The sequence below is a fragment of the Paenibacillus odorifer genome (assembly GCF_000758725.1).
Classification (GTDB): domain Bacteria; phylum Bacillota; class Bacilli; order Paenibacillales; family Paenibacillaceae; genus Paenibacillus_AQ; species Paenibacillus_AQ odorifer.
Map to the genome: position 1 here is coordinate 6,516,886 of NZ_CP009428.1, position 115,343 is coordinate 6,632,228.

Sequence of the window (115,343 nt, forward strand, 5' to 3'; positions counted from 1 at the left end):
ATTCACTGATGGCTTCATTTATTAAGCTTCTCTCTCCCAGCGGATCACCCAGCACAACGAGCTTATCCCTAACTCTGGCGAAAGCGAGCAGCACTTTATCGTTCTGAGCCCAGAAGAAGCCCTTATCACCCAAAAATAACGTATGCGTTAAGGTATTGCCTTGAACTCCATCTAGAAAATGTTTCAGTTTAGCTACATCCAAGGTCCCGAACAGCTCGTTCTCCTTATGATGGGGCCTGAGGTTTACCCACATTATGAGCAGTACCCAAGACAAGACCAATCCTCCCACTGCCGTAAATGCAACATGACTATACCGCTGCAACCATTCAGGCTGTACACCCGGAGGCAGATGCTTCAGAAATCCACGATGTACATAACAGCCCATCAGATAGTAGCTTAGTGCAATTACTGAGGTGAGGGCAAACCACCAGATCGCGCTCTGTCTGCTGATTGGCGCACTAATCCGATAAAACCGCGATCTGGAAATCCAAAGAATAAGCGCTACTATAAGTAACAAAAGCGCCTCTTCATAATCAAAACCCTTAGTGACTGCAAACAACGATCCAATAAACAGAAGTACGCTAGTCCATACATATGCACTATGAACCCGCAATGTAATGCCCCGCGACAATAAAATCAGCATAAAACCAATAAGTACTGACAGATGATGAGATAGCTGCATTACCGGAAACGGCAATATTTCCTCCGTAATCTTCAACCTATACAGCAATCCGGGTACTGCTGCAGATAGTAAGAGAATAAGCCCGCTAGCTAGTACCAGCTTGCCAAGAGCCCACATCCCAAGATCGCTCAGAAAGGTATACTGACCCGGCCAGCCCCAGATCTTCTGCCATTTGTTAAGAGAGGGTTCGAACCCTGGAACTGAACGATCTTGATCCTTTTTTCCTTGCAGGCCAATTTCCAGTGCAGCCAGCACCAATCCGATCAACCAAGGAATGACATAATAAAACAATCGAAAGATGACAAGCACCGCCATCGCCTTATCGGTCTGGTAGCCAAGCTGTGTCAGCCCGAGCAAGGCAATAAGGTCAAATGCACCGATACCGCCGGGTGCCATACTCAAGATGCCGGCAATGGCAGCAATCGTAAATATACCAAAGATAGCTATAAAATGGACCTCATCCAAGAGATGGCTGCTGATGGTCCAAAACGTCACGCCAGCAAAGCTCCATTCCAGAAAGGAAGCACCGACGGAATTAACGACTGTAAGCCATGGTGTTCTACCTTTTCCCCGGTTAATCCATTTCGCATAAAGCGATGAGCGCTGTACAAACACAAAAACCGGCAAATAAAGCGCCATTCCCCATACTGCAAACACCAGCCAGCGATGTTCTTCCATCAAAGCCGTTGCCGGGAGTAAACCAAAGATATTCGCCCACGAAAGTAGCGATAACCCGGTAATCATAAGCGGCGACAGAAATACAATGGCGGGTGTTAGCACGGAGGTCGGCACCCCGCTTTTTTTATACAGCAGCGTCCTTAAACCAACTCCAGCCAGACCCGCAAACCCAATCAAGTTATTAAATGTATTAGCAATCCATGCATACCGAAAGGTACTCCACAGCCCTACTTTTAAACGAAAATGTGCCCGAATCAAATAATCATAAGCACTCATCACAGCTACGGAAAGAAGTGCAAAACCAATCATTTGCAAAATAGCAGACGTAGGTACTCGCCTTAGTTCACGCATTATAAGTCCTAAATGAACCTGCTTCAGCTCATGTTGTCCCTCCCAGTATACGAACGCTATGATAGCCACTGGAAAAAGGGCTCTGACCGCCCGGATCCGATAGATAGATAAGATCAGTCTTACAATTTTGAATCTTTCTAATGTCTGTTGCTTTGAATGCATGAGCCCACCTGCCTTTACCGCTGACACACGTTGTGCTAGACAATTTTTACAACTAGTCCATTATAGCAATTCTTGGAATAGAAGACCCGTGATAATCAACACCTACTCTATTAGACTGCCAGCAAATCCCTAACCCCTGCAACAGTTAAAGATTTTTTGGGAAATGAGGATAAGCATAGTTAATATATTACGAAGCTGGACAGATCAATATGACGGAACTTTATTTTAGCGGTATCTTTCTAGTATTGGCCAACAATGTGATAAAAGAACATTTAAATTGTAGTCTAAACTTAAAAATACATAACAAAAAGGACATCCCTCACGGCAAAGGATGCCCTTTTTGTTATGTAACACGACTTAGTATGGTTTATACACGAATATCAAATCTGCCTTGGCTATTCGTTGTTGCGGTAGCGATCTCTTGCGGGCTTGCCGCAGCAAGCGCGTTGTTTGCAGGTTTGGCAGGTGCTTCTGCACTACTGCTTGCTGCGGAAGCACTGCTCTGCGACTTCTGGGAAATTTGTGCCTCGATTTGCTTGATCTGCTGCTCAATTTGTTTCGTTTTCGTTTCTTTGGTCTTCGCGTCATCCGAGCTGGCATCAATCTTGTCCAATTCGGCTTCCAGCTTCGCTTTTTGTTTCTCGAGCGCGCTGGTATCTGTAGCACTAGACGTCGAGGTGGTATACGATGTAGAACCTGAGACTGCGGATATACTCATAATCATCCCTCCCTTCCTTACCTCCAATATAATCCTTTTGCAGATAAGGAACGTTAAAACCCGCTGAAAGTTTGCTGAAAGTTTTGCTCACTTTCAAGGTTATAAGGATAAGCTGTTAGGAATTGGTGTTTCCCCGTCTGACCAACAGAAAATAAGACAGAATAGAGAGAACACCCGTACAGGCAATCACAATCGCCATCGGAAGTGCTGAGTCTACGCCCCCAAGGCCCACAAGCGGTGCTACACAGCTACCAAGCAGCAACGGTAACAGTCCGATTAAAGCCGAAGCACTGCCTGCGGCTTCTCCTTGGTCCTGCATTGCAAGTGAGAAGCTGGTTGCTCCGACAATCCCCACACTGGAGACAACGGCGAACAGACAGATTAGAATAGGGATCAGCCCTCCCCCTACCAGGATCGTAAGCAGCAGCAAGACGCCCCCCGTTGTACAGAGCAGCAACCCGCTAAGCAGTAGCTTCGTCTCACTCACCTTACCAGCTAGTCTGCCGGCGATTTGACCTGTAATAATAATCCCAATCCCGTTCACAGCAAAGATCAAACTGTATACCTGCGGAGTAACCGCAAAAATATTTTGCAAAACAAAAGATGACCCTGAGATATAAGCGAACATAGACGCTGTAACAAAACCTTGGGACAAGGCATAACCCATAAACTTGCGGTTGCCAAGTAACACCTTAAAGGTAAGCAGAGTACCCTTCAACCCGCTCTTGGAGCGCCGCTCCTTCGGCAATGTCTCAGGCAAGCGCAGGAGAATCGTCAAGCAGAAGATAATTCCGGCAGCAAATAATACGAGGAATATCCCCTGCCATGTAGTCACTCTTAAGAGCTGTCCTCCAATGACTGGAGCCAAAATCGGACCCAGACCATTAACAATCATCAATAAAGAGAAAAATTTCGTTAGTTCAGAGCCACTATACAGATCACGCACAGCCGCCCTAGAGACAACTACACCCACTGAACCAGCAAGACCTTGAATAAACCGCAAAACAATTAAAAGTCCAATCGAAGGACTAAAAGCACATAGCACTGAGGAAACGGCATAGATGAACATCCCTATAAGCAGTGGACGGCGACGTCCATATACATCACTCAGTGGTCCAGCTACTAACTGACCTGAGGCCAGTCCCAATAAAAAGAAGGTGAGACTTAGCTGCACCAAAGCAGCCGTCGTACCGAAATCGTCGACAAGTGTAGGCAGCGCCGGCAAATACATATCAATCGATAACGGCCCAATGGTTGTAATGGAGCCCAGAATAACAGCAAGTTGCAATCTCTGCTTCCTAGAGGGTCCATCTACAGCAAGTTTATTAGCATTTTGCATTCCAATCATGATCCTTACGTCAACCTTTCTAAAGCAACCCGGGGGCCTTTTTTTGTATTCTTCATACTAACGTAAAGGAACTCAAATGATCAATCCTTTTATAAGACCTCATTCGGGGCTAATAACTTAAAAATAACCGCCAAAAGGCGGTTATCCTAATTGTTTTATTCATTTTGAGATGTACTAAACCCCTGTAGCCAATCTTTGGCGGCTTCGGCTTCCGCCATACTCAAGCGGTGACCTTGGTTGCCCCAATGGGTTGTAACCTCAGCGCCTGCTTTCTGCAGAATCCCCTCTAGCTCCTGAGTTTCCGTAGATGTTATTAGCGGATCATTCGTACCTGCCCCAATAAAGATAGACACCCCTTCAAGAGAAGGAAGCTCCACATTGCGTAATGGCACCATCGGATGCAACAGCACTGCCGCGCGGAAAATGTCCTTATAATGAAACAAAAGGCTACCAGCAATGTTTGCACCGTTAGAGTAACCAACCGCTACCAGATTGTTGGCATCAAACCCGTATTTTTCTGACGCTTCATCCAGAAATTTCTTAATCTCATGGGTACGGAAAACTAAGTCCGCTTCATCGAACACTCCTTCTGCCAGCCGACGGAAGAATCGTGGCATGCCATTCTCCAGCACATTGCCCCGTATACCTAGCACCGATGAATCTGGGGATAACATCTCAGCCAGCGGCAGCAAATCCTGCTCATTACCACCTGTACCATGAAACAACACTAACGTAGGTTTAGTTATATCTTTACCTTTACGGAATACATGAATCATCCCTGCTTCACCTCAATTTCTCTTACTTGAATAGGCGTTAAGTTTTCTTCGATGGCCGCGCGATGCGGCTCAAACCAGGACGGCAGCATCAACTTTTCACCCAACGCATCTGGGGCTTCATCACGGGCAAAACCCGGAGGATCTGTAGCGATCTCGAACAGGATTCCTCCTCTTTCACGGAAATAGATCGCATTAAAATACTGACGGTCTTGAACGGGTGTAGGTCTATGCCCATGACTCTGTACATGGCGCGACCATTCCAGTTGCTCTGCATCATCCTTTGCCCGCCACGCGATGTGATGAACTGTCCCTGCACCTCCCGCTCCGAGCGGAACGGGTGATGTCTTCAAATCAATAATATTACCTAGCTCCCCATTGGTTCTATAGCGAGTATATCCATCTCCGTCAGCAATATGTTCCATACCCAGCGTATGAACAAGTGTCTCAGCTGTTTGCAACGGATTGCTGCTATACAGCACAGCCCCGCCAAAACCTTTGATCGCGTATTTAGTAGGAATCCCACCAAAGGACCACTTACTGAGCGGGCCTTCCTCACGTTCCACCAGTTCAATCCGCAGACCGTCGTAATCGGCAAAAGCTAAATAGGGTTCCGAGATCCGACTTCCTTTTGTAACCGAAATTCCGTATTCAGCAAGGCGTTGTTCCCAGAATTGCAGAGCACCAACCGGCACTGCGTAGATCGTTACGCCAACTTGACCACTGCCGATTCTGCCTCTACGCCCTACAGGTGAAGGGAAAAATGTAATAATCGTTCCCGGAGCACCCTGCTCATTCCCAAAGTATAAATGATAGACCTCTGGAGCATCAAAATTAATCGTTTTTTTCACGAGCCGTAGGCCCAGAATCCCGGCGTAGAAATCAACATTGCGCTGAGCGTCTCCGACAAAAGCTGTAATATGGTGTATTCCTGCAGTTTGAAGTGTCATTATTATAAACTCCCTTCTTAGTTAAAAAACAATGCATCTAGAGAAATCGAACCTGGTCCCGTAAGCGCCACACCTACCGCAAATACCAGAACCGTGAGCGGAAACTCAATCCCGTTCGAAGTGGACCAGAAACCATTTGGAGCATGAACCTTAACGATTGCCCCCAGCATCGTGGCAGCGATCAACACCGCTGCAACAGGCGTTAACAGTCCTGCCGCGAACATAAATCCGCCCACCAGCTCCATAATCCCTGCTAAAATCGCCATAGTCACACCCGGTTTGATTCCGATGGACTCCATCCAGCCTCCCGTACCCTTCGGACCGTAACCTCCGAACCATCCAAATAGCTTTTGTGCACCATGTCCTATAAACGCAAGTCCAATCACCAATCTCATTAATAACAGTCCTACACTTATCATTTTTACATTCCCCTATTCCTTTGATTTAATTATCTTAATGTTAAGATATTGGGTAAAAAAGAGCGCCCGGCGAACCGGAATAACCTATGGGCTGCTCTCCTCTTCCCTCTTCTATCTACAACTCGGAGGCGTTAAACGTATCGCCGCCCTTAATCGTACCCGAGTTAAAACCTTTGTAGAACCAGCGCTTTCTCTGCTCTGAGGTACCGTGAGTGAAACTATCCGGCACTGCATAGCCCTGAGCCTGCTTCTGAATCGTATCATCGCCGACGGCGCTTGCAGCTGCCAGAGCTTCCTCTAAGTCGCCTTCCTCCAGCAGATTCATACCCTGAGCATGATTGGCCCAGACACCGGCGAAATAATCAGCCTGCAGCTCAAAACGAACCTGATATTTGTTGTACTCCTTCTCACTCAACGTCTGACGAAGGGAATCGAGCTGTTTCGAGGTGCCTAGTAATGTCTGTACATGATGTCCAACCTCATGGGCAATAACATAAGCCATGGCGAAGTCGCCCGGCGCATGGAAGCGTTGCTGCAACTCATCATAAAAGCTCAGATCAATATATAGTTTGGCGTCACCCGGACAGTAGAACGGACCGACTGCCGAGGTCGCTGTTCCGCAAGCAGAGTCTACACTCCCACTGTATAGCACTAAGGTGGGGTCCGTATAGGTCATTCCCTGCTGCTGAAAAATCTCACCCCAAACCTCCTCTGTGTCGGCAAGAACTACCGATACAAACTCCGCAAGCTCTTGCTCCTCTGCGGTCTGTTCATAAGGGGCCGTTGAACTGGAGCCTGTGGAAGTCAAACTTCCCAGGATATCCCCGGCATTGCCTCCACTGAGTAACGTGATGACCAGGACAAGGATAATTCCTCCGATCCCGCCACCAATCATCTTGCCGCCGCCGCTCATGCCTCTGCGGTCCTCCACGTTCGAACTCCCTCTTCTTCCCTGCCATTTCATGGCCAAGCCCCCAGTCGAAATATCAGGTAATCTTAAGTAAATGGCTACCTGGCTTCGTTAAGTTAAATATCTTATTAGTGATATACCCAAAAAAGCAGGGTTTCACTTATACTTACTGGAGTTGGGAGAATGAGGATGGAGCCGAACTACTTCCAACCTTATAGAGGCGCCTAGTTATTCGTCATGTTCGCAGCGCCTACACACCTTTGCCAAGCTTTTTCATTAATTCGATAGCCTGGACTTTCTCTTCCTTATCTAATCCACCCATCAAATCATGAATTGAGGCTACATGACGAGGGAAAATCTCATCAAACAGTTCACGGCCTGCATCCGTAATCTCCGCATAAGTAACGCGGCGATCCTCGCTACAGGGTACACGTTTCAGCAGTCCCTTTTTCTCCAACTTGTCGATATTATAGGTAATGCTTCCGCTCGTAACGAGAATTTTCTCCCCGATCTGTTGCAGCGGAATCCGCGTTCTATGGTAAAGTACTTCAAGCACCATGAATTCAGCCGAAGCCAAGCCATAACTCTTCATATCCTTCACCGCATGATCCATTAGGCTCTTATAAGCCTTAGATAAGACTACGAACAATTTCAGTGAGGCGGCTTGTTCTTCGTCAGGTGCACTCTCTGTATTACGCAGATTTACTTGTTTATCACTCATCAATTCCACCTCCACTTCAATCAAACTTGTATTCAATCCATTTATTTGTCTTTACATTAAATATCTTTAAGTTAAGATAACTATACGACTTCCCATCCTCCTTGTCAACCTCATCGCTAAAAAAGTCACTTCCGTCTAGAGACCGGTAAGTTTCCTTTGACACTTTACAGGGAGTGATAAAAATCACCCCAAGTTTGACCTGACCTATAAAAGGGCGTATTCTTGTCTTTACGAATGACTCTTTAGTAAGCGATTTCAATACCCTAAAGGAGGCGACCTGATGAGTTCGTTCAATCCAACCCCTACCGAAGAAGCTATGGAAGGGCAGGCTGGAGCACGACGCGTGCTGATCGTGACAGCCGTAGACGCGGAGCGTGACGCGGTCCTGCGCGGCCTGCAAGGCAGCGACAGGTTCCATGTTATCGCTGCCGGCGCAGGGCCGGCAGCGGCGGCGGCGGGAACCGCTGCGGCACTCGCAGCCGGTTCTTACGGCTGCGTATTGAGCGTCGGGATCGGCGGCGGATTCCCGGGGCTGGCACCTTTAGGCTCGCTGGTTGTAGCCAGCGAGATGATTGCCGCCGACCTCGGGGCCGAGACGCCGGAGGGCTTCCGCAGCACTGCCGAGCTCGGCTTCGGCAGTGTGTCCGTGCCGGCTGACCGCGGCACGGTGCAAGCGATTTCGGCCGCGCTGACAGCGGCCGGGTTACCCGTAAGCACGGGCACCGTGCTTACGGTCTCGACGGCGACCGGCACCGCGGAGACGGCCGCCGCCCATCTCGCGCGGCATCCCCATGCCGTCGCGGAAGCGATGGAAGGCCACGGAGTCGCCGTGGCCGCCCAGGCGCTGGGGCTCCCGGTACTGGAGCTCCGCGCCATCTCGAACCCGGTCGGTCCCCGCGACCGGGCCGCATGGAAGATCGGTGATGCAATGGAAGCAATAACGGCGGCAGCCGCTATATTACTGGAGGTGCTGTAATGACAACTGAGCTTAATATCGCTTTTTCCCCTTGCCCTAACGATACCTTTGTATTTCATGCCTGGGCGCACGGGCTTGTCCCGAATGCACCTAGGCTGAATGTAACCTATGCCGACATTGATATTACCAATACGCTGGCCGCTGACGGAGAAGGACCAGAAGTCCTCAAAATCTCCTACGCTGCTCTGCCTTGGGTTCTGGAGCGGTACAAACTGCTGCCATGCGGCGGCGCTTTAGGTCGCGGCTGCGGCCCGCTGCTGCTTACAGCAAGTGGACCCCATGCGATCAAACGCCCAGAAAAGCTAGCCGGACGCCGGATTGCTGTGCCTAGCGAACGCTCTACGGCTTATTTGCTTTTCCGATTATGGGCAGCACAAAATGTAACTGGAGGCATCGGCGAAATAGTCGTAATGCCTTTCGATGAGATTATGCCTGCCGTACGGGATGGCCATATCGATGCAGGGCTGGTAATTCACGAAGCCCGCTTCACTTACGCCTCGTATGGTCTTAATATGCTGACTGATTTAGGCAGCTGGTGGGAAAGCGATACCGGACTGCCCATTCCTCTCGGCGCTATCATTGCCCGCCGTGATTTAGATGCCGATGCTATCACCGGCTGGATTCGCAGCTCTCTTCAGTATGCGTGGGATCATCCAACGGATTCCAGAGACTATGTGCTTAGCCATGCTCAAGAGTTGGCTCCTGAAGTGGCTAAATCCCACATCGATCTCTACGTGAATGACTTCTCGATGAATCTGGGTGATGACGGCTATGCCGCAATCTCTGCCCTGCTTGATCGTGCTGCGGCAGAAGGACTTGTGCCTGCAATCGATCCAGCACTGCTTCGTTAACATTTACTAGATAGTTTAACAATCCCCGGCTACACCTAAAAGGTGTTCTCCGGGGATTTTATTTATTCTACGTAACATTCCCAGCCAGCCATTATTTGGCTTATCGAACCAGTGATTATACAATAGACTATAAACATGATCTATGAGGGAGGATCACATGATACCTAAAAAAAACAGCAAACAAAACATCGACCGCTTTCTGGGCTTTCAAGATGAATATGACCGCTACCGTCCCGAAGCCCCTGTGATGATTATCAAATTGCTAACAGATTACTTGGGTACCACCCCTTCACTCGTCGCAGATATAGGCTGCGGTACGGGTTTGTCTACTTTTCTCTGGAACGATGCCGCAGACCGCGTAATCGGTATCGAACCCAATCCAGATATGTTGGGAAAAGCAATCGATAAACTTAGCAGATTAGAAGAACCCCAATCAATTACTTTTGTGCAAGGCTACTCTAACCAGCTTCCGCTTGCATCAGATAGTGTAGACATAGTTACCTGCTCACAATCATTCCACTGGATGGACCCTGAGAGTACACTGCAAGAAATCTCCCGGGTCTTAAAAAAAGGCGGAGTCTTTGCCGCCTACGATTGCGATTGGCCTTTATCTCTTCAGCAAAATGTAGAAGAACGATACAACCAACTGATCTCCAAAACAGAAGAATTGCTGGCTTCGCTTTTGCCTAATGAGGAGAGAGCATATAAATGGGACAAAGAAGGCCATTTGTCACAGATCAAAGCTAGTGGGGCCTTCTCTTTTGCCAGAGAAATCGTATTCCACAACCTAGAGTCCTGCGATGCCCAGCGATATATCGGTTTAACCCTAAGTCAAGGGGGAGTGCAAACCATAATGAAGCTAGACGCCACCTTGCTTGAACAAGACATCGCCGATTACACCGCCGCAGTTGAACAGCATTTTAAAGGCAGAACATTAGAGGTTCTGATCAGCTACCGCATGAGAATCGGCATCAAATAATCTTCGATCGCAACCAAAAAAACGCCCCGCCCCCTCATATGAGGAGTTCGGAGCGTTTTCTTCTTTTTATTTAACTTCTTCCATGAATACCCTTAGGTTCTCCACGATTTCTTTGGATTTTGAATGATGTAAGTAATGTCCGCCTTCAAATGTCATTACTTTTCCATGCACAGAATCCTTGACTTGCCCTTCATGCAGAGGAATCCAGTCTTTCACGGTAGTATTATTCGCTTGTATAAAGAAGATAATGGGAAGATTCTTGTCGAATGTTAAGCCTCTGGAGGCAACAAAGTTAGGATAAATATGTTCCATTTCATTTAAGGTAGTGGAATTGTTCATATTTTTAAGCGAAATCAATTTCATTTGTTTTTTGGTTTCATCATCAAATGGCAGTCCATCATAAGGGTCACCGCTTAATTGCAAGCCCAATCTTATGATCCCTGAATCTTTAAGCAGCTTTAATTTTTTAATTGGGAATTTAACATCCATACCGCCTTGCTCCGGAACACTACTATCAATACCCACAAAAGCACTCACTTCGTTTGGATATTTCTTCGCATATTCCAATCCGTAAATACCCCCAATCGAGTGGCCCATTAGAATGTATTGGTCAATGTTAAGATTCTGAACGGCTTCATGAATTTCACTAACGATATTCTCTGTGGTTCGTTCTTTTTTTGTTTCATCACTGAGTCCATACCCAAACGGTTCAACCGCCACCACTTTGTAGAATGGTGATAACTCATCAATCAACGGCTTAAAATCAAGTGCTGGTGCTCCTGTTCCAAAGCCTGGTATGAGCACGATCGTCTGTTTACCTTCTCCTTGAATCAAAACATTCATATTTTTCCCGTCAACAGGGACTAACTGACCATAGTGCTGTATTTTTTTCTGATCTGTTTTGTTGCTGATCACATTAACTGTATAGACAACGGCTAGAAAAAGTACGACCACGATCACTATTGCTCCTAATATTTTGAGCAACAGGTTACGCAGTTTATGTTTTTTCTGTCCATTCCCCGTTTTTTTGTCCGCTTGTTGTGTCACCCTCATCTTCTCCTGTCTTTAATCTGTTTATTAAGCTCTCCTAATGTTTCGCTAATGAGATCATAACTAACAAAGATGTACCCCTCATGACGGCAATATGAACTGAAAATGAACAGGTAAAAAAAATGCTACGGCAGCACAAGACAAGAAAACTTGCCAGTACTGCTGTAGCAATGAAAAATACGGGATGCATCCAAGCCCTCGCAAGGCACCGCCTGGAAGCTAATTACTCTGTCGGCGCTATAATTGGCAGGGTGACAACGATGGTCGTTCCTTGACCGGGTTCGCTTTCCACGCGGATATCCCCTTTATGAAGCGTTACGATCTGTTTAACAATGGCAAGTCCCATCCCGCTGCCACCATATTTACGGCTGTGGGATCGATCAGCCTTAAAGAACCGTTCAAATATACGTTGCTGATCCTCAAGTGAAATCCCGATGCCAGTGTCTGTTACCCGAACGGTCACGTTGTTGATATCTTGTTTGAGGCTGACGTTAATTACACTGTTATCCTTAGAAAACTTGATGCTGTTGCCAAGGAGATTGGTCCATACCTGACTTAACAGGTCATAATCAGCCAGTAGGATAATAGGCTTCAGATCAAGGTCGAAGCTGATGTTACGAGCTGACCATTGCGGCTGAATCGCTACGATTACTCTTCTTATCTGTTCGTCCAGATTGAATGTAGTTAGCCGTAGCTGCTGGGACTGCGATTCTAATAAACTCAGCTTCAGCAGGCTGTCACTCATTTTAGACATCCGTTCTGCTTCAGCGATAATAATATCCAGATAACGATTTCGCTCTTGTTCTGCAAGATCTACTCGCTTGAGCGCAATCGCATACCCAGATATTGAGGTGAGCGGAGACTGGACCTCATGCGACACATTGGATACAAACTCCTTACGCATCTGCTCAAGCTGCTGCAGATCGTGCATCATTTCTTCAAAGCTGCGAGCCAAGGTACCTAGCTCACCGGTTTGCTTAATATTCAGCTCGACGTTAAAATCACCAGCTGCTATTCTTCTGGTCGCTTTGGTTAGCTTCTTGATCGGTCTGACTAAGAACATTGCAGCTACCAGAATCAAGAGGCTTCCAGCTATCAATGAATAGAGCAAGAAATTTAATATCAAATTCCTTCTGGCAGTGACGGAAGGGGGATTAAGCGTCTCCACAAACATCGCTTTGGTGCCGTCTTCCGTTCTCAACTGCAAGCCTAGGAGAAGCGCAGAAGTATTCCTGTTATGAGGTTGATAAACTTCTCCTGCGAGAACTTTTTTTATTTCTTCCATAGTTACAGGGACCGGCTTGTGCCCATTAAGTCCGTAAGATTGGAATTTACCCGCTTCATCGAATATTCGGATATAGTAGGAATCAAGCTGCTTCATTCCACTTACGAAAGAGTTGGCTTCACGTAATGGAAAGGTTTCGTAAATTTTGACTATATCCTGTCCAAAATGCAATAAGGGAATTCGCATGTTCTCTTTCAGTTTGTCTTCAAATACCCAAGTTGCCACAAACAAAGCAATGATTGTGCCCCCGATTACGGAGGCTAGGAAGGTCAGAACAACGCGTGTATATATAGATCTGATCATTCATGCACCTCAAGCCTGTAGCCAAGTCCACGCACCGTCTCAATACGAAAATCAGGAGTAGTCGCAAACCGTTCACGCAGGCGTTTGATATGCACGTCAATCGTCCGATCATCTCCAGCATAATCAATTCCCCAAATTTGATCGATCAACTGCTCGCGCGTATATACTTGTCCAGGGGTTCCAGCAAGCTTGTACAGCAACTCGAACTCCTTAAGGGGTAAGGGAAATGACTCCGTACCTTTCATCACCTTATAGGTCTGCCGATCAAGGATGACATTGCCAATTTGGATCATCTGCGTGGAGCCAATCCGATATCGTTTCAGCAATGACCTAACACGAACCGTCAGCTCTAACGGATCGAACGGTTTAGTTAAATAATCGTCCGTGCCTAATTCGAAGCCCTTCACTTTCTCCCAGGTTTCGCCTCTGGCAGTCAATATAAGTAATGGAAGATCAGGATTAGCTCTGCGGAGCTCCTTACAAAGCATCCAACCATCCATATTTGGCATCATAATATCCAGCACGACAAGATCGACATGTGTTCCAGCATATACGGCGAGCGCTTCCTTGCCATCCACAGCTTCAACTGTTTCGAATCCGTCGTTGCGGAGAAATAAACAGACAAGTTCGCGAATGTTCGCATCGTCGTCAGCAACCAGTATAGTAGGCATTCGTTTCCTCTTTTCCTGTTGTCCATTCTTACTATTATACTATATTATACTTTCGGCTAAACTGTCTGTTGTCTTGAGGTTACACGATGATCAAACCGAAAAAGAGCGCCTAACACGGTTACCCGTATGTAGACGCTCTTAATGTCGTTTCGCTTTAGCTTTAGTCAGCTTACTTCTTATTCATCTTAAACATTAGGAACAACTCATTATAATGAGCGAGCATCCGTTTGCCAAGGTTATCGTATACTTCAAGCCGGTCCGTAATTTCAGCAGGTGGATAGAACCGGGTATCCTCAGAAGTTTCCTCAGGAAGCAGCTCCAGCGCAGGAATGTTAGGCGTGGAATAACCTACATATTCTGCATTCTTAGCAGCAACGTCTGGGCGGAGCATGAAGTTGATAAACTGATGCGCTCCATCCACATTTTTCGCTGTCCGAGGGATGACCATGTTATCAAACCACTTGTTCGAGCCTTCTTCCGGCACTACATAATCCAGCTTATCATTCTCGTCCATGATCTCGGAAGCATCTCCGGACCAGACAATCCCAACCGCAGCTTCTTCATTTGCCAGCAGCATCTTGATCTCATCACCGACAATCGCCTTAACGTTAGGAGACAACTTGTTGAGTTTAGTCAGTGCTTCTTGCAGATGTGCCTCTTCCTTGTCATTAACGGAATAATGCAGGCTGTTCAAAGCCATGCCCATCACTTCACGGGCTCCGTCTACCAGGAAGATGTTATTATGCAGTCTGCTGTCCCAGAGAGAATCCCAGCTGGTGAAGTCCATGCCCTTGGTCATTTCCGGATTGAAAATAATCCCGACGGTGCCCCAGAAATAAGGCACAGAATATTTGTTACCCGGATCAAACGAGAGGTCCATAAAGCGTGAATCAATATTCTTTAGATTCGAAATCTTGCTATGATCCAGCGGAATGAGCAGATCTTCTTCTTTCATCTTAGCAATGGCATAATCCGAAGGGATTACAACATCAAAGGTAGTTCCACCCTGCTCAACCTTGGTCAACATAGCTTCATTGGAATCGAAGGTTTGATAAATGACTGTTAAGCCGGTCTCTTTTTCAAATTCCTTCAATAGATCGGGATCAACATAGTCGCCCCAGTTATAGATAGTCAGTGTGTTCCCACCTGAATAACCCTCTCTCGAATTCATCCAAGAGCCCAAGTACATGAGCGCAAATGCCGTGATAAGGATCGCCAGAAAAGCATTTATCAGCTGTTTCATCTAGGCACCCCCGCTTCTGCAACAGGCTCCGCCACAGCTTCTGCTGTGTTATGGCGATTTTTCTTAAGGGTCAGGAAGTAATAACCCACCACGAGCAGAATGGTGAACAGGAAGATCAGCGTCGACAGCGCATTAATCGATAGCGACACCCCTTGCCGGGCTCTAGAGTATATCTCAACCGATAACGTCGAATAACCGTTGCCTGTTACGAAGAACGTAACCGCAAAGTCATCCAGTGAATACGTAAGCGCCATAAAAAATCCGCTGAATATCCCTGGTTTAATAATCGGCAAAATTACTTTAGTCAGCACATCCTTACGGCTTGCCCCAAGATCACGGGCTGCATCCGTTAATGTAGGGCTCATTTCCTGTAGATGGGGCAAAATCATCAATACGGCAATCGGTACGCTGAATGCAACGTGTGAGAGCAGAACAGACGCGAAACCCAGCTTGATGCCAGCAATGGTGAACAGGATAAGGAACGAAGCACCAATAATGACATCTGGACTGACGATCAGCACGTTATTCAGAGACAGCAAGGTGTTCTTGGCGCGGCGATTCTGCACACTTTTAATAGCCAGCGCACCAATAATAGCGATAAGGGTCGCAATAGCCGAGGATAGCAGTGCGATCACAAGCGTATTGATTACGATGATAATCAGGCGCTTATCTTGGACCACCTCACGGTAGTAATCCAGCGTGAAGCCCTCGAACTTATGCATCGTCCCCCCACTGTTGAACGAATAGTACATTAAATAGAAGATAGGAGCATACAGAACAATGAACACCAGAACTAGGTAGAGGTTAGAGAATCCATTTTTATTTCTCATTCCGCGCCCCTTTCCGCGATCCGCCTGTGATAATCATAAACAGCGCCATAATGGCAATCAGAAACACTGCAACTGTAGAACCCATGCCCCAGTCCTGAGTGACCAGGAAATGCTGCTCAATTGCGGTGCCCAGCGTAATGACCCTGTTGCCTGCAATCAGACGGGTGATCATAAACAGGGACAGCGCAGGTATGAATACTGCCATACAGCCTGAGCGTACTCCCGAAATGGTCAGCGGAAAAATAACACGTCTAAACGTGGTCCAGCCCGAAGCCCCCAAATCACGTGCCGCATCCAGCAAGGATAAATTCAAATCCTCCAAAGCGCTGTATATCGGCAGGATCATAAACGGAATAAAAATATAGACAGATACAAATACAAAACTGAAGCCCGTAAACAAAATTTGCTGTTCTCCGATTCCAAGCAGATCAAAGAAATTATTGATCGGACCAAATGTACCGAATATCCCTATAAAAGCGTAGGTTTTTAGCAGCAAATTAATCCATGTCGGCAAAATAATCAGCAATAACCACAGCTGCTTATGTTTGGTTCTCGTCAACAGATAAGCCGCCGGATAGGCAACCAGCAAAGAGAATGCTGTAATCAGAAACGCGTACCAGAACGAGGTCAGCGTCATTTTTAAATATACAGGGGTGAAGAAACTGACGTAATTATCCAGAGTAATATGGCCATCCAAATCAAATAACGAATAATAGATGACAAGCACTACCGGTGCAATTACAAACAATGCGATCCAGAGGTAATAAGGGATGAGATAGTACGATTTGCCCTTATTCTTCATGACTCTCCACCTCGCCATAAGCTTCCAGACGTCTGTCGAATTCTTCCTCCGTTTCACCGAAACGCATAACATGAATCGCTTCCGGATCAAAATAAAGGCCAATTTCACTGCCTACAGTCGCCTTACGTGTAGAATGCACAAGCCATTCATGCCCGGATTCATCATAACAGCTGATTTCATAATGCACGCCCCGGAATAGCTGGGAATCAACCCGCACACGTAGTTTACCCTGTTCCAGCGTAGAAATTTCCAAATCCTCAGGACGAATAACAATCTCTACGGATTCATTCGGTTTCAGCCCGGCATCGAAACATTCGAAGCGGCGGCCGTTAAACTCCACCAGATAATCCTCGATCATAACTCCCGGCACAATGTTCGATTCGCCAATAAAATCCGCCACAAAACGGTTAATCGGCTCATCATAAATATCGTTAGGGGTGCCGCTTTGCTCGATTTTTCCTTTATTCATGACAAAAATCCAGTCGGACATCGCGAGTGCCTCTTCCTGGTCATGCGTTACAAAAATAAAGGTAATGCCTAACCGCTGCTGCATTTCCCGCAGTATGTACTGCATCTCCGTGCGCAGCTTGAGATCTAGCGCCGATAGAGGCTCGTCCAGCAGTAGAACCTGTGGCTCATTCACAATCGCCCGGGCAATGGCAACCCGCTGGCGCTGACCGCCGGACATTTCGTTAATCGCACGCTGCTCATAACCCACAAGGTTAACGAAGCTTAGCGCTTCCTGCACCTTCTTCGTGATAACATCCTTCTTAAGCTTCTTAATGCGCAGTCCGAAAGCCACATTCTCGAATACGTTCAGGTGTGGAAACAATGCGTAATCCTGAAATACCGTATTGACCTGCCGCTCATTGGCGGGAATGTGGTTAATTACTTTTCCATTTAAATAAATAGAACCGCTCGTTGGCTCAGCGAACCCGGCGATCAATCGAAGAATAGTCGTTTTACCACAGCCAGATGGACCAAGTAGTGTATAGAATTTGCCGCGCTCTATCTCAAAGCTGACTCCTTTTAACACCGGATCTTCGTCGTCATATTGCTTAGTAACTTCTTCAAATGAAATAATGGTACCTTCCTGAATAGCTATAGCTAACAACCTCCCTTACCTTAGTAATACAATACTATTTTACCCGCATCTTGCGGAGAACAATCGAAATGAGTATGCTCAGCGCTAATAAGCGACAATTTTCCCTCTCCTTCGACGCTCCAATAGATATAGCATATTAGATTGTACCATTATATGCGATAGCTTACATTGTTAAATGCTAAGCATAAACTTAACAAGTTTGTAAAAAGTCCAGTCTTCCCTGCCCTTTTTGAGGTGCTATAATGAAAACGAACTGAAAAGCCAGTGTGGTTTTCTTATTTTTGCGAAAGAAGATGAATGATAATGAACGAGGGGTTACTAGACCGCCTTGAAAAATATGGATTCTCGCTTTACATGATACGAATTACGCTTGCCGCATCACTATCCTGGGTAGCCGTACACAGTTTATATGGTGACCAATATTTATACTTTGCACCGCTTGCAGCCATTCTAATTACTCAAGCCAGTGTGAAGGCTTCACTTGAAAAAGGAATCTACCGCCTGATCGGCATTATTATCGGCGGAATCGTCAGCCTGATTGTAGGCCAATTCTTCGATGTAGGTGCATTTTCCATTCTGCTAATTCTGCTCATCGGGATTGGAATTGCCACAGCCTGTCGGATGAATATCCAAGCGGTTTCGCAGGTGGGGGTAACCTCGGTTCTGGCCCTTACCTTTTATCACAATGATTACGTGCTGTGGAGAGTCGCCGAAACCTTTATTGGTGTGCTCATTGCCTTGATCATCAATATGATTATCGTTCCACCGAACAGGTTCGTCAAGGTAAAAGCATTGGCACTCGATGGAAGCCTTCTACTTTCGGATGCTTTAAAAGGTCTCGTAGGCATAAGAAGAGATTCATCAAAGGATAATAATATGCTGGAGCAAGCAGGTAAACTGCTGTCTGCCAGCAATCAACAACAGAAGGAAATGTTCTATACCATTGCTCACTATCAGTGTCGTGGTGATCTAAAGGGACTTATACAAGCCACGGCACATCTAAAGACCATTCATTCCTATGTTAAAGAAATTGCCGATGATATTTGCTTGCTGCCAGCACATCATGCCAATTCTGACTGGATGCTGGAAGTGCTGGAGGCAACAGCCGATTGTATAGCTGTTTATGGTACCAAGACCTTATCCAAGGCTGAATGCCAACGTTCACTTACAGATTGTCTGCATCGTGCCCGCGACTTGCAGGCGGCCAGCTTCTCTGAACTGCAAGGACGGTGCTCACTGTCATCTGTTCGTGATCTAGGAGCGCTCTTCAGTCACTTAAACCGGGTACTCGAAGAAGTGGAACGTGCTAGTTCTGCTACTTACGTAGTTGCAGCTCGGCCTTCAACAGCTGAAATCACACGCGCTATACGCTTAATTAAAAAAGGACTCTCCCAGAAGCTCTAAGCTTGGGAGTGTCCTTTTTTTATGTTCAATCCCTATTAGACATAATGCCCTTTAGCACGACTGGTTACTACAACCATCCAACAAATTTAACTGACTGATTGTTTGGCAGCACGCCCTATCTTCACATTTACCAGTACAATACTGCTGACAATCAGCAATAATCCGATCACAAGGTTTATGGTAATCTGCTCTTTCAAAAAAACTACGCTGGTTGCTATCGAGATCAGGGGGATCAAGAAGGTGAATGAACCTACTTTTCCTGCTTCTCCTTCGTTAATCAGCTTGAAATAAATTAGCCAGCCCAGAGCAATAACAAAGATTGCGATAAACAAGGTATCCACAATAAAGGTTCCACTCCAGGTGATATCCGACCATTTCTCCGTAGCTGATCCCGAAAGTAGCAGAATGATGCCACCGATCGTGATTTGCATAGCCGTCATCCACAGCATATCCACACGTACAGCATTCCGTTTCATATATATTGTTCCTAATGCCCAGCTTAAGGCACTGGCTAAAGCCAACACAATTCCCCATATGGAGATACTCCCATTAATTCCGCCGATACTAAGAGAGGCTACCCCGAGAAAGCCAAGCAGCAAACCAGCCATTTTAAGCCCGTACATGCTCTCACCTAACCACAGCCAAGAAAAAATACCTAACAATACAGGCTGCAAAAATACAATCGATGAGAACAATCCCGCCGGAACATACTGCAAGCCAATTGTCTGAAATCCATAATAGAACACAATACTAAGTACCGCCGAGATCAGATAGATCGGCCAGAGCTGCTTGAAGCGAAGCTCCTTCACCTTGGGCAATGCAATTAGAATCAGAATAATACCGCCTACGACGGTTCGAATACCTGCAAATAATAGAGGTGGAGCATAGTCTAAGGCGATTTTGGATATAGGCCAATTAATGCCCCATACAATCACCAAAAAAATAAGAAGGATCATACTTTTCTTCTGCTGATTCATTTGTTCACTTCCTTGGTGTAGATTCATCACAAATGATACAATAAACAAGAGCATAAATGAAATGAATAATAATCATAAGGGGCATATCATATTTGTTATGAACAATACTCAAATTCGTTTATTCGTCAAAATCGCCGAAAGCGGCAGCTTTACTAAAGCTGGTGTAGAACTGAATATGACACAGCCTGCGGTCAGCCGGGCGATCTCGTCCCTCGAAGCCGAATTAGACGTGAAGCTCTTGCTTCGAGACCGGCGTAATGGCCTGATGCTTACGGATATCGGCAAACGTATTCTTGTTATTTTCCGTGAAATTCTAATGGGCTTTGATAAGGTCAATCAGGAGATTTACGCGGAGAGAGGTCTTGAAAAAGGAAGTATCCGCATTGGAGCTTTCCCTGTGGCAGCGGCTCATTTTCTACCGAAGATTATTAGCTCTATCACTAAAAGATATCCAAATATTACAATTAGCTTACAGGAGGGTTCTATCGCTGAAGTCAGAGAATGGCTGGATTCAAAAGAAATTGATGTTGGCTTATTGCTCGCTCCCAGTGCAGAATTCGAAACCATTCCATTATATAGAGAGAAATTGTTTGCCGTTTTTAGAGATGACCATCCCCTGCAAAAGCGATCCATTGTATGTGTGCAAGAATTAGCGAACGAGCCCATGTTGATTTGCAAAGCAGGATATGAACCGCCTGTTGTAGAGCTATTCCGCAGAAGTAATAGCCATCTGAATGTAAAATATGTGGTTAATAACTTTGCAACAGCTCTTAATATGGTTCAGGAGGGGCTGGCAATCGGCGTGATGTCTGAACTGTCCTTGTTATCTCTGCCTCCAAATGTGGTTACCCGTGAGCTGCAGCCGGATGCTTATAGAGATATCCAAATTGCGGTCAGCTCGCTTGCCGACACTTCAATTGCTGTAAAGCTCTTCATTGAGACAGCGCTGGATCTTTTCACTCAAAAATAAATGGATTAATGAATAGATGATAAGGAGTGCTGAGGATGAACTTTAAAAGACTAGGAAATAGCGGATTACAGGTATCCGCATTAGGACTGGGAACGAACGCTTTCGGCAAACGTGCGGATCAAGAGACCTCCATTCAGATTGTACATGCTGCGCTTGATCATGGAATTAATTTCATAGACACTGCTAATATTTACGCTGGCTCAGAATCCGAGCGAATCATTGGTCTGGCCTTGGAAGGTAGGAGACAGGAGGCTGTTCTCGCAACTAAAGCAGGTTTAGTTAAAAATGAGGGTCCCAACGGCAGCGGCTCCTCCCGTCGCCATTTGCTGCAGGAGCTTGAAGATAGCCTTCGCCGCCTAAAGACGGACTATATCGATCTGTACCAGATTCATACCTTTGATCCCTATACGCCGCTTGAAGAAACCTTACGAACCTTGGACGATATGGTATCCTCGGGCAAAATCCGTTATATCGGGGCCTCCAACTATACAGCATGGCAATTAATGAAGGCGATTGGGATTAGTGAAGCACGCAACTTCACCAAGTACATTTCAATTCAGTGCAGCTACTCCTTAGCAGACCGGACACCGGAGAATGAGCTTCTTTCGCTCTGCCTGGATCAAGGGGTAGGGATCATTCCTTACTTTCCACTAGCTGGCGGAATTCTCACAGGCAAATATAATACAAGCGATTCAGCCCCATCAGGGTCCAGAGCAGATACCGATCCTAATTTCAAAAGATTCCTTGATGATGACCGGATCAAGCTCGGAAGCCAAGTGAGCCAAATTGCTGAGAAAATGGAAACCTCATCTACTGCGCTCTCCTTAGCTTGGCTTATGAATCGGCCTGCCGTCTCGACGGTTATTGTCGGGGCTACACGTGTGGAACAGCTGGAACAAAATTTGCTTAGTACCTCGCTTGTACTTAATGAAGAAACTTCGGCCAAGCTGGAGGAAGCCAGCGATTCCTTCCGGTATGGCGAGCCGTTCGCCTTTTACCGACTCCCATAGAGTCTCGTGCTCTAACTTCTTACAAGGATGGAGGAAAGATTAATGACAACCTATACAGCTGACAGCATTCAAGGGATGCTTGAAGAGCATAAGGATTTTTTTAATAGCGGCGTAACTAAGGAGGTTTCTTTTCGTCTCCAGCAGCTGCTCAAGCTTAAGAATATTATTAAACAATACGAAGGACGAATCATCACCGCACTACAACAGGATTTAGGAAAAGGTGAGTTCGAAGCCTATGCCACAGAAATCGGCTTTACGCTGGACAGTATCGGCTACATGATGAAACATCTCAAGCGTTGGGCGAAGCCTAAAAAGGTTCGATCCCCGCTGCACTTATTTCCTGCAAAAAGTTATATTTTAAGTGAGCCTTACGGCACAACGCTCATTATTGGCCCGTTTAATTATCCATTTCAGTTGCTAATTGAGCCCCTGATCGGCGCCATTGCCGCTGGTAACTGCGCTGTCCTCAAGCCATCTGAGAGCACACCTGCCATCTCGTCCGTGGTTGAGCAGCTTATTCAGGAGACCTTCGAGCCGCAGTATATCCGCGTAATTCAGGGTGAAAAAGAGACCACTAATTTACTGATCCACGCCAAATTTGATTATATTTTCTTTACGGGCAGTGTGCCTGTCGGCAAAATCGTAATGGAAGCGGCAGCGAAAAATTTAGTGCCTGTAACCTTGGAGCTTGGCGGGAAAAGTCCGGTTATTGTTGATAAGACCGCTAATCTTGATGTTGCAGCGAAACGGATTGTCTGGGGCAAGCTGCTGAACGCGGGCCAAACCTGTATCGCACCGGATTATCTGTTGGTCCATAAGGATATTGCCAAAGAATTGATCACCAAAATCAAACATCACATCACTGAGTTCTACGGTCAGGATGCACAGCCTAATACAGATTACGGCCGGATCGTGAATGATCGCCAGCTGCAAAGACTTGCCGACCTCATTGCGCGTGATCAAAACAAGTTGATTATGGGCGGCACCATCGTACCAGAAGAACGTTATATTGAGCCAACTCTAATCTATCCTGCTACTTGGACGGATGCTGCTATGGAAGATGAGATCTTCGGTCCGATTCTACCTATATTAGAATATCATCAATTGGATGAGGCCATTCAGAGCATTAATGAACACCCAAAGCCACTGGCACTATACCTATTCACGGAGGATAAGAGTGTAGAACAAGAGGTGCTGTCCCGGGTCTCATTCGGGGGAGGCTGTATCAATGATACGATCTCACATGTGGCGAGCACTTATCTTCCGTTTGGTGGAGTAGGAAACTCCGGAATCGGGGGTTATCACGGGAAGTATAGCTTTGAGGTCTTCTCCCATCGTAAAAGCATCGTCAAGCGAGGCACACGGATCGACCTCGGAATCGTGTATCCTCCTTATGGCAATAAAGTGAAGCTGGTTCGAAAAGTAATGAAATAAACAAAGCAGCAAACCTCCCATGATCGGGAGGTTTGCTGCTTATCAGGGTAACTACGCAAACAGCTCTAACAATTTCTCAACACTTATCTCAGCGGTGGAAGCCAGACATAGATCCGCTGTCTCGGTCACGAGCGCCACTCCAGCTCCCACTGACTTCATACCAGCAGCATTAATTGCGGCTATTCCCTCCTCGGTATCCTCAATCGCCACGCAGCAGTCTGGGGATATGCCCAGCATCTCTGCAACCTGCAAGTGAATCTCTGGATCTGGCTTGCTTCTACGCAAGTTGCCAGGGTCAGCCACCGCCTGAAACCAATGCCCGATCTGCAAGCGTTCGAGAATCAGCAGCGCATTCTCATTAACTGAGGCCAGTCCGATAGCGATCCCTCTTTGCTGTAAATCGGACAACACGCTGTGGATACCCGGATACAGCTCAGCAGGCGTCATTTGCTGAACAAGCTGTCTGTACTTCTCGTTCTTTTTGTTGCAGAGCATTCCCTTTACCGGTTGCGGCAAATTCAGTCCACTACTCTCCAGAATGACTTCTAAAGATTCCATTCGACTTAGGCCCTTGAGACTCTTATGCTTCTCTCGATCAAAAGAAAGTGCAAGCTCATCCGCCAGATCCTTCCAAGCCTCATAATGATACTCTCCAGTATCAGTAATTATCCCGTCCAGCTCGAAAATAACAGCTTCAAGCTGCTTCACATTCGAAAGCCTCAGCGGCTTCTGCGCAGACAACTGTATAAGGTTTCCCTTATGCATAATCTCAAGCTCTTCGCCCTCCAGCAGCGTATAGATCACTTCTGTATCACTCACAAAAATATCCAATAGCTGTCCAGCACTTGTTATTTTAAACCGATAGCTCTCCCACTGCGCTGGCACACTAGGATTAAATGATAACATCCCGCCGCATAAGCGCATGCCACCAAAACCATTCACAATCGACAGCCAGGAGCCTGCCATAGCAGCAGTATGCAGCCCATCCTTGACGTTGCGGTTGATGTCATCCAAGTCCATCCGTACCGTGCGGTCAAAATAGGAATAGGCTCCCGTCAAATCACCAATCTCAGCAGATATTATACTGTGAATGCACGGTGACAATGAAGAATCATGCGTCGTCAGCGGCTCATAATAATTATAATTCCGGATCTTATCCGCCAAGCTGAATTGGTCACCCAGCAGAAACATCGCCATTACCAAGTCCGCCTGTTTCAACACCTGATGCCGGTAAATTACCAGCGGATGGTAGTTGAGCAGCAGCGGATATTTATCGGCTGGTGTATGCTCGAAATCCCATTTTTTCTTGGAGAGAAACGTGTCGTCTTGAGCATAAATGCCAAGTCCCTCATCAAAGGGGATAAACATTTTGTCCGCCGCTTCCAGCCACACTAATGTCTCATGCCCAGTCAGACCGATTTTTTGCTTCAGGCGTTCAAAATGCTCCGGATACTGTTTAGACAATATCCCTGCCATCTCGTGTGCATAATAAAGCTGATCCTGGACCATAAAGTTGGTGTATGCATTATTGTTGACAATAGCTGTATATTCATCAGGACCCGTTACTGCATCAATACAAAAGGCACCGCCCCTAGCCGGATTAAAGTACCCCAAGTCCAACCAAAAGCGGGAAGTTTCGAATAAAATTTCCGCTCCCTTCGTAACCAAAAAATCATAATCTCCGGTAGCCAGTACATACTGCTTGATGGCATACGCAATATCCGCATTAATATGCATTTGCGCCGTGCCTGCCGGGAAATACGCAGAGTTCTCTGCCCCGTCTATAGTCCGCCAAGGGAACAAGGCACCCTTCTGCGACATTACCGCTGCACGCTCCCGTGCTTTGTCTAACGTGGCATAACGAAATTCGAGCAGCTTTCGGCTAATCTCCGGCTGTGTGAACGTAAAGAAGGGCAGCATATACATTTCGGTATCCCAGAAATAGTGCCCTTCGTATCCTTCACCCGTTAATCCCTTGGCCCCAATATTCGTAACCCCGTCACGGCCTACGGATTGAAGCAGTTGAAAAGCATTAAAGCGAATCCCCTGCTGAAGCGCAAGATCACCATGAATCTCCACATCCGTATGTGCCCAGTATCGATCCAGATAAGCCTGCTGTTCCTGGGCAAGCGCTTCAAACCCGCTATGGTCTGCTAAGTGTAATATTTCAGTACTTCTACTGAGTAGTTCGTCTTCCGGATAATCTTTAGAGGTATGGTAAGAGATATATTTGGTTAGTGAGACGCTTTCCCCACGCTCCACCGGGACGACAAACTGCATGGATAATTTCTGCCCCTCATGCTGCACGGTCCTTTTATCCTCAGATCTTGAATCGAGCTTATGACTTACCCCTGTTAATAAGGCAAACTGGGTATGCCGCGTCCGCTGCTTCATCCATAAGAAGGACTGTCCCGGTTCATGACCGGTATCCTCCAGGAGCAGACTGGGCTCCTTGCCTCCCGAGCCCAATCTGGGATCATCCGTTACCTTAGGTTTTTGGATCTTGCCGTCGATGGATGAAGTGAAGGTAAGCACTCCGCTGAAATTCAGTGCTTTAACCTCATAATCTATCGCCGCCAGATGTTTGTGCTGCAAAGTCACCATCCGCCGGATATGAAGCTGTACCCGGTGACCAGCTGGAGATTCCCATTCTACCTGCCGGTGCAGAACCCCGCTTCGCATATCCAGCTTTCGTTCATAATGGTGCACTTGCCCACTGTTTAACTGAAAGGTCTGCCCTTCAATACTCAGTTCAATAATCTTGGCATCTGTTACGTTCAGCATCGCTTGATTGCGGGATGGATATCCGTAGGCTCCTTCTGGATATACAATGGGCTCCGAATCAAAAAAACCATTCAAATAATTGCCTGTTACAGACGAGCCTGAGCTGCCGTGGTAACCTTCTTCGAAATTACCGCGCATGCCAATATATCCATTGCCAAGAGCAAAAATACTCTCGTTTCTTTGATTGTTCTCTTCACTATAAGCTTCCTCATCAAGACTCCACTCCCGGTAAGGATATACCGCCGCCGGATGTACGTATGGTTTCATCTTCATCTCTCTAAGCTCCCCCTGATCACAGTTTCATTCGGGTTCTAAATCATTAACCTTTCACCGACCCACCCATAAGCCCTCTGACGAAATACTTTTGCAGCAGGAAAAAAATAGCGAGCGGCATCAGCATGGAGATAAATGCAGCCGAAGTAAGTAAATGCCAATCGTTGCCTCGTGAGCCTACTAAATCGGCAATTTTCATCGACATAACTTGCACAGACGGTTGATTGCCGATAAAAATCAATGAGACTAAATAGTCATTCCACACCCATAGGAATTGGAAGATCCCGATAGAAGCCAGTGCTGGCACTGATAGAGGCAGAATTAGCCTGCTGAATATAGTGAAATGACTTGCCCCATCCATGAAAGCCGATTCGAACAAATCCTTAGGCAATTGACTGATAAAGTTGTACATAAAGTACGTAACCAGCGGTAATCCAAAAGCCGTATGCGCCAGCCAAATTCCCAGATAACTTCCGTTTAGCCCAAGTGCGGTATAATCCTTAAGCACTGGAATAAGCGCAACCTGTATTGGAATGACGAGCATTGCAATAATGATGACAAAAAGGATTTTGCGCCCAGGAAACCGCAGCCAGGCAAAAGCATATGCAGCAAAAGAAGCGATCAACACCGGAATAACCGTTGCTGGAACAGCGATCGTTAGCGTATTCCAGAAGGCCTGTGACAATCCGGAGCCTTTTTGCACCGTTTCACTGCCATCAGCCTGTTTCAGCTTGTATTCCTTACCGGAAAGCACATTATTATAGTTATCCAGCGTGAGATCCGGTGTCATCTTCCAACCTTGTATCTGTTCATTTACGGTACGTGCTCTACGATTCTCCCACATAAGCCGGCTGCCATCAGCCTTCACGCCAGCCTTCAGCTCATCATCTGTATAAGTTTTACCGTTCACCTCAATTGGCTCCCGAAGATCCACGTCCTTGGATAGCTGAATCGTCTCTCCAGCCTTCCACTCCTGATGGGGAAAAGCTTTCCACCATCCAGTCTGCAGAATGTCAGCAGCCGGACGGAAGGAGGAAATAAATAGCCCAAGAGTCGGAAGCAGCCAAATAAAACAGATCACACCCAGCACGATATTTACAATCGTTTTGCTGCCTTTTCTCTTCTTTTTGCCAGCCATTAGAATCCCCCCTGCTTACGGAACTGACGTAGATTGATTATGATTACAGGCAGCACCGCGATCAGTAGAACAATAGCCAGCGTGGAGCCGTAGCCGAAATTACGGTACATAAAGAATTGCCGGTAGAACTGTGTAGCAACAACCTCTGTATCGTATTGACCTCCTGTCATCACCATGACGACGTCAAATATTTTCAACGTAAAGACGATAATGGTCGTTGTCACTGTCAGAATGGTTGATGAAATATATGGAATCATGATTCCAAAGAAAATCTTCACCTCATTTGCTCCATCCACTCGTGCAGCTTCCAAAATGTCGTCAGGAACCCCTTTGATTGCCGCCGAGAAAATCACCATTGCAAATCCAGTCTGCATCCAGATCAAAATAATAATGAGGAAAAAGTTATTCCACGGCTGAAGCATACTCGTCCAGGCTTGGGGTTCTCCCCCAAAATAAGTAACGATTGCGTTCAACAGCCCGATTTGTTCGTCACCCGGTTGATAGTAATATACGAATTTCCAAATGACCCCTGCCGCTACAAAGGAAATAGCCATCGGCATAAAGATGATCGATTTGGCAATTTTCTCATAGCTGCTGCGATCGGCAAGAATAGCAATTAAGAGCCCGAATGCTACACAGGCCAGCGTACCGACGAATACCCAAAGTAAATTGTTACGCAATGCCGTTGCCATCAGATGATCGCTAAAGATCGCTGCATAATTGCTCAGGCCCACAAATTTTTCTGAAGAAGCATTAAAAAAGCTCAAATATAATGTTCGTAGTGCAGGCAGGACCAGTAACCAGCCCAGAATAATCACTGCCGGACCAATAAAGATATAAGGCAGCACCTTTCGCCGGATATGATCAGGGTACTGCTCAACCGCCCAAGTCAGTGTATAGTAAATCAGATAAACACCTAGAACTCCCCAGAGGACAGCCAGAACCGCTGTTAGCAGCGGATTTAATGTGGAATCCCGGAAGAATAAAAAGATTGCGCCGTTAACAACAATATTCGCTAACAACACTACTAGGGACAGCATTACCGCCTTCAGGCTGACGGTTGGCCTAGCTTGTGGTTGTGTTGGCATTTGTGGCTGTGGCTGTGATTGTGCACCCATATTAGCTCCAGCTCCTCCTATAAGTTTTGCGGAGCAAAACTCTTATCATAAGCATCGAACTCACTAGTTAGAAAACAAAAAGAGGGGCAGACATTCCTCTTTTCCCACTGCCCCTCTTTTTACTGTGCGCTTTAAATATTAGGTTAGTTGTTCCAGCCGGACTGGATTTGTTCCAAGGCTTGATCCAGTGTCGCTGTACCGCTCACATAGTCGGTCATCCCTTTCCAGAAGGTGCCTGCACCCACTTTACCCGGCATCAGGTCAGAGCCATCAAAACGCAGTGTGGAAGCATCTTGAACCAACTTCGCCATCCGGCGATCGGATTCAGAGGTATACCAATCAAGGGAAGCGTCATTCATAGGAGCAATTACGCCGCCAGATTGTACCCAGCTCTTAATCGACTCTCCAGTGGTGAAGAACTCCATGACTGCACGAACCTCTGGACGATCGTTGAACATAGCGTAAATATCACCTGCAACCAGCACTGGTTTACCATATTGCGCATCAATTGGTGGCAAGTAGAACCAATCATAATCCTGATCAACCTTTGCCGTTTCAGGGAAGAAGCTTGTAATAAAGTTACCAAGCATATTAAACCAGGCTTTAGGCGGATCAGTGAACATTGGCGCTGGGGCATCCCCGAAGGATGTCGTCACGATGGACTTAGCGCCACCGTAAACATAATCCTTGTTGAGCCAAATTTTAGACATGATTTCAACAGCATTTTTTACTTCTGGTGAAGTAAATGGCAGTTCACCTTTTACCCATTTATCGTAGTTCTCAGGCGTAGTCGTACGAAGCATTATATTTTCGACCCAGTCTGTTGCTGGCCAACCCGTTGCAGCACCGCTCTCAATGCCAATAGCCCAGGCAGGATCGCCATCCTTAGCAATTTGTTCCGTCAGCGCCATCAGCTCATCCCAAGTTTCAGGAACCTTGTAGCCTGCATCATCAAATTGTTTCTTTGGATACCATACCAAGCTTTTTACATTACTGCGGTTCCAAATCCCCGCCATGATCTTCCCGTCTTTTCCGTCCATCGTAGACATATCGAGCCAGCTCTTGTTGTAATTAGCCGTCAATTTATCTTGATCCAGCACGCTGGTCAAATCGATAACCTTGCCCGTCTTAGCAATCGACGCCAGCAGTCCCGGCTGCGGGAAGTCAGCGATATCAGGAGCATTACCGCCGTCCACACGAATATTTATTGTAGCTTCGAACTCCTTGGAGCCCTCGTATTGAATATCGATCCCTGTCTTCTCTTCAAATTCTTTAATGCTGCTCTCAAATTTCACTTGGTCAGCATCTACGAAGGGGCCAAACATTGTTACTTTAGTCCCTTTATATTCACCTTTCATCGCTAAATCTAACGGGGAACCCGAAGGTTCAGCACTAGGTGCGTTTGTCGCTTTCTCGGTGTTATCTGCTGTTGGGCTGACTGTTGCCGCCGGTGGATCTGTAGGCGCCGCATTATTGTTGCCTCCGCCGCATGCGCTCAGCGTCATTGTGAAGGATAAACACAGTACTAAAGCCAACGACTTTTTACGTCCTGAGATCTTCTTCATATTTTGTACATCCCCTTTAATGGTTATAGAGATAACATCATATTCAATCATCCGGGCACCCTGGCATGTATTAGCAGCTTGTAGCAGATCACCTCCTTGCAAAGCTTTTCAGAAGACAGGTAAATATCCTAAAATCAAACTCCATCACAAATGTAATTTAATAATAGCGCTTACATTTTTTATATTATCATAATTAGTGACCGTTTCCAATCGGAAAATGAGATGTTTTTCATAAGAATTCATACTATTTTCTATCCTAACATTTAAATTTTAATTAAGACCGATACATAGCTCTGAAAAGCTTTTCAGAAGAAGGTCACAAAAATAAAGGGCCTTTATTTTTCCCGCGTGGATTCCCGCACAATCAGCTTATGCTCCATCTTTTCATTCAATACCTGGACACCACCTGTTGTGAGCAATTCATGCAGCATCTCCGCCGCCCGATAACCTAACTCATAAATCGGCTGTGCAATTGTGGTCAGCTTTGGAATGAACATACTCGACATCCGCAAATTATCAAATCCAATCACAGATACCTGCCCCGGAACTAGAATATTACGATCCTTCAGATAAGAAATCGTCCCCATTGCAAATTCGTCAGCAACACAGAAAACGGCAGTCAGCTCGGGATAATCAGTAAACAACTCATGCGCCGCTTGATAAGCGTGTTCGAACCGGTGATTGGCATACTTGCTCTTCACAATATTCTGTTGTAGTCCAAACTCTGTTAACGCTCTTACAAAACCCTCATAACGAGGCGGGCCGGATACGGAGTTATCATGGTTAAAACCAATCATGCCAATGTCCTTATGCCCTAAATCAATCAGAAACTTTACCGCATCGTAAGCCGCCTGTTCATCATCTACCTCCACAGATGGAATGTCGTACTCATCAGAATGCGAGGATACCAACACAAAAGGAATTCTACAACCGACTAATTTGTCATGTGTCTCAGGATAAAGGACATCACTGGCGAACACGATCCCATCCACCTGCTTCTCATGGAAGTTATCAATGTAAGACAACATCCGTTCTTTGTCGCGGTCCGTATTGCAGATCATTAAACTGTATCCAAGCTTGATGCATGCATCCTGCATTCCCCGAATAACCCCTGCGAAATACAGGTTCTCAATATCCGGAATCAGCAGGCCCAGTGTAAAAGACTTCTTGTAGATCAGGCCCCGTGCAAACGCATTTGGTTGATATTGCAAACGTTCTACAGCCTCCATCACTCGATTCCGTTTGCTCTCTACGACCGTATTCGGTGCATTCATAACACGCGATACGGTGCTGATCGACACCTCCGCCATTCTGGCAACATCTCTTATGGTTGGCTTCATAACGATAACTTCCTTTTTTTCAGGTAACTTTTCGATGTGATTATAGCAAGCCCGTTAAGAAATAACAACAGATTTTTTAAAGCGCTTACATTTTATTTAAAAGACATACTTATTCCTTATCTAATCATTACAAAGTGCGTATAACTTACTTAAAGTGTGTATATAGTTTTATTACATGGTATACTAGGCGAGTAGCATTATTCGCAGCTACAAATACTGCTCTAGACTATCTGAGCGTTTATTATAGGAGGGATTACATTGAAGCAACAGCGCGATATTCGATTCTCCGTACTGGACTTAGCCTCTATTGTGGAGGGTGGCACAGCGGCAGACTCTTTTCATAACTCTTTAGCTTTAGCTCAACATGCTGAGGAATGGGGCTATCACCGGTATTGGTTTGCTGAGCATCACAACATGATTGGTGTTGCCAGTTCTGCTACCTCACTCTTAATTGGCCACATTGCTGGCGGCACAAAAAGCATACGCGTAGGCTCTGGAGGCATCATGTTGTCCAACCACGCACCACTTGTCATTGCTGAACAATTCGGGACCCTCGAATCCCTATATCCAGGACGGATTGATTTAGGACTGGGCAGAGCCCCGGGATCGGATCAACCGGCTTCCCGTGCGCTACGCCGTGGTCTCGGAAGCGACGGCAGTGACTTCCCCGAGCAGTTAAGTGAGCTCAGAGCCTACTTCGATCCTGCAGGTGCAGGATCACGACCGGCCGGAGTTCGTGCGGTTCCCGGTGAAGGCTTGAATATCCCCATCTGGCTGCTGGGCTCCAGCGGTTTTAGTGCTCAGCTGGCAGGAAAACTAGGTTTACCTTTTGCTTTCGCCAGCCATTTCGCACCAGAGTATTTACTACAGGCCTTACACATCTATCATAGCAATTTCCGTCCTTCAGCAGCACTAGACAAGCCTTATGTGATGGTCGGAGTTGGCATTACAGCGGCCGATACTGTGAATGAGGCAAGACGACTGGCTACCTCGCAGCAGCAGCAATTCCTTAATATCATCCGCGGACGTACGGGGAAGTTACAACCACCGGTTGATAGTATGGAGGGGCTATGGACGATGCAAGAAAAAGCAGCCATGCTTGAGAAGCAGCGTTACTCTTTCGCTGGTGATAAAGCAGCAATTAAAGAACGGCTTCAAGAAATTCTGCAAGAGACACAGGCCGATGAATTGATTGTTTCTGGTGGAATTTATGATCATAACGCTCGTCTACGCTCTTATGAGATTGTAGCCGAAGCTATGAAGGAAATCTAATTTATCATCATAATTAAGGCAAGACGATAGGTCTGGTATCGGGGTTTGAGCCCTATTCCAGATGTATGTCTTGCCTTTTTATTTTGCATTCATAATCGTTCTCAATAAAACACAATTAAAACAATGAATTATATAAAAATAAAGAGTTAAATAGAGAAAACTGCTGTAAATCCATTAATATAACTGATATTTGATCAAATATGATGAATTTTCTTCTAATATCCCATTTTTGTTTAGATATTATTTTGATTATACTTTAGTTATTCGCTATAACGAACGAATTGACGGTAGATCTCTATCCTCTCCTTCCGCTTTCACGGAGATTCCTGCATGCGCACAAAAAAGTGGTTCTGTGAGATACTACTTATTTCGACAATGTTTGATGGAAAATACGATTAGAAAAGAAGAATTTGCCGGAAACCCGCAAATGATGTCTACAAAATTTAATATGGGGTTCAGGAGAAAGGAGCGAGTAAAGTGAAGAAGAAATATCGCTCGGCTTTCATAGCTGCTTATATCCTGACTATTCTAGCAGGAGTCATCTGGCATGCTGGCGGAGTTAGTGCGCAAGATACCATTAAGCTTACGGTGAATTCGCATACGACGAGCACAACCACCATGAACAATATGCAGCCTGGTGATGAAACGAACTCAGAATACACAATTATTAATGCAGGTAGTGAGGGCTTTAATTACTATGTGGACTTCAAATTCATCTCTGGAGACGCAGAATTATACGATATTCTCCAAATGACACTCGAAAAAGAGGGAGTAATCATCTATTCAGGGGTGATGAGCGAGGCTGCCGGAAGAGTTACCATCGGTTCACTTGCCGGGGGAGAACAAAGTGTAATCCAAATGGATGTAATTTTCCCGTGGGAAGCAGGGAACGAATATCAAGGTAAAACCACAACTGTAGCCTTTGAGTTCTCCGCTTCTGGAGGACCGGAGCCATCCGCTGAACCTAGTCCTTCACCGACAGCAACGGCCACAGCTCAGCCTACACCTGAGCCAACACCGACAGCGACTACTACGCCTACAATAGAGCCAACTTCGACACCTACTGCCACGGCTACAGCTACACCTGAAGCTTCGCCGACAGCAACAGCATCACCAACCACGACACCGACAGATTCACCGACAACTACCGCTTCACCAACTGCAACGGCAGTCGCCACACCAGGGCAATCAACGACACCAACACCATCGCCAACACCTACAGCTTCAACAGTAGTAGATGAAATTAGTGTTACTGAAGCACCGATCCCACTGGGTGGAGGCGATAATGAGCCAACAGCATCACCAAGTGCTGGCAGCCAAACTACCAGCGCAACACCGCAGCCAAGCAATGAAATCGCCTTGCCTGATGATGAGCTTCCACTGGGGGCACCAGAGGTTGGCAACAAGCTTCCGAATACCGCTGAGCCTTGGTATAACTTGATTCTTGCCAGCTTAGCCATTGCGGTACTCAGCGTGATTATCATGCGCAGATTGAAATCGAAGAAATAACCACATTTTGCAGCATAAGTCTGGAGGTGAGAGAGTATGAAGGAGCGTAATGGTGTCTTGCTAGCCGTGAAGCTAATCTTCATACTCTCTTTAGTTGTGTTGATTTACTCGGTTGTACAGGTGGTCAAAGCACCGATCGAAGCTAAACAGGCTTTAAATGATTGGGCAAAAAAGAGGGAGGAAACAGTCGCCCACTCCCGTTCTGCCGAAGAAACCCCTCTTCCCTTGGGAATGGTCAGTTCAGCCAAGGAACAGCCGCCCCCCGCTCATTCCTATACAGAAGGTGAAATCATAGGAGAGATTCGTTTCCCCAAATTAAACAAAAAGATCGCAGTGCTAGAAGGCACGGAAAGCCCCGAGCTAAAAAAGGGAGCCGGACATTATAAAGGCAGCGCAGCTATCGGTGCCACCGGCAATAGTGTGCTCGCAGGCCACCGCGATACAGTGTTCCGTAATCTGGGAGAACTCGTGGCTGGAGATCTTATCGAGCTGGAAAGTACGGACGGGACTTTTACCTATGAAGTAACAGGCAGCACAATTGTTGACGGGGACGAACGTGGTGCTATAAAGCCAAGTGATAAGGCCATCCTCACGTTGATTACCTGTTATCCCTTTTCATATGTGGGATCTGCACCGGACCGTTATTTACTTTCAGCGAAGTTAGTGAAACAAGAAATATTACCGCATTAAACCTAAATATTACCTCAATCTTCTTCCTCAGGGATGAGACCTTATATGGAAAGTGATACTATATATATACAATAGTAAAGAGGAGATGACCCAAGGTGAAGAAAGAGGTTGTAGAACGGTTTATTTCGTATGCACAAATGGATACCCAATCGAATGAAGATAATGAGACTTGCCCATCCACTCCGGGACAGATGGTTCTGGCCCACAAGCTGGTTGAAGAGCTTAAGGAAATCGGTATGGAGGAAGTCCAGGTGGACGAGCATGGCTATGTTATGGCGACACTCCCTGCGAATACGGACAAGGATGTTCCGACCATTGGTTTTTTAGCCCATTTGGATACGGCGACTGATTTTACCGGAACGAATGTGAAGCCACAGATTATCGAGAACTATGATGGTCAAGATATTCTTTTGAATAAAGAGCTGAATGTTGTATTGTCCACAGCGAGCTTTCCGGAGCTGGCGGAATACAAAGGCCACACCTTAATTACAACTGATGGCACGACCCTGCTTGGCGCAGATAATAAAGCCGGTATTGCTGAGATTATGACCGCCATGCATTACCTCATTCAACATTCAGAAATCAAACACGGCAAGATTAGAGTTGCCTTCACACCAGACGAAGAAATCGGCCGCGGGCCTCATAAATTTGACGTAGCCGCTTTTAATGCTTCCTATGCTTACACTGTAGACGGAGGTCCACTCGGAGAATTAGAGTATGAAAGCTTTAATGCTGCGTCTGCTAAAATCTCAGTCTACGGCGTTAATGTTCACCCTGGTACTGCAAAAGGAAAGATGATTCATTCCGCCAAAATCGCCATGGCACTTCATCTCAGACTCCCTGCTGAGGAAGCGCCCGAATATACAGACGGTTATGATGGCTTTTATCACCTAAGCTCTATAGAAGGCACACCTGAATTCAGCAAGCTGCAATATATCATCCGCGACTTCGACCGTGAGAAATTCGAGGCACGTAAAGCTTATCTCTCAGCTGTCGTAGAAGAATTCAAAAGCATCCATGGCGAAGAGAACATCGTGCTTGAAATGAAGGACCAATATTACAATATGCGCGAAAAAATCGAGCCTGTGCGTCATATCGTCGATATTGCCCATGAGGCGATGGAGAACCTTAACATCACACCGATCATCCGCCCGATTCGCGGAGGTACAGATGGCTCGCAGCTTTCCTACATGGGCTTGCCGACACCTAATATTTTCACCGGAGGCGAGAATTTCCATGGCAAATTCGAATATGCGTCTGCGGACAATATGGTAAAAGCGGTAAATGTTATCGTGGAGATTGCTAAGCTATTCGAACAGAAAGCCTAAAGCATTATCCGCATCACTCCTTTAAAACACCAAAAATCCCTGTAGAGGCCGATCCAGACCTCTCAGGGATTATTAATGTTCTTAGACTATTCGATTAGCATCTTTCTTCCGGCGGCGTGTCCTTCCAGATCACGTTTTCTCCGTAATTTTTACCCCAATCGTACATCAATCGAAGGACGGGAAGCAGACTTTGGCCGTATGAAGTCAGGGAATACTCTACTTTTGGTGGAACCTCAGCGTACACTTTTCTTAGAACCAACTGGTCCTCTTCAAGCTCGCGAAGCTGATTGGTCAACATTTTTTGCGTGATATGAGGAATTAGCTTTTTCAGCTCGCTGAACCGCTTTGTCCCTTCAAGCCCAAGATGCCAGAGGATAATCAGCTTCCATTTCCCTCCGATCACCGCAAGCGTTAATTCCTTCTCACAGTTAATTTCCTTCAAGTTTATGCGATCTTTAATCTCGGTTGCCATTCCTAAAGTGCCTCCTCTCTCCTGTTATCATACTAACACAAAAACGAATAACCTCCTTATAGGAAGGCATTCGTTTCTGTACGTTCACTCTAAATTAGCATGCTTGCCGAACATTTGCTGATTCGTCTGCCCCGTCTTCTCCATCATTCGCAGAATAATAGCATCATAAAAGACCAACATCGTCTGTTCGAATAAAGAAGCCATCGGCTGGATCGTGCTGTAGCTTCCACTGGCCGGATCTTTTGGAGATCCCGGCAGCTTCACTGTGTAGCCCGCTAAACGTCCAACCGTCGAATCCGGCGCAATGGTAACGGCAACAACTTCTGCACCCACCCCTTTGGCTTTCTCAGCCATAGAGATCAACCCTTTCGTCTCACCGGAACCGGAACCGAGGACTAACACATCCCCCTGTTCAATCCCCGGAGTCACCGTTTCGCCTACAACATAAGCCTCTTTACCAACATGCATTAACCGCATAGCAAAGGCCCGTCCCATCAATCCAGATCTGCCCGCTCCAGCCACGAAGATCTTGTTGGACTGAAGCAGCAGCTCAGCCATTCGCTCAGTCTCTTCTTCATCAAGCTGAGATATGGAGCGCTGGAGCTCCTCTATAATTCGCTGCGCGTATTTCATTGTATCCATTGTAATCTTAAGCCTGACTAACTAGACGTTTCATTTCTGCTGCGGCAGCCTTTTGATCCGCTTCACCTGTGATGCCTCCGCCAACGATGACAAGATCAGGGTTCGCGGCGATCACTTCTGGAAGTGTGCTTAGCTTGATCCCTCCAGCGATAGCTGTTTTTGCCTGCTTAACCACACTCTTAATCGCATTTAAATCTGCAAAAGAATTTTTACCTTCCGCTTGATGGTCATATCCAGAGTGTACACAGATATAGTCTACGCCAAGTGCGTCTACTTCAGCCGCTCTTGTTTTGATATCCTTCACATTGATCAGATCAACTAGAATCTCTTTATTGGTTTTCTTTGCTTCCTCCACTGCACCTCTAATGGTAGAATCATCAGAAACACCAAGTACAGTAACGATATCCGCGCCCGCTTCCACGGCCTTCATCACTTCATATCCACCTGCGTCCATGATTTTCAAATCTGCCAACACAGTCAAAGCAGGAAAAGCCTCTTTGATTGCCTTCACTGCATGCAAACCTTCATTTATAACGATAGGTGTTCCAATTTCAACGATATCTATAAATTCGGCAACTTTTGAGACAACCTCTTTCGCTCCCGCAATGTCCACTAAATCCAACGCTAATTGTAATTTCATATTTATTTGCACTCCTCATTAATATATTTTAGTAAGTCATGTACAAATTGTAGTTCCTTACATCCCTCTAGGGAAGTAGGCACTTTATTGTGATGTAGTTACCTGGAGGATACTAATGCGCGGTTAAAGGGCTCTTTTCGACCTAAATTAAAAACGTTTTGTCATTTTTCTGTAAAAATACTGCATTTCCATGAAAGCTGTGCTAATATTACAGTTTGTTTATGAAATTTTAGGAAGTACATCATAATATAAGAAGGTGCACAATGAAGCAAAATAATCACCAGGAATTCAACCTGGTCAAACTGACCTGGCCGATTTTCCTCGAGCTATTCCTCTTTATGCTCATGGGTAGTGTGGATACTTTTATGATCAGTTCAGTGTCCGACGATGCCGTGTCTGGTGTCGGCGCAGCGAATCAGATCATTGCGATAGCAATTTTAGTCCTCAGTGTAATTGGTAACGGTGCAGCTATTGTGGTCTCCCAATATCTCGGTTCCAAAAAACCTCTGGAAGCCGCTCAAGTGACCGGCAATGCCATTACCCTAAACCTGTTAGTCGGCATTCTTCTAAGTACGTTTTTGCTGATATTCGGAGGGACGCTACTGACTGCGCTGAATGTAAAAGGGGATATCCTCATTTACGCCAAAGCCTATATGAATATTGTTGGTGGCGGTATTTTTCTGCAAGCATTAATCAATGCTCTGGCGACTACTATCCGTACTCACGGTTTCACCAAACAGACGATGGTCGTATCCTTGCTGATGAACATTATTCACGTGGTGGGCAACTACCTGCTCATTTATGGTCATTTCGGACTTCCGGCGTTAGGTGTGGAGGGTGCGGCTATCTCAACAGTGATGAGTCGATTTATCTGCCTGATCCTTTTCTTCCTGCTGCTCTACAGAGTGATGGAGGTACGGGTGAAAGTAACCTATTACATTCATCTTTCTAAAAAATACGTGCTGCAAATTCTCAAAATCGGCATCCCGTCCGCTTTTGAATCCATCACTTATCAATCATGCCAGCTTGTATTCACACTCTATATTACTTATTTAGGCGCTGAAGCTATGGCTACTCGCCAGTACGCGCTTAATATTTCCAATTATATTTATTTATTCAGTGTAGCTGTCTCTATGGGAACTTCCATCGTTGTAGGACATCTCGTGGGAGCTAGACGCCCTGATGAAGCCTATAAGCGTGTATTCACCAGTGTAAAGTGGGCGCTGCTGGTTACCGTAATAATAGATGCTGTGGTGATTTTCTTCCGGGTACCGCTATTCGGGCTTTTCACAGACAATGAGAACATCATTAGGATGGGGGCGCAGGTCATATTGCTTAGCTTCTTCCTGGAAACTGGGCGCACAACCAATCTGGTTATCATTAACTCTTTACGCGCCTCGGGCGATGCCAAATTCCCTGTATATATGGGACTGATCTCTATGGTCTGCATGAGCTTACCTCTTGGTTATTTCCTGGTGTTCCAACTTGATCTCGGGTTAGCCGGCGTGTGGATTGCCACTGCGGTGGACGAGTGGGTGAGAGCCGTCATTATGTATTTCCGTTGGAAAAGCCGAGCTTGGGAGAAACATGGACTTATTGAACACGAAGCTCCAGAACACTGTACGCCTTCCGCTACTCCCGCAGCTGTAAATTAACATGTATACTCAGAGGTTCTTTAAGGTCATATCAGATCTTAAGGAACCTTCTTTTTTATTTACGCCAACATTACATAAAATTTGAGAATGAATGAACCATTCTACGTTACAATAGATAGAACATAATTAACAAAGCTAAAGGAGAGAGCTTCATGCCGGAGGAAACCGGAATTCATGAGTTACTGACGCTCAAAACGATTGCGGAGACTTTGAACAGTTCCAATGAGCTGAGACCCATGCTCGATACAGTCATGGGCAAGCTACTTGAGTTAACCGGAAACACTGCAGGCTGGATCTTCCTGAGCGAAGAATACATGGAATATGAGTGTGCCGCTGATCGAGGTCTGCCACCTGCACTACAACGCGACAATAAACAACCAATGCAGTGCGGAAGCTGCTGGTGCCTAAGCCGCCTATGGGATGATCGGCTCGAGCATGCCGTCAACATTCTAAGCTGCAAGCGGCTCAGTAACGCCAGGCAGTATAACTGGGGCGACACGCTGGGGATCACCCACCACGCTACCGTCCCGCTGCATTCAGGTGAGCGTTACTTGGGACTTATGAATGTGGCTGCACCAGGCAAAGCACATTACGCCGACAGCGAGCTGGCTCTGCTGCAATCCGTGGCTTTGCAAATTGGCAGTGCTATTGAACGGATGCAGTTATATAGCACCGAGCAGCGCCGCGCGAATCTGTACGCCAAATTAGGCGAATTCAGCGCAGCTTTAAATCTAACCGCCAACCAATGTATCTCGCCCAGTATTCTAATCGAGAAAAGCGCCGCCCTGATTGGCGACTATTTCGATTGGCCCTTTGCAGCGATTATCGGGCAGCATGAGGGACAATTCGAAGTCCATGCTGCCTATGCGGCTAATATAACGCCGGAAACAGCTCCCTTCCAGCTCTCGGATTCTTTTAAAGTACGTCTAGGAGATATCGCAAAAGGACAACGCTTTGCGACATTAACCCCTGATGAAGAGCAGGAAATTAAGAAGTCCTGCTGTTCTGAACAACCTGTTGCGGAGCGTGTTGTGATGCTCGCTGTGCCCTTTCGGCAGATTGCCGCACAAGGTGCAGGAATTCTACTGATCACCTCACCCAAAGCACTAGCTTCCGCAACTGCGGATGGAGAGGTGCTTGAGGCTGTCGCTGAACATATTTCCGCTACATTGGAAAGTGCTCAGCTTGGAGAGAAACGCCGCGAAATTGCGCGTCTTGACGAGCGGAATCGTCTGGCCCGTGACCTGCACGACTCCGTGAACCAGATCCTCTTCTCCCTCTCAATGACCGCCAAAGGCGTGGAAAGCATGCTGAAGCAGGAGCATATCTCCCATCCTGCTACTGAAGCTGTCCGCGATATTCAAGCTTTATCCCAGTCAGCACTCAAAGAAATGCGTGCATTAATTATGCAGCTTCGGCCTGCCGGACTGGAAGCCGGTTTATTGACTGCGCTGCAGGCTCATGGCCAGCAGCTAGGGCTGCTGATACAGACGCAACGGAGCGGTGTTCACGAACTTCCCCGCAATGTGGAGGAAGGGCTGTGGCGCATTGGCCAAGAAGCGCTCAATAATGTACGAAAGCATTCCGAAACCTCTAAAGCGCAGGTATCTCTGCATCTGAATGCAGCCGAGGTGGTACTGAGCGTTGCCGACCAAGGTAAAGGCGGGGCCAAACGGCGTTCTAACACAGACACTAATGAATCTCTTGGACTGCATATTATGAAGGAAAGAGCAGAAGCTCTCTCCGGTCGTATTCATATCCACAGTGTGGAAAATCAAGGCACAACGGTTGAGGCAATCATACCTCTGCCCATCCAATCTACATGAAGTCGGGTGATTATAAATGACGATAAACTTATTATTAGTAGACGACCATGCAATGGTACGCCGTGGGCTGCAAGTATTTCTCTCCACACAACCCGATATCAAGGTTATTGGGGAGGCCTCCAACGGCCGCGAGGCACTGGAAAAAACAGCTGAATTGAACCCGGATGTCATATTAATGGATTTGCATATGCCCATTATGGACGGCATTGAGACCGCTCAAGCACTGAGGATCTCCCACCCGCAGGTCAAGGTCATTGTATTGACCTCCTTTTCGGATCAGGATCATGTGCTCCCGGCTATCCGCGTAGGAATCAAAGGCTATTTGCTTAAAGATATAGAACCAGAAGCGCTGGTAGTTGCGATCCGCAAGGTACATAACGGGCAAGTGGAGCTACATTCCGAGGCTGCCAGCCAACTGATGAATCTAATGGCGACCTCTACACTAGAGCAATTGGAACTTAATGCTTCCGATCCGAACGACCCAAACGCAACACCTGCTGCGATCACCGGATTAGAGCTTCTTACTCCACGCGAGCAAGAAGTATTAGACCTGATTGCGCTCGGTATGAGTAACAAAGAGATTGCCAGCAAGCTGGTCATCACCGAAAAAACCGTTAAGACCCATGTCAGCCACGTTCTCGGAAAGCTAAACTTAGCGGATCGGACTCAGGCTGCCATTTTCGCATTGAAAGGCGGCTATAACGCCTAGAATCAAAACTCCTCTACAACTTTAGTCTTAGACGCTCAGCACAATGGCTGAGCGTTTTTATTATGTATGTTCATTCCATGTGCTGATGTTAACAGAGGCCGATTCAACTATCATTGGTTTATAGCAATTGACCTCACATAGGAGTGGATACAGATGAAAGTGATGATCCTGACAGGCAGTAATCGAAAAGAAGCAACCAGCACGAAGCTGGCAGAACATGCTGCCCATTTCATTAGTCAGCATGGGGAAAAGGTTACCATGTTTGACCTCTACAAACGCCCACTTCCCTTTTATTCACCAGACGAGATTTACACAGAGCATGAACATTTAAACGAGCTTAAACAAGAGATGTTAGCAGCGGATGCAGTAATCTTGGTTACTCCGGAATATCACGGCTCGGTAAGTGGCGTATTAAAAAATGCGATTGATCATCTAGGCCAGGCGCATTTCAACGGTAAAGTTGTGTTATCCGCCAGTTCAGCCGGGGGAGCGGTAGGGATAAGCTCATTACTTCAATTGCAAGCCATCGTACGTAACCTGCACGGTATTAATACACCAGACTGGATCTCCATCGGCGGACTGCAACGCAAGCGGTTCGAGGTCGGGTACGACGGATACGAGGGTGGGCAAGAAATCGAAGATCGCATTCACCTAGTATTAGAAGCATTCCTGAATTTAGCCCGCAAAATCGACAGATCGGCAGGTGCTATCCAATGATCAAAGGACTATATGAAGCACATTTACCAGTAAGCAATCTTGAAGTATCCATCGAATTTTATGAGAAATTAGGTCTGAAAATGGCTTGGCGGGATGAAGAAACTGTATTCTTCTGGATCGAGGAAGGTCGGAGCTGGATTGGTCTTTGGGAAGGCCAGGAGGTTCAAACCCCATACCACCCGTCCTTGCGGCATATTGCCTTCCGTGTCACTTACGAGGACTTGAAGCAATCACTGCAATGGCTGGAATCGATTGGGGTAGAGGCTGTTCCGTTCCGCAACCGGACTTCTGTTGAGCCTTTTATCCGGGCTTATCAAGGAAATGCTTCTGTCTACTTCAACGACCCTGACGGCAACAGCTTGGAATTTATGTGCCACGTAGAGGTCCCTGAACATCTGAAGCCTATTTCAGAGAACATAACCTTAACGGAATGGGAGAAATTACTGCACAGTAAATAAAATACTCAAACAAAAAAACAGCTGCTCCCGTCCAAGGGTCCAGCTGTTTGAGTATATTAGCTTCTTCGATTACTTAATCGAAATGCCCTTCTTCATGGCCTTCATGTCTGCATTCGTATTCACAAGCGTTGGCAGTATCTTCATACTTCTAGTCATGGGAGAGTTGCATTGCCAGCAGGTAGGTACATATTGAAAGGCGAAATTATCGCGCATCCAACCTGTGCAACCTTCCTTGGTACAGGACCAAATTGCTGTGTCTTCTTGCGGAAGTTCCTCCAGTGCTTTTTTACGAAAATACATAAGTACCCCTCCTTGGATCGAATCGAGACGATATCGCTACCCTATTAGGGGCAGATTCATACTATGAAAATAAAAAAAGCTGCCCTCAACTTGTGTTAAGGGCAGCCTGATTTTTAAACTACAGTTTTACAACGTTTTCGGCTTGTGGTCCACGAGCGCCTTGAGTTACGTTGAACTCAACGCGTTGGCCTTCGTCCAAAGATTTAAATCCGTCGCCTGTGATTGCGGAGAAGTGTACGAATACGTCGCTTCCACCTTCAACCTCGATAAAACCGAATCCTTTGTCTGCGTTAAACCATTTCACTGTACCTGTTTGCATGATATTACCTCCAATATTTTATTTAACACATGTCCTTTTATTCCTACGTAGTGTACGAACAAATAAAAATTCACACATTGGAAAAGGACTCATACGCACAAATGATAACCTTTTACAATATGTGAATTAAGGGTTAAATTTATGATTGATTTCATTGTACCACACTAAATCACTAAAAGCAATGCGTATGCCTATTTAATTTTCACTCCGGCTCTTATTGCCTATAAACAGCAGCAGCCGAGCCGGACGAACACCCATGTTAGTCGATATAACCTGCCAATCCTTTATCCATCAAGTAATCCATTTCTGCATCAAGAATGGTCTCTACTGTGATTTCATCCAGCTTCACATCACGTTGGGCAGTGACATAGTCGACCAGATCATCGCTGTCGATGTCTACCTCACCCTTGGCGTTCGCCTTGGCCTTATTGATAAAGGTCTGTTCATGCTTCAATACTAAGCGGATGATTTGCGGATCCACTTTGGTTTTGGCAGATAATACATTTACTAGCTCCTGCTCATTTACTTTGTCACTCATTTTTTAAATTTCATCTCCTTACAATTATTACACAATCATTGTAGCATATTTCGCGCTTTAACGCGTCATTACGCGAAGTATACCGCGGTTTATTCACACTTTTCTTATCATCCCAGCGTCTATAACGTTCCACTTGAAGTAAGTTATTTAATAAAAACAGTTGTGAGGAACATTGACTTGTGCCAAAATATAAAAAAAGTGTTGGACCAAATGAATACTAGAAAAGGCGGTTGAATTCATGAGCTCTGTATCTACCCAGCAATTAGACACAAACAGCAACAAGGCACATCGTTATATCGAAGACGTATACGCACAGGTTGTTGCGCGTAATCCTTTTGAGCCCGAATTTCATCAGGCCGTAAAGGAAATCCTTGAATCTTTGCTTCCAATCCTCGCTGCTGAACCTAAGTATCAGGAAAATGCCATTCTGGAAAGATTGGTTGAGCCAGAACGTTTGATTATGTTCCGTGTTCCTTGGACAGACGATCAAGGTAAGGTCAGAGTTAACCGTGGATATCGTGTACAGTTCAGCAGTGCAATTGGACCTTACAAAGGTGGACTTCGTTTTCACCCATCCGTTAATGCTAGTATTATCAAATTCCTTGGTTTCGAGCAAATCTTCAAAAATGCTCTTACCGGCCAACACATCGGCGGAGGTAAAGGCGGATCCGACTTTGATCCTAAAGGTAAATCCGAAGGCGAAATCATGCGTTTTGCACAAAGCTTCATGACTGAATTGCAAAATTACATCGGTCCTGACCAAGACGTTCCTGCAGGAGATATCGGTGTAGGTGGTCGTGAGATCGGCTACATGTACGGACAATACAAGCGGATCCGCGGAGGATATCCGGCTGGCGTATTGACTGGTAAAGGTATTGGTTACGGCGGAAGTCAGGCTCGGACAGAGGCTACTGGTTACGGTACAGTTTATTTCGTAAACGAGATGCTGAAAGCAAAAGGCCTTTCTTTTGAAGGAAGCCGCGTTGTTGTTTCCGGTTCTGGTAACGTAGCGATCTATGCGATCGAAAAAGCTGTACAGCTAGGCGCTAAAGTCGTAGCTTGTAGTGATTCCGCCGGATATATCTATGACGAAAATGGGATTAACCTCGAAACTGTCCGCCGCCTGAAAGAAGTCGAAAGAAAACGGATTAGTGAATATGTGAATGAACATCCTAACGCTGTGTATACTGAAGATTCCACGCAAATTTGGACCATTCCTTGTGATATCGCCCTTCCGAGTGCTACTCAGAATGAGATTGATGAAGCCATGGCATTGAAACTGATTGAGAATGGTGTAAAAGCAGTAGGCGAAGGTGCCAATATGCCATCCACCCTTGAAGCTATTCATCAGTTCCAACAAGCTGGCGTGCTATTCGCACCTGCCAAAGCTGCTAATGCTGGCGGCGTAGCTGTATCTGCGCTTGAAATGGCACAAAACAGCATGCGGTTGTCCTGGAGCTTTGAAGAAGTAGATACGAAGCTGCATGAAATCATGGTTTCCATCTACGAACAATCTGTAAATGCATCCGAGCAATATGGACAGTCCGGCAACCTTGTTGCAGGAGCGAACATCGCTGGATTCAAAAAAGTGGCCGACGCTATGCTGGCTGAAGGTGTAATCTAAATAAATTACCGGCGCTCTAGTCACGAACGCCGACATACAAAAGTCCCCGTAACCGGTCAGTAAGAATCCGGTAACGGGGACTTTTTGTATATCTAAGCGTTCCATCCGGGGATCTTCCGCAAATCCCCGTCCCCTATCGATTGAGTACTCTCCACAGTCGTATTGGGGGGTGAAGAAGCCGTACGAATGTAACAGGAATCTATTCCTATCGTTAGTGCCCCTGCAATATCCGTACGGGGATCATTCCCGATCATGATGGCCGAACGCAAATCCGCTCCATAATGCTCAACTAAATAACGATAAAATAGCGGATCCGGCTTACTCACTCCTGCTTCGGAGGAAATGGCAATGCCATCGAATAAAGGAAGAATATTCAGCATCGTTAATTCTGCTTCTATAAAGGTTTTCTGGCCATTGGAGAGCAAAAACACCTTTTTGCCACGTTCTCTTAATGTTTGCAGAATTTCAAGCACACCCTCATAAAGTGAGATATGGATCATCGATAATGTCCGCAGCCATCTAACCGTTTCATGTAACCACGCTTGATCCGGTTCTCCACCCAATTGACGGGCCACAGAACGAAACACATCCTCCATTACGAAATCTGGATACTGACAATTCCGCGCGGCTTTGGTGAGCTGTAAATCCCTCTCCCGCAGAAATTGTGCCTGTAGCTCACTTCCCGTTATGGACATCCCCTGATATCCGAAATGGAGTGATAATCGATCCCATACCTCCGGCTTCTCCTCATCTGTCTGAATATCGATCAATGTGCCATACAGGTCGAAAATATAAGTCTCGTACATCCACCGTCTTCCTTCCTATTATTCTCTCTGTATTTTATCCTTTAGTACCATTATCGGCGGTTGTCTGGCCCTCCTCCATCCGGTTTGACACCTTTTGATAGAGATAGGAGATGCCGAGCAAGCAGATGCCAAAGCTGGCATAGGCTATGATTTTGCTGCCAGTGTTCAGCAGACCCAAATCATAAAGCAGCAGCTTGCCCGTTGCCAGCAGTGTTAATCCAAGGCCGAAGCGCCGGATGTACACATACCTTTTGCGGAAGCCATACATGATAAACAGAACGGCTAATAGTAGATAAATGAGACTAAAAATTAACCCTGCATCACTCAATTGCAATTGCACTCCTAGGAAAGCGGTGATAATGCCGAGTAGATAAATCGCCATGAAAACAGGATAGATCTCCATACTCTTAAACTGGCGATTCAGCGCTGCAATCAGCAGATCACGTCCGCTAAACCAAACAAAGATATTAAAGATAATCAGTACGGCCAGTGCGATATAATCAGCTGCTGTATTTTGCGCGAGATTATTTTGCAGACTTGGCAGGCCTACTGTAATTACTATACAAATGACGTAGCCAATCCCAAACAGAAATCTCACAAAATATTTAACAATTGTGTCATACAGCACCTTCACCTTTGGCAGCGCGTAAGCCAGAACCAAGGTCCATACAGCGGAGAGCAGTAAATTATAGAAGGTTCTATGCGCAAAGTCCTCCGGTACAACCAGATGATACAATCTTCTCGATTCATACAAGCCGTAAATCCAGAAATTTAATAACGCCGCATATTTAAACCACAAGGCTAAGGTGATTTCATAAGGTTCGCTGCGCTGAAGAGCATCCTTACGGTTATGCTGAACAGCATACAACACCGCGACAATCAGCATGCCTGCTGTGATAAAGACATATTTTAGCGGGAAGTAGACATCTCTAAAATTCGTCCATTGATAGTCTGCGACCCACTGCGTCGGTACATTTAGACAGAAGAATACTACAAGGCAGAGCATCATAATGCCCCAGCCTGCCCTTTCCATCCCCTTAAAGCGGTTCAGATTGCCATACAGCGTAAGAACGACGCCCTCAATCAGCCAACCGATGGACCACCAAGCCGCTCCAAATTGAAATGGAATCATCAATATGCCGAAGGTCAGTGAAGTGGCGTAGAACAGCAGCATGCTTTCTTTTTCCTGTGGCATCAGCTTCTCAAGCCCTCGACCCAGACCGAGATACAGCAGGCAGAAAAGCAACGCCAGTGCACCATTGTAATCCTTCAGTCCTGCATCCATAAATAAAATATACAAGGTGAGACAGCTAATAAACGTATTACATCCTAAGAGAGAGAAATCCCACCAGGACAGCTTGGAACGATATTTGAACGGGTACCACAAGGTAATTCCCAGATACATCGCAAAAGTCAAAACAGCATAACACATATTAATTCCGTTGCTATCAGACAAAGCTATTAATATGAGCATGGAGGGTGTATTAAATAAGTAGCTGATATAATTGACAACGTTCCAGCGTTTGCGGAAAGAAATCAATAAGATGAATAAATTCAATAGAAACAAGTAACCCATAGCTACATAAACCGCGTTGCCCGAAAGGCCAAACGCCCCCAGATAAGAGTATAAGGGCAGATATCCTCCGATTAAGCCCAGTGCACAAATACTCCGTGATTCATACCTTAAAGACAGGAGTACCGCAGTTAAAGTAACGAGTACAGACAAGGATAATCCTACATATATACTAATAATATCAAGCAGAAAATAGCTATAGAAAATAGAGCCATACAGCACCGAAATCCCGCCGCCAAGCAGCCCTAAAGCGAAGGTGCCTTTTCCTTTGCGGTATAACCACTCCCCGCCTCCCAGCATCAATAATCCCAGTAGAAAAAAGGCGCTTCCCTTCATATAACCTGTGAACCAGTTGGAATAGGTATACCGGAAGCCTGCCCCCACCGCCAAAATCAACAGCAGAATACCCAGCTTGTTAATCCAGCTTAGTCCAATCTTCATTTCGATCTGATTTTGTTTTCTTCGGCGCTTAAGCACCTCTTCACTGATCTCTTCCGAGGCAAAATCATGTAATCCATTATCCATGCCCGAGTTGAGGCGAAGTTCCGCTTCCCTCATTCTCTGCCGCTGTGCCAGCACACGCTCATTTAATTCTGCCGCCAACGCCCCAAGTCGACTGGATATCTCTGCTTGTTCCTCACCCAGCTGCCTGGAGGCTGTATGGTACAGCTGCTGAATATGACGTTTCGTCTCCACTTCAAAAGCCGTCAGACGATCTGTATGAGCATGGCTTCTAGAGGCAAAATAAGTCTGCAGCTTCTGCCTCGACACTTTAAGAATGCCCAGCTTTTCATCTAAAATCTGTTCCGTTAGCGCAACTCTTAGCTCAGTATTCTCTTCTTGAAGCTTACCTACCTGAGTCTTTAGCTCGACCAAAGCAAGCTTATGCTTCTCATATTGCTTCTTCAAGTATTCATTCTCGTTGACCAGATCGTGACTTTCATATTCCGCAATCAGAGCCTCATATTCCTTAATAAGCCCGTCCTGCTGTACCTTCATGAATCTCAGTCGATCTTTGAATGACTCCATAGCGCCTCCTTATGTGAGCGATTGTTAATACTTACATATTACTACATATAGCTGTGGGGTCTTATGCTTTTTTTATATTTGCAGTGAATGAAGATTACGATCGGGATGCAAAAAAACTGCAACATTTTGGAGGGGTGTCCCGTCAGAATAATAACAACACTAACAAAAGATTTTAAAAGGAGCTCACAACCATGAACAACATTTTAAAAACAAGTACAGTTCTTTTAACTTTGTCACTAGCACTTTCTACAGGAGCAGCTTATGCTGCACCCACCACAACTTCTGCTAAAAATGAGGCTACACAAACCTCCGCTAGCGTTAATCAAAAGACGTTTGCGATTGAAATCAACGGATCGACTATTAAAGAAACAGGCTTCCAAAGCACAAATGGCAAAGAGCCGATGGTGCCACTACGTTCGATTACTGAAGCCCTTGGATTTGAATTAACCTGGAATGCACAGAATAAATCCGTTGAACTTATCAATGGCGCTGTATTCACTACAGTGAAAGCTGGAGAAGATCGTTATAGTATCAACAAAATGTATACAACACTTGGAACTGCACCACAATTGGTTGACTCCACTTTGTATGTCCCAGCTTCCTTTTTAAGCGAAGTAATTCATCAAAACATGACTGTGAAGGGAGATTCCATTGTGATCAACACAAATGCCGCCGAGCAGCACATGACTAAGACTGGTGTGATTACAGCAGTCTATGATGGTGGTAAATACCAATCCGTTCAAATCCAAGGTGTAGGTACGGATGGAATCGTATTAAATGTAGGGGAAGATACGGCTATTGAGATGGCAGACGGCACTAAAATTGCACTCAAAGATCTCCATATCGGTATGACTGTAAAAGCAGAACACTCCATGGTCATGACTATGAGTCTTCCGCCACAAACACCAACTTACAAAATCACCGTTCTGGATAAGCAGAAACAAGATGATCTTCTAGGTACTGCTGGCACTATTGAAGAAGTTCAAAAAGACGATGAAGGAAATATCAGTATCACTGTTAAAGGCAGTGGCCTGAGCGAATTGTCACAAAAAGAAGTAGTACTGCGCATTAATGAAGACACAGTACTCATTAATAAAGACGGCGAAGCTGTTAAAAGCAGCGAGCTTGTTAAAGGTACAAAAGTTATCGGATTCTACAGCCCAGTGCTGACCAGAAGCCTGCCACCAATCGGCACAGCTGTCAAAGTTGTAGTAGATTCTGCGCAACAATAAGTGAGAGACTGAAATCTTATTAAAAAGATTCCAAAGAGACATTAAAACAGCGATCCTTCCGTTATGGGAGGATCGCTGTTTTGCGTTTTGGGCAATAGGGTGGCTGACTCGCTTCAGCCGATTTGAGGTAAACGAAAGCCGGCTGAACGCCTAGGCACACTTTTGCTCGCCTGCTGCAGAGTTTTGGATGATCATAATTGCGAGGCTTACGGACCCAGATGACGTTATTTCCGATTTTTCCGCCTTTAGAGCAGCGTTTCGGACTCCAGCGCCACCATTCATTAAAAAGAGGGCATATTCGGTATTTTTTATGCCAATAGCGTCAGTGGGGTCCGTTAGAATTACAAATGTGGTAAAAAGCTGCGTTAACGGTCAGCTGTGTCCGATAGCAGAGCAGATTATAGTTACTTCGTTCGCGCAACTTCGTTTGAATTATCCGAAGTTAGAGGTCTAGTTCAACGTCAACAAAACAGGGGTGCCCCAGCAGCCATTGTCATGACTACTAGGACACCCCATGATTGTTTCCGTCCATTATCTATTTCATGAATCGCTAGCTAGAATCAATTGCATCAACGCTAATAAACGTTCCAGGTTAATCGGCTTGCTAAGATAATCTGTTGCCCCTGCCTGAAGGATTTTAGCCTTATCTTCCTTCATCGCTTTTGCAGTCAGTGCAATGATGGGAATATCCTTCTTTGCGGGCATTTGTCTGATCCGATTGATTGCCTCATATCCGTTCATCACTGGCATCATAATATCCATAAGAACGATATCTATAGAAGCCGCTTGCTCCAGTTCATACAGGCCGCTCTCTCCGTTAGTAGCTGTAGTTACATGCAGCCCGCGCTTTCTTAGCGTATTTGATAAAGCGAACAAATTCCGTTCATCATCATCCACGATAAGTACATGCTTTTGATTCAGAGAAGTGAAGTCATTACGTGTATCCTCAGCCGTTGTAGCGGCAAGTACCACTCCATTCCCAATCTCTTGAATAACAGTCGCTTGATCAGCCACTTCCTCAAGGCTTGGGGCCTCAAGCTTCAAGGGCAAATACACCGTAAAGACGCTACCCACTCCTTCTTGACTCTCCACTATAATTCTACCACCGAGCAGGGTTGCCAGCTCTCTAGATATGGATAACCCAAGCCCTGTTCCACCATATTGACGTTCTGTATTTCCATTTGCCTGTTGAAAAGCCTCGAAGATAATTGACTGCTTTTCTTTTGAAATCCCAATTCCAGTATCCTTGATGGCGAAGGCAATAAATTCCCCTGTATACGAATCTGCCAAATCCAGCAGCTCGTCCTTAGTTGCTGAACGGATTTCCAGAGTGACTGCGCCTTCCGCTGTAAACTTAAACGCATTGGACAGCAAATTTATAATAATTTGCCGCACTCTTTGAGCATCCGAATAAAACAGCGGGGGTAAGTTCTCTCCCAGCTGTATTTGCAAAGGAATCTCTTTTTTGCGGGAAAGCTGACTGAAGTTCTGGATCATTGCCTCCGGAATCTCCGATATATTTATCGCTTCAATTTCAATATTCAGCTTTCCTGCCTCAACCTTGGACAAATCCAGAATGTCATTAATCAGCGCCAGCAGATCTTGTCCCGAAGAATGAATGGCTTTTGAGAATTCAATATCCTCTTCGCTTAAAGCTCCCGACTGATTCTCCATAAGAAATTCGGAGAGCAGCAGAATGCCGTTAAGCGGAGTTCGCAGTTCGTGAGACATGTTAGCCAGAAACTCTGATTTATATTGTGAGCTTTGCTGCAATAACTCTGTGTATTCACTGAGTTCCGTTTGAGCTCTTTCCGCCTCTAGTGACTTTTGTTCCGCCAGCAGTTTCTTATCCTCCAGCTTTCTATTCGTTGCATGCAGTGACTCCGTCTGGATTTGCAGCTCCTCAGACTGAGTCTGTAGTTCCTCGGTATATACCTGTAGCTCTTCGTTTAGACGCTGAGATTGTGCCAGAAGTTGGTCAATCTTCATAATGCTAATCGTACTGTTAATTGCGGAGCCAAAGGCATTCGAAATAGACCCTAGGAACTTAACCTGCAATTGCGTAAGTGGAGCAAAGGCGGCGATTTCCACCACAGCAACTACCTCACCCGAAAAAGAAATCGGCATTAGTAGAAGCGCCTTCGGCGCAGAAATACCCAACCCAGATTGTATGCTAATATAATCCTCCGGCAGATCCTGTATTTGCATCAAGCGCGCCTCTTTAGCACATTGTCCAACTAGACCTTCTCCGATCTGGAATGCCCGCTGATCTGGAATGTTACTGCTTCCGCCAAAAGTAGAGACTCTCTTAAAGAAATCTCGATCATGGTCCTGTGTTCGAACATATAAGGAACCATATGGGTAATCGAGGACTTCTGCGGTTTTGCCAAGAAAAATGTCGCCCAGTTGCGAGATATGTGTGATGCCCTGATACCTCGCCAACAATTCGTTTGCGTTAGCCTGAATCCATATCCGCTCTTGTTGCGTGTCTATCAGATGATTCGTAGCTACGCTCAGATCCCTGATCTCATCATTCGTGGTGATCTCTATCCTTGTCTTCATATCTTCGTCAGATTCCAATTCTGCAATCGTATGGGTAACTTTACGAACCGTACTAACGATGGCGCGTGAATTGATCCACGAAGCGACCATCGCGGTAACCGCTATAATTGCCCAAGCAATATAAAGAAGCTCTAGCAATAATTTATTCTTGTCTGCTTGTCTAGCAATCAGACTGTTGGTGTTCTCTTTCATCGTCTCGCGGTAAGTGCTGATCTGATTACGAATCCGGTCCATTTGATCTTTGCCGTCGTCGGAATTGAAGTATCTTAGGAGCTCAGCGTCCTGTCCCTCTTTTTTCAACTGGATCACATAATTTCCGGACTGTTCGATCCATTGCTTAATTTTACTTTCAATACCCAACAGACGCTGTAGCTGTAAAGAATCATTAGCAGTCAGCACGTAAAGCTTATCATAATTAGCTTCCCATTCAGCCTTACCCAAATTGTAGGGCTCCAGATACTTGTTATCGCCGGTGATGACATATCCACGTTGTCCGGTTTCCATATCTAAAATATTCTTCTCAATTAGATTAGCCAAATTAGTAATCTCTCGATCCTGATGAGAGATGAAGCTGGTTTCCCGCTGTAGAGCATTGATTCTTCCATGCATGACAAAAACAAATCCTAATAGACAGATCACGATTAAAACTGTAATTGACAGTATTTTATACTGCAAAGTGAATCGACGTTTGTTCACAACTAGCCTCCGTCCTGTCTTCTAACTATAAACCCCTTTCTATTCTACATCATTGCAAAAGATTACTTGAATAAGGCTTCATTAATTCTTCTATGTAAATTTTGACTGCTGCTAATTTAAACAATTTCCGCAGGGTTGAAACACTTGTTTTTCCCGGAATAAAAAAAAACCCCACAAGTGCCTTTCTCCTTGAAGGGTTACCTAAATATCTAACTCAGCAAATACAAGTTTTCTTCTTCACACCTAGCTTCCCAGCCTGTTCAACCTTAGCAATATAATCAACAGCCATGGGAACTTTACAAGCGGTTTGTCCCATGTTCACCTGGACCTTACCTATACCTGCTGCGATCTTTGCTGCCTCCTCATGCAGTTCTGTGATACTGCTGCCCGCCATAATTACAAAAGTATTCATCGTATAACGGACACGATTCCGCTCCTGATGAATAGTAGCGCCTACTTGTTGTAACAACTCCCTAATCTCAGCGATGTCCAGCTTATCATCCGGTGTAATTGAAATGTAATTTGCATAAGTGCTCCAGCCGCAAACGGCTATTAGTTCATCCGAGGAACGAATCCACTCTCTCGCAAGTTCCAATCCATATGGACTCTCTGCGGCGAGAGGGGATACTATATATTCCACTACCGCATGCCAACTGGCCGCCGAAGCCCAGCTTTGAAGCTCTTGCTTCGTCATAGTCTTGGGATTGACGGTTAGCCCAGCCAAATACATTGCATCGTAATTGCCTGTCTGATACAAAGCCCTTGCCAGACTCTGATCTTTTTTCACATCCTTAACCAGCTTCTTCATATCCCCTACCTTTACTCCAAATAAAGGTTCCACTGCGCCATGTCGTAAGAAGGTACGTTTCGTCTGCTCTGTACCCATCTCCTCAAGCTTGCTCATCACTTCATCAACAGTCAGATTCATTAGGCCACTCCCTTATCTTCGATGTTCTTATCCCTTTACTGTTTCTCTTATGATCGGTTCACGACCTAACGTAACTCTGTTCTTCCCTGTATTCTTAGAGTGATATAACGCTTCATCCGCTTCCCGATATAAATCTTCGAAAGTCACCTCTCTACGCTCCGTAAAAGAGATTCCGATACTTGCGGTAAGATGAATGCTATCCTGTTCATTCAAGATTATCGTGTAATCACTCATCATTGTACGAAAATTCTCTGCTTCTTTTAAGGCTGCACATTTATCTTCAGCGAAAAAGCATACGGCAAATTCCTCGCCACCTACTCTTCCAGCAATACCTTTATTCTGGTATACCTGAAGTATTTTATTCGAGAAATCAACTAACGCCTGATCGCCCGCTAAATGACCATAAGTATCATTAATTAATTTAAAATCATCGATGTCAAATAACAGCAGAGCCAACCCTAATCCATCCGGGATCGTTTGATTCTGGACCCTTTGCATGAAATGCCTGCGATTATAAAGCCCTGTCAGATCGTCAACCGTTGCCTGATAGACCAGCTCACGCTCATACCGCTTCTTCTCACTATGATCACTAAACACAATAAGCATACCCTTATTCTCTGTTGTCGCATGTTCCGTAGCAATTAAAGAAACCCCATAACAGAGCTCCCCTGCGCCAGAACAAACTACCTCAAACTGTCCCTCCGTCCTCTGACTGTAATGAGCTGCAATGTCTTTGTGAGACTTCATAAAAAGATCAATGTTTTTTCCCATCCAGTTATCGTTCGCTATTCCGGTAATGTCGTATAAAATAGCAGTCGCCGCATCATTTATGCCAATGATATTATCATAACGGTCAGTCAGAACTACGCCGTCTTTCATGTGCTCTAGAATTTTGTTTTTGGTTAGAGGGAAGATGGTTAATTTGGAGCTAACAAAAAGTGCGAAATAAGCCGCTATAATCGCAGGCAAATAAGTAAACGCCGTAAAACCTGTAATGGTAATCTTCAAGAGGGGGAGTAAAAAGACGGAAATAACTGGAACTAGCAAACCCACCAACAGCAGCAAATTAGTCCGCAAATAAACTCTCGGGGTATTCAGTAGGGAAACTGCCAGCAAGCAGACTGCATATAGCCCAAAAAGCTGATCATACGCAATAAAAGCCATACTAAGGAGCGTAGGCTTTACAGCAATTCCACTAACACCCGCGACCGTCAGGACGGCCACTTCACTGCGCATCAGATGATGATAGCTATCCGTAAAAATAAGAAGTACATCCATAACAATAGGGATAGAGAAGATTGCAAGCTTCACGGGCAGGCGCCCTGTGGAAGGAGATACGTATTCTTTTACCACAGCATAAGTAAAGAGCGCACTAAAAAAAAGCGGAGCCTGCTGCACATTCTTCCACCACAGCTTAGACTGAAAAGAGAGTGACATAATCTCTCCCGCCGTTGCAACAAATATAAGGCTGACTAACAGCATTAAGATCCACAAATAGCGTCTCCCTGCTAACTTACGGTGCCGATAGGAGCTGACGCCCATGTACAGACTTAGAACACTGCCCATTAATAAGTAATACGGATATCCCTGAATCCATGGCATGCCATATTTCTCCTATTTTTCAAGTCGCTCCTATCATTATAGCCTAATCCTTGGTACAAATGAATCAACAATAACAGCACATCTTATGCCTTAAATTTCACCCGATTGGAGAACATATATTTTCTGGCTAAATCCTTAAATGTTATTTTATCTTGTGCCGATTCAAAGAAACGTTTAGGGATAATCAGCGCTCTCTGTGTGGACACAAAAAACACAAACAAGTTCGTAGTTTCACCTATCTTATGTATCTCTTCCCACTTCACTTGTCCAGTGCCCGCTTCGGAAAGATAAGATATGCCTTCATCTGAAATCGTATAATTTTGCGGTTGCTGAATTAGGCTATCTGTTTTGAACGCCTTTTTCGATTTTTTGATCAAGCTTGCCTTGGTCATATACCATAAGACAGCGGCAAGAATTATAGCAGTCACAGCCAGGATTGAGATGCTTTGAGTACTGTAATCCTTAGTAATTAATAACAAAATCATAAAGTAAGCGACTACGCTAAAAGAGTTGAGTATAATCCGGCTATTCAAGCTGAACCATAAGTTAAACTCCTGAACGTCTTCACTCTTTAGGACTGTATCTACTTTTATTACATTTTCCATCACTGATCGCTCCCTCGACGCCATGTATATTTTTAAATTCATCTCATTTTAACATGCCTGAACACAAAAAAGGGACATCCCCGAAGCGATTGCTTCTACATGGGTTGTCCCTCTTCAATCCGTAAGGATTCTTATTTCTTTTGTGCAAGACGTTGTTTGAACTTGTCAACACGGCCGCCTTGTTCTGTATCTCTTTGTTTACCAGTGTAAAATGGGTGGGATGCGGAACTTGCGTCCACACGGAGCACTGGGTAAGTGTTGCCGTCTTCCCATTCCATAGTTTCATTGGATGATTTAGTAGATGCACTCAAGAATTTGAAGCCTACGCTTGCATCCAAGAAAATCACTTGGTTGTACTTAGGATGTATGCCTTCTCTCATTCTAATCGTCCTCCTTCTGAATAAATTCGTGGAGCCTTTATGGTAAATTATCCAAATGATCTGTAGGTTTATATATAGTATAACCTAATAAACGTAGGAAAATTCGTAAATCTTACGATTTAGACCACCGCTCCATCATACGCTTATTTAGAGTACAAAGCAACTAATATTGAAATTACTAATATTTCCATAACCTTTCAAAGCCTACCCATAACGCCGGAGGTTAGAGCGATTTCACCATTCCTCCATCGACTAAAAGAGATTGTCCCGTAACATAAGTATTCGCAAAAGAGCCTAGAAAAACAGCAGCCTTGCCGAATTCTTCGGGCGTGCCCAATCTTCCTAACGGGATTTGCAGCAGCGCTTCCTCTTGAATCTGCTCCATAGGGATCCCCTCTGCTTGCGCACGTTTGCCGTCTAGTTGAAGAATCCTGTCGGTTGCAATACGCCCTGGTGCGATCGTATTAATTAAAATGCGATCCGCAGCCAGCTCAGTAGCCAAGCTCTTGGTCAAGGCATACACGCCAGCGCGAAAAACATTGGAAAGAATCAGTTCCTCAATAGGCTGCTTGATAGAAATCGAGCTTATATTAACGATTCGCCCTGCCCCAGAAGAGCGCAGATGCGGCAGTGATTCACGAATCAAACGAATGGTGCTCATCAGTGTGAGCTCAAACCCTTGGTTCCAATCCGCGTCTTCCATATCAGCGAAACCTCCGCCATGAGGACCCCCCGCATTGGTCACTACAATATCAAGCCCACCGTTTTGGGCTACAACCGTTTGAATAGCATGTACGATATCCTCTGGGACAGTCACATCCATCTGAACAATGTTCACCTGCTGTCCTGTGGCTGCCTGAATCTCTTTCTGTGCGTCTACAAGCTGTTCCATACTCCTGCTGGCGATCATTACCTTCGCCCCCTCACGGGCATACTCCAGCGCAGTTGCGAGTCCTAACCCTTTACTTGCTGCGGCTACAAAAACTGATTTCCCACGAAGTCCCAAGTCCATCATTAATGCCTCCTTCTTAATTAAACTCCCAACAGCTAAGACTTAAATTACCATACTGATAACTTCGGTGCAGCAGCTTCGCTTCTTTCCCGTTATCGCCAGCTCCCATAGCTATTATCAGAGGGATAAAGTGCTCATTAGTCGGCACTGCATCAACGCCATAGGGAGCAAGCTCCTGATAGTTAAATAGCGACTCTGTATCCCAAGCTTCCACCCTGTGCTGCAGCCAGTCATCGAATGTCTCCGCCCATTTCTCGACGTTCTCCATTCCCCACTTCACGCTACGCAAATTATGGACGGTTCCACCGCTGCCAATAATCATAATATCCTGCTCACGCAGCTCAGATAAAGCCTTACCCATTAAATATTGCTGTTCATTGGACAGCTCTCGATTAACTGACAAAGATACGACAGGAATATCTGCATTCGGATAGATTAATTTAAGAATAGCCCAAGCTCCGTGATCTAGTCCACGCTCTGTATTTAATTTGCTGACAATCCCATTCTTGTGGAACAGAGACATAATTTGCTGTGCAACCTCATTGTCCCCTTTGGCAGGATAAGTCATTCGATACATCTCATCTGGGAAGCCATAGAAATCATAGATGGTGTCGAAAGTCTCCATAACTCCAACCGACTGTGTGTGTTCTTCAAAATGTGCAGAAAATAGAACAATCGCTTTAGGTTTGACATTCCTCTCAGCGAGCTCCCCAAGAAATTTCGTATATGCATTGTTATCAAGTACCAGAGAAGGGGCACCATGGGCAATAAAGTAAGAAGGTATCATAGTTTGTCACTCCCTAAGTTCTGCAGGAACCAAGCGATCAGGTCCTGCTGATTCTGCGGTAATACACCATGATCCGAAGGATAAGTTTTATAGGTTAATAATGGGGTTAGACCTTCGAAATAAGCGGCTGTTTCTGTCCCCACTGAAATTGGAAATACAGAATCATATTCACCATGCGAGATGAATACCGATACCTCCTGCACACTCTTCAGCTCATAATCTGTCTTCACAAACCCCGGAACATAACCGTTCAGCGCCACAATTCCCCGAAGCGAATTCCCCATTGTAAGAGCGAGTGTCATGGACAAAATGGCTCCTTGACTGAAGCCAAGCAGATAACGGTGTTTAGCATCTATAGGATATTTGTCGGTGGCGTATTCGATAAACTGCTGCAATTGCGATACAGCCTGATCAAACTGCTCACGGATGGGATGACCTAGACTTTTGAGATCATAATATTGAAATCCAGCCCCTAAAATCATATTTCCCCGAATCCCGATAATAATAAACTCTTCAGACAAGGGCTCGACAAGTCCGAACATATTCTTCTCATTGGAACCTTTGCCATGCAAGGTGAAGATAACCGGATAAACCCGATTCACATCGTAGCCGGAAGGTAGACTGACATCATATATATAAGGTGCCTTCATACTAAACACTCCTTCAAAATATTTGTAATACAAAAATAATATTTGTAAGGATAATATTATAAACCTCTGGCTAGTATGTCAATTAATAATTTGTTAATATAAAAATATATTTGCTATTACTAATATTAAAAGGGGCTTTACTTATGAATATAGGTTCAAACATTCGTACAATCCGTAAAAGAAAACATATAACGATTGCCCAAATCTGTGAAACTACTGGCCTGTCACAAGGTTTTATGAGCCAGGTTGAGACTAATAAGACCTCTCCTTCGATCGCTACCCTTAGCCTGATTGCTGATGCACTGAACGTTCCGTTGGCTTATTTGCTGTTAAAAAAGGAAGAGCGGATGCAGGTGGTACGATCCAAGGAGCGGCAAATCACCAGCAGTGGAAGTGATCGACTGCAAGTTGAACATTTAAGCTCGGCAGGTGGTGTACGAATGGTGCTTGTCCATTTCCCTCCGGGTACTTCTACGGGTGAAACTCCGCAGGCGCACGAAGGCAAAGAGGTCCATTTAGTGATAAAAGGTGAGGTTTATGCGGAGCAAGGTGAAGATTTCGGGATGTTCCAAGCGGGGGATTCCTTTAGCTGGAATGCCTGTGTGCCACATCTGGTCATAAATAAAGGCGATGAGCCGGCAAGCGTGCTCATCGCCATCCATACAGAGGCTGATAGTGAAACTGTTGATTTTTAAGCTGGCCTACACGTCGTACTCCAGCTGTTTTTTGGCCTGAACAATGAAATCCAGCGGATTCTCAATCGTGCCGGCTTGGTATTCGACCGCCCCAATCTTAAGACCCAGGCTGACCTTATATTTTCTGGAGAAATTATTGTCATTCAACTCCTGAAGCTTGAGCTTAATCCGCTCGATCACAATCTTCGCCCCATCGCTGTCCGTGAACAGCAGCAGGCCCCATGTTGCTTCATCCTTATCTAGCAGATAGAGTGCATCATTGGTACGAATACTCGCCTGACTAAGCTGAGACACATCATAGATAGCTTCTGCCAGCTGATCTTCAGGAATGATCCGTCTGATCTCTTTCCAATACTTCACCTTCACCACTAGCAGGGTGAGCGGAATCTGATAGCGGGTCGAAATGCTTGTAAATAATGTAGCATCCGTCTGAAAAGAAATACTGTTCCGCAAATTTGTGTTTTCATCGACGATAGCCATATTGGCAGTCTTTTTGCGTAGCTGCTCATTCTCCACCTGCAAATCACGGCTGCTTAAAGTGAATACCCATAGAACGACCGTTAATAGCGGAGTCATAATTAACCAGAAATAAGTATTCAGGCTAATCGTTTCCCCTAGCGTTATCGTCTGGTACATCGTGTAGAATCCGTAAGCAAAGATAAACACCAGATTCAAGACCAGACCCGCAGTGACCGTTGTAAAATACGTAACAATGGCCAGAATAAAAGCCACCGTTAAAATGATAATATTCTGGAGGTAATCATCCGGTGCCCCGGCAATGAAGACGATACAGAGGAACGATAACACCAGGAATGATAAGAGAGCGATGTCCGACACTAAGCTGCGATTACGTCTCACGCTTATCACCACGTTTCTTCATGTGTTTGCGAAGCAGTAGGATCAGCGATAGAACTACCAGCGTCAGCACCAGTAAAATCACGATGATAAAACTGAGTACATCCGACCGTTCCATTATTTTCTGGGCCACAGAGTCCTCGGCTGCTCCAGTGATCGTTTTGAAACGGTGTGCGCTGACATTACCGTCTTTATCAACGATTGCACCATCGCCAAACACCTTCCACTTGTCCCGTTCTGTAGCGAGCAGCTTCGATCCTAAGTAATACTCTTCCGAGCTGACTCCCGTAACCGCGAGCAATGCACGTCCCGCCTCAAATGGCGAATCAATCAGCTGCAGTGTTCCGATTCGTGCACCGTATTGCTCTTCAATACTCATTTTCTCATTGGAGCGAATTGTGGTTCCATCTCCGTTATATTGAAAATAAAGCTTAGCATTCTGATCACGGATCACCTTATTATTCTTATAAGCACCAATAGCGATGATATTATTATTTTTCAAATGATCGGCGCTGACAGTATCGGTATAGAACTGGATATTCCCTATATTTCCGCTGGCATATTTACCAAGCAGATTAAAGATATTCGATACACTTAAATAGGCGTAATCATCCATTTGTTCGGGCAGTACAACCGCTACATGATTATAGATCCCATCGCGGATGAACGGATATGGATAGTTATTAAATAAGAGATCCGTGCGATCCTTCGTATTCAGCTGCATTACAGAATCTTTACTGATATAAGCCCACGGCATTTGATCCCGATCGATAATACATCTGGCTCCTTCGATCTCCAAATCAAAAGCCACTGTCACCGAGAAATTTCCGGATATATTCAAGTTCTGAGGCACCGAGAGATTAAGAATATCGCCATTCGCCAGTTCCTTGGTCAGCTTCTTACTGCCAATCGGAGTATTATTGATGCTCACGGTAACCAATGAACGAGTAAAATCCAAATTCTGTGCATAACGGAAATCCAGGCTGATTTTACCGGAATCGGCAATCGAGCGGTTCGCTGGCAATGAAATAAAATACGTCTGCTCCTGATGATGTGCCCCGGTCAGTTTATCACCTGTTTCAGTGAACGTGATGTTAGAGCTAATCGAAAGCGCAGGTGCTGACACTTCTGTAGCATCCGTTACTGTTTTCAGATCACTAGTGATCTGCCCGATCAGCTCTGGATTAGCAATCAAACGACCCGCTTTAATCAGCAAGTTCTCATCCTTCGAGGTTACAACCAAGGTGGGCTGGGTATCCTTATTCACTAGCTGGAGCAACGCGTGCGTACCCAAATCTTCAGTGGAGCTTAGCTGAGCTTTCAGCCCGCTTGGTACTCTGTCATACATAGCTACCAGTACAACTGCGGCCTTATTCTGCACAGTGTCTGCCCGGTAGGGAAGCAAGGGAATAGTCTTATCATTTAACGTAATCCCCTTAACAAACCCGGAGAGCGCATAAGTGGCTGCTTCCATTTCTGCCGCCGTGCTTTTGTCCGGTACAGTCAGAATACTCTGATTCTTCGTTAAGGTATCTATCCCGGCGAATCGCTCGCTGAAGTCACTGATCCCTCCACTCAAGGGCTTTGCCGTATAAATCACGTTAACACTGGACGTATTGAACAGATGCAGCCAATTATCCGACGTTTCATCGACCGAACAAAAGAGGTCATCTTTACGATCTGTCTTTAAATAGCCCTGAATGCCCAGCGTATTCGTCCCTTTTTTCAGAAACCCCTTGGGCGCCGCAAGGGTCAACAGCTGTTCGCCGTTGTCTTGTAGTGACGGACGAAACGTATAGAACGGGCTGCCGTTTAGCGTTAAGGTAACACTAGAAATCTGCTCTTCGGTAATTTGTGAAATTTGAAAATGCAGTTTGATCTTTACTTGATCCACATTCCAATAATCCAGAACCTCAAAATATTGCTGCTGGGCACTCGAACCTGTTAAGGACGAGTCTGTTCCCGTGAATGAGGTTGTATAAGTAGACTTATGATCCTGTGGCAACGTCTCTGCGGCAGCAGGATGGATTGGAATTAAGAAAAGGGAGAGGCAGGTTAACAGTATAACCAGCTGTTTTTTTATCTTCATGTTCTGTTTCTCCTGTGATTACATTTTTCTCATATGACTTTTTGGTGCCTCGTTAGTAGCGCTCCGTCTTATACCATTTGGCTTCTCTTTTGAAGATGAGGTCTTTCAGGTATAGATATAATCCGTTAGCCGCGACAACCATCCACAGCTGGCAATAAGACACATACATCAACATTACAATCCCTAGATTGGACAAGCTCATCTCGCCCTTTTCTGTTGTTAGCGTAATGAAGGTCCCCACAACGAATAAAATAATAGCGAGCAGCCATAAGAAATTACTAAGACCTGCAATAGTAGTATGCACATAACCCAAAGCATGCAGGATCAGCAGCACATCCGAGGTGATTAACGACAGCAGCAACAAGAAGTAAATGGATAGAAAATAAAGAATATCGAACCGCACCTTTGCGGCCGATTTATTGAACAGCAGCGGGATATTTTTGACAATGACATAAATATTGCCCTTCGCCCAGCGGGTTCGCTGCTTGAACCAGACCTTCAGGGTCTGTGGTTCCTGCTCCCACGTGACGGATTTGGGCTGGAACTTGATTTGGTAACCCATCATATAAATCCGGAAGCTGATTTCTGTATCCTCGGCTATCGCTTTGACATCCCAGCCACCTATGCTTTCCACAATAGACCTGCGCATAATGAAATTTGTTCCCGGAATAGTGCAAAGCTTGAACAGCTTCCAGCGCCCCGCTTGAGCCATCCATTGAAAGGATAAGGTCTCAATATTAATGAACCGGGTCAGTAAACTTGCATCACGATTACGGGTCCGGAACTTCCCAATCACCGCACCGAGGCTGGAATCATGCATGATCTCAGCAACCAGATAACGCAAAGCTGTTTTCTCCGGAGTATTGTCGGCATCATAAATGGCGATTAGCTCCCCTTTACAGCTGGTAAAGCCTATATTCAAGGCATTGGATTTGCCTTTGCCTCCTGTAACTGCATCCGTATTAATGACTACCAGCTGACGCCCCGGATTTCGGGATTGTATGCCCGCAAGCAGCTCAGCACTGTTATCAGAGGAATTATCATTAATCACAATAATCTCATACCGATCTTGCGGATAATCCAGCGCCAGCAGAGATTCAACCGTCTTACAAATCACTACCCCCTCATTGTGAGCGGGAACCATAATTGAAACAAAAGGATATTCACCCTCTATCTCTGGTATGTCCTCATTTTCGGATTTAATGTAATATAGATAGCCCGCGATAATGAGGGTCACATTCACCAGCAGCAGAGACCAAATACAGATCACCGCAATCACCATCAGCACGTCTGAAATCGTCATAGGGTCCTCCAAATCACGATTAGTTGTCTCATTTCAAAAACTTTCTGCGATATAACCGGTATCCGATCATCAACAATCCGCCAAACAGCAGCAGAGAAATCATGATCACAACAATAAAAAATTGATTCTGAATATTAAAAAGTCGGGTGAAGCTCTTTTGCTGCTCCTCTGTGTAGCGATAATCGCTATCTACTGTTTCCGGTGTATAGTCCAGGCTTAGAGGTTGTCCATTAATAGAAATCATTCCATCTAGTGAGGAGATTGTGTTCTGATCAGTAACGACCTGGTGCTCTTCTTGCTTATAATCGGCAAAAGAAACCCAATTCCGTTCCAGACTTTGCAGCATTTCTTCAAGCTGACGCTCATCCTCGGGCATGTCGACGGTGATTACAGTATCCATCGGCAATTGCGGTATCACTTTATTGGATGTAGGCAAAGCCTGAAGAAATTCCAACGGAACGCTATATAAAGAGGATGGAAAGGATTTAGAGGTGTCGTTCTGCTCCATATAATCAATCTGTTCATCCGGATATAACACCACGGAATCAAAAAAGCTCATCCCCGCTTCTGAATACTCTTTGTCATACGACCAATGCATTTCCGCCCCGACTCCAAGCGGCCCAAGCCCATTTTCGGCCAACAGATTGATGAAATCATTCATCTTTCCTTTAAGCGTATGGTCAATGGAGCTTATCGTTGGCATCACCACTGGGGCATTGACCAGAATGCTTCCATTGCTGGATTGCACACTTTTCATGGCCACTAAATAACGCTGCATGGCCGGATAATCGGTATTGCTGAACACAGGCCGCACACTTGCAAGAAACGGAATCCCCAGTTGATACAGCCGCTCACCCGTTTCTGCCAGCAGTCGCAGATCGGAGAAAGGATAGATTTCTTTGATCGCAAGGTACATTTTAGGAGCAGCAGTGATATGGAGCCAATCCTTCAGAACATGCGCCATCCCCAGCGTACTGACATTCCCTTGTTCAAAATATGGGGCATATGTATCATTCCCCTTACTCACAGCGTACGGTGCTTGCAGACCCTCCTCCGCAAAAGAGAGTTTCCCAAAGGATTTGACCGCCTGACTCGCTGCAATATAAGGCATATCCTGCACCTTAGCTTGAATTCCGGAGAACTGTCCAATTTCGAGCTCAGCACTCCCGTCATAGATCACATCAGTGGTTAGCTGTAACGCCTTCATTAGACTAGCGGGTGGGTTGTACCCAATATGCAAATACTGCCCCTGATAATGCTCCCAATCCTCTATATAGGATTTATTCGTGATCGAAATATCCGCTTCGTTACGGACCATGATCACTCTGGAGTAATTTTTCAGCATCCCCTGCTCGTATTGATCTAGGCTTCGAAGTGTAACCTTTGTCGAGTAAGCTGCCAGCAGACGTTGAAGTTCAGTCACATTTCCATCCTTAGCGGTCCCCTTGGCAAGGCTGTCATAGAGCAGTAAGACTTGTTGTGGCGATGCAGCAGATTGAACAGGAGTGGCGGGAAGCAATAGGATGGTTAAGCTCAGCGTCAGCAGCAATATACAGTATAAGATCCCTCTGCGCTTCAAACACTCACATCCTTTTGAGGCTTTGTAAATGGACTAGACGTGGTGGGGCTCTCGTTAACCGGCTTTTTACGATTTTTGGAGAATCTGCGTCCGATCACACTAGATACTGTCAGAAAGGTCACCAAATCAAAAGATAAAGTGAACAAGAATTCATGCTTGGAAATGTCGGCATCACCAGCACCGATAATCGATACAAAAATGCCTGAAAGACCAATGCCTATCGTAGCGACAATCAATACCATCCGCTGCAATCCTCTAAAATTACGTGCCTTAATGGCTGTTACGAAGGAAGGCATATACAGACCGATGACAAGCACTGTCCAAAGGAAGATAAAACCTATCGTTCGTGGTGCTAAAGCTTTTTTCAGCTGACTGTATCCAGTAAAAAAGTGACTCTGTGCTCGAAATTCCTTCCCAACGGATTGCTCGTAATTGCCCATCGCCGCTGGTTTGATCGAGAATGCACTTTGAGCAGCTACATTAAGAATCGAGTTAAGCTGATCCGGATTCGATATATAGTATTTAAGGATCGAAACAAATCCGTAACGACTGTAAAAGTTCTCTTGGAGGATTGGTGAATTCACATCAATAGTTCCGTATTTCTCGTAGTAAATGCTATTCTTCAAGATGGCATATTGTTCATTAATATCGAATGACTTCAGTGCCTTCTCCGGATCGGAGGAATCCTTCAGCACCCCGCGGGTCATGGCATGGAACTGGTTAATATTCACGAACTCATCCGAGATATTCAAATAGGTGAACACACCCGCGAACAGGATCAAAGCAAGGGAAACCATTGTCAGAATGCGAAATATTTTATCCCTGCGAATCCAAAGGAGCGAACACCCCAGAACCGCAATGATTATACCCACTGGCGCATTTTGCTGCTTGGAAGTAGTCAGGATGATCGTACTGATCAAGAATAGGGCCAGCAGCACATAGTCATTGTATCTTTTTTGATATAACAACAACCAAGCTGCGAACATAGTAATCATCGTGATCATCACGACGCTCTCGCCGTAAAAGGAGTTGAAATAAGCGGTATACCCGGTATCTCCAAATATAAAAATAGCAATACCTGCAGTGACCCATCCCTGCTTGCGGGTCATCCCCCATGTAACAGCCTCTATTAATAAGTAGATCGCCGCAACATATAAAATCGTATAAATGACTGCTTGAAACCGGATATCGAAAACCTCGCTGCTAAAAAACAGCTTATTAAGTCCAATGGCCAGCTTGATAAATAGGGACTGCGAAGAAAATAATGTCGCGCCATTCTCATTAAAATATTGAAAGATTCCATATTGCTTTACAAAATAACCAAAGTATTGCTCGTCATAATCCGGCAGATTGAAATAAATTCCGTTACTATAGATGCTGCGAAAAAAATCACCATTATCCGCCATTCCGACATACGGGGCGGTAAATAAGGCTATGATGGTTATAAGCAACACTCCAACAGCAGTGATAAAAGCCGGGGACAATGGCAACGGTAGGTTAGCGAGTGTCATCCCCTGCCTCAGAGGTGATTTCACCGTGTTGTTTATCATGCAGATTCACCTTCGTTACTATAGGTTTAAATTAATAGACATAGGCCAATGATGCCATCAGATTATCAAAGGAATAGGCTTGGCCACTAGCTACATCGCCGAAGCCTCCATACAGTGAGCTGCCGGCATCGGTTATTCTGAACTCGTTCATTCTTTCAATGCTTTTGCGATAGAGTGCATCGTCTCCGATCTCGGCACCAATCATAGCCGTAATAGCGTAAATGGCTGTTGAGCGAATATCGTTAAGCGGCTTTCCCTCACGCGAATATTGTCCATATAATGTGCCAGCTTCGACCTGCTGCTTGATATAATCAATGCTGGAGGATTTCTGCTGGTCTACCTCTGCCAAAGCCAGAATAGACAGTAGCGATTCTACTGTATTGATATTCTCCGAAGTATAGGTTCCACTCTCATAATTAAACCTTGTTTCATAGAAGGGAAACTCATCTGATAAATATCCATCTTTCAGTATAACGCTCATATTATTCAACAAAAATTCACGAGATTCTCCAGAAACCGACAATTTTCGCATTGTACCTAAATCAATATAACATAAAGTAACGAATGTGTTGGTTTTTTTGTAATTTTCATCATAGAAGTCATACATATATCCATTTTTTACATTATAGTTATAAAATCTTTCACCATACTTATCCGCTTCCTCTGTATAGTGTTTATCCCTAAACGTATCCCCCGCTTCATAAAGCGCACGAATGATACGTAAGTCATCAACGGCAGCATTCACAGGATATAATTTCTGCTGTTTAGGGCTATATCGGTAGCTAAAACCGCCCTTCATATCAAAGGTTTGCTTAGCCAGCGCCCATTCTTCTGCAAATCGCTCTTTCTCACCACTCCGTACGGCTGCCAGCATCCTCAGAGAGGCAGACTCACTTAGAATCTCATGGCCGCTTGCCGCTTCCCCGGATTGCTCTGTTTCAATTAAATTCGTATAAACACCGGACGAGCCGGTAAGCTTCGTAACAATAAATTGCTCTAAAGCATCCAATTCCTGTGAATGGTCCCCCACATCATTATTAGCCGAACCCGTAGGATTCGGTGGCTCTGTTGTATGAACATTCGCGGAGGGCGAGGGTGTTGATGCCGGCGTTGCTGTTTGCTCGCATGCTGTTAATGCTGTAAAACCTATAAGTACCACTACAGCAACAGCTATCTCTTTCCTCAAAAAATCACCTCCCTAAGCATCTGCTTATATTGCCTAGTATTATCTATAACGGTAATATACATCACATACTTAATCCAAATGTTAAATTTATGAAACTATTAGATGAAAAAAAGAGGCATCCACACGCCTTCTGACGAGCAGACCCCTCTTTTTCTATCATCTATTTACTTTATTCCATACGTTCCCAAAAACGATGGGCAGAAATGGCCGCAACGAAGCTAGCCGCAAAAACTTCCCCACCATCGCCTATTACGACGCCCGGACTGCTTCTGTGTTCATCTGTTGCAAGCAGCTCAGCAAGTGTTGTGGTCATCGCGATGGGTTTAAAATGTGCATATGCTTGGTTGAGGAATAGCGCTGCATCTTTATGGAATTTCTTGCGCTCTGCATTTCCACCAACCGCATAAATCGCATCGAAGAGCACCGAATCTGTAGTGGATAAGGTGTGGATGACTTCAAGCTCTGTGCCGTTTGAGCCTTTAATAAATCCAAGCTTATCACTGATTAGCTCCGGTTGAATCCCAGCTCCCATAAGCGTGTCCAATACAGGCATTACCGCAGCTTCATCAAAACCATCCCCGATAATCACGCCTACTTTACGCGTGTTGGGATGTTTTTTCGTATTAGCTTGACTTAAGGCTGGGGAAGCTTGAGTGACCTCAGAACCGCCAACTTCTGGAGCCGCTACTCCAATGGCTTCTGCCACAGGTACAGCAAGCTCGGAGGTAATGTTAGCAAGCATATTTACGACCTGCTGTCGGACCGACTTACTCTTAACCTTTCCAAGCTCAAAAGAATAAGCTTCGATAATATGCAATTGTTCCGGAGGGCTCATACTATTCCAGAATAACTTGGCTTGTGAAAAATGATCCTCAAAGCTTTTACTCCGGCTCCGTACCTTACGGCCCTCAACCTTTTCTTGATAATGCACATAACCGCCTTCAGCCTCTGGGACAGGTCTCGGCGTATTTTGGGCCAGAGAATTATTATGATAACTCACAGTGCCCTGATTAATCGTCTGCCGCCCATATCCGTCACGCTGGTTGTTGTGGAAAGGACACACCGGTCTATTAATCGGCAATTCATGAAAGTTAGGACCCCCAAGCCGAATCAGCTGGGTATCCGTATAAGAGAACAATCTGCCCTGAAGTAGCGGGTCATTGGTGAAATCAATACCTGGCACTACATGTCCAGGGTGGAAAGCCACCTGCTCCGTTTCGGCAAAAACATTATCCACGTTGCGGTTCAAGGTCATTTTCCCAACGATCTGCACGGGCACGTCTTCCTCTGGCCATAGCTTTGTAGGGTCCAACACGTCGAAATCAAACTTGAATTCATCTTCTTCACTAAGAAGCTGAATGCCCAGCTCGTATTCCGGAAAGTTGCCGGCTTCAATCGATTCCCATAAATCACGTCGGTGAAAGTCAGGGTCCGCTCCTGATATTTTCTGTGCTTCGTCCCACACCAAAGAGTGTACACCAAGCACTGGTTTCCAATGGAATTTAACAAAATGTGCTTTCCCCTGCTCATTGATCAGACGGAAGGTATGAACCCCAAACCCTTCCATCATCCGGAAGCTTCGCGGAATGGCGCGGTCAGACATCAGCCACATCGCCATATGGGCCGATTCCTGGTTATTGGCGATGAAATCCCAGAAGGTATCATGGGCTGATGCCGCCTGAGGCATTTCATTATGTGGCTCCGGCTTAAGCGCATGCACTAGATCAGGGAACTTAATCGCATCCTGTATAAAAAAGACCGGCATATTATTGCCTACCAAATCATAATTGCCTTCTTCGGTATAAAATTTGGTCGAGAAGCCCCGGGCATCCCGCACAGTTTCGGCTGAACCCCGTGATCCTGCTACCGTTGAGAACCGGACAAACACCGGGGTCTTTACGGACGGATCTTGAAGGAATTTCGCCTTCGTATATTCTTTCAACGATTTATATACTTCAAACTCCCCGTGGGCGGCAAATCCGCGTGCATGCACGATCCGCTCAGGAATCCGCTCGTGATCGAAATGGGTCATTTTTTCCCGAAAATGAAAATCCTCCAGCAAGGTTGGCCCCCGGTCACCGGCTTTTAGGGAGAACTCATCCTCGGACACTTTCAATCCCTGATTGGTTGTTAAAGCGTGACCTTCGTCCTTACTGCGAAACTGTTCCAATTGCTCATTTTTGCTATTTCCGTTCACTTTTTGCTGTTCACTCATTAACAATGGCTCCTTCCGAAAGGTAGAGTAACGATAATATTCATCTCTTACCCTTAAGGAAGGAACGGCAAACAAAAAGAAGCGGAATTCCGAGAAGCCCTTCTCCCGAAAATCCGCTTACTCGCTTATCTCTGACCTAACCTTTAATTCTCCGGTACGTCTCTTCATCCGAAACAATATATAATCTAGCCTCTTTAGGAATAGGCTGGCCCAGCTTGCGATTGATGCTAAGGTCACTGCGATCCGAGAGTAAAGTTGCACCTTGAAGGAGCAATTCCTGAAACGCCTGCCCATAGGTCTTCCATGCACTATTCACTGGAATCTCATAAATATCATCCCCATACTGGCGGCTCAGCAGCTGCGTAATCACCTCTGAATTCCCCTCTTGTAGAGCGGATCGGACAGCCAATCTAGAAATGGCATCATGCGACAGAACGAATTCATTGACCTGAACATGCCTGAAATTCTGTATATTCTTCTCCTGCATAATTTCTACGGTAGTATGTACTTGTGGCGCTATGCGCTCAATGCTGGAGGCGATAAGCAGAGACTTCCCGTCAATTAGCGATGCTTCATCAATCCGTGTGTCTCCGAACACAATGGCTGCCCGGGCTTCGTGTATGTTAGCTTTAAGGAGAATCTCATCGCTGGAAGCATCACCGCTTACAAAGTGGACCTGTTCCATATGCTCCAGCGGATGCCGTCCTATCTCATCAATGATGACGATATGACATTTAGGTGAATAGCATAACACCTCATCTACCGCAGCTTGCGCTTTCTTACTCCAATTGATTAATATCACATGATCCTTTCCCCGGAAGCTCAATGTTCCTGCTCCTCTCCTTCTCTGCACTTCTGCAATAGAGTCAATGACCTTGCCAATAACCAAGCTGAGAAGACCAATCCCAAAAATATACAGAAACATGGTGAATAGCTTACCCACTACAGTCTCTGTAAAATAATCCCCATACCCAACGGTGGCCATCGTTGTCATGACCCAATAGAAGGCATTAAACCAGTTGTGGAATGTACTCGGTTCAAGCAGGTAAGCTATCGATGCGCTAAGAATTATAAAGATCAAAATAATCAAACCGATCGACCGTTTGCGTAAACGCATCATCCTGGTGGATATTCTCAGAAAAAAATGCATCTGCCATCCCTTCCTCACATTAATAAAGCTGCCTCTCGAGGTTATTACTGAGGGCAGCCTTATCCATGTCCATCTGCGATTTTTGAACTAAACAATCAAACTGCTGACTGCAAACGCTGTGCCGATAAACACCAAGCAGAGCATAGTGCCTACTGCCACATTGCCTTTTTCCAGATGTTCTGAAATTTTAAAGCTTGGGGTCGCCAATTCAAAAATCCAGTAAGCAGCGATGAGGCACACATAACCGACAGCAAACCAAATGATCATATGCAGAATAGAGGTATTCGTATACGCCGCTACTCCAATGATAATTGCTGTGGCGAGAAATTTGCCGCCAAGCGCTAGAGCTACAGCCACATTCCCTTTTTTCAGCTCTTCCATATCCTTGAACGGGGTCATCAAGCCAAAGATAACCATACCCAACAATTGCAGAAGAATAATCACAAATATACTGACTATCAAATTAACAACAATCGTCACTTTGCCCACCCCCGAAATTTCGCATATGCCGAGTCATAATCGGCGAAATCATGTACTTCCTCAAGGACTACGGAAGCGGTCTTTTCTTTCTCTAATGCTGCATAACGCTCATCGTCTATCGGCTGCTTGATCCGGTTGCCGGAAGGCAGCTCAAGGACGGCAAAGTTTCTTGTCTTCTCATTATATTTTGTCTTGTATACTCCTACAAGATCAACATCCGTAGTTACCGATACCTTAAGGTTGGTAAGGTCCTCTACTGCTGTTTTTTCATCGGGATACGATTTAATGGTCGTCCAGGAAGATAGGCGGACTTCATTGCGTTGGTCAGCATCTGTGATCAGCTCAGCGTCCATGAACTGCAATGTCCATATTTTATCGCCAGTAGCATAATTCTCATCATTCGGCAGCAGCTCATTATCCGGCAACACCGTCATATCGCTGCCAATTAGATCGCCTACAGTACTCTCCACAACCCGGTAATCCCAAGGTACCCGTGCAACACTGTCAGAAGTTTCGGCAGTGCCTGAATCAAACACACTCCCCTGATTACTGGAACATGCACTAAGCAGCAGCACCGTTAGAAGCATCATACATAAAGCGCCGATCCGGGCCTTTACTAATCTAGTAGACGACTTGTTTATAGCCTTACTTTTATCCAACTATCTCACTCCCAACGCGATAAAATGACTGGCATTGCCCGTAATCAGTCCGCCAGCCCGGCCGAGCAGCCCACACGGTTTCCCATTAATGACGAACATGCCTGTCAGTAGGTGGAATTCACCTTCGGCGGTGTGTATTCGGGCTAGTTCAGCTCTTTTTTGATATACAGAGGGAAAAAGCTGACTGCTATCATAACCCTCTTCGTCCTCAATTTCCAGAGTTCCACTATCGTCAAAGAGACGTACAGAACCGCCTTCGCGGCCAAATACAGATTTGGACACAAAGCTGCCAGAGAACACAGGCTTATTATAAGTCGGCAAAATATAACGTGAGATCGCCTCACGCTCTTCATTGTCAAATAATAAGCCAAGCTCATACATTCCCCACACAGCTGCAATCAATCCCTTAGACTGCAACAGGATACTGTGAGGTCCATTAAAAAGCTGAAGATTTCCCTGCTCAACGGCATAGGCAAGTGCATCTCCACCTTCATCGACGGCCATCCACTCTTTAGGATATAGAGCAAACATCCGCTGTATCACCCGGTCCTCCCCATCCTTCAGAATGCCCTCATCGACCCACAGGTCGAGGCAATCCACACACTGAATAGTAAGTCCGCTATGTCTGACCAAGGCTTCAATCGTACCTGAATCTTCAAGATGGGAACCATAAGCAACACAAGCTGCGGTATCTGGACGTTCTATCTGCCATGCTGCGGCAAGTTGTTCCTTCATCGCATGATTTGGACTAGCCACACCCGCCTGTTCACAGATCCAAGGTGTTGCTATGGAAGCCTCCACATAACCTGTAGGTGTATCGGCATTCAGTTCCAGAAGCTTGATGGTTCCATCATGAGCTATCGCAAAATCAAACCTTGCATACCGGCTGATTAAGCCTTCTTCCGGAATAGGAGACCCATCAAGCATCTCCCAAAGAACAGGGGGAATGCCCAGTAGCTCATACAAATCGCGTTTTAGATGTATATACCGAACCGCCTTATCGAGGATAGCCCAAAGCTTTGCGGAGGCTTCCTCAAGCTCCTTGTAAATGTCGCTGCGCATCACAGCTATTGCATCCATCCAATACTCTTCTTCCTCTAGATCTGCCCAAGTGAACCCAAGCTCATACAGCGCTTGTACCCGTGGGCCCCGCTCAAGATCAGACAAATCCAGGATCTCAAACACGCTCTGCTGATCACTCATCCGCCGAAACCACTCTTGCTTGAACCTGATCTCGATGAAGATTTCGAGCCTGAGCTTGATTTAGAGTTCTTCGAAGAGTTTAAGCCACTGGAAGTGCCCCCGATTCCGGTCTTCGAAGAGGAACCCCTTCTCGTGATGGAACCCGTGGATGAGGTTGAGGTTTTAGGTTTCACTACAGAACCGGGCACCTTTTTATTCTGAAACTTTTCGCTGCTATAAGTAGGTGGTTTATAAGTGGTTCTCGTGCCTCCATAATAGGTAGGACGGTCCTTAGCCCATCCTCTGGAAGAGTAATTGGCACCGCTGTTAAACAACATATGATACAGAAGCAAATCCGTCCAGCCAAAACCTGAATGATAACCGCCATAGTTATTCACTACAGTTGTCCCGTTTGAAGTTACTACGCCTTGGCCTTGCTCCTCTACCTCTTTCGTACCTTCTTCGGGATAGGGAATATTCCAATCCACATTTTTATCAAAATAAGCTTTAACCTCTTCATTAGACCAAGAGACTAGCTGTGGTTCGCCCGCAGAAGTATTCGCGCTAGCCCCCGCTCCGCCAGGAATAAACATAGCATTCGCTAATAAGGCTATGCCTAGCGATGTTGATAATACACGGATGGGTTTGCCATCGGCGGTAAATAATTTTGATGCAGGCAATTCCTTATCCCTTTCTTCTTTAGCCATCGTAAGGTTCTCCTTCCCTGATGATCTTCTATCCCTCAGTGTGCATCGGAACAAGCAAAAGCTCCAGCTTGCCCTCATCCACATTCAGCCGTCCTTCAACCGCTTCATATTCCTTACTGCCCACCACTATATAATTGACATGTTCAAGTGCAGTTATCATATTCATGCTCCACGTACGCTCTTCAATTACTCGCAGATCACCCTCTGGCATTTTTTCGATTAAAACTACACTCATCCCGTTATCCATTATTACCATTCCTTCCTTATATCTGCTATAGCATCTGATACGTTTTTATCACCTTTTCGTTTCAGTTCTAAGCTTGTATAGATTGCCCAGTATTACTTTTGGAATAAGAACGTCTGTATAAAAGGAGAACTCCTAACGAACACAAGCTGACAAGAAGCAACAGTCCGTATACATGCTCATATGCTTTTGCCGGCGCAAGATCACGCTGAGCATGCAGCAACAGCCCACAGACCGCAACAGATACAGAACCTCCAAAGAACTGAATCAGTTGTAAAAGCCCCATACCTGAACCAATCCAAGTTCGCGGAAGAACCCGAGAAGCTTCATTATTTAAGGATGCCATTGTCGCCGAGAAGGCAGGAGAGAAGCAAAGATAACCAAGCAGAAGAACTACAGGAGATACAGAAAGGTTCAGCGCAAATGCAGCCATAACAGCGGCAAGGATACAATGTCCTATGATTAAGAAGCGCAAGTTGCCATACCGGTCAATAAAACGTCCAACAAAACGGGTAAGAAATGCGGATAATAACGCACCAGGTGCGATAAACAAACCAATCATCAACGCCGATTTACCAAATAGATTAGCGAGCACAAGCGGCATCAGGAACAAATTCCCCAAGTTCAGCACCAGAATACAAAAGCCTATGGTAACTAGCTTCAAGTATCCCGGCATTTTTAGCAGCTGCGGGTTAATAAAGGATTCCTTCGCCTTCTTCAAATACCAAGCGTGCACGATAATAGATACTATGCCCACTGCTAACCATACCAGAGATTGGGTAGTTACGGCTACCAGCAGACTTGCCGCATTTACAACGGTCAACGCCGCCCCAATAACATCAAAGCTTGCAGGCTGCGGCTGTTCCTTAGGTAATAACCGCAGCAGCACTGGTAATACAACAAGCACAAGGCAAGTAATTCCGAATAACCCGTTCCAGCCAAAATACTGACTGATGACGCCACCGAAAATCGGGCCCAACCCAAAGGCCATTGCACTCCCTGCGGAGATCATGGCGATAGCCGCACCACGTCTTTCAATAGGCACATAACGGCTGGCCAGTACGAGACCCAATCCAGCCATCGCACCCGCGCCGGCAGATTGTACTATTCTCGTTATCAATAATGTATTAAAGTCATGCGCAAATAATCCAAACACTGAGGCTAACCCAAGAGTAATTAAGCCAACGGTCAAAAGTCTCCGAATCGGCACCACGTCTGATAAGCGGCTATAAATAACCGTCGATAAAGCATATCCAATCGAATAGCTCGAAATTACCCATGAACCTAGATCAGCAGAAATTTGGAGATCCTGAATAATGGTTGGAAGTGATACATTAAACATCGTTGTGTTCATCACTACGATAAAAAGGCACATGGTCCATAATGGCATGACTACTTTATCATTCATTACTACTTTCTCATTCATTCCTATCCATCCCTGTCCTAATTTATCTATACAAGCTTATCTAAGTTTATGCCTATAAAATCAGGATGGCAATTGGAATAGGGGGATTTAGATTACTTCCGCCACATCAATCCGCACAACAATTCAAACAACTCCATGTAGTTGCGTGGATTTTTGCCCGTCAATGTATGAATGCGATTAAGCCGGTAGTTCAGTGTATTTCGGTGAATATTCAGCTTCTGTACAGTACGATTATGGTCCCCATTCTCAGCAATAAATACTTGCAGCGTTTCAATCAGGCCTGTCTTATCGCCCGACTGATCCAGCAGAGCATAAATCGTTCCGGGCCGTTCAGCACCGTCATAAGAGAGATGAATCAAGAATTTTAGTTCCTCATAAGTGTACAGTTTCTTGAGCGGGTCGACTCTGCTGCCAACACTAATCGCCGCCTGGGCCTGTTCAAGTGAATAAGCAGCTAACTCCGCTGCTTCGCCAGAACCTATTCGCCCCACATTCGTACATGAATTTAGTTTTCCTATAAGCTCTTTATAAAGAAAAACATCCGTTATGAAAAAAACCGCCTTATCATTCTCCAAATTCCAGTAATGTGGATAAGACCTAAATACATTTTTGAATTCTTTTCCGTTCACATCGCCTTCCACAAGGATCGCCCAGCATTTTTTCTTAAGATCAAGCCCATAGCTGCCAGCCCGTTCCAGAAACTCAAGATCATATGCTTCTTTACGATAAGATAATTCATGATAAAATTTCACACGTTTTACTCGCTCATCCTGTTCCAGCTTGTTCCTTGCTTCCTGCTCAATAAGTAATATAGTAGTGACTCTGACCAGCTTACTAAACGGCCTCACCTCATCTGGATGTCCCGTAATACCTACCACACCTAAAACTTTATGATCTATAATAATGGGTTCATTCACCCCCGGCTTCATGCCGCTGCCATCTTCGTACACTTCAAAGACATGCCCACTTTGAATGGCTATTCTCGCTCCCTCATGTAAGGTTCCGACCCGTTTCAGATCTCCGCTCCCTACAATAAAGCCGCTCTCATCCATAACATTAATGTTATAAGGAACTACACTCATCATTTCCTGTGCTATTTGTCCTGCGAGTGTTTTCGATATCTTCATGTCTGTACCTCCTGTTCCTTTATATTCTACTCAGAAAGCTTCTACCTTAAAAAAGAAAAAAGGGGCTGACTCCGTTCAGTCAGCCCCTCTATCACTTTGTATAATTCAATCAGCTTCCTTGGTTCAGCATGACTAACCTAGCTACATTCTCAGCCGTTCTTTCCAGGTTCTCTTGCCCTTTATTCAAAGCATCCTCCAATGAAGCTGCGCCTGGCATAATGCCAAAAATAGCATCGATCCCTTTATCATACAGTACTTCCGTCTGATCGCCGATCCGTCCCGCGAAGGCCAGTACGGGTTTATTATATTTCTTAGCTACCTCAGCAACGCCAAGCGGGGTCTTGCCATATTGGGTCTGGAAATCGATGCTTCCTTCCCCGGTCCACACCATGTCCGCCTGCTGCACCTTTTCTTCAAGTCCAGTATAGTCGATCACAAGCTCAATGCCCTTTTTTAATATTCCGTTTAAGAACACTACCAGTCCTGCCCCAAGTCCACCCGCTGCACCAGCACCAGGCATATCTATAATATCGAAACCCAGTTGCTCTTTGATGACACTCGCATAATGATGCAGATTGCTGTCCAGCTGTTTGATCATATCCGACGTAGCCCCTTTTTGCGGACCAAATACATTGGAAGCTCCGGTCGGACCACATAATGGATTCGTAACGTCGCAGGCCACTTCAACCTGTACATCCTTCAGGCGAGGGTCAAATCCACTCAGATCAACACGGGCTAATCTGCCAAGCTCACCACCACCAAATAACAGCTCATTGCCTTCGGCATCCAGCAGCCTGCCGCCTAATGCCTGCACCATCCCGGCGCCTCCGTCATTGGTGGCACTGCCACCGATGCCAATCAGCAGCTTGCTGACCCCACGATCCAGACATGCTTTGATTAATTGTCCTGTCCCGTAGGTGGTTGTAATCAATGGGTTACGTGTCTCAGGGGATACCAGCTGAATGCCACTCGCACTAGCCATTTCCAGCACCCCTGTCAGCCCGTCTCCTGTGATTCCGTAGGATGCGCTAACTTCATTGCCAAGTGGCCCTTTAACTTTTGTTATATATACTGTACCTTCCGTTGCATCGACCAAGGACTGCATCGTTCCTTCGCCGCCATCTGCCATGGGTACATGAATACAAGTAATATTAGAATTTACTTTATGAATGCCTTTTTCCATGGCTTCACAAGCTTCTTTGGCTGTCATGCTTTCCTTGAAAGAATCCGGTGCCAATACGATGACAAAGTCTTTATTCATAGAATATCCGTCCCTTCTAGTTGCAAATATAAATTATAGGATGAAGCCGTATAATATAGTGGCGACGATAGCCATCGTCAGACCCACGAGACTTTCATAAGGAATCAGTGACATCCGGTCCTTAATGTTCATCTTAACGGAATCTGCGGTCACGTGGAAGAAGTTACCATGTGGCAGATGGTCAATAACTGTAGCCCCGGTGTGCACCATAATTGCTGCATTTAGCGGCGCTGTGCCCATCGAAAGAATAGCGGGACCAAATGATCCGGCAGCCACGATAGAAGCCGTAGAGGTTGATGCTGTAGCAGCCGCCATCAGGATCCCTGCAATTGGAGCAAGGAACGTTCCGGAAATCCCCATAGCCGTTATTGCATCTACAACAGTAGCGCTCAGATCCGATTTCGAGATAATACCAGCGATAGCACCAGCACCAATCAGGATAATGGCTGTACCTGTCATTTTATTTAACCCTGAGGTTGTAAAAGAAATGATGTTCTTCGTTTGTTTCATAGCAATCAATCCAATAATGCCGGCAAGAGGCAAGATGATCATAGAATCGACTTTAAATGATTTCAGCAATTCGATATTTAGAATATTTCCGATTGGGTTAATGGCTAGAAGCAAAATAGCGACAACTGGAGCGACGATAGCACGGCCAAAGCTAGGTTTAACCTTAGTGCTGTCTTCCTCTTTAGTTACAACGTCGCCCTCTGCAATTTTTACACCTTTGTTGACTAACAGATTAGCAATAATAACAGTGACAATCAGACCCGCAACGGCTGGGATGAATCCATGAATCATGACCTGAGCCAAATCTACATCAAAGCCTTTAGCTACGGCAATGGTGTTCGGGTTCGGTGAAATAATGTTACCGGCTTTACCGCCACCGACCAGTGCGAGCAGCAAAGCGGTTTTGGAAATGCCGATCTTCTTACCTACGGACAAAGCGATTGGAGCGACAATAATGATAGCGACTGTGATGAATACGCCCACTGCTGTAATTATCATAGTAGCTAGCGCTATAGATAATAAGGCTTTCTTTTCACCAAGCTTATCTACTATGGTCTCGGCCATTCGTTCGGCTGCCCCAGATTCAATCAATACCCCCGCCAGCACACCTGCCGCGAGTACACGTACAACTGCACCCATAACGCTATTCGTTCCGTCGATGATATATTGTACTGTCTCTGCAATGGATGCCCCGCCTAATATTCCTCCGGCAATCGCGCCTAAAAAGAGTGCGTAGACCGGGTTAACCTTTTTGAAAATCAATACGACGGCCAGAATCAATCCCGCAATCGCGCCCATCCAGTTAATTACTGTGCCTTCCATCTCTAGTTGCCCCCTAGTATAAGAATTTGACACTATACAGTGTGTAATTTGATAACGCTTTCTAAACTGAGTATACTGCGCTTACAAACCCAATAATATTGACGGGACAACCTATTTTTTTGTGCATATGCACAAGCACTGAGCATGAGAAAAAGACCAAGCTTAGGTTTCAGCACACCAGAGCTTGGTCTTTTAACATGAATTAAACGTATTATGAGACTTGTGTTTCTTTCGTTAGAACAGGGGCAGCAGGATCTTCTGCCAGAACATTATCCTTTGTCTTCGAGAGGAAGATATTCAGCACAATCGCTGTAAGGGAACCGGATACGATACCGTTTTGCAGCAGCATCCGGGCGAATTCAGGCAATTGATCGAACATCGCAGGTACAGTTGCCGAACCCAAACCAACAGCGATACTACAAGCGGCAATCAGCAGATTACCATCCTTACGCAGATCTACCTCTGACAGAATCGACATCCCGGAAACAGCAACCGATCCGAACATCACGATCATCGCTCCACCCAGTACGGCATTGGGAATAACCGTTGTCAGAGCCGCCAATTTAGGCAGTAATCCAAGCACAACCATAATCCCGCCGGCTGCAAAAATAACATTACGAGTTTTGACCCGAGTTAGCGAGACCAATCCTACATTTTGCGAAAATGCTGTGTACGGAAATGCATTAAAGATCCCGCCCAGCATAATCGCCAAACCTTCCGAACGCAGCCCGTTTACGATCTGCTTTTGTTCCACTTTCTGATCCGTTACTTTACCAATCGCAAAGTAAACACCTGTGGACTCCACCATACTAACAATATTAACAATGATCATAGTGAAAATAGCCGTAAGATTGAACTGAGGCCATCCGAAGTAGAAAGGCTGTGCAACACTTACCCAAGAGGCTTCACCTACTGTAGAGAAACTAACAATGCCCATTCCATAAGCAATAATTGTACCCACTAAAAGACCTATCAAGACAGAGACCGAGCGAAGAAATCCTGTAGTAAAACGGTTAACCGCTAAAATGACCAGCAGCGTGATCAGTGCAAGCAACAAATTGCGGGGATTCCCAAAATCAGCGCTGCCTTCTCCGCCAGCTACGCTATTCATAGCTACAGGAATAAGAGATAACCCAATAATGGTCACGACTGAGCCCGTTACTATCGTTGGGAAGAACCTCAGCAGCTTCCCGTAAAGCGGGGCCGCCAGTACCACGAATAGACCAGATAAAATAATTGCTCCGTACACCGTTGCCAAATTGTTGGCACTGCCGATAGCGATAATCGGCCCTACTGCCGTAAAGGTACATCCAAGAATAACCGGCAGCCTGCTGCCAAAATACTTAGTGCCCATAATCTGCAGCAAAGTAGCTAACCCGCAAGTAAACAAATCAGCTGCGATAAGATAGGCCATTTGGGTGGCATTCAGGTTCAGCGCGTTCCCTACGATCAGCGGAACAACAACTGCTCCGGCATACATCGCCAGTACATGCTGAAATCCTAACGCAAATACTTTTTTCTTGCTTAACATCTCGCACTCTCCTTGATTGGCTCTTTTGAACTTTCATTATCAATGAAGTGAATTTCACCTGGTGACATAGATGTGATCCGGGCTAAAGCATGGACTTCTATCCCTCTATCCTCGAGTAGACTCCGGCCTTCTTGGAAGCATTTTTCAATCACACAACCAACGCCAAGGAGCTCAGCGCCAGCCTCTTGCACGATATCAACCAGTCCAACAAGAGCAGCACCAGTAGCCAAAAAGTCATCTACAATAAGCACCTTATCGCTTGGTCCGATATATTTTTGCGAGACACTAACCATATAATCCTCTTTGCGTGTAAAAGAATGTACCGGCGCGGAATAGACCGCTTCAGATAAGGTCACTGCTTTCTTTTTCTTCGCATATACAAACGGTACGCCTAAGGCGATGGCCGTAGCCATGGCGAATTGAATGCCACTTGCTTCAATAGTGATGATCTTAGTGATAGGCAAATGTCCAAACAACCGCTTGAACTCCTGTCCAATTTGTAAGGCAAGCTCCGTATCCACCTGATGATTCAGAAATGAATCTACCTTTAGTACCGTATCTGATAAAATAAGACCCTCTTGTCTGATGCGCTCTTGAAGTACCTTCATAGTAAACTTGATCTCTCCTTCTGAATTAAAAACAAAAAAAGGACAAATCCCTTGAGTCGTTTCTCTCAAGTGAATTTGTCCTTCTGGGTTTTTGTCCCTTAGTGGTGTAACACTGCATAGTGTCCGCATCGCTCGGTCCAGTCCTTCCATAGTCAGGAAGCGGAACCCTAGATGCGCTATTTCACTCATAGTCGGATAATTACAGTGGTTATCCGGTAGAAACTTATGGGCCATATTCCCAAGATTATATGAGTTGACAAGCAAATATAAGGATAATGTATAATGTGAAACTTATATTTTTATAAATGTTCGATATGAATACCTTGTATATCTTACACGCTCTGTCTGGTGCTTACAAGCAAAATTTTAAGCAATTTGCATGCCATTTTCAGGTTATTTTCACGAAATTCAATTGTTTACATTTAGTAGTTGTTACTCCAATATCTTCTGCGCTGTTTCTTGGGTCGTTACAAGTACATTCATATAACCGCCATTTAGCGCACCACGGATCCCTGTAACCTTCTCAAGTGACTCCGCTACACCAATCGAATACCGAGCTTGCTTGATCTGCTCCAGCTCAATAGTCAGCGTTCGATCCGATATTCCGGTATGCACGGGAATCCCGTTCCCATCATAGAATCGTGAACAGATATCACCAGCGACCTTTCCATTCTCCAGCTCAGCAATCACTGCATCACCATAAAATCCGCGCCACGCCTCTTCCCCTTTCATTTCCGGCGATCCGATGCCGAACACAGCGATATCCAGATGGTCCCACGCCTTGGCAATGGTCTGATAATACTGCGAATTCATCAGTTGATCTCTAGTTTCCTTTTGCTCCGTGATCGCTGGAACATCAATCATTAACGAGCGCGCACCCCATTTCAGGGCAGCTTGATAGCAGATGTTATTTACATGGTACCCGCTCTCCATCTTTCCTGATGGGCCGCCAACCGTAGGTACACAGGTTACAAAAGGTCTCTGGGCTTGTGTTAGGCTTTCTACAACGCTAGCTAAGCTGCTTCCCCAAGAAAACCCAATCGTATCTTTCGGGAGAAGCACTTGCTCGAGCCATCTCGCACAGGCTTGTCCTATAGCTTTGCGTTTTATCGTACTGGACTGTGCAGGATCTACCTCCACAACAATGGCTTCCCGTAGCCCGAACCGCTCCTTCAGCTCCTGCTCCAATGTAAAATGATCGCCAGTATCGTAATTAATAGTTATTGTAACGATACCTTCTTCACGTACCCTCTTTAGCATCCTGCTGATGGTGGTACGATATATACCAAGTTCGCTAGAGATTTCACTCTGCGTTAAATTCTGTTCATAATACATTTGTGCTATTTTAATGAGCAGCTTCTTATCTTCTTTTCGATCCATGTTACAACGCCCCCGCTATATTCAACAGTTTGACGGATTTAGAACCCCCCGCTATACTGTAGACGATTGTTTTGCACATTTATTATTATATTGCACAAATGTGCTTAATATCAAAACTTTTATGGAGATGAATGGTTCAGATGGAATCAAGGTTATCTCTAAATAAAAACAAACAATCCAAACAGGTGAGGTGCTGGAAATGAATCCCTTAAAGTGGGCAATTGTAGGTCCGGGAAGTATAGCTGCCGAATTTGCGGCTGCGCTGAATGAAACGGGGGAAACATTGTATGCGGTTGGATCGCGGAGCTTAGAGAAAGCACAACAATTCGCAAATCAATATGGAGCCACGAAAGCTTATGGCAGTTACAGTGAAATGCTGCAGGATCCCGCAATTGATGTAGTGTACATCTCTACGCCACATAGCAATCATTATGAATACATCATTGAAAGCTTACAGAATAACAAACATGTTCTCTGCGAAAAAGCAATCACAGTGAACAGCAAACAACTTCAAGAGGTCACCCTACTTGCCGCTGAAAAGGATCTGGTTGTGGCCGAAGCTATGACCATCTACCATATGCCACTGTATAAAAAACTGCGGCAGCTCATTGAGGATGGCATCATCGGGCGCCTCAAAATGGTGCAGGTCTCCTTTGGCAGCCATAAAGAATATGATGTGAACAACCGTTTCTTCAGCAAAGATCTGGCGGGCGGAGCCCTGCTGGATATTGGGACGTATGCGTTGTCCTTCACAAGATTCTTCCTGTCCAAACAGCCCCATGAGATTCTTACTACGGTAAAACGATTCGAGACAGGAGTGGACGAGCAATCCGGCATTATTCTTAACAATGCTGCAGATGAAATGGCGGTAATCTCCCTTACAATGCGCTCCAAAATGCCTAAACGAGGCGTGGTTGCAGGAGAACTCGGATTTATTACCGTAGACAATTTCCCGCGGGCCAGCAAAGCCACCATTCAATATTTGGATGGCACAGTAGAGACGATTGAGGCTGGAGATACAGCCAAGGCTTTACAATACGAGATTGAAGATATGCGGCGGTATATTGCAGATAAAAGCCATAAAGAGACCCTCGACCTCTCCTTGGATGTCATGGACATTATGAGCAATGTCCGGGAACAATGGGGGATCAAATATAGCTTTGAATAAATAAACCGATTATTAGGCAGCAACTTAGGCAAATGATTGTTTTTCGAGGTGGTCCGCCCGTATTCATCACTTAATCCCCCCATCTGCATTAATGTTAATGAAGTCAAAGTATGGGAGAGTGAATATGGGTGGCCTATAAAAGAGACCGGATCGTTGTCATTATTCAAAAAGGAAAACGGCGCATAATTACAAGGACCCCACTCCACGGAGTGGACAGATTAATCTTTGTCATCAACAATCAATATACGAACGCCCCCAACACTACACAAATTGCAAGCGGTGCAGGACGCAGCAGCGCAAGCGGCAATAATGCCGCCATTGCTTCTCCCTATACACGCCAACAACAAAGTGTCGGCGCAGGCGGTGATGCGACTAACCTAGGCAGTGGGGGCAACAAACGCGGCAAAGCTAAGCCCCTCTTATTATATCCGTATCGCAAAGAAGTTGTGGTCGTTATCAATACCCAGACGGTTAAACTGCCTAAACGGAGCCAGAATGCCTCCGCAACTCAGGTAGCAAGCGGAGGCGGAACGTTCAGCACCGGTGGAACAAACTCCGCTATTGAAAGTCCAGGAACAAGACAGCAACAGGCGGTTGGTGGAGGATCGGGTGGGCACGCCACTAACAAAGGCACAACTAAACGGCGCCACCTCAAACAACGGTCTCGTTAACCCTTTCGGGACTATATAACAAGTATAGCAAAAAGCATGGGCAAACCCGACGAGATCAGGGCGCCCATGCTTTTTTTGGGTTTGGTGAGTTGCGTTACAGGTACTTTTTAGTACCTATAGCACTTTAAAGTACGTACTATACTTAATGGACATATCTCTTCATAATAGCACTTACCGGCCGGTGATTAACACAGCGTAGGAGTGAAAGAAATGTCCTTAGATAAAAGAAGAAGCACCTTGGCGCTCTTAGCTCTAGCCATTAGTGCCTTTGCGATTGGAACCACTGAGTTTATCAGTGTGGGGCTGCTGCCTCTAATCGCCACGGATCTGCATATACCGGTAACCACAGCCGGGTTGACCGTTACTTTATACGCTTTAGGAGTAACTTTTGGCGCACCCATCTTAACGTCGCTAACCACGTCGATATCACGCAAAACATTGCTGCTAAGCATTATGATCGTTTTTATTATCGGCAATAGTCTTGCGGCGGCGGCGGACGGGATTACATTGCTGTTAATCGCGAGAGTGATTTCCGCCCTGGCACATGGCTTGTTCATGTCGATTGCTTCGACCATTGCCGCCGACCTCGTGCCTGAGGATCGTAAGGCCAGTGCCATTGCCATCATGTTCACTGGACTTACAGTAGCTACTGTTACTGGCGTTCCGCTAGGTACGTTCCTTGGCCAACAACTCGGCTGGCGTGCTGCATTTGTTGCTATCATTGCAATCGGGCTTATAGCACTCATCGGCAATCTGATCCTTGTTCCTTCATCCGGGCTGCGCAAAGGTACCCACACACCCCTTCGTGAGCAAGTTAAGCTGGTCACCAATGGGCGTTTACTGCTTGCCTTCGCGATTACAGCTTTGGGCTATGGGGGCACATTTGTAGTCTTTACTTATTTATCGCCCCTTCTGCATGAGATCAGCGGATTCAAAGAGAATACAGTCGCCGTCATCTTGCTTGTATACGGCATTGCGATTGCCATCGGGAACGTGATTGGAGGTAAAGCCGCCAACCGCAAACCAATGAATGCTCTATTCTATATGTTTGCAGTCCAAGCTGTCGTCTTATTTGTCTTAGCTTTTACCGCACCTTACAAGGTTGCCGCACTGATTACGATCTTCTTCATGGGACTGTTAGCTTTCATGAACGTGCCCGGCTTGCAAGTACATGTTGTTACGCTTGCAGATCGATATGCGCCAAGTGCACGAGATGTAGCTTCTGCATTAAATATTGCTGCTTTTAACGCTGGTATTGCCATTGGAGCGTACCTTGGCGGCATCGTCACAGATCATATGGGACTGATTCATACCACTTGGGTAGGTGCAATCATGGTTCTGTCCGCAGTATTACTGACGGCATGGAGCCGTGCTCTGGAGAAGAAAGATGAGGCTCCTCTCCAGACTAAAGCTGCTTAAACAGCAGTCCATTAACAACCCAAACAAACTTTTAAATATCTTAGGAGGTTACTTTATTATGGCTCAACATCTACAGGATACAACTACATTACACAACGGTGTAAATATGCCTTGGCTAGGGCTTGGCGTATTTAAAGTAGAAGAAGGCGCAGAACTGATACAAGCGATCAAGTCCGCTATTAAACACGGTTACCGCAGCATTGACACTGCCGCAATTTATGAGAATGAAACAGGCGTGGGACAAGCCATCCAAGAGGCTCTGCAAGAGAACAGCTTGTCCAGAGAAGAGCTTTTCGTAACCACAAAGGTCTGGACCGCAGATATGGGCTACGAAGAGACCATCGCCGCCTACGAGACTAGCTTAGCTAAACTCGGACTTAAATACCTGGATTTGTACCTTATTCACTGGCCTGTAAAAGGAAAATATAAAGAGTCTTGGAGAGCGCTTGAAACGTTGTATAAAGAGGGCCGGGTAAAAGCCATTGGGGTCAGCAACTTCCAGATTCACCATCTTGAAGATGTACTGAAGGATGCTGAGATTAAGCCGATGGTCAATCAAGTTGAATTACATCCCTATTTGAATCAGCAAGAGCTGCTCGACTTCTGCAAAGAGCAAGGAATCCAATTAGAAGCTTGGTCTCCGTTAATGCAAGGTCAATTGTTCGATCAGCCTGTACTGAAACAAATTGCTGCCAAACATGACAAATCCGTCGCTCAAGTTATTGTCCGTTGGGACCTGCAACGTGGGATTATCACTATTCCTAAGTCTACTAAAGAACACCGGATCATCGAAAATGTAGACGTGTTTGATTTCAATTTATCTGACGAGGATATGACTCTAATTAACTCTCTCAACCAAGATCAACGGGTAGGTCCAGACCCAGATCATTTTGATTTCTAAGGGCTTACGCACCTTGCACTAACACTATAAGCACCGGCAACACGAGAAACGAAGCAAGCGTCGTCCACAAAATACATTTGGATACCAGCTCCGGTGAGGCATTAAAGCGCTCGGCTAACACTACGGCGTTGACGGCAACTGGCATAGAAGCCAAAATCAGCAGCACAGAGAACAAGGTCCCGGTTATTTGCAGGATCGATAATCCGAGGTAAGCCACTAGCGGCGCTAAGATTAATCGAATCGACATCCCTGTCCAAAAAGTAGACTGGCCCTTGCGTGCGGATGGCATGGTTCTCACTTTAACCATCTGTGCGCCAAGGATCGCCAGTACCACCGGCGAATATCCTCCAGCTACCAAGGCAACCCCTGTAGCCACCTCTGTAGGCAAATGCAGGCCAAAGATGCGGAGAAGAAGGGCCAACAGAGCTGCGTAAATGGCAGGAAGCGAAAAGACCGATTTCACTGCATTTTTTACCGAAAACTGAGATCTTGCTGCAAAATAAACGCCTATCGTATTCACGATAATCATCTGTCCGATCACATATACAGAGGCCTTATCGAGACCAAGCTGTCCGAAAGCTAGCAACACCAGCGGAAGTCCATAATTCACGCTATTCGTAAACGTTGAAATCAAGGTCAGACCGGATACTTCGGATGGATCTAGCTTCAATAATTTGCCCACTATATTCGCAATCGCCCATAAGAAGATTAGATTTAGAAGCGAAAAGGCGAGCGTCCTATAAATATCATTCATGGATATCTCGGCAGTAGCCAATGTATTTAAAATAATTGCCGGCGTTAAAAAGTATAGATAAAGCGTCAATAACGGCTTCGTATCCAGATTCTTAAACCGCCCAAGCAGCGCACCCACGATCACAGGAATGGACAAGGGCACGATGACTTGGTATAACGTCGATAACACACTTTGGATCATGAATAGAACTCCTCTGCTGTAGTTTACTTCAAACTATAAGCGCAACAGCGCAGAACGTCTAAGATATGAAATCAATATACCTCATAGCCAAAACCTATCATGCCAACAAAAAAAGCTCCCAGCCCTTACAAAGGGTTGAGAGCTTTTCGGTATATTGTTACATCATTTTGATCTCAAGCAACTCATATTTAATGATGCCCATCGGTGCATTTACACTAACAATATCGCCGACCTTTTTACCCAGCAATTCCTTGCCTAGCGGGCTTTCATAGGAAATCTTGTTATTAAGAACATCTGCCTCAGCAGCTCCAACAATTCTATATTCGATCTTCTCCGAATATTCGATGTCATTCAGAATAACAATACAACCCATACTAACCTTTGACAGATCCATTTGGCTCTCATCCACGATCTTGGCTTTGGTCAACATTTTCTCCAGAATCATAATACGAGTCTCCATGAACGATTGATCGTCCTTGGCCGAATGGTACTCACTATTTTCCTTCAAGTCTCCATAGCTGATCGCCAATTTAAGCCGTGCCGCCAATTCCTTACGCCCTGCGCCTTTCAATTCCTTCAGCTCTTCCTCTAATTGAGCCAACCCTTCTTTGGTCAAGAACACTTCTTCATTAGACATGTATACAACTCCTATTTAGATAATTTACAGCTTGAACATATAAATGCTTATATTTTAAAAAAATCCCTGCCACAATTGAACATTGGGCAAGGAGGTCAATGCTGCTTAATTATTCTGGCAAATGCTCTTTACAAAAAAGGAGTAACGCTTCTTCCTCGTCCTCTTCCATATCGAAATCGAGCAGTTGACCTGAAGTTGTCTCCTGTAGATCATAACTTACGATGCTGACTTGATCTTCATCCACCTTAATAATCGCTCTAGCGGATACTCCGTTCTCTACATACAGCTCATCATCCTCTGGAACGTCCAGTTGAACGACAAATTCATACCGTTTACCGGTTAGTATACCGAAAGGATCTTTTACATTCTCCACATTGTAGCCCGTAAATGTCAACATAACTCAATCAACCTCTTTTCCTAATACCTGCCACGTCATTGTATCACAAAAAGTAACATATTGTTGTCGAGGTAGTCCATCAAGCCATGGCTTTGGATTTCTTGATTTGTTTGCTTCGCAGCTGTCCGCAGGCAGCATCAATATCCACACCATGCTCCAGACGAGTGCTTACGCTGACACCCTGCTTCTTCAAGGTATCAAAAAAGGCCCGCACCGTCTCCCGCTCGCTTCTTTGATATTGGCTGTGTTCATCCACCGGGTTATAAGGAATCAAATTCACATTGACGAGCGGGCGTCGATCGCCAATCAGCTCGGCCAGTTCAAGCGCATGCTCTCTGCCGTCGTTTACATCCTTCATCAGAATGTATTCCAGCGTAATTCTCCGCTTGGTTTTCTCCAAATAATAATCTATAGACTCCATTAGCTTTTCTATTGGAATGGCCTTGTTAATCTTCATGATCTGCGTCCGCAGTTCATTATTAGGGGCATGCAAAGAAACCGCCAGGTTCACCTGCGTATTCGCATCCGCAAATTCAACGATTTTGTTAGCCAATCCGCTCGTTGATACGGTAATCCCTCTACCCGCAATTGCTAGTCCCTTGTGATCTTTGACAATCGCCAGGAAATCGAGCAGGTTCTTAAAGTTATCGAATGGCTCGCCAATGCCCATCACTACGACGTGACTGACCTTTTGATCCAGGTTCGCCGCATCCAGATGCTGCTGGACCTTCATAATCTGCTCCACAATCTCTCCGCTGGAGAGATCCCGGCTCTTCGCCAACAGCCCACTTGCACAGAAGCTGCAGCCGATATTGCAGCCCACTTGCGTGGTTACACATACAGACAAGCCGTATTTCTGTCTCATAAGCACTGTCTCGATCAGGTTGCCATCCTTTAGGCGGAACAGGAACTTAATCGTTCCATCCGCAGATTCCTGCTTCACATGTTCTTCCAAGGTATGAATGACAAAATTCTGCTCTAATAATTCTACACAATCTTTATTTACATCGAGCATTTCCGAAAAGTCTGTAATCCGCTTCCGATAAAGCCAATCCCAGACCTGCGTAGCCCGAAACTTTTTATGTCCACGTTCTAACAGCCATGCCGCCAGTTGATCAAAAGTTAATCCATAAATGGATTCTATATTCATTCGTTATCCTCTTTTCAAAACGTTAAAGTTCAGACCATCACTACTCATTGTCTCAAATTTTTTTTATTAAAACAAGGGGAGTTATTGGGTAGTGTCGAAGTTTACACCATTAAAGTCTGTTCTATGAACATGTATCTAAGGAGCGATGGAATCATATGGGTTCAACAAGAATAAAAGCAATCAGTCTCACCCTTCTAGCTGCCGTTCTAATCCTTGGCGGTTTTTTAGTGTATATTACCCTCACTGACTACAAACCACAGGAGATTACTACCCTTACTGTAAACAATAATCCGCAGCAAGTACTGAAGCAGGGAGAGTCCTTCTCGGTAACCACCTTTAATATTGGCTACGCCGGGTTGGATAAAGGCCAAGATTTCTTTATGGATGGCGGAACAAAGTCACGCTCAAGCAGTAGAGAACAAACGAAGATAAACCTTGAGGCCGTAGCGTCCCTAATGACAGCTACAGACTCGGACCTGTTCATGCTGCAGGAGGTCGACATCGATTCTTCCCGTAGCAACGGTATAGATGAAGTCTCTTACTTGTCGAATAAGTTCGCTGATTACAGCAATGTTTTCGCGACCAACTACAAGGTACCTTGGGTACCGCTTCCTGTTCTTGATCCGATGGGCTCGGTGAACAGCGGTCTATTAACTTTATCCCGTTTTAACAGCACAAGTAATATTAGATATGATCTCCCGGGCAAAGAAACCTGGCCTCGCCAACAATTTGATCTCGACCGTGCTTTTGTGGAGAGCAGATTCCCCGTTGATAATGGAAAAGAACTGATTCTAGTCAATCTTCATTTATCAGCCTTTGACCAAGGCGGAACGATTCGTAAACAGCAATTGGAGTATTTATCGGCTTATATCAAGAAGGAGAATGACAAAGGGAATTACCTCATCTTAGGGGGAGATTGGAACCATTCCCTTCCGGGTACAGCTCCTGATGCTTTCGAGACAACGCAGGATTGGCCGCAATGGCTGCAAGAATTCCCTGAACATTTTCAACAGGGCTTTCAGTGGGCTGTAGATGCCAAGGTACCCTCCGTCCGGACGCTCGATGTTGCCTATACAGAAAGTGTGAATTTCCGCGCAGTGATTGATGGCTTTCTAGTCTCACCAAACGTCAGCATAAGCGGCGTACAGGGTCATGAGTTATCCTTCGAACACAGTGATCACAACCCTGTAACAGCCACTTTTATTCTGCAATAACATGGATTCTCTGATTCTATTTAAACACAACAAATTTCAGGTTTTTCTCTTGGAAATACTTAATGATAGCAGGCAAAGCTTCTACAGTAATCTTCTTTTCGTGAAATAGATAGACTCCGCCGGACGGATCGGCATGATGAACATATTGAAGAATATCCTCTGGGTTCTTGACGTTCCAATCCTCGGGATCACGATTCCACAATAATACCTTCATCTGCTGTTCCGTCACCTTGGCGGTTAACTTGTCATTGATCGCCCCATATGGCGGCCGAAAAATAGTAATCGGCGATTGTGTAATTTGCTCCAGCGCCTGATTAGTCTTCGCCAAGTTATTCCGGTTCTCCTCAACGCTATTAGCAGTCATTTTGCTATGATCCCACGAATGACTCCCAACCGACATCTTATGCTCATTAGCATACCTAACGGCTTCCGCATTATGAGCTACCTTATTCCCAATGAATAAAAAGGTGGCAGCCACCTTATGTTCTACTAGAATATCTACGATCTCTTTCGTATACTTTGACGGTCCATCATCAAATGACAAGGCAACGTAACCCTTTGGCAAGCTATACAAAAATTCATTCTCGGGTAATTCATACTTTTCGTACGGCAATGTCTGTTCCTGAGGAGGGGCCGAAGGTTCTGGTGTAGGCTCGGCTTGCTGGTTATGAACCGATATCGTCTGCGCAAGGGTAACGAACGGCACCGAAAGTAATGGCTCAGAGTCGGCCCCTAATACGGGTTCCTCCAGCGCTTCAGCACTATCTACGAGTTGTCCATCCATTCGCAGAGGTAACACAAATATCAAACAAGCGAACATGAGACACAGCAGTGCAACCAGTCCAATTCGTTTGGTCTTCTTTCTGCTTATCCTATGCCCTGGTTCTGTAGAGGGAAGCATGGTCTGAACTACCCTCTCCTCTTCTGCTTGAGGATAGTCCTGCTGCTTTAATTGAAGAAGTTGGGTTACATAATATTCAGAACAGGCAAAATACAATGTTTCGCTGTATGCTCTGTTCATTATAATCAGTGTGCTGTAGTAACTATTCCGAAAAGGATCCCACTTCGGATACAGCGACAATCTCATTCTCCCTCCGGAAAAGGGACCTAGCGCCTTCAATTGTTCGTATGTAAATTCATCTATGGTGAGCTTGCTTCTTGCGTACCCAACATTACGGGTTAGACCTACCTCAATCTGATAACCGGCCTGTTCATGCTCAAGCGACAGTAACTCAATCATTAGAATGGTGTCCGGTTCCTTAGATGCCATGAATCCTATGTATCTCCGTTTCCATCATTTCGATCCGTCAGACTACTGCCACTCCCAAAAGGAACCGTCATCCGATTGGTGAAATCGCTGATCATACCCGAGAGATACGCCTTTTCTTGGCGAATCGTATCGTACTTCTGTTTTAAATGTGCATTCTCAATCTCAACCCGTCCGATTTTCTCTTCCAGATCATTCATCTTTTTAAGTTTCTCTGCATGGGCTTCGTTATGTTTTTGAATCAGATTTACATATTTTTGCTGCTCCAGCTCAATGGTACTCTTTAATTCCTCGATCTCAGCTGTGAGCGCAGTTTGAAGCTCGCGGTAATCCTCCAGCACTTGATCGACCTTCAAATTTCTCTCAATCAACTTATGCTCAAGCTCGCGGACATTCTTTTCTCTTTCCTCAATGACCTTATTAAGGTTTTTCATATCCCGGTTTAATCGCTCCACATGACTGCTGGAATGGGTCAACCGATCCTGAAGCTCATTAATATTGGTCTCCGCATGTTGTCTGGCCTGAATAATCTGCTCCACGGAGAAGATCAAATCGAGTGATTTTTTATCAAGCTGAGCTTTGCCTGTCGTAACCAATCCAGCTAAAGTCTCGTCCGAGGTCTTTTCTTCTATTTCTTCGACCTGATCATCTAATAACTGTACCTTTTGAACCATATCCGACTTGGATTGCTTATCCACTGAATCTTTCTTTTTAAAAAAGGGGGAAATCATCGATTTTATCACCTCAATTATAAAAAAATGTCAAAAAATGTCGAGTGCCCACGAGTCTATTATAGTTTACTTATCTTGTATGTAAGTGAGCCTTTATATCTAACTTTCTGAAATGCACCTAAAGACCTATTTTCTTCTGCAAAATAAAAAAAGCACCCCTTCGGGTGCTTTGATTTCAATTGAATTTATCGGGAAATTGTTTGATCAATCCCTCGGTTAAGATATCTGCGAACATGATCATATGCTCCAGCCCTTTATCAAATGCGACAATTTCGGCATCCCAATCCTTTTTAACTCTAGCCGTCACGTCATCAGTAATCAATTCCAGATGTTCATGAAGCATTTCCTTTAATTGTTCATAAGAATATTTGGGATTCTGACTACTAAGGAACTTGGCAATGTCATCGGCGTTGGTATACCACTCTTTATTGTATTTTTCCACATCGGCCTGATTTCCAGCCTTCACAGCATCTAGGACTTTTCCGGCAATAAGAATATGCTCCCGCAATAATTGAGCTACCTTATCTCCAACTGCCTCACCGTAATACGGTTTAAAGGCATCCCCTATGTCCTGCTGATTCTGTAACAGCCTTGCCAGTACCTTCTCCTTATCCTCGGAATCTGCAAAGGCGCTAACAATGTAATTTTTTGTCCATACCACATGATCGATCCATAACTTCCTAAGATTATCCTTAAGCTCAATTACGGAAGGGGTTAAGCATTGCTTGTGGGAGCTCTTTTTCTCTTTAGCTGCTGCAGCATCAGCAATTCTAGGTGTAACACTTACAACCAGAAACATACACAATAAGGTTAGCTTCAACATCAAATTCTTATTTTTCAATATGACCTATCTCCTTGTGAACAGTAATGGATTTGAATATCTTGTATATTGTGCACCCTTACTTCCATTTCATTCACAGCTGATCTCAGAACACAAAAAAAGCACCATCACGTGGACGGCGCCTGAGTCTAACTATTATCTAAACATCACTTTGTCTACATTGTATTTAGATTTCAGTTCATTAATGATATAGGTTTCGTAGATCTCTCTATGAACTGGACTTTCGATTAAACATACATCAATTCTGGTGACCTCGTCCCGATGTTGCTTGATGTCAGATACGGTGTCTTCAAAATGTTTTTTAATTCTTGGTCTTAACTTTCTCGCTTTACCTACAAACAACAACTCATCTTGATCATTGTAGAACATAAAGATACCGCCGTAATCTCTCGGAATCAGGTGAAAATCAGTAAATCCGTAAATATTGCTTAACTGCGGGTTAATTTGTTTAGTAATACTAACATCCGCTTTGGGAATCGTTATGTTGATCATTAGCTCACGTCCTCTTTCTATATAGGAGTAAATAGTATCATAAATCGCTAAGTAAGACCATTCAATCTGGCGCAGTCAAATAAATACAATAAAAGCAAGTTCGATTGATCTAATGGAAATATTACTAAAAAATATGGCATTATTCAAAACCTTCCTGCCCAAGGGTTGCGGTCTTAGACAGGAGAGGATTATAAATAAAATAGAGGCGTTTGCATCATGATATATAGATATTTGTCATCTAGGAGGATTTGATTCATGGCAGTAACAGACCGGCAAAAAATAGTAGATAGTGTCCCTCAAAAGGGTTTCTTCGGACATCCTAAGGGACTTTTCACCCTTTTCTTCACAGAATTTTGGGAGCGTTTCTCTTATTATGGCATGCGAGCTATCCTTGTCTACTACATGTATTATGAAGTGAGCCAAGGCGGCCTCGGATTACCTGAAGATATGGCACTTTCTATTATGTCTATCTATGGATCGCTTGTATATATGTCAGGGATCATCGGAGGCTGGCTTGCAGATCGGCTTCTCGGAACTTCGAGGGCTGTTTTCTACGGCGGCGTTTTAATCATGTTCGGGCATATACTACTGGCTATTCCAGGCAATACCACATTATTTTTTGCTTCGATGGTTTTAATCGTACTCGGAACGGGTCTACTGAAACCCAATGTTTCAAGTATTGTCGGCGAAATTTATAGCGAACAGGATAACCGCCGTGACGCTGCCTTCAGCATTTTTTATATGGGCATCAACCTGGGAGGATTTCTCTCCCCACTAATTGTTGGCGCAGTAGGCATGAATAATTTCCATCTAGGTTTCTCGATTGCCGCAGTCGGAATGTTTATTGGACTAGTCGTTTATATTATGACTCGCACAAAAAATCTGGGTCTGGCCGGTACGATTGTACACAACCCTATTCCTGCAGATCAGAAGAAAAAAATCTTTACTTGGATTGGTGTAGGATTAGTTGTACTTGCAATTTTGATTACGATCGGCATTCTTACCGGAGTGCTTACCTTTGAAACATTAATAAAAATAGTAGGGGTATTAGGCTTACTTATTCCTACGATGTATTTCATTATGATGTACCGCAGTCCCAAAACAACAGCCGTTGAACGGTCAAGAATTCTCGCATACATTCCTTTATTTATCGCATCGATTATGTTCTGGGCGATTCAAGAGCAGACTTCCACAGTTCTAGCTAGTTTTGCCGATAAACGGACCCAATTGGATTTTGCAGGCTTACACATTTCTCCTGCTTGGTTCCAATCGCTTAACCCGCTGTTTATTATCACTCTTGCACCTATATTTGCCTGGTTGTGGTTAAAGCTCGGTAACCGTCAACCCTCGATTCCGCAAAAGTTTTCGCTTGGTTTATTGTTTGCAGGTTTATCCTTCCTGGTGATTCTAGTACCTGCTTATTTCGGTGGAGCTAATTCACTTGTGAATCCATTATGGCTGGTACTCAGCTATTTTATCATCGTAATCGGGGAGTTATGCTTGTCCCCTGTGGGTTTATCAGCAACGACCAAACTGGCACCGGCGGCTTTTACCGCTCAAATGATGAGTATGTGGTTCTTATCGAATGCCGCTGCCCAAGCAATTAATGCTCAGATTGTGAAGTTCTATACCCCGGATACCGAAATGATGTATTTTGGAGTAATTGGCGGAGTGGCCCTTCTCCTTGCGCTTGTCCTCTTCCTATTCTCTTCCAAAATTCAGAATTTCATGAAAGGGATACATTAAACACACCCAAAGGCTGCCCGAGATTCTCTCGGCAGCCTTTTTTTGGTTTCCTATAGTTATCCAACCTCTACACCAGAAACATGGCGACAATCGTCGTGACTACCAGCCCAATCAATACAGGCTTAACATTCCGTCTCGCCAGCTCAAAGGGGCTTACTCCGCAAATAGCGGCGGCCGGAATCAATGCCCACGGAATCAGCGTGCCTCCACCTACCCAAATTGCAGCTACCTGACCTAGCGCAGTTAAAGTCGCCGCATCGGAATGTGTGGCCACCGCAAACAATTTCCCAATGGACCCGGCAAGTGAAATGCCCGAGAACCCTGAACCATCTAGGCCTGTAATGGCTCCGGTTATGGTCGCGGTTACTGCACCCACAGCGCCGTTCAGAGGGACGTTATGAGCTAGAGCGACCCCTAGATCATTTACAATCCCCTGAGATGCGGCGGGCAGCACCTTGCCGAATAATTCAGCAAACGCCGAATCCCCCAGATAGAAAAAAGCGGCAATCGGTATCACAGGACCAAATACTTTGAAGCCAAACGTAAGTCCATCAATCAGATAAGAAGTTACTTGCTCCAATCCTTTATTACGATGTGCCAACAAGGTGACTACAACCAAAATGAATACCGCAGTTCCACCAACTAAGGCAGTTGCATCTCCACCCTGCAAATCGAGCAGGAACATGCCTGCTACATCGGCTAAAAACAGGATGGGAATGGCGATGGCCAGCCATTTTTTCAATGCTGGATGAATCACCGCTGGATCCTCTGCCGTATCATTCTCTGCAGATAACGCACTCCCGGCACTTTTCCCGGCAATAAGCCCGTCTCGCCAAGTTCCCTTCTTCTGATCTCTGCGCATCATCCAATACGCCGTTATCGTAGTCACCACGCCCATAACAATTACAAGCGGAACACTCGCCTCCATGACACTGGTCACTGGAAGTCCTGCCGCATCTGCTGTTAATTTAGGCGCACCTTGAATAATATAATCACCTGAGAGTGCAATCCCGTGGCCAAATAAATTCATTGCCATCGCCGCTCCAAGAGCAGGCAGTCCCACTCGAATGGCAACCGGCAGCAGCACAACCCCGATCAAGGCCACTGCGGGTGAAGGCCAGAAGAACCATGAGGTGACCATCATAATCAGACCGATCCCCCAAAAGGCTATGAACGGTGTGCGCAAAAAGCGGGTAAGTGGAGCAACCATGATCTCGTTAATCCCCGTGCGTGTTAATACCCGGCTCATGGCTACTATGATCGAAATAATCATGATCGTACCCATTAGCTCCTTGGTTGCATATACAAAAGAGTTGAATACACCTGTGACTGAACCACTGACGGTTTCCGTGGCTAACCACCCAAGTACAAAGATGCCCGCAATACAGATCATCGTTGTGTCCCGTCTCTTGATCAGAAGTGCCATTATAAATATGATAAATGCCAGATATACATAATGGAGCGCTGTTAACTGGATGCCCATCTCTGCACCACACCCTTCTCCTACTATCCGAGTGCTATATGGTATGCAGGGGTGTAGGCTAATGTTCGGTAGAAATGGACCTAAAACAGCAAAAGAAGCCGTCCCGCGCGTAGAGAAAATCTACGTATGGGACGGCTTCTTAGTGTTTCTTAATTAAAGATTATTATTTAGCTACGACTCCGCCATCAACCGGCAGCTCAACACCTGTAATGTAAGAAGCTTCATCAGAAGCCAAGAACAATACAGCTTCAGCTACTTCAGAAGCACGACCAACACGTGGCAGCGCAGTCTGAGACATAAAGAAGCTATGCATTTTTTCGTTATTTACAAATTCAGCACTCATTGGGGTTTCGATAAATCCTGGGTGAACAGAGTTCACACGAATGTTATCTTTACCAAAGTCTACAGCTGCTGCTTTACTTAGCATACGAACTGCACCTTTAGAAGCTGTATAAGCACCAGCACCGCTGCTGCCAGTCAAACCTGCGATGGATGAAATATTAACGATAGAACCACCTTTATTATTCTTCATTTGAGGAACAACATGCTTCATGCCAAGGAATACGCTGCTCACGTTGATGTTCATTACTTTGTTCCATTGATCAACAGTGGATTCGAGCAATTGAACCGGGAATGAGATCCCTGCATTGTTTACCAAAATGTCGATTTTCCCGAACTTGCTAATCACATCTTCTACAACCTTGATCCAGTCTTCTTCGGAAGCCACATTATGTGCATAAGCTGCTGCTTGTCCACCATTTGCTTCAATTTCCTTCACAACTGCTTGTACGGCAGCCTCGTTAATATCAGTTGCCACAACTGTAGCGCCCTCTTTGGACAATAAAAGGGCTTCTTCACGGCCCATGCCACTGCCTGCACCTGTAATAATTGCTACTTTATTAGTTAGACGATTCATAATTAGGTCTCCTCTATAATCGTATTGTGATATAATATTTGAGTGATGATAGTCACACTATCGCTGTGATATACATCATATCATTTTTGTAAAAGAACTACAACCACTCCTTGCTTAATCCAATAAACGGTGGATATAATACTAATAATTGAAAATCCCAATCAAAAAATGGAAGGGTCTAGCCCTCATGAATCCTAAAACACGATACGAAAAAGAAAGATCCGATGGTAAGCAGCAACGATTAATTACGATCCTCGAATCCGCAGAACGAGTATTATCACAAAAAGGAATCGAAAAGTCGACGATGCAAGATGTCGCAAGCGAAGCCAACATCGGGATTGCGACGTTATTTCGCTATTTTCCCAGAAAAGAAAAGCTCATAGTGGCTGTAGCCACCCGAATGCTGGAGCCTATGCTCGATCATTTTAAATACGTAGCGGACTTGCCCCTTACTTGTCTTGAACAAATCGAGAAATTATTTGATTTCTTTATTCAGGATCAGAATCATCTAAATATTATTTTTATGGTCAATTTCGAAAGCTACGCCTCACACTCAAGTGAGCCTGTTGAGGATGTTCTGAGTTTCAATGCACTCAACCGCAAAATTTGGCATGAATATTCCAGAATCATTCAAAATGGGGTAGAAGACGGTTCTATTCGTGCGGGTCTCCCCGTAAAAGAGACCTTAATTACGCTCATGAATAGCTTTGCCCTCTTTTCCAGAAAACTAACGATGAAAAAAAATATTCTCCTGCTGGAATCGGATCTAGACTCCGACGATCAGCTTGAGCTGCTCAAACAAATTTTTCTGGATCATTTAAAAGCCTAAAAAGCGCCAGTTTCCTTAGGAGGGGAACTTGGCGCTTTTTCTATAGTCAAACAAAAAGAGACATTTCCAAGGAAAATGCCTCTATCCAGATTCAAGTTGCGACCTATACTGCCTTCGTCTGCTAGTGAAATGGGCAGGTTGCCACGGGTGATTGTTGATAAAGAAAACGAGGGCTGAAATCATATTCTTTTAACGTACGATCATGCCAAATCGGTGTAGACGAGGGTGACATAGGCGGAATCAGCCAGGACCAGCGCCCTGAGACTTTGCGCCCCTGCTCGTTCTCCTGTTGCTGGAATCGAACAAATTGATCAGCTGCTGTATGGTGATCCACGATGCTGACACCTGCTTGCTTGAAGGAATGCAGCACTGCGCGATTCAGCTCAAGAAGCGCCCGATCCTTCCAAAGCGTTGTATTGCTGGAGCGATCCAGTCCCATCACATCAGCTATAGCTGGCAAAGTGTTGTATCGTCCGGTATCCCCCAAGTTACGCGAGCCGATTTCAGTCTCCATGTACCAACCGTTAAAAGGAGCAGCCGTGTACAGAATACCGCCAATTTCCAACTGCATGTCCGCGATAATGGGTACAGAATACCAACGAAGCTGAAGCTCAGCAAAACGTTCAATTTCAGGATGTGTTAACGGTACCTCCTGAATGAAGTGATCAGGAATGGGGAAAACGTAGGGATGCCCGTTGCCAATACTGATCACTAACGGCAACACATCATAATCGCCACCCGTTCCTTGCCAACCTAGTTGCTGGCATATTTTTGTGAATTCATCCGATGCCGGATCGCCAGCGCGTTCGTGTTCTTCATCGCCAGGGTACCCGGCATAACGAATCAATTGGTGGTTCCAGATCCGAATCTGCCGATTCGGATCTTCCCCGCTGCGGAAGACCGTGATGAGTGAACGAATACGTCCTCCGTTGTTCGCCTTTTCCAGATGTCGCAGCAACGCTTCAGCAACTTGTTCCTCAGTCTCTGCTTGGCGTTCATCGATTAACTCAATGGATTGCCAAAAAAGACGCCCAATGCAGCTGCTATTGTGGCGCCAGGCCATTCTTGCACCATGCGCTAATTCTTCCTTTGTATGTGTGTAACTGCCTGATTGGTTAATTTCCTCATGTACGGCTAGGATGCGATGATCCGTCTCGGCTTCAGACTTGTCTAGTTCAGCGTAACATTGTCGAATGAAAACTTCCGCCTGCCGGGTTAATTCTTCGATGTGCTTGCCATCCATATCCCTTATCCCCCATCTAAACCCTTGCTTAAACTCTCAATCCAGTATAACATCCCTCTTCCTATGCCACATCTTTCAGGGAACAGCGCATAAGAACAACCCGTGAAGCTTGGAGCTTCACAGGTTGCGGCAGGACCATTTAGCGCTCTGAACGTTTCCCTTGCTTATTCAATGAGGCAAGTCTGCTCTTATCCTCGGTCAACAGTTCTTCAGCCAACTCCACACCTTGAGGACCTAGCCAGTCCTGAGCTTGCTGAATCGCCTGCTCAGTATGTGCCAGGCGGTTCTCAGCCTGTGCCAAAGTCTGTTCTGTTGGATGACTAAGTGCCTGAGAGACAGAGAAATGAAGCTTGCCCAAAGAATTTTTGGCTTGAGTTACATTGTCATTCGCTTGCAGACTGGAATCGGGTTGTTTCATAAATGAAATACGCTCCCTTCTGAAATGCGCCTGTTCTCTTCTAGCATGGTTTGGGTGAAGTAATCTTATGCATTCACTATCTACTGGATAATGGATTGCATAAAGGACGTCATTTCATTACTCGCTTTATTCAGGCGCTCAATGACACCGCTGAATTCAGTGACCAATTCTGCTTGTGAGTGTGAAGAAGCAGAGATCGCTTCAATTTCTTGCTCCATTTGCTTAATGGACTTTTGAACATCACTCAGTGATTTTTCAATATTATGGGTTGCTTCTTTAGTGTTAACGGATAGTTTGCGTACTTCCGTAGCAACCACCCCAAAACCTGCCCCTTGCTCTCCTACACGCGCGGCTTCGATTGCCGCATTCAGCCCAAGCAGGTTCGTCTGCTCAGAAATCTCACGAATGAAGCCGGCAACCTTATTCACTTCTTGTGATTCCGTTACGGCTCTACGCGTGTTATCCAATATTTGCTGGGAAGTAGCTGATAATTCCTGAGATTGGGCAGCTACGCTCTGCACCATCTCCATTAGATGACTGCTTATCTCATTAATCTCATCTGTGAATCCTTCAAGCTTATTCTCGTTCTCTAGTGTATAGGCAATGGCAAAAACCCCGATTACATCATCATCCGTTCCGTAGATAGGTACACATGTTGAGATTACAGGAGCTCCATAAATTTCTGCTGGGATTCGGTTAGAGCTTGCTATACCTTTCAGTCCATTTGAAAGCGACAGATCTTCAGGAGGGATAGGGTTACCCTTAACCAATCCGAGATCAATAACTTTACTTGGTGCGTAATAATGGAAGATCTCCCTGTCCGTGATTCCAATCATAATATCCTGCGAATGAATCTTTTTGAAATAAGGTGCTGCGAGGACTAAGGCATCGATAATACTCATCTCTTCATCTCCCATATAAAAAAAATGTATATGTAGTTTTATCGTCACAATGGGTTATTAAATGAATATTGTCATAGTAGAGTAACAATCCCCACGTATGATTTGTTTATGAATACTATTAGCAGACGACAATTTCTAAAGAAAAGCGCTCAATTGACTCTAGGGCTTCTTGGGACAGCTGGTGCATCCGGCATCTATTCACATTGGATCGAACCCTACTGGCTGGAAATCAAATATGTAGATATTACACTTCCTAGACTTCCTCCAGCCTTCGATAGATTTCGTATCGTTCATTTTAGTGATTTACATCAGGGGGTATATTCCAAGCCGCAAGCTTTAACGGAGTTAGCGCAGCAAATTCAACATGTAAATCCAGATCTGATCTGTTTCACCGGCGATTTATTAGATCATTCAGCCGATTATATTTCAGAAGCCGTAGCCTTGTGCTCTCAATTGCGGGCCCCCTTTGGACAATATGCAGTATTAGGAAATCATGATGCTTTTGGGACCAGAAAGGTTGTAACGAAAGGGCTAACACAATCGGGCTTCCACGTGCTCCATAATGAACATATCGTCTTAACCCAAGGTACGGACAAGCTCTATATTGCCGGAATAGATGATCCTTGGGTCGGAAAAGCAGACATTGCCCAAGCGCTGCTTCATATCCCGGAAGAGGTTTGCACAATTCTCCTTGCCCATGAACCTGATTTCGCCGATGACTTTTGCAAGCTGCCTATAGATCTGCAATTGTCTGGCCATAGCCACGGAGGACAAGTGCGACTCCCATTTGTAGGAGCTTTATATACCCCGCCTCACGGAAGTAAATATTCAAGCGGATTATATCAACTGCCCAACAGCCAACTTCAGGTCTATACCACTCGCGGGATAGGAGTAACTCGTATGCCTGTTCGTTTTAATTGTCGCCCCGAGCTCACCGTAATTACTTTACATTCTTAATGCTAGTGTCTTAATCGTACAAAATGGTTAAAAAGTATATACCTTTTGCATATCTATGCAACAACACTGTAACCGCCTTTGTAATCAAATCTATTTAGGACCTAGGTATAATTGTAGGAGTGATAGAGGAAAAAATATCATATTGCAACTACATAAGCCCATCCTTGGGAAGGAGAGATTAAGTTATGAATAAAAGTATGAAATGGACCTCAGCCATCTTGGCTGCTGGAGTATTGCTTGTAGGGTCGGGACTAGTAGGAGGAACTTCAGTTCAAGCCGCAACTACCGGAGGAAATACGGTAAAACAAGCCGCACAGCAACCCTCTGTAGTGCTTAAATATAAAGGCCAGACCTTATCGCAGCAAGCGAAAATAGTAAACGGCAATACCATGATCCCTTTAACTGTACTACGGGATGCTTTTGGCCTTTCCATTAACTATAATGCAAGCACTAAAACTTATAGTGTGGGCAGCGATTCTATGAAGCTGGACATGGAGGTCTCAGATTACGGTGTTAGTACAACCCTGAATGGCTATTACATTTATAGCATGACCGGCAGTCATGATGTGAAGGTCATCAACGACCGGATTTATGTTCCATTCAAACTCTTGTCTGACTATTTAGGAGTGCAAGGCGTTTATAATCCTTCATTGAAATCACTTGATCTAAGTAAAAAAGTAATGAATGACATCAAAATTACCTCTGAAACCTTAGATAAGAGTAATAAAAATGCTAGTATCAAAGTGCAATATCCAAAAATCAGCGGCTTAACAGATGAAGTACAAACTAAGATTAATGCAATCTTCAAAAAGCAAGCTGAACAATTCGTCGCAGAGAGCGAAGAACAGGCTAGTCATAGAGATGGCACTATAGAGAATAAATATGACTTCTCTCAAACTTTTGTTGTCTCCTTTAACCGTGAAGGTGTACTAAGCTTAGTGACGGATCAGTATGGTTATACAGGTGGAGCTCATGGTGGAGCCCTTCGTGAAGGATTTACCTTCTCGCTGAAAGACGGCAAACCAATAGAACTTAAGGACCTGCTGAAGGCAGAGCCAAACTACAAACAAAAATTAGATAAAATGTTGAAGGAAAGCACCAAGGAGCTAGCTTTTCCAGATACACCTGGCGGACTAACAGAAAAACCAAACTTCTACGTTTCCGAGAGTGGCCTTGCAATCTTCTACCAACAGTATGAAATTGCCCCTTATGCGGCTGGAATTCCTACGTACACCTTTAATTTCAGTTCAATATTACCAAAGGGAACTAACCCATTCGCTGCCTTCAAATAAACTTCTATTGTAAAAAAGAGCGTCACAGTCATTAGGACTGGGACGCTCTTTTGGTTTTACAGCTTATGCTTCCAAACTTCCAGCCGGGCCGAAGAATTCATAATGAATTCTGTCTTCAGCCACCTTCCATTCCTTAAGAGCCTTATATATCGCCTTCATAAAAGGAGTCGGTCCGCAGAAATAGAATTCAGAGTTTACGTCTGTTACTTCTTGCAACCAAGCTAGATCAATATAACCTGTTTTATGGAACGTATCTCCTTCACTTGGGGTTTCATAACATACATAGGATCGTAGGGTAGGATGGGACTGCTCTAAATCCGCCACCATTTCTTTCATAGCATGCAAGCTTCCATTGATGGCTGCATGAATGTACGTTACCTCTCGTTCTGGCTGCGTAGCAATTAACGTCTCCAGCATACTTACCATAGGGGTTAGTCCAACCCCACCGCTAATAAGAACCACTGGACGATCACTATCTTTATTTAGTACGAAATCACCCGCTGGCGAGCTCACTTCCAATATAGATCCCACTTGAACAACATCATGAAGGAAAGTAGATACGACACCAGCCGGTTTATCGGGCCCCTCACCTTCCCGTTTAACTGTGATGCGGTAATACGACTGTCCCGGCGCACTGGACAAACTATAGTGGCGAACATGGGTGTATTCCTCGTCCTCAGGCTGAACACGAACCGTGATGTATTGACCCGGCAAGTAAGAAGCTATAGCCCCTCCGTCCTCAGGAGAAAGGTAGAAGGAAGTAATAAGTTCACTTTCTTTAACCTTCTTAGTAACCACAAAGTTTCTAAATCCACTCCAACCCCCGGGAATTTCGGCAGCCTCACGATACTTCTCTGCTTCGACACCAATAAAGGCATCTGCGATCACGCCATACGCCTTTGCCCAAGCATCAATAATTTCTGGCGTCGCCGCATCGCCAAGTACTTGCCCAATGGCAGCTAACAAAGTCTCACCTACGATGGGATAATGTTCAGGTAATACTCCCAATGCCCGATGTTTCTCCGCAATCTGTTTTACCACAGGCAAGATATTTCCTAGCTGATCAATATTCATTGCCGCCGCGAGTACGGCGTTAGCAAGTGCAGTCTGCTGTTTACCTTCCCGTTGGTTGGCGTGATTAAATATATTTAGTAACTCCGGATGATTTTCAAATAACATGCGATAGAAAGTAGTTGTGATGGTCTTCCCATGAACCTGCAAGACAGGCACCGTTGATTTTATGATTTCAATTGTTTGTTGATCTAACATCTAAATACCCTCTTTCCTGCAATAAATTAATTCCTCTATAAAAAGCATATAGAAGCTTCGCATGCCATAGTGTGCGTTCAATCACACGGGAAATTGAAAAAATGTGAACGAACCAATAATTGCAATGATATCCATCACAATAACGTACCCAAAATCAAAAAAAACTATCCAAGCAGCCATTATAGCTTCCGGGATAGCTTTTTATCTTATTATTTTGACAGCTCCACAAAACCTTCTCCGAATACATCTCTTACATCGTGTATGGTAATAAATGCCTCTTTATCAATGGATTTGACGATTTTCTTAAGCATAGTCACTTCCTGCTTGCTAATCACAATATACAGCAGCTCTTTAGGTGTCTTGGTATAGTACCCACGGCCATATATTACTGTGACGCCTCTATCCATAATTCCATTAACCTGTTCAGCAATTTTGTCCTGCTCTTGGGATACAATCGTAACAGCCTTCTTAGGGTTCACTCCCTCAATAATGAAGTCCATTATCTTAGTGGCTACATAGAGCATCACGATCGTAAACATCAGACTTTGTACTCCAATGATGAAATACGAAGCGAACACCACAATTAAATCGACGAGCAGTAGCGCGTAACTAACGTTCCAGTCCAAATATTTATGTAGGATTCTGGCGATGATGGTTGACCCTGCAGTCGTTCCACCCACTCGTATAATCAGCCCGATACCCACACCTGAGAAGATACCCCCGAATATTGCATTAATTATCAACTCATCACTGCCAATATTCCAATTTTTCGTAAGAATCAGGAATAACGAATTGAAAAACACCGCAATAATCGTGTATACCGTCGTAGTTTTGTCTAGAAATTTGTACCCCACAATTAATAATAAAGCGTTAAGAATCAAACTAACAATACCGGGTGACCACTGATACAAATAGTAAGTAATCATAGTCAGTCCCGTGACCCCGCCTTCACCGAACTCGTTTGGAATTACAAACAAATTAACGGCCAAGGAGAATAACAAAGCTCCTACAATGATGGAAACAATATCCGAAATACGCTTTTTCATACGATGCCCCTTCTACCCTAGATCTATATCCACAAATACTAACACCGCTTTGATATAGATGCAATCCATCCGAAAGAAGTCAACAGTCTATAGATACAGTAACCAACCACCCCACCGCTAGTGTTCAAAATAAGATCATCCACATCAAAGGTACCGATATACAATACTAATTGCGTGAATTCAAAACAGAAGCTCAGCGCCAGTGAGAGAAAGAAGACTCTTTGAAACAGCCTTACTTTTTGCGATAACAGCATAGGCACCAAGATCCCAAATGGAATAAAAGCCAACAGATTCCCTACTAAATTAATAGATGAAAAAGGATCTGAAAGTGACAGATTGTCCATCCCCCGTGAGATCTCCTTAAAAGGGATATAGTTGCCACGCCGATTAAAAATCCTGTCTGGATGTTCAAACATACGTCCCGCTTGATCCAAAAGCGATAATAAGTTAACCGGTGCACCTTTAAATAAAATAATTCGGATTAAAAAATACATATAGACGATAAATATCGCTGCCAGCAAAAGGTTTATAGCAGACTTTTTTTTCGGCTCTTTAGTCATTAATATGTAGTAACAATTATGCCATCCATGTTATCGCCTGAAGTCATATATTGCCCTTCCTGTGGAATTTTGATCGTAGTGTATTTGGATACCGGAAAATAACTTACTGTATAAGCTTTACCGTCTACTGTTGTCGAAATCTCTTTGTTCTCCTTCAAGAAATCCAAATATTGCTCTAACACAAGCCCTTTCTCATGAATAATGGCGCTGTGCGGCAACCCTACATAACGGAAATGCCAGGGTTCATATTTTATCCCCGTAATCTCGGTTTTGTCTTTCGGATAGCGGAGAATAAAGCCGTATTTCCAAGCATTTTTTTGCAGCCATTTTCCTTCAGGCGCTTTACTCATTTCTGCTTGGGACGACCCGATATCCAGAGATAATCCTAAATTATGTTCACTGTATTGCGCCGGTAAAGCATAGTCCGAGCCTTTTTCCTGATATAATTTCTCTTGCTCTTCAAAGTCCCTGTACCCGCTGCTAATTAAAAAATGATTCACACCCTCTTTTTCGGCAGCTTTGACCATCTTATTGAATTTATGCGCTACACTTTCAGACAAACGAATCGAGGTATCCAGCAGTCCATAACCCTGCACCAGATCCGCCTGCTCATATAAGGTCACGATATCAGGCTTCACACTATCCTCATGTACCGGGTATTGTCTATTCACCAGCAACAAATCCCCTTGATACACCTGATCTTGTGTTACCACCTCTAAACTATTGTTATTTGTAATAGATTCTTTGCGAATCTTATCATCGTATCCTAAATTGCCCGTATTCGGTAAATAACGAGCCGCTGCATACCCAAGCAACAACACAACCAACGCCAAAAAGCCCCACTTCTTCATCAGCAATGTCCTCCCATTTCCTTGATAGGAATAGAATAACGAAGACACTTTAAAGAAAAGGCGGGACAAATATAAAGTTTTTCTTAAAATATATAAACTTCACTGGCTTTACCCATTAAAAGTATATCCAACGCCCCAGATCGTCTTAATGAATTTATTCTTATTGATGTCTTCGCCCAGCTTTTTGCGCAAGGTACGGATATGCACCATGACCGTGTTCCCACTCTCATAATAAGCATCGCCCCACACCTGTTGAAAAATGCTCTCCGCACTAAACACCTGCTTGGGATGGCTAACCAATAAATGCAAAATATCAAACTCTTTTGGAGTTAACTCTATGACCTCACCATAAAGAGTAACCGTATGCTCATCCGGTGAAATCATCAATCCCCGAACCTCTAGCACCGATTTAGTTATGGCTGCGGGCTGACTGAATTGTATGGAACGCCGCAACTGGGAATTAACCCGGGCGACCAGCTCCATTGGATTAAACGGTTTGGTCATATAATCATCTGCGCCCATAACCAGTCCGGTGATTTTATCAAGATCGGAAGTTTTAGCACTCAGAAAAATAATCGGCAGATGATGATGCTCCCGAATATGGCGGGTTACCTCGTAACCATCCAGCCCCGGCATCATAATATCCAGAATCGCCAAATCTATCGTTTGCGACTCAATGGCTTGTACCGCTGCCCTTCCATCGGACACTTTGAGGATATGATACCCCTCTTTTTGCAAATGCAAGGCCACCAAGTCGGCAATTTCCGCCTCATCATCCGCAATTAAAATGGTGATGCGCTTCATCTATTTTTCACTCCTATAGGTTGTGCTGTACACTCTTCATCCATTATACCCTAAACTCAAAAACCACTCCTAGAAAGAAGTGGTTTCCAATTAAATCTATGATTTATATAGTTTATTTACTTTTATTATAGCTGTCTAACAATAGCTCTAATGAAATACCATTTACTGTGACGCCTGAAAGATTGCAGTCTCTTATATCCACATTCGAAAGATCACAATCTACAAAGGATGTCCCGTTCAGCTGGCATCGCTCAAACTTATTGCCTTTGCCGTACAAATGAGTATCGTGGAAATAAGCCTCTCCTAGTTCACTGTTACTAACCTCTATTTCCCACAGCCCCACTTCATTAAACTTAACAGAATGCATATTGATGTCATTAAAGGTGGTACTGCTCATATTAATATTATCGAATCCGGTCCCCTCCATATTTACATTGGAGAAGTTTGTCTTATGCATATCAATATCATCAAATTCACTCTGGCCCATAGCCACACGGCGAAAATTCGTTTCAGTCATTCTTTCATCCTGAAAGACTCTCTTCTTAAATTCGTCCTGTAATTTGTTTTCACTAAGATTATTATTCACTGTACTCAACATCTCCCTTTTTAAGATCGCTCTTGATCTACGGAGTCTACTCTCAACAGCTTCGCTGGATAAATCAAGGAAATCGGCGATTTCCCTAACCTTGTAATTGTCGATATAGTAGAGAATTGTGACTATACGATTAGCTTCTGATAGGGTGTTTAAGGCTTTCCACACATCTTGCTGGAGTTCTTTTCTGAGCAGCTGATCTTCGGTAGATTCTAGCTGCGGAACCTCCATTTTTTGCATGAATTCGTAAGCAGTTTTCTTTTTATTTGACCTAAACCAATCCATGCATTCCCGTGCAGTAACCGCATATAACCAACTGGCGAGTTTCTCAGGCTCCTTCAAGTTGGGTAATTTGCGATAGGTTTTAACAAAAATCTCTTGGGCAATGTCTTGTGCGGTATGAAAACACCCAATTTACCATAAGCAACCCCGTATACTGCATTGGAATATTTGCCGATAAGTACACTGAATGCATCCATGTCACCTTTACACACCTTATCTACCAGTTCTGCGTCCGTACAAGTCACTATTTTCCTCCTTAACATCAAGCTCATAACATAGACGGAAAAGAGACTCAAAAACCGTCTTTATGCCTGCAAATATATTTTAATGGAGAGGGGATTTCAACTTTTCTACTATGGTCTTAGCCAATCTGCTTCATCCCCCAAATGTATTCGGATGCTTATTCACCGTGATAATTATAGCCTAATTATTACCTAGCTAAAACAATCTGCGAGCCGTCACCAAACGTTTCTTCCACTTGTCACTTAAGGCTTCATAATGAACGCCAAGCTCCTTGGAGTACGTATGTAGGATCTGATTATTTCCCGCGTAAATCGCCACATGTCCAATATCAAGTCCACGTGCACTGAAGAATAACAGATCCCCCTTGCGCAGCTCGTTAATTCCAACCTCTTTGCCCTCTTTGGCCTGATTGTAAGAGACACGTGGCAGGTCAATTGCCAACATATCCTTAAATACATGTCCTACAAAAGAAGAACAGTCAAAGGTTGACGTCTGGTCAGTAGCAGCGCCAAATTCATAAGGCGTTCCCAGATATTTTTCTCCGTAAGCAAGCAGCTCGTTTCCCTGCCGCTCTACAAGAGCAGCACTCGTATAATTGCTATATTTGGGTTTAGCAGAGATATATCCACTCTTGTTATCCTGCGTTCGCACTTCTAACCATAAAGCATCTACTTCTCTAACCACATGTACCTTATCTCCTGCCGACAACATTTGCTGAACCGTTGATTGGGCTGACGAATCTGGCAAACTTCGCAGATTAACTCCATATAGAATTGTCGTATCGTAATCCACTGCCGAGTAGATACGAACAGCACGAGTAGCAGTATCCCACTTCACAGTGCTGCCCAAAGCTTCGCTGACAAAACGCAGTGGCATCATCGTATAACCGCCGGCAATCTGGCCGGGAACGGCTACACTTAAGGAATGGCCATTTTTATTCGCTGCTTGATCGCCAATATGATAGGTCAGCACCAGGTCTCCCTTGGTTGCCTTAACGGTCTTGGTATCATTATTCCAAGTAATCTTTGCCCCTTGAGCTTCAAATAACTTGCGCATAGGGACTAGTACTGTATCGTTTACGAGCAAGGGCTGAGCCTCTAATTGTAGCTGTTGATCATCCAGATAGACGGCTGTAACCGGAGTCTGAGGCGTTGTCCCCGCATAGGCCGGAGCAGTATAGAGCATAGATGTAAGTAGTAAAAGTAACATAGCTTTCTTTTGAAACTTCATGATGTCATCACCTCGTTGATTGATATGTGCACCTATTGTTACTAAAAAAAGGGTAATTAGTTTTGTTACAAATATTGGGGTGAGCATCTAGCTACAGCATAAGCACCTAAAAAAAGAGGACTGCGATCACCTTTCGGTACCACAGTCCTCTTTTTAAGTATGCCCTCATGGAGCCCGCTAGACAGGTTCCTCTACCTCAAAAATGGAATCAATAATGAGCGGAAGATTGTCCCTTACAGAAACAGCACCCAATACAGAACGAGCATGAAGACCCTTGTCTCCGAACACCTCCAGCATTAAATCTGAACAACCGTTAAGCACTTTATGATGTTCTTCAAAGAGGGGATCTGCATTAACGAAGCCTTGAACTTTGACTACTCTTTTCACTTTATCCAAAGAACCTAAAGCTGTCTTAAGGACGGCAAGGATCTCTATACCCGTTAAACGTGCAAAATGGTAGCCTTCTTCGGTAGTGTAGTCTTGTCCCAGCTTTCCTTTGGGATGGCCCGCCGGTCCTTTTCCCGATACAAAACATAAGCCATTAACAATTACGTAGTTAGCGTATTTTGCCGCGGGTTCACTAGCCTCAGGCAGGACAATTCCTAATGCTTCAAGTCTGCTCGCTATAGTGTGCTCTGTCATATCCATCTCCCCCTCCATTATCAACAGCATCAATAATTTAGTAAGATCATAGTTACTACTTAGCTTCAACCTCTGCTTCCCATCTCGATATTTCAGCGCGAACAATGGGTGCTACTTGGGTACCCAATAGCTCAATGGCTCTCATTACATCCTTATGAGGCATCGTGCCAAGCGGCACATGCAGCATAAAACGTGTGATGCCTACTTGCTTGCGCAGGTGAATGATTTTCTCAGCAACGGTCTCCGGGTCACCTACATACAAAGCGCCTTCAAATCTACGTGCCGCATCATAGCTTGCACGAGTGTATTGGCCCCATCCGCGTTCCCGGCCAATTACATTCATACTAGCTTGCGTAGAAGGAAAGAACATATCGGCAGCCTGCTGATTGTCCTCTGCAATAAAGCCGTGTGAGTGTGAAGCAACGGGCAGCTTCGACACATCATGTCCCGCTTGTGCTGCAGCCTTCTTATAGAGCTTCACTAGCGGAGCAAACTGTAGCGGACTGCCACCAATGATAGCCAACACAAGCGGTAATCCTAGTAACCCCGCACGAATTACAGATTCTGTATTTCCCCCGCTGCCAATCCATACTGGCAAAGGATTCTGCACGGGACGCGGATAAATCCCCAGATTATTAATGGCAGGACGGTGCGCACCGCTCCATGTTATTTTTTCGGATTCCCGTATTTTGAGCAGCAAGTCCAGCTTCTCATCGAACAGCTCATCATAATGATTCAAATCATACCCAAACAGCGGGAACGACTCGATAAAAGAACCCCGGCCTGCCATGATCTCTGCGCGTCCATTTGAGATTCCATCAAGAGTAGCGAAATCCTGAAACACACGTACTGGGTCATCAGAGGAAAGTACTGTAACCGCACTGGTTAGCCGAATCCGTGTCGTCTGTGAGGCCGCCGCAGCCAGCAAAACTGCTGGAGAAGAAGCCGCATAATCTTTACGATGATGTTCGCCCACGCCAAATATATCTAAACCCACCTGATCTGCAAGCACAATCTCCTCTACGACCTCGCGCAAACGCTGCGCATGACTTATCACTTCACCTGTCTGGACATCCGGTGTTGTTTCTACGAACGTGCTTATTCCTATTTCCACTTACAAATCCCCCTTAACTATAATTTCCTCTTTAAATTGTTTGTTTGATTATAACACAAGTTAAGGTTAAAAAAGCTAATCATTCTGTCCAACCCCAGTTTGTCGAGAAACTCATCCTTAAAATTTGCAAAACCACGCTTACAAATAGAGGATTTTGAAGGA

The 115,343-nt window shown here is 45.1% G+C and carries 108 protein-coding genes and 1 riboswitch (1 of these 109 running past the window's edge); of the genes, 28 read left to right on the forward strand and 80 right to left on the reverse strand.

Annotated elements, in window-relative coordinates:
- The 8 genes from mprF to PODO_RS28480 form a co-directional block, all read right to left on the reverse strand.
- Nucleotides 1-1,873, reverse strand: partial view of a bifunctional lysylphosphatidylglycerol flippase/synthetase MprF gene (gene mprF / locus PODO_RS28445; protein ID WP_038573719.1) — the 5' portion only. Its footprint begins 794 nt before the window's first position; 1,873 of the gene's 2,667 nt are visible here — the first part of the coding sequence; the start codon lies at nt 1,871-1,873; its stop codon lies off the left edge, out of view.
- A gap of 367 nt (nt 1,874-2,240) precedes the next feature.
- Nucleotides 2,241-2,591, reverse strand: coding sequence for a FlxA-like family protein (locus tag PODO_RS28450; protein WP_036682071.1), 351 nt, complete (start codon nt 2,589-2,591; stop codon nt 2,241-2,243).
- Nucleotides 2,592-2,706: 115 nt separating this feature from the next.
- Nucleotides 2,707-3,930: a multidrug effflux MFS transporter gene (locus tag PODO_RS28455; protein WP_036682442.1), complete on the reverse strand. Its 1,224-nt coding sequence runs from the start codon at nt 3,928-3,930 to the stop codon at nt 2,707-2,709.
- Between the two features lie 164 nt (nt 3,931-4,094).
- On the reverse strand, nt 4,095-4,715 hold the full coding sequence (locus PODO_RS28460) for an alpha/beta hydrolase (protein ID WP_036682072.1): 621 nt from the start codon (nt 4,713-4,715) through the stop codon (nt 4,095-4,097).
- Nucleotides 4,712-5,662 (reverse strand): ring-cleaving dioxygenase, encoded by a 951-nt coding sequence (locus PODO_RS28465; protein WP_038573722.1) that lies wholly within the window; start codon nt 5,660-5,662, stop codon nt 4,712-4,714. Before PODO_RS28465 ends, PODO_RS28460 begins: the two co-directional genes overlap by 4 nt.
- 17 nt (nt 5,663-5,679) lie before the next feature.
- Nucleotides 5,680-6,081, reverse strand: a complete 402-nt coding sequence (locus PODO_RS28470; RefSeq protein ID WP_036682076.1) for a DoxX family protein — start codon at nt 6,079-6,081, stop codon at nt 5,680-5,682.
- 115 nt (nt 6,082-6,196) lie between these two features.
- Nucleotides 6,197-7,045: a KPN_02809 family neutral zinc metallopeptidase gene (gene ypfJ / locus PODO_RS28475; RefSeq protein WP_038573724.1), complete on the reverse strand. Its 849-nt coding sequence runs from the start codon at nt 7,043-7,045 to the stop codon at nt 6,197-6,199.
- Between the two features lie 196 nt (nt 7,046-7,241).
- The gene (locus tag PODO_RS28480; protein ID WP_036682080.1) at nt 7,242-7,712 is read right to left on the reverse strand and encodes a MarR family winged helix-turn-helix transcriptional regulator; all 471 of its coding nucleotides are present in this window, start codon (nt 7,710-7,712) and stop codon (nt 7,242-7,244) included.
- Nucleotides 7,713-7,992: 280 nt separating this feature from the next.
- On the opposite strand from PODO_RS28480, the gene PODO_RS28485 reads away from it, so the two are divergent.
- The 3 genes from PODO_RS28485 to PODO_RS28495 all read left to right on the forward strand — a co-directional run bounded on the left by PODO_RS28485 (nt 7,993) and on the right by PODO_RS28495 (nt 10,518).
- Complete coding sequence (locus PODO_RS28485) at nt 7,993-8,688, forward strand: futalosine hydrolase (RefSeq protein ID WP_080742655.1); 696 nt, start codon at nt 7,993-7,995, stop codon at nt 8,686-8,688.
- Nucleotides 8,688-9,539 carry a 1,4-dihydroxy-6-naphtoate synthase gene (locus PODO_RS28490; protein WP_038573726.1) on the forward strand — a complete coding sequence of 284 codons (852 nt, stop codon included), beginning with the start codon at nt 8,688-8,690 and terminating at the stop codon, nt 9,537-9,539. Before PODO_RS28485 ends, PODO_RS28490 begins: the two co-directional genes overlap by 1 nt.
- Before the next feature lie 157 nt (nt 9,540-9,696).
- Nucleotides 9,697-10,518, forward strand: coding sequence for a class I SAM-dependent methyltransferase (locus PODO_RS28495; RefSeq protein WP_038573728.1), 822 nt, complete (start codon nt 9,697-9,699; stop codon nt 10,516-10,518).
- A 66-nt stretch (nt 10,519-10,584) separates the two neighbouring features.
- Here the strand turns inward: PODO_RS28495 and PODO_RS28500 are convergent, their stop codons facing one another.
- The 7 genes from PODO_RS28500 to PODO_RS28530 all read right to left on the reverse strand — a co-directional run bounded on the left by PODO_RS28500 (nt 10,585) and on the right by PODO_RS28530 (nt 17,801).
- Nucleotides 10,585-11,565 (reverse strand): alpha/beta hydrolase, encoded by a 981-nt coding sequence (locus PODO_RS28500; RefSeq protein WP_036682085.1) that lies wholly within the window; start codon nt 11,563-11,565, stop codon nt 10,585-10,587.
- Nucleotides 11,566-11,791: 226 nt separating this feature from the next.
- Nucleotides 11,792-13,156: a sensor histidine kinase gene (locus tag PODO_RS28505; RefSeq protein ID WP_038573730.1), complete on the reverse strand. Its 1,365-nt coding sequence runs from the start codon at nt 13,154-13,156 to the stop codon at nt 11,792-11,794.
- Nucleotides 13,153-13,827, reverse strand: coding sequence for a response regulator transcription factor (locus PODO_RS28510; RefSeq protein ID WP_038573732.1), 675 nt, complete (start codon nt 13,825-13,827; stop codon nt 13,153-13,155). Before PODO_RS28510 ends, PODO_RS28505 begins: the two co-directional genes overlap by 4 nt.
- A 169-nt stretch (nt 13,828-13,996) precedes the next feature.
- The gene (locus PODO_RS28515) at nt 13,997-15,070 is read right to left on the reverse strand and encodes an ABC transporter substrate-binding protein (RefSeq protein WP_038573734.1); all 1,074 of its coding nucleotides are present in this window, start codon (nt 15,068-15,070) and stop codon (nt 13,997-13,999) included.
- Nucleotides 15,067-15,900, reverse strand: coding sequence for an ABC transporter permease (locus tag PODO_RS28520; protein WP_036682094.1), 834 nt, complete (start codon nt 15,898-15,900; stop codon nt 15,067-15,069). The genes PODO_RS28515 and PODO_RS28520 overlap by 4 nt, the downstream gene beginning before the upstream one ends.
- Entirely contained in the window at nt 15,890-16,702 is an 813-nt protein-coding gene (locus PODO_RS28525; protein ID WP_036682096.1) for an ABC transporter permease, read from the reverse strand. The genes PODO_RS28520 and PODO_RS28525 overlap by 11 nt, the downstream gene beginning before the upstream one ends.
- Complete coding sequence (locus PODO_RS28530) at nt 16,692-17,801, reverse strand: ABC transporter ATP-binding protein (protein ID WP_036682445.1); 1,110 nt, start codon at nt 17,799-17,801, stop codon at nt 16,692-16,694. The genes PODO_RS28525 and PODO_RS28530 overlap by 11 nt, the downstream gene beginning before the upstream one ends.
- A 309-nt stretch (nt 17,802-18,110) precedes the next feature.
- Here PODO_RS28530 and PODO_RS30270 point away from each other — a divergent pair, with 309 nt between their 5' ends.
- Nucleotides 18,111-19,211, forward strand: a complete 1,101-nt coding sequence (locus tag PODO_RS30270; protein WP_052097383.1) for an FUSC family protein — start codon at nt 18,111-18,113, stop codon at nt 19,209-19,211.
- 86 nt (nt 19,212-19,297) lie between these two features.
- Here PODO_RS30270 and PODO_RS28540 read toward each other — a convergent pair whose 3' ends face one another.
- The gene (locus PODO_RS28540) at nt 19,298-20,188 is read right to left on the reverse strand and encodes a DMT family transporter (RefSeq protein ID WP_036682097.1); all 891 of its coding nucleotides are present in this window, start codon (nt 20,186-20,188) and stop codon (nt 19,298-19,300) included.
- 97 nt (nt 20,189-20,285) lie between these two features.
- Here PODO_RS28540 and PODO_RS28545 point away from each other — a divergent pair, with 97 nt between their 5' ends.
- From PODO_RS28545 to PODO_RS28555, 3 genes are read left to right on the forward strand one after another with little or no spacing between them, the layout of a single operon-like run.
- Nucleotides 20,286-21,158 (forward strand): LysR family transcriptional regulator, encoded by an 873-nt coding sequence (locus tag PODO_RS28545; RefSeq protein ID WP_038574974.1) that lies wholly within the window; start codon nt 20,286-20,288, stop codon nt 21,156-21,158.
- Nucleotides 21,159-21,193: 35 nt separating this feature from the next.
- A complete protein-coding gene (locus PODO_RS28550; protein ID WP_036682100.1) occupies nt 21,194-22,168 on the forward strand; it encodes an aldo/keto reductase in 975 nt (324 codons plus the stop codon).
- A gap of 42 nt (nt 22,169-22,210) precedes the next feature.
- Entirely contained in the window at nt 22,211-23,602 is a 1,392-nt protein-coding gene (locus tag PODO_RS28555; protein WP_038573737.1) for an aldehyde dehydrogenase, read from the forward strand.
- Between the two features lie 51 nt (nt 23,603-23,653).
- Here the strand turns inward: PODO_RS28555 and pgmB are convergent, their stop codons facing one another.
- The 5 genes from pgmB to PODO_RS28580 all read right to left on the reverse strand — a co-directional run bounded on the left by pgmB (nt 23,654) and on the right by PODO_RS28580 (nt 31,820).
- Complete coding sequence (gene pgmB / locus PODO_RS28560; RefSeq protein ID WP_038573739.1) at nt 23,654-26,659, reverse strand: beta-phosphoglucomutase; 3,006 nt, start codon at nt 26,657-26,659, stop codon at nt 23,654-23,656.
- A 46-nt stretch (nt 26,660-26,705) separates the two neighbouring features.
- Nucleotides 26,706-27,797: a carbohydrate ABC transporter permease gene (locus tag PODO_RS28565; RefSeq protein WP_038573741.1), complete on the reverse strand. Its 1,092-nt coding sequence runs from the start codon at nt 27,795-27,797 to the stop codon at nt 26,706-26,708.
- Nucleotides 27,797-28,915, reverse strand: coding sequence for a carbohydrate ABC transporter permease (locus tag PODO_RS28570; RefSeq protein WP_232061475.1), 1,119 nt, complete (start codon nt 28,913-28,915; stop codon nt 27,797-27,799). The genes PODO_RS28565 and PODO_RS28570 overlap by 1 nt, the downstream gene beginning before the upstream one ends.
- Before the next feature lie 143 nt (nt 28,916-29,058).
- Complete coding sequence (locus PODO_RS28575; protein WP_038574978.1) at nt 29,059-30,480, reverse strand: ABC transporter substrate-binding protein; 1,422 nt, start codon at nt 30,478-30,480, stop codon at nt 29,059-29,061.
- A gap of 335 nt (nt 30,481-30,815) precedes the next feature.
- Entirely contained in the window at nt 30,816-31,820 is a 1,005-nt protein-coding gene (locus PODO_RS28580) for a LacI family DNA-binding transcriptional regulator (protein ID WP_036682112.1), read from the reverse strand.
- A gap of 258 nt (nt 31,821-32,078) precedes the next feature.
- On the opposite strand from PODO_RS28580, the gene PODO_RS28585 reads away from it, so the two are divergent.
- From PODO_RS28585 to pepT, 4 genes are all read left to right on the forward strand, one after another.
- Nucleotides 32,079-33,092, forward strand: a complete 1,014-nt coding sequence (locus tag PODO_RS28585) for an LLM class flavin-dependent oxidoreductase (protein ID WP_080742657.1) — start codon at nt 32,079-32,081, stop codon at nt 33,090-33,092.
- A 477-nt stretch (nt 33,093-33,569) separates the two neighbouring features.
- The gene (locus PODO_RS28590) at nt 33,570-34,601 is read left to right on the forward strand and encodes a hypothetical protein (protein ID WP_038573745.1); all 1,032 of its coding nucleotides are present in this window, start codon (nt 33,570-33,572) and stop codon (nt 34,599-34,601) included.
- 36 nt (nt 34,602-34,637) lie between these two features.
- Complete coding sequence (locus tag PODO_RS30275; protein WP_051491225.1) at nt 34,638-35,291, forward strand: sortase; 654 nt, start codon at nt 34,638-34,640, stop codon at nt 35,289-35,291.
- Nucleotides 35,292-35,386: 95 nt separating this feature from the next.
- Nucleotides 35,387-36,619, forward strand: a complete 1,233-nt coding sequence (gene pepT / locus PODO_RS28600) for a peptidase T (protein ID WP_036682119.1) — start codon at nt 35,387-35,389, stop codon at nt 36,617-36,619.
- A 94-nt stretch (nt 36,620-36,713) separates the two neighbouring features.
- On the opposite strand, the gene PODO_RS28605 is transcribed toward pepT, so the two are convergent.
- The 3 genes from PODO_RS28605 to hxlA all read right to left on the reverse strand — a co-directional run bounded on the left by PODO_RS28605 (nt 36,714) and on the right by hxlA (nt 38,373).
- Nucleotides 36,714-37,091, reverse strand: coding sequence for a winged helix-turn-helix transcriptional regulator (locus tag PODO_RS28605; protein ID WP_036682121.1), 378 nt, complete (start codon nt 37,089-37,091; stop codon nt 36,714-36,716).
- 84 nt (nt 37,092-37,175) lie between these two features.
- Nucleotides 37,176-37,733 (reverse strand): 6-phospho-3-hexuloisomerase, encoded by a 558-nt coding sequence (gene hxlB, locus PODO_RS28610; protein WP_038573747.1) that lies wholly within the window; start codon nt 37,731-37,733, stop codon nt 37,176-37,178.
- 7 nt (nt 37,734-37,740) lie between these two features.
- Nucleotides 37,741-38,373, reverse strand: coding sequence for a 3-hexulose-6-phosphate synthase (gene hxlA, locus PODO_RS28615; RefSeq protein ID WP_038573749.1), 633 nt, complete (start codon nt 38,371-38,373; stop codon nt 37,741-37,743).
- Between the two features lie 263 nt (nt 38,374-38,636).
- Here hxlA and PODO_RS28620 point away from each other — a divergent pair, with 263 nt between their 5' ends.
- From PODO_RS28620 to PODO_RS28640, 5 genes are all read left to right on the forward strand, one after another.
- Entirely contained in the window at nt 38,637-40,028 is a 1,392-nt protein-coding gene (locus PODO_RS28620; protein ID WP_038573751.1) for an MATE family efflux transporter, read from the forward strand.
- Nucleotides 40,029-40,180: 152 nt separating this feature from the next.
- Nucleotides 40,181-41,854, forward strand: a complete 1,674-nt coding sequence (locus PODO_RS28625) for a GAF domain-containing sensor histidine kinase (protein ID WP_038573753.1) — start codon at nt 40,181-40,183, stop codon at nt 41,852-41,854.
- A gap of 16 nt (nt 41,855-41,870) precedes the next feature.
- The gene (locus PODO_RS28630; protein ID WP_038573755.1) at nt 41,871-42,563 is read left to right on the forward strand and encodes a response regulator; all 693 of its coding nucleotides are present in this window, start codon (nt 41,871-41,873) and stop codon (nt 42,561-42,563) included.
- A 153-nt stretch (nt 42,564-42,716) separates the two neighbouring features.
- On the forward strand, nt 42,717-43,280 hold the full coding sequence (locus tag PODO_RS28635; protein ID WP_038573757.1) for an NADPH-dependent FMN reductase: 564 nt from the start codon (nt 42,717-42,719) through the stop codon (nt 43,278-43,280).
- Complete coding sequence (locus PODO_RS28640) at nt 43,277-43,738, forward strand: VOC family protein (protein WP_036682137.1); 462 nt, start codon at nt 43,277-43,279, stop codon at nt 43,736-43,738. Before PODO_RS28635 ends, PODO_RS28640 begins: the two co-directional genes overlap by 4 nt.
- A gap of 69 nt (nt 43,739-43,807) precedes the next feature.
- Here the strand turns inward: PODO_RS28640 and PODO_RS28645 are convergent, their stop codons facing one another.
- From PODO_RS28645 to PODO_RS28655, 3 genes are all read right to left on the reverse strand, one after another.
- Nucleotides 43,808-44,038, reverse strand: a complete 231-nt coding sequence (locus tag PODO_RS28645) for a cold-shock protein (RefSeq protein ID WP_036682139.1) — start codon at nt 44,036-44,038, stop codon at nt 43,808-43,810.
- Between the two features lie 118 nt (nt 44,039-44,156).
- Nucleotides 44,157-44,357: a cold-shock protein gene (locus tag PODO_RS28650; protein WP_019914790.1), complete on the reverse strand. Its 201-nt coding sequence runs from the start codon at nt 44,355-44,357 to the stop codon at nt 44,157-44,159.
- Nucleotides 44,358-44,616: 259 nt separating this feature from the next.
- Nucleotides 44,617-44,895: a hypothetical protein gene (locus tag PODO_RS28655; protein ID WP_038573758.1), complete on the reverse strand. Its 279-nt coding sequence runs from the start codon at nt 44,893-44,895 to the stop codon at nt 44,617-44,619.
- A 238-nt stretch (nt 44,896-45,133) separates the two neighbouring features.
- Between PODO_RS28655 and gdhA the strand changes: the two genes are divergently transcribed.
- Entirely contained in the window at nt 45,134-46,519 is a 1,386-nt protein-coding gene (gene gdhA / locus PODO_RS28660) for an NADP-specific glutamate dehydrogenase (protein ID WP_036682144.1), read from the forward strand.
- 92 nt (nt 46,520-46,611) lie between these two features.
- On the opposite strand, the gene PODO_RS28665 is transcribed toward gdhA, so the two are convergent.
- Nucleotides 46,612-47,325, reverse strand: a complete 714-nt coding sequence (locus PODO_RS28665; RefSeq protein WP_038573759.1) for an HAD family hydrolase — start codon at nt 47,323-47,325, stop codon at nt 46,612-46,614.
- Between the two features lie 34 nt (nt 47,326-47,359).
- A complete protein-coding gene (locus PODO_RS28670) occupies nt 47,360-49,927 on the reverse strand; it encodes a DUF2339 domain-containing protein (protein WP_038573760.1) in 2,568 nt (855 codons plus the stop codon).
- A 191-nt stretch (nt 49,928-50,118) separates the two neighbouring features.
- Here PODO_RS28670 and PODO_RS28675 point away from each other — a divergent pair, with 191 nt between their 5' ends.
- Nucleotides 50,119-51,159, forward strand: a complete 1,041-nt coding sequence (locus tag PODO_RS28675) for a stalk domain-containing protein (protein WP_036682152.1) — start codon at nt 50,119-50,121, stop codon at nt 51,157-51,159.
- 540 nt (nt 51,160-51,699) lie between these two features.
- Here PODO_RS28675 and PODO_RS28680 read toward each other — a convergent pair.
- From PODO_RS28680 to PODO_RS28715, 8 genes are all read right to left on the reverse strand, one after another.
- Complete coding sequence (locus PODO_RS28680; RefSeq protein ID WP_052097386.1) at nt 51,700-54,417, reverse strand: CHASE3 domain-containing protein; 2,718 nt, start codon at nt 54,415-54,417, stop codon at nt 51,700-51,702.
- Between the two features lie 214 nt (nt 54,418-54,631).
- On the reverse strand, nt 54,632-55,339 hold the full coding sequence (locus tag PODO_RS28685) for a DNA alkylation repair protein (protein ID WP_038574984.1): 708 nt from the start codon (nt 55,337-55,339) through the stop codon (nt 54,632-54,634).
- Between the two features lie 33 nt (nt 55,340-55,372).
- Nucleotides 55,373-56,947 (reverse strand): histidine kinase N-terminal 7TM domain-containing diguanylate cyclase, encoded by a 1,575-nt coding sequence (locus tag PODO_RS28690; RefSeq protein ID WP_038573761.1) that lies wholly within the window; start codon nt 56,945-56,947, stop codon nt 55,373-55,375.
- An 83-nt stretch (nt 56,948-57,030) separates the two neighbouring features.
- On the reverse strand, nt 57,031-57,552 hold the full coding sequence (locus PODO_RS28695; protein WP_036682157.1) for a YcxB family protein: 522 nt from the start codon (nt 57,550-57,552) through the stop codon (nt 57,031-57,033).
- A 131-nt stretch (nt 57,553-57,683) separates the two neighbouring features.
- The gene (locus PODO_RS28700) at nt 57,684-57,932 is read right to left on the reverse strand and encodes a type B 50S ribosomal protein L31 (protein ID WP_036682161.1); all 249 of its coding nucleotides are present in this window, start codon (nt 57,930-57,932) and stop codon (nt 57,684-57,686) included.
- Between the two features lie 223 nt (nt 57,933-58,155).
- Nucleotides 58,156-58,944, reverse strand: coding sequence for an SDR family oxidoreductase (locus PODO_RS28705; protein ID WP_038573763.1), 789 nt, complete (start codon nt 58,942-58,944; stop codon nt 58,156-58,158).
- Between the two features lie 16 nt (nt 58,945-58,960).
- Nucleotides 58,961-59,731, reverse strand: coding sequence for a DODA-type extradiol aromatic ring-opening family dioxygenase (locus tag PODO_RS28710; protein ID WP_038573765.1), 771 nt, complete (start codon nt 59,729-59,731; stop codon nt 58,961-58,963).
- Entirely contained in the window at nt 59,728-60,381 is a 654-nt protein-coding gene (locus PODO_RS28715; protein ID WP_038573767.1) for an alpha/beta hydrolase, read from the reverse strand. The genes PODO_RS28710 and PODO_RS28715 overlap by 4 nt, the downstream gene beginning before the upstream one ends.
- Before the next feature lie 143 nt (nt 60,382-60,524).
- Here PODO_RS28715 and PODO_RS28720 point away from each other — a divergent pair, with 143 nt between their 5' ends.
- The gene (locus PODO_RS28720) at nt 60,525-61,076 is read left to right on the forward strand and encodes a helix-turn-helix domain-containing protein (RefSeq protein WP_036682170.1); all 552 of its coding nucleotides are present in this window, start codon (nt 60,525-60,527) and stop codon (nt 61,074-61,076) included.
- Nucleotides 61,077-61,082: 6 nt separating this feature from the next.
- Here PODO_RS28720 and PODO_RS28725 read toward each other — a convergent pair whose 3' ends face one another.
- The 20 genes from PODO_RS28725 to PODO_RS28820 all read right to left on the reverse strand — a co-directional run bounded on the left by PODO_RS28725 (nt 61,083) and on the right by PODO_RS28820 (nt 84,940).
- Complete coding sequence (locus PODO_RS28725) at nt 61,083-61,913, reverse strand: diguanylate cyclase domain-containing protein (RefSeq protein ID WP_232061476.1); 831 nt, start codon at nt 61,911-61,913, stop codon at nt 61,083-61,085.
- Nucleotides 61,914-61,923: 10 nt separating this feature from the next.
- Nucleotides 61,924-64,020, reverse strand: coding sequence for a cellulose biosynthesis cyclic di-GMP-binding regulatory protein BcsB (locus PODO_RS28730; RefSeq protein WP_038573769.1), 2,097 nt, complete (start codon nt 64,018-64,020; stop codon nt 61,924-61,926).
- Between the two features lie 52 nt (nt 64,021-64,072).
- The gene (locus tag PODO_RS28735) at nt 64,073-65,323 is read right to left on the reverse strand and encodes a glycosyltransferase family 2 protein (protein WP_036682179.1); all 1,251 of its coding nucleotides are present in this window, start codon (nt 65,321-65,323) and stop codon (nt 64,073-64,075) included.
- A gap of 28 nt (nt 65,324-65,351) precedes the next feature.
- Nucleotides 65,352-66,902 (reverse strand): hypothetical protein, encoded by a 1,551-nt coding sequence (locus PODO_RS28740; RefSeq protein WP_038573770.1) that lies wholly within the window; start codon nt 66,900-66,902, stop codon nt 65,352-65,354.
- Entirely contained in the window at nt 66,899-68,452 is a 1,554-nt protein-coding gene (gene wsfD / locus PODO_RS28745) for a glycan biosynthesis hexose transferase WsfD (protein ID WP_076099733.1), read from the reverse strand. Before wsfD ends, PODO_RS28740 begins: the two co-directional genes overlap by 4 nt.
- A 31-nt stretch (nt 68,453-68,483) precedes the next feature.
- Nucleotides 68,484-69,638 carry a glycosyl hydrolase family 8 gene (locus tag PODO_RS28750; protein WP_235219466.1) on the reverse strand — a complete coding sequence of 385 codons (1,155 nt, stop codon included), beginning with the start codon at nt 69,636-69,638 and terminating at the stop codon, nt 68,484-68,486.
- 169 nt (nt 69,639-69,807) lie between these two features.
- Nucleotides 69,808-71,853, reverse strand: coding sequence for a catalase (locus tag PODO_RS28755; RefSeq protein ID WP_038573771.1), 2,046 nt, complete (start codon nt 71,851-71,853; stop codon nt 69,808-69,810).
- Between the two features lie 136 nt (nt 71,854-71,989).
- Complete coding sequence (locus tag PODO_RS28760) at nt 71,990-72,973, reverse strand: potassium channel family protein (RefSeq protein ID WP_339192539.1); 984 nt, start codon at nt 72,971-72,973, stop codon at nt 71,990-71,992.
- A 117-nt stretch (nt 72,974-73,090) separates the two neighbouring features.
- Nucleotides 73,091-73,483 carry a DUF350 domain-containing protein gene (locus PODO_RS28765; protein WP_038573772.1) on the reverse strand — a complete coding sequence of 131 codons (393 nt, stop codon included), beginning with the start codon at nt 73,481-73,483 and terminating at the stop codon, nt 73,091-73,093.
- On the reverse strand, nt 73,480-74,073 hold the full coding sequence (locus PODO_RS28770) for a hypothetical protein (protein ID WP_232061559.1): 594 nt from the start codon (nt 74,071-74,073) through the stop codon (nt 73,480-73,482). Before PODO_RS28770 ends, PODO_RS28765 begins: the two co-directional genes overlap by 4 nt.
- Before the next feature lie 69 nt (nt 74,074-74,142).
- Nucleotides 74,143-75,345 carry a glutathionylspermidine synthase family protein gene (locus tag PODO_RS28775; RefSeq protein WP_036682191.1) on the reverse strand — a complete coding sequence of 401 codons (1,203 nt, stop codon included), beginning with the start codon at nt 75,343-75,345 and terminating at the stop codon, nt 74,143-74,145.
- Entirely contained in the window at nt 75,342-76,031 is a 690-nt protein-coding gene (locus tag PODO_RS28780) for a hypothetical protein (protein WP_036682194.1), read from the reverse strand. Before PODO_RS28780 ends, PODO_RS28775 begins: the two co-directional genes overlap by 4 nt.
- A gap of 28 nt (nt 76,032-76,059) precedes the next feature.
- The gene (locus tag PODO_RS28785; protein WP_232061479.1) at nt 76,060-76,266 is read right to left on the reverse strand and encodes a hypothetical protein; all 207 of its coding nucleotides are present in this window, start codon (nt 76,264-76,266) and stop codon (nt 76,060-76,062) included.
- A gap of 79 nt (nt 76,267-76,345) precedes the next feature.
- Nucleotides 76,346-77,701, reverse strand: coding sequence for an MFS transporter (locus PODO_RS28790; protein WP_244886406.1), 1,356 nt, complete (start codon nt 77,699-77,701; stop codon nt 76,346-76,348).
- Between the two features lie 92 nt (nt 77,702-77,793).
- Nucleotides 77,794-78,828, reverse strand: a complete 1,035-nt coding sequence (locus PODO_RS28795) for a CdaR family transcriptional regulator (RefSeq protein WP_038573773.1) — start codon at nt 78,826-78,828, stop codon at nt 77,794-77,796.
- Between the two features lie 109 nt (nt 78,829-78,937).
- Nucleotides 78,938-80,089, reverse strand: coding sequence for a glycerate kinase family protein (locus tag PODO_RS28800; protein WP_038573774.1), 1,152 nt, complete (start codon nt 80,087-80,089; stop codon nt 78,938-78,940).
- A 33-nt stretch (nt 80,090-80,122) separates the two neighbouring features.
- The gene (locus PODO_RS28805; protein WP_038573777.1) at nt 80,123-81,421 is read right to left on the reverse strand and encodes a GntP family permease; all 1,299 of its coding nucleotides are present in this window, start codon (nt 81,419-81,421) and stop codon (nt 80,123-80,125) included.
- Nucleotides 81,422-81,632: 211 nt separating this feature from the next.
- Complete coding sequence (locus PODO_RS28810) at nt 81,633-82,952, reverse strand: nucleobase:cation symporter-2 family protein (RefSeq protein WP_036682206.1); 1,320 nt, start codon at nt 82,950-82,952, stop codon at nt 81,633-81,635.
- Entirely contained in the window at nt 82,946-83,560 is a 615-nt protein-coding gene (locus tag PODO_RS28815) for a xanthine phosphoribosyltransferase (RefSeq protein ID WP_036682464.1), read from the reverse strand. Before PODO_RS28815 ends, PODO_RS28810 begins: the two co-directional genes overlap by 7 nt.
- Nucleotides 83,561-83,728: 168 nt before the next feature.
- Nucleotides 83,729-83,832: riboswitch (purine riboswitch) on the reverse strand.
- A 160-nt stretch (nt 83,833-83,992) separates the two neighbouring features.
- Nucleotides 83,993-84,940, reverse strand: coding sequence for a sugar-binding transcriptional regulator (locus PODO_RS28820; protein ID WP_038573779.1), 948 nt, complete (start codon nt 84,938-84,940; stop codon nt 83,993-83,995).
- Nucleotides 84,941-85,139: 199 nt separating this feature from the next.
- Here PODO_RS28820 and PODO_RS28825 point away from each other — a divergent pair, with 199 nt between their 5' ends.
- The 4 genes from PODO_RS28825 to PODO_RS28840 all read left to right on the forward strand — a co-directional run bounded on the left by PODO_RS28825 (nt 85,140) and on the right by PODO_RS28840 (nt 89,099).
- On the forward strand, nt 85,140-86,108 hold the full coding sequence (locus tag PODO_RS28825) for a Gfo/Idh/MocA family protein (protein WP_038573781.1): 969 nt from the start codon (nt 85,140-85,142) through the stop codon (nt 86,106-86,108).
- Between the two features lie 128 nt (nt 86,109-86,236).
- A complete protein-coding gene (locus PODO_RS28830) occupies nt 86,237-86,779 on the forward strand; it encodes a hypothetical protein (RefSeq protein WP_038573783.1) in 543 nt (180 codons plus the stop codon).
- A gap of 210 nt (nt 86,780-86,989) precedes the next feature.
- On the forward strand, nt 86,990-88,198 hold the full coding sequence (locus PODO_RS28835; RefSeq protein WP_038573785.1) for an MFS transporter: 1,209 nt from the start codon (nt 86,990-86,992) through the stop codon (nt 88,196-88,198).
- 58 nt (nt 88,199-88,256) lie between these two features.
- Nucleotides 88,257-89,099: an aldo/keto reductase gene (locus PODO_RS28840; protein WP_038573786.1), complete on the forward strand. Its 843-nt coding sequence runs from the start codon at nt 88,257-88,259 to the stop codon at nt 89,097-89,099.
- A 4-nt stretch (nt 89,100-89,103) separates the two neighbouring features.
- Here the strand turns inward: PODO_RS28840 and PODO_RS28845 are convergent, their stop codons facing one another.
- The 4 genes from PODO_RS28845 to rlmN form a co-directional block, all read right to left on the reverse strand.
- Nucleotides 89,104-90,033, reverse strand: a complete 930-nt coding sequence (locus PODO_RS28845; RefSeq protein WP_038573789.1) for an AEC family transporter — start codon at nt 90,031-90,033, stop codon at nt 89,104-89,106.
- A 157-nt stretch (nt 90,034-90,190) separates the two neighbouring features.
- Nucleotides 90,191-90,670 (reverse strand): transcription elongation factor GreA, encoded by a 480-nt coding sequence (gene greA, locus PODO_RS28850; protein WP_036682220.1) that lies wholly within the window; start codon nt 90,668-90,670, stop codon nt 90,191-90,193.
- 109 nt (nt 90,671-90,779) lie between these two features.
- A complete protein-coding gene (locus tag PODO_RS28855; RefSeq protein ID WP_036682221.1) occupies nt 90,780-91,067 on the reverse strand; it encodes a DUF6509 family protein in 288 nt (95 codons plus the stop codon).
- A gap of 79 nt (nt 91,068-91,146) precedes the next feature.
- Nucleotides 91,147-92,217, reverse strand: coding sequence for a dual-specificity RNA methyltransferase RlmN (rlmN, locus tag PODO_RS28860; RefSeq protein WP_036682223.1), 1,071 nt, complete (start codon nt 92,215-92,217; stop codon nt 91,147-91,149).
- 155 nt (nt 92,218-92,372) lie between these two features.
- Between rlmN and PODO_RS28865 the strand changes: the two genes are divergently transcribed.
- The gene (locus PODO_RS28865) at nt 92,373-93,431 is read left to right on the forward strand and encodes an endonuclease/exonuclease/phosphatase family protein (protein ID WP_038573792.1); all 1,059 of its coding nucleotides are present in this window, start codon (nt 92,373-92,375) and stop codon (nt 93,429-93,431) included.
- A 16-nt stretch (nt 93,432-93,447) separates the two neighbouring features.
- On the opposite strand, the gene PODO_RS28870 is transcribed toward PODO_RS28865, so the two are convergent.
- From PODO_RS28870 to PODO_RS28885, 4 genes are all read right to left on the reverse strand, one after another.
- Entirely contained in the window at nt 93,448-94,701 is a 1,254-nt protein-coding gene (locus PODO_RS28870) for a polysaccharide deacetylase family protein (RefSeq protein ID WP_038573794.1), read from the reverse strand.
- 5 nt (nt 94,702-94,706) lie between these two features.
- A complete protein-coding gene (locus PODO_RS28875; protein ID WP_244886407.1) occupies nt 94,707-95,396 on the reverse strand; it encodes a hypothetical protein in 690 nt (229 codons plus the stop codon).
- Between the two features lie 208 nt (nt 95,397-95,604).
- On the reverse strand, nt 95,605-96,270 hold the full coding sequence (locus PODO_RS28880; protein WP_244886408.1) for a glycosyltransferase: 666 nt from the start codon (nt 96,268-96,270) through the stop codon (nt 95,605-95,607).
- Between the two features lie 135 nt (nt 96,271-96,405).
- On the reverse strand, nt 96,406-96,762 hold the full coding sequence (locus PODO_RS28885) for a nucleotide excision repair endonuclease (protein WP_036682230.1): 357 nt from the start codon (nt 96,760-96,762) through the stop codon (nt 96,406-96,408).
- A gap of 255 nt (nt 96,763-97,017) precedes the next feature.
- On the opposite strand from PODO_RS28885, the gene PODO_RS28890 reads away from it, so the two are divergent.
- The gene (locus PODO_RS28890) at nt 97,018-98,508 is read left to right on the forward strand and encodes a peptide MFS transporter (RefSeq protein ID WP_038573797.1); all 1,491 of its coding nucleotides are present in this window, start codon (nt 97,018-97,020) and stop codon (nt 98,506-98,508) included.
- Nucleotides 98,509-98,575: 67 nt separating this feature from the next.
- On the opposite strand, the gene PODO_RS28895 is transcribed toward PODO_RS28890, so the two are convergent.
- On the reverse strand, nt 98,576-99,991 hold the full coding sequence (locus PODO_RS28895) for a hypothetical protein (protein ID WP_038573800.1): 1,416 nt from the start codon (nt 99,989-99,991) through the stop codon (nt 98,576-98,578).
- A 163-nt stretch (nt 99,992-100,154) separates the two neighbouring features.
- The gene (locus PODO_RS28900; protein ID WP_038573803.1) at nt 100,155-100,907 is read right to left on the reverse strand and encodes an SDR family NAD(P)-dependent oxidoreductase; all 753 of its coding nucleotides are present in this window, start codon (nt 100,905-100,907) and stop codon (nt 100,155-100,157) included.
- Between the two features lie 187 nt (nt 100,908-101,094).
- Here PODO_RS28900 and PODO_RS28905 point away from each other — a divergent pair, with 187 nt between their 5' ends.
- Nucleotides 101,095-101,736 carry a TetR/AcrR family transcriptional regulator gene (locus PODO_RS28905; protein WP_038573805.1) on the forward strand — a complete coding sequence of 214 codons (642 nt, stop codon included), beginning with the start codon at nt 101,095-101,097 and terminating at the stop codon, nt 101,734-101,736.
- Nucleotides 101,737-101,857: 121 nt separating this feature from the next.
- Here PODO_RS28905 and PODO_RS28910 read toward each other — a convergent pair whose 3' ends face one another.
- The 3 genes from PODO_RS28910 to PODO_RS28920 all read right to left on the reverse strand — a co-directional run bounded on the left by PODO_RS28910 (nt 101,858) and on the right by PODO_RS28920 (nt 104,299).
- The gene (locus PODO_RS28910; protein ID WP_038573808.1) at nt 101,858-102,979 is read right to left on the reverse strand and encodes a nitric oxide synthase oxygenase; all 1,122 of its coding nucleotides are present in this window, start codon (nt 102,977-102,979) and stop codon (nt 101,858-101,860) included.
- Nucleotides 102,980-103,118: 139 nt separating this feature from the next.
- Nucleotides 103,119-103,397 carry a hypothetical protein gene (locus PODO_RS28915; RefSeq protein ID WP_038573810.1) on the reverse strand — a complete coding sequence of 93 codons (279 nt, stop codon included), beginning with the start codon at nt 103,395-103,397 and terminating at the stop codon, nt 103,119-103,121.
- 80 nt (nt 103,398-103,477) lie between these two features.
- Complete coding sequence (locus PODO_RS28920; protein WP_036682244.1) at nt 103,478-104,299, reverse strand: methyl-accepting chemotaxis protein; 822 nt, start codon at nt 104,297-104,299, stop codon at nt 103,478-103,480.
- Between the two features lie 108 nt (nt 104,300-104,407).
- Between PODO_RS28920 and PODO_RS28925 the strand changes: the two genes are divergently transcribed.
- Both PODO_RS28925 and PODO_RS28930 read left to right on the forward strand, forming a co-directional pair.
- Nucleotides 104,408-105,256 (forward strand): metallophosphoesterase, encoded by an 849-nt coding sequence (locus tag PODO_RS28925; RefSeq protein ID WP_038573812.1) that lies wholly within the window; start codon nt 104,408-104,410, stop codon nt 105,254-105,256.
- 185 nt (nt 105,257-105,441) lie between these two features.
- Nucleotides 105,442-106,548, forward strand: a complete 1,107-nt coding sequence (locus PODO_RS28930; RefSeq protein WP_038573814.1) for a PdaC/SigV domain-containing protein — start codon at nt 105,442-105,444, stop codon at nt 106,546-106,548.
- 63 nt (nt 106,549-106,611) lie between these two features.
- Here the strand turns inward: PODO_RS28930 and hmpA are convergent, their stop codons facing one another.
- The 10 genes from hmpA to PODO_RS28980 all read right to left on the reverse strand — a co-directional run bounded on the left by hmpA (nt 106,612) and on the right by PODO_RS28980 (nt 115,181).
- A complete protein-coding gene (gene hmpA, locus PODO_RS28935) occupies nt 106,612-107,817 on the reverse strand; it encodes an NO-inducible flavohemoprotein (RefSeq protein ID WP_036682250.1) in 1,206 nt (401 codons plus the stop codon).
- Nucleotides 107,818-108,026: 209 nt separating this feature from the next.
- Nucleotides 108,027-108,863 (reverse strand): YitT family protein, encoded by an 837-nt coding sequence (locus PODO_RS28940; protein WP_036682251.1) that lies wholly within the window; start codon nt 108,861-108,863, stop codon nt 108,027-108,029.
- Between the two features lie 38 nt (nt 108,864-108,901).
- Nucleotides 108,902-109,423, reverse strand: coding sequence for a VanZ family protein (locus tag PODO_RS28945; RefSeq protein ID WP_051491230.1), 522 nt, complete (start codon nt 109,421-109,423; stop codon nt 108,902-108,904).
- Nucleotides 109,423-110,274: a D-Ala-D-Ala carboxypeptidase VanY gene (locus PODO_RS28950; protein WP_038573816.1), complete on the reverse strand. Its 852-nt coding sequence runs from the start codon at nt 110,272-110,274 to the stop codon at nt 109,423-109,425. The genes PODO_RS28945 and PODO_RS28950 overlap by 1 nt, the downstream gene beginning before the upstream one ends.
- A 108-nt stretch (nt 110,275-110,382) precedes the next feature.
- A complete protein-coding gene (locus PODO_RS28955) occupies nt 110,383-111,078 on the reverse strand; it encodes a response regulator transcription factor (RefSeq protein ID WP_036682255.1) in 696 nt (231 codons plus the stop codon).
- 112 nt (nt 111,079-111,190) lie between these two features.
- Nucleotides 111,191-112,084, reverse strand: a complete 894-nt coding sequence (locus tag PODO_RS28960; RefSeq protein ID WP_342342263.1) for a sigma-70 family RNA polymerase sigma factor — start codon at nt 112,082-112,084, stop codon at nt 111,191-111,193.
- Nucleotides 112,009-112,197, reverse strand: coding sequence for an RNA polymerase sigma factor (locus PODO_RS28965; RefSeq protein WP_038573821.1), 189 nt, complete (start codon nt 112,195-112,197; stop codon nt 112,009-112,011). The genes PODO_RS28960 and PODO_RS28965 overlap by 76 nt, the downstream gene beginning before the upstream one ends.
- Nucleotides 112,198-112,390: 193 nt before the next feature.
- Nucleotides 112,391-113,425, reverse strand: a complete 1,035-nt coding sequence (locus PODO_RS28970; RefSeq protein WP_036682258.1) for a C40 family peptidase — start codon at nt 113,423-113,425, stop codon at nt 112,391-112,393.
- Nucleotides 113,426-113,602: 177 nt separating this feature from the next.
- Nucleotides 113,603-114,067, reverse strand: a complete 465-nt coding sequence (locus tag PODO_RS28975) for a RidA family protein (RefSeq protein WP_036682469.1) — start codon at nt 114,065-114,067, stop codon at nt 113,603-113,605.
- A 55-nt stretch (nt 114,068-114,122) separates the two neighbouring features.
- A complete protein-coding gene (locus PODO_RS28980; protein ID WP_036682260.1) occupies nt 114,123-115,181 on the reverse strand; it encodes an LLM class flavin-dependent oxidoreductase in 1,059 nt (352 codons plus the stop codon).
- Nucleotides 115,182-115,343 lie beyond the last annotated feature (162 nt).

What these genes read in the sequence shown, in the direction of transcription:
- PODO_RS30275 (WP_051491225.1), top strand. Translation starts at nt 34,638, where the DNA reads ATGAAGGAGCGTAATGGTGTCTTGCTAGCCGTGAAGCTAATCTTCATA.
- PODO_RS28635 (WP_038573757.1), top strand. Translation starts at nt 42,717, where the DNA reads ATGAAAGTGATGATCCTGACAGGCAGTAATCGAAAAGAAGCAACCAGC.
- PODO_RS28675 (WP_036682152.1), top strand. Translation starts at nt 50,119, where the DNA reads ATGAACAACATTTTAAAAACAAGTACAGTTCTTTTAACTTTGTCACTA.
- PODO_RS28480 (WP_036682080.1), bottom strand. Translation starts at nt 7,712, where the DNA reads ATGAGTGATAAACAAGTAAATCTGCGTAATACAGAGAGTGCACCTGAC.
- PODO_RS28755 (WP_038573771.1), bottom strand. Translation starts at nt 71,853, where the DNA reads ATGAGTGAACAGCAAAAAGTGAACGGAAATAGCAAAAATGAGCAATTG.
- PODO_RS28625 (WP_038573753.1), top strand. Translation starts at nt 40,181, where the DNA reads ATGCCGGAGGAAACCGGAATTCATGAGTTACTGACGCTCAAAACGATT.
- PODO_RS28630 (WP_038573755.1), top strand. Translation starts at nt 41,871, where the DNA reads ATGACGATAAACTTATTATTAGTAGACGACCATGCAATGGTACGCCGT.
- PODO_RS28730 (WP_038573769.1), bottom strand. Translation starts at nt 64,020, where the DNA reads ATGAAGATAAAAAAACAGCTGGTTATACTGTTAACCTGCCTCTCCCTT.
- PODO_RS28520 (WP_036682094.1), bottom strand. Translation starts at nt 15,900, where the DNA reads ATGAGAAATAAAAATGGATTCTCTAACCTCTACCTAGTTCTGGTGTTC.
- PODO_RS28695 (WP_036682157.1), bottom strand. Translation starts at nt 57,552, where the DNA reads ATGGAAAATGTAATAAAAGTAGATACAGTCCTAAAGAGTGAAGACGTT.
- PODO_RS28450 (WP_036682071.1), bottom strand. Translation starts at nt 2,591, where the DNA reads ATGAGTATATCCGCAGTCTCAGGTTCTACATCGTATACCACCTCGACG.
- PODO_RS28815 (WP_036682464.1), bottom strand. Translation starts at nt 83,560, where the DNA reads ATGAAGGTACTTCAAGAGCGCATCAGACAAGAGGGTCTTATTTTATCA.
- PODO_RS28895 (WP_038573800.1), bottom strand. Translation starts at nt 99,991, where the DNA reads ATGGGCATCCAGTTAACAGCGCTCCATTATGTATATCTGGCATTTATC.
- PODO_RS28810 (WP_036682206.1), bottom strand. Translation starts at nt 82,952, where the DNA reads ATGTTAAGCAAGAAAAAAGTATTTGCGTTAGGATTTCAGCATGTACTG.
- PODO_RS28925 (WP_038573812.1), top strand. Translation starts at nt 104,408, where the DNA reads ATGAATACTATTAGCAGACGACAATTTCTAAAGAAAAGCGCTCAATTG.
- PODO_RS28715 (WP_038573767.1), bottom strand. Translation starts at nt 60,381, where the DNA reads ATGAAGGCACCTTATATATATGATGTCAGTCTACCTTCCGGCTACGAT.
- PODO_RS28825 (WP_038573781.1), top strand. Translation starts at nt 85,140, where the DNA reads ATGAATCCCTTAAAGTGGGCAATTGTAGGTCCGGGAAGTATAGCTGCC.
- PODO_RS28720 (WP_036682170.1), top strand. Translation starts at nt 60,525, where the DNA reads ATGAATATAGGTTCAAACATTCGTACAATCCGTAAAAGAAAACATATA.
- PODO_RS28525 (WP_036682096.1), bottom strand. Translation starts at nt 16,702, where the DNA reads ATGAAGAATAAGGGCAAATCGTACTATCTCATCCCTTATTACCTCTGG.
- PODO_RS28795 (WP_038573773.1), bottom strand. Translation starts at nt 78,828, where the DNA reads ATGAAGATATCGAAAACACTCGCAGGACAAATAGCACAGGAAATGATG.
- hxlA (WP_038573749.1), bottom strand. Translation starts at nt 38,373, where the DNA reads ATGAAATTACAATTAGCGTTGGATTTAGTGGACATTGCGGGAGCGAAA.
- PODO_RS28490 (WP_038573726.1), top strand. Translation starts at nt 8,688, where the DNA reads ATGACAACTGAGCTTAATATCGCTTTTTCCCCTTGCCCTAACGATACC.
- PODO_RS28770 (WP_232061559.1), bottom strand. Translation starts at nt 74,073, where the DNA reads ATGATGCTTCTAACGGTGCTGCTGCTTAGTGCATGTTCCAGTAATCAG.
- PODO_RS28845 (WP_038573789.1), bottom strand. Translation starts at nt 90,033, where the DNA reads ATGATCCAAAGTGTGTTATCGACGTTATACCAAGTCATCGTGCCCTTG.
- PODO_RS28620 (WP_038573751.1), top strand. Translation starts at nt 38,637, where the DNA reads ATGAAGCAAAATAATCACCAGGAATTCAACCTGGTCAAACTGACCTGG.
- PODO_RS28665 (WP_038573759.1), bottom strand. Translation starts at nt 47,325, where the DNA reads ATGTACGAGACTTATATTTTCGACCTGTATGGCACATTGATCGATATT.
- PODO_RS28640 (WP_036682137.1), top strand. Translation starts at nt 43,277, where the DNA reads ATGATCAAAGGACTATATGAAGCACATTTACCAGTAAGCAATCTTGAA.
- PODO_RS28920 (WP_036682244.1), bottom strand. Translation starts at nt 104,299, where the DNA reads ATGAGTATTATCGATGCCTTAGTCCTCGCAGCACCTTATTTCAAAAAG.
- PODO_RS28820 (WP_038573779.1), bottom strand. Translation starts at nt 84,940, where the DNA reads ATGGATCGAAAAGAAGATAAGAAGCTGCTCATTAAAATAGCACAAATG.
- PODO_RS28950 (WP_038573816.1), bottom strand. Translation starts at nt 110,274, where the DNA reads ATGAAGAAGTGGGGCTTTTTGGCGTTGGTTGTGTTGTTGCTTGGGTAT.
- PODO_RS28870 (WP_038573794.1), bottom strand. Translation starts at nt 94,701, where the DNA reads ATGGCATCTAAGGAACCGGACACCATTCTAATGATTGAGTTACTGTCG.
- PODO_RS28700 (WP_036682161.1), bottom strand. Translation starts at nt 57,932, where the DNA reads ATGAGAGAAGGCATACATCCTAAGTACAACCAAGTGATTTTCTTGGAT.
- PODO_RS28670 (WP_038573760.1), bottom strand. Translation starts at nt 49,927, where the DNA reads ATGGAGTCATTCAAAGATCGACTGAGATTCATGAAGGTACAGCAGGAC.
- PODO_RS28805 (WP_038573777.1), bottom strand. Translation starts at nt 81,421, where the DNA reads ATGGAAGGCACAGTAATTAACTGGATGGGCGCGATTGCGGGATTGATT.
- PODO_RS28735 (WP_036682179.1), bottom strand. Translation starts at nt 65,323, where the DNA reads ATGACGATTTCAGACGTGCTGATGGTGATTGCGGTGATCTGTATTTGG.
- PODO_RS28865 (WP_038573792.1), top strand. Translation starts at nt 92,373, where the DNA reads ATGGGTTCAACAAGAATAAAAGCAATCAGTCTCACCCTTCTAGCTGCC.
- PODO_RS28945 (WP_051491230.1), bottom strand. Translation starts at nt 109,423, where the DNA reads ATGACTAAAGAGCCGAAAAAAAAGTCTGCTATAAACCTTTTGCTGGCA.
- PODO_RS28655 (WP_038573758.1), bottom strand. Translation starts at nt 44,895, where the DNA reads ATGAGTGACAAAGTAAATGAGCAGGAGCTAGTAAATGTATTATCTGCC.
- PODO_RS28800 (WP_038573774.1), bottom strand. Translation starts at nt 80,089, where the DNA reads ATGAATAAAGACTTTGTCATCGTATTGGCACCGGATTCTTTCAAGGAA.
- PODO_RS28510 (WP_038573732.1), bottom strand. Translation starts at nt 13,827, where the DNA reads ATGCCTACTATACTGGTTGCTGACGACGATGCGAACATTCGCGAACTT.
- PODO_RS28970 (WP_036682258.1), bottom strand. Translation starts at nt 113,425, where the DNA reads ATGAAGTTTCAAAAGAAAGCTATGTTACTTTTACTACTTACATCTATG.
- PODO_RS28495 (WP_038573728.1), top strand. Translation starts at nt 9,697, where the DNA reads ATGATACCTAAAAAAAACAGCAAACAAAACATCGACCGCTTTCTGGGC.
- PODO_RS28705 (WP_038573763.1), bottom strand. Translation starts at nt 58,944, where the DNA reads ATGGACTTGGGACTTCGTGGGAAATCAGTTTTTGTAGCCGCAGCAAGT.
- gdhA (WP_036682144.1), top strand. Translation starts at nt 45,134, where the DNA reads ATGAGCTCTGTATCTACCCAGCAATTAGACACAAACAGCAACAAGGCA.
- PODO_RS28905 (WP_038573805.1), top strand. Translation starts at nt 101,095, where the DNA reads ATGAATCCTAAAACACGATACGAAAAAGAAAGATCCGATGGTAAGCAG.
- PODO_RS28570 (WP_232061475.1), bottom strand. Translation starts at nt 28,915, where the DNA reads ATGGGTGCACAATCACAGCCACAGCCACAAATGCCAACACAACCACAA.
- PODO_RS28835 (WP_038573785.1), top strand. Translation starts at nt 86,990, where the DNA reads ATGTCCTTAGATAAAAGAAGAAGCACCTTGGCGCTCTTAGCTCTAGCC.
- PODO_RS30270 (WP_052097383.1), top strand. Translation starts at nt 18,111, where the DNA reads ATGAACGAGGGGTTACTAGACCGCCTTGAAAAATATGGATTCTCGCTT.
- PODO_RS28785 (WP_232061479.1), bottom strand. Translation starts at nt 76,266, where the DNA reads ATGAGTGTAGTTTTAATCGAAAAAATGCCAGAGGGTGATCTGCGAGTA.
- PODO_RS28650 (WP_019914790.1), bottom strand. Translation starts at nt 44,357, where the DNA reads ATGCAAACAGGTACAGTGAAATGGTTTAACGCAGACAAAGGATTCGGT.
- PODO_RS28885 (WP_036682230.1), bottom strand. Translation starts at nt 96,762, where the DNA reads ATGATCAACATAACGATTCCCAAAGCGGATGTTAGTATTACTAAACAA.
- hxlB (WP_038573747.1), bottom strand. Translation starts at nt 37,733, where the DNA reads ATGGATACAATGAAATACGCGCAGCGAATTATAGAGGAGCTCCAGCGC.
- PODO_RS28900 (WP_038573803.1), bottom strand. Translation starts at nt 100,907, where the DNA reads ATGAATCGTCTAACTAATAAAGTAGCAATTATTACAGGTGCAGGCAGT.
- PODO_RS28855 (WP_036682221.1), bottom strand. Translation starts at nt 91,067, where the DNA reads ATGTTGACATTTACGGGCTACAATGTGGAGAATGTAAAAGATCCTTTC.
- PODO_RS28580 (WP_036682112.1), bottom strand. Translation starts at nt 31,820, where the DNA reads ATGAAGCCAACCATAAGAGATGTTGCCAGAATGGCGGAGGTGTCGATC.
- PODO_RS28550 (WP_036682100.1), top strand. Translation starts at nt 21,194, where the DNA reads ATGAACTTTAAAAGACTAGGAAATAGCGGATTACAGGTATCCGCATTA.
- PODO_RS28565 (WP_038573741.1), bottom strand. Translation starts at nt 27,797, where the DNA reads ATGGCTGGCAAAAAGAAGAGAAAAGGCAGCAAAACGATTGTAAATATC.
- PODO_RS28545 (WP_038574974.1), top strand. Translation starts at nt 20,286, where the DNA reads ATGAACAATACTCAAATTCGTTTATTCGTCAAAATCGCCGAAAGCGGC.
- PODO_RS28955 (WP_036682255.1), bottom strand. Translation starts at nt 111,078, where the DNA reads ATGAAGCGCATCACCATTTTAATTGCGGATGATGAGGCGGAAATTGCC.
- PODO_RS28840 (WP_038573786.1), top strand. Translation starts at nt 88,257, where the DNA reads ATGGCTCAACATCTACAGGATACAACTACATTACACAACGGTGTAAAT.
- PODO_RS28515 (WP_038573734.1), bottom strand. Translation starts at nt 15,070, where the DNA reads ATGAAACAGCTGATAAATGCTTTTCTGGCGATCCTTATCACGGCATTT.
- ypfJ (WP_038573724.1), bottom strand. Translation starts at nt 7,045, where the DNA reads ATGAAATGGCAGGGAAGAAGAGGGAGTTCGAACGTGGAGGACCGCAGA.
- PODO_RS28460 (WP_036682072.1), bottom strand. Translation starts at nt 4,715, where the DNA reads ATGATTCATGTATTCCGTAAAGGTAAAGATATAACTAAACCTACGTTA.
- hmpA (WP_036682250.1), bottom strand. Translation starts at nt 107,817, where the DNA reads ATGTTAGATCAACAAACAATTGAAATCATAAAATCAACGGTGCCTGTC.
- wsfD (WP_076099733.1), bottom strand. Translation starts at nt 68,452, where the DNA reads ATGATAAACAACACGGTGAAATCACCTCTGAGGCAGGGGATGACACTC.
- PODO_RS28775 (WP_036682191.1), bottom strand. Translation starts at nt 75,345, where the DNA reads ATGAGTGATCAGCAGAGCGTGTTTGAGATCCTGGATTTGTCTGATCTT.
- PODO_RS28605 (WP_036682121.1), bottom strand. Translation starts at nt 37,091, where the DNA reads ATGGCAACCGAGATTAAAGATCGCATAAACTTGAAGGAAATTAACTGT.
- greA (WP_036682220.1), bottom strand. Translation starts at nt 90,670, where the DNA reads ATGTCTAATGAAGAAGTGTTCTTGACCAAAGAAGGGTTGGCTCAATTA.
- PODO_RS28760 (WP_339192539.1), bottom strand. Translation starts at nt 72,973, where the DNA reads ATGATGCGTTTACGCAAACGGTCGATCGGTTTGATTATTTTGATCTTT.
- PODO_RS28910 (WP_038573808.1), bottom strand. Translation starts at nt 102,979, where the DNA reads ATGGATGGCAAGCACATCGAAGAATTAACCCGGCAGGCGGAAGTTTTC.
- PODO_RS28940 (WP_036682251.1), bottom strand. Translation starts at nt 108,863, where the DNA reads ATGAAAAAGCGTATTTCGGATATTGTTTCCATCATTGTAGGAGCTTTG.
- PODO_RS28890 (WP_038573797.1), top strand. Translation starts at nt 97,018, where the DNA reads ATGGCAGTAACAGACCGGCAAAAAATAGTAGATAGTGTCCCTCAAAAG.
- PODO_RS28540 (WP_036682097.1), bottom strand. Translation starts at nt 20,188, where the DNA reads ATGAATCAGCAGAAGAAAAGTATGATCCTTCTTATTTTTTTGGTGATT.
- PODO_RS28555 (WP_038573737.1), top strand. Translation starts at nt 22,211, where the DNA reads ATGACAACCTATACAGCTGACAGCATTCAAGGGATGCTTGAAGAGCAT.
- PODO_RS28485 (WP_080742655.1), top strand. Translation starts at nt 7,993, where the DNA reads ATGAGTTCGTTCAATCCAACCCCTACCGAAGAAGCTATGGAAGGGCAG.
- PODO_RS28975 (WP_036682469.1), bottom strand. Translation starts at nt 114,067, where the DNA reads ATGACAGAGCACACTATAGCGAGCAGACTTGAAGCATTAGGAATTGTC.
- PODO_RS28455 (WP_036682442.1), bottom strand. Translation starts at nt 3,930, where the DNA reads ATGCAAAATGCTAATAAACTTGCTGTAGATGGACCCTCTAGGAAGCAG.
- PODO_RS28710 (WP_038573765.1), bottom strand. Translation starts at nt 59,731, where the DNA reads ATGATACCTTCTTACTTTATTGCCCATGGTGCCCCTTCTCTGGTACTT.
- rlmN (WP_036682223.1), bottom strand. Translation starts at nt 92,217, where the DNA reads ATGAATATAGAATCCATTTATGGATTAACTTTTGATCAACTGGCGGCA.
- pgmB (WP_038573739.1), bottom strand. Translation starts at nt 26,659, where the DNA reads ATGAAGATGAAACCATACGTACATCCGGCGGCGGTATATCCTTACCGG.
- PODO_RS28645 (WP_036682139.1), bottom strand. Translation starts at nt 44,038, where the DNA reads ATGTATTTTCGTAAAAAAGCACTGGAGGAACTTCCGCAAGAAGACACA.
- PODO_RS28780 (WP_036682194.1), bottom strand. Translation starts at nt 76,031, where the DNA reads ATGGCTAAAGAAGAAAGGGATAAGGAATTGCCTGCATCAAAATTATTT.
- PODO_RS28465 (WP_038573722.1), bottom strand. Translation starts at nt 5,662, where the DNA reads ATGACACTTCAAACTGCAGGAATACACCATATTACAGCTTTTGTCGGA.
- PODO_RS28915 (WP_038573810.1), bottom strand. Translation starts at nt 103,397, where the DNA reads ATGAAACAACCCGATTCCAGTCTGCAAGCGAATGACAATGTAACTCAA.
- PODO_RS28790 (WP_244886406.1), bottom strand. Translation starts at nt 77,701, where the DNA reads ATGAATGAGAAAGTAGTAATGAATGATAAAGTAGTCATGCCATTATGG.
- PODO_RS28575 (WP_038574978.1), bottom strand. Translation starts at nt 30,480, where the DNA reads ATGAAGAAGATCTCAGGACGTAAAAAGTCGTTGGCTTTAGTACTGTGT.
- PODO_RS28470 (WP_036682076.1), bottom strand. Translation starts at nt 6,081, where the DNA reads ATGATAAGTGTAGGACTGTTATTAATGAGATTGGTGATTGGACTTGCG.
- PODO_RS28505 (WP_038573730.1), bottom strand. Translation starts at nt 13,156, where the DNA reads ATGATCAGATCTATATATACACGCGTTGTTCTGACCTTCCTAGCCTCC.
- PODO_RS28930 (WP_038573814.1), top strand. Translation starts at nt 105,442, where the DNA reads ATGAATAAAAGTATGAAATGGACCTCAGCCATCTTGGCTGCTGGAGTA.
- PODO_RS28690 (WP_038573761.1), bottom strand. Translation starts at nt 56,947, where the DNA reads ATGCCATGGATTCAGGGATATCCGTATTACTTATTAATGGGCAGTGTT.